At 58.3% G+C, this 81,239-nt stretch carries 76 protein-coding genes and 3 pseudogenes; 46 read left to right on the forward strand and 33 right to left on the reverse strand.

Going from position 1 to position 81,239, the window contains the following annotated elements:
• Positions 1-152: 152 nt before the first annotated feature.
• From gyrB to dnaA, 4 genes are read right to left on the reverse strand one after another with little or no spacing between them, the layout of a single operon-like run.
• Positions 153-2,570: a DNA topoisomerase (ATP-hydrolyzing) subunit B gene (gene gyrB / locus ACIPY9_RS15010; protein ID WP_400702552.1), complete on the reverse strand. Its 2,418-nt coding sequence runs from the start codon at positions 2,568-2,570 to the stop codon at positions 153-155.
• 4 nt (positions 2,571-2,574) lie between these two features.
• Positions 2,575-3,678 (reverse strand): DNA replication/repair protein RecF, encoded by a 1,104-nt coding sequence (gene recF, locus ACIPY9_RS15015; RefSeq protein WP_400702555.1) that lies wholly within the window; start codon positions 3,676-3,678, stop codon positions 2,575-2,577.
• A gap of 22 nt (positions 3,679-3,700) precedes the next feature.
• A complete protein-coding gene (gene dnaN / locus ACIPY9_RS15020; RefSeq protein WP_400702558.1) occupies positions 3,701-4,804 on the reverse strand; it encodes a DNA polymerase III subunit beta in 1,104 nt (367 codons plus the stop codon).
• 41 nt (positions 4,805-4,845) lie between these two features.
• Positions 4,846-6,387, reverse strand: coding sequence for a chromosomal replication initiator protein DnaA (gene dnaA / locus ACIPY9_RS15025; protein WP_400702561.1), 1,542 nt, complete (start codon positions 6,385-6,387; stop codon positions 4,846-4,848).
• Positions 6,388-6,971: 584 nt separating this feature from the next.
• On the opposite strand from dnaA, the gene rpmH reads away from it, so the two are divergent.
• From rpmH to ACIPY9_RS15135, 22 genes are all read left to right on the forward strand, one after another.
• Entirely contained in the window at positions 6,972-7,106 is a 135-nt protein-coding gene (gene rpmH / locus ACIPY9_RS15030; RefSeq protein WP_003246698.1) for a 50S ribosomal protein L34, read from the forward strand.
• 16 nt (positions 7,107-7,122) lie between these two features.
• Positions 7,123-7,524, forward strand: a complete 402-nt coding sequence (rnpA, locus tag ACIPY9_RS15035; RefSeq protein ID WP_400702566.1) for a ribonuclease P protein component — start codon at positions 7,123-7,125, stop codon at positions 7,522-7,524.
• Positions 7,517-7,762, forward strand: a complete 246-nt coding sequence (gene yidD, locus ACIPY9_RS15040; protein ID WP_038399718.1) for a membrane protein insertion efficiency factor YidD — start codon at positions 7,517-7,519, stop codon at positions 7,760-7,762. Before rnpA ends, yidD begins: the two co-directional genes overlap by 8 nt.
• Positions 7,763-7,764: 2 nt before the next feature.
• Positions 7,765-9,447, forward strand: a complete 1,683-nt coding sequence (yidC, locus tag ACIPY9_RS15045; RefSeq protein WP_400702569.1) for a membrane protein insertase YidC — start codon at positions 7,765-7,767, stop codon at positions 9,445-9,447.
• Between the two features lie 78 nt (positions 9,448-9,525).
• The gene (gene mnmE / locus ACIPY9_RS15050) at positions 9,526-10,896 is read left to right on the forward strand and encodes a tRNA uridine-5-carboxymethylaminomethyl(34) synthesis GTPase MnmE (RefSeq protein ID WP_400702572.1); all 1,371 of its coding nucleotides are present in this window, start codon (positions 9,526-9,528) and stop codon (positions 10,894-10,896) included.
• Between the two features lie 572 nt (positions 10,897-11,468).
• Positions 11,469-13,361: a tRNA uridine-5-carboxymethylaminomethyl(34) synthesis enzyme MnmG gene (gene mnmG, locus ACIPY9_RS15055; protein WP_400702575.1), complete on the forward strand. Its 1,893-nt coding sequence runs from the start codon at positions 11,469-11,471 to the stop codon at positions 13,359-13,361.
• Positions 13,358-14,002 (forward strand): 16S rRNA (guanine(527)-N(7))-methyltransferase RsmG, encoded by a 645-nt coding sequence (rsmG, locus tag ACIPY9_RS15060; protein WP_400702578.1) that lies wholly within the window; start codon positions 13,358-13,360, stop codon positions 14,000-14,002. The genes mnmG and rsmG overlap by 4 nt, the downstream gene beginning before the upstream one ends.
• 18 nt (positions 14,003-14,020) lie before the next feature.
• Positions 14,021-14,812 (forward strand): ParA family protein, encoded by a 792-nt coding sequence (locus tag ACIPY9_RS15065; RefSeq protein WP_400702581.1) that lies wholly within the window; start codon positions 14,021-14,023, stop codon positions 14,810-14,812.
• Positions 14,813-14,821: 9 nt separating this feature from the next.
• The gene (locus ACIPY9_RS15070) at positions 14,822-15,694 is read left to right on the forward strand and encodes a ParB/RepB/Spo0J family partition protein (protein ID WP_400702584.1); all 873 of its coding nucleotides are present in this window, start codon (positions 14,822-14,824) and stop codon (positions 15,692-15,694) included.
• A gap of 146 nt (positions 15,695-15,840) precedes the next feature.
• The gene (locus tag ACIPY9_RS15075) at positions 15,841-16,248 is read left to right on the forward strand and encodes a F0F1 ATP synthase subunit I (protein WP_400702587.1); all 408 of its coding nucleotides are present in this window, start codon (positions 15,841-15,843) and stop codon (positions 16,246-16,248) included.
• Positions 16,249-16,264: 16 nt separating this feature from the next.
• Positions 16,265-17,134, forward strand: a complete 870-nt coding sequence (gene atpB, locus ACIPY9_RS15080; protein WP_400702590.1) for a F0F1 ATP synthase subunit A — start codon at positions 16,265-16,267, stop codon at positions 17,132-17,134.
• Between the two features lie 137 nt (positions 17,135-17,271).
• A complete protein-coding gene (gene atpE / locus ACIPY9_RS15085) occupies positions 17,272-17,529 on the forward strand; it encodes a F0F1 ATP synthase subunit C (RefSeq protein ID WP_400702593.1) in 258 nt (85 codons plus the stop codon).
• Between the two features lie 57 nt (positions 17,530-17,586).
• Complete coding sequence (locus tag ACIPY9_RS15090) at positions 17,587-18,057, forward strand: F0F1 ATP synthase subunit B (RefSeq protein WP_025262618.1); 471 nt, start codon at positions 17,587-17,589, stop codon at positions 18,055-18,057.
• A 12-nt stretch (positions 18,058-18,069) separates the two neighbouring features.
• Positions 18,070-18,606: a F0F1 ATP synthase subunit delta gene (locus tag ACIPY9_RS15095; protein WP_400702596.1), complete on the forward strand. Its 537-nt coding sequence runs from the start codon at positions 18,070-18,072 to the stop codon at positions 18,604-18,606.
• A gap of 21 nt (positions 18,607-18,627) precedes the next feature.
• Positions 18,628-20,172, forward strand: a complete 1,545-nt coding sequence (gene atpA, locus ACIPY9_RS15100) for a F0F1 ATP synthase subunit alpha (protein ID WP_400702599.1) — start codon at positions 18,628-18,630, stop codon at positions 20,170-20,172.
• Between the two features lie 50 nt (positions 20,173-20,222).
• Positions 20,223-21,083 (forward strand): F0F1 ATP synthase subunit gamma, encoded by an 861-nt coding sequence (gene atpG, locus ACIPY9_RS15105; protein WP_400702602.1) that lies wholly within the window; start codon positions 20,223-20,225, stop codon positions 21,081-21,083.
• Positions 21,084-21,110: 27 nt separating this feature from the next.
• Positions 21,111-22,487, forward strand: coding sequence for a F0F1 ATP synthase subunit beta (gene atpD, locus ACIPY9_RS15110; RefSeq protein WP_400702605.1), 1,377 nt, complete (start codon positions 21,111-21,113; stop codon positions 22,485-22,487).
• A 44-nt stretch (positions 22,488-22,531) separates the two neighbouring features.
• A complete protein-coding gene (locus ACIPY9_RS15115) occupies positions 22,532-22,957 on the forward strand; it encodes a F0F1 ATP synthase subunit epsilon (RefSeq protein ID WP_025262613.1) in 426 nt (141 codons plus the stop codon).
• Positions 22,958-23,066: 109 nt separating this feature from the next.
• Complete coding sequence (glmU, locus tag ACIPY9_RS15120; protein WP_400702608.1) at positions 23,067-24,431, forward strand: bifunctional UDP-N-acetylglucosamine diphosphorylase/glucosamine-1-phosphate N-acetyltransferase GlmU; 1,365 nt, start codon at positions 23,067-23,069, stop codon at positions 24,429-24,431.
• Between the two features lie 131 nt (positions 24,432-24,562).
• Positions 24,563-25,330 (forward strand): DeoR family transcriptional regulator, encoded by a 768-nt coding sequence (locus tag ACIPY9_RS15125; protein ID WP_400702611.1) that lies wholly within the window; start codon positions 24,563-24,565, stop codon positions 25,328-25,330.
• 9 nt (positions 25,331-25,339) lie between these two features.
• Positions 25,340-27,175, forward strand: coding sequence for a glutamine--fructose-6-phosphate transaminase (isomerizing) (gene glmS / locus ACIPY9_RS15130; RefSeq protein ID WP_400702614.1), 1,836 nt, complete (start codon positions 25,340-25,342; stop codon positions 27,173-27,175).
• Between the two features lie 462 nt (positions 27,176-27,637).
• Complete coding sequence (locus ACIPY9_RS15135; protein WP_400702617.1) at positions 27,638-28,909, forward strand: DUF1173 family protein; 1,272 nt, start codon at positions 27,638-27,640, stop codon at positions 28,907-28,909.
• A 358-nt stretch (positions 28,910-29,267) separates the two neighbouring features.
• On the opposite strand, the gene ACIPY9_RS15140 is transcribed toward ACIPY9_RS15135, so the two are convergent.
• Positions 29,268-29,762, reverse strand: a complete 495-nt coding sequence (locus ACIPY9_RS15140; protein WP_400702620.1) for a hypothetical protein — start codon at positions 29,760-29,762, stop codon at positions 29,268-29,270.
• A 196-nt stretch (positions 29,763-29,958) separates the two neighbouring features.
• On the opposite strand from ACIPY9_RS15140, the pseudogene ACIPY9_RS15145 reads away from it, so the two are divergent.
• From ACIPY9_RS15145 to ACIPY9_RS15155, 3 genes and pseudogenes are all read left to right on the forward strand, one after another.
• Positions 29,959-30,300, forward strand: a pseudogene (locus ACIPY9_RS15145) (transposase); the annotation flags it as partial.
• A gap of 46 nt (positions 30,301-30,346) precedes the next feature.
• Positions 30,347-31,024: a hypothetical protein gene (locus ACIPY9_RS15150; RefSeq protein WP_400702623.1), complete on the forward strand. Its 678-nt coding sequence runs from the start codon at positions 30,347-30,349 to the stop codon at positions 31,022-31,024.
• A gap of 90 nt (positions 31,025-31,114) precedes the next feature.
• A complete protein-coding gene (locus tag ACIPY9_RS15155; RefSeq protein WP_400702626.1) occupies positions 31,115-31,621 on the forward strand; it encodes a cupin domain-containing protein in 507 nt (168 codons plus the stop codon).
• A gap of 16 nt (positions 31,622-31,637) precedes the next feature.
• On the opposite strand, the gene ACIPY9_RS15160 is transcribed toward ACIPY9_RS15155, so the two are convergent.
• Positions 31,638-32,531 carry a LysR family transcriptional regulator gene (locus tag ACIPY9_RS15160; RefSeq protein WP_400702629.1) on the reverse strand — a complete coding sequence of 298 codons (894 nt, stop codon included), beginning with the start codon at positions 32,529-32,531 and terminating at the stop codon, positions 31,638-31,640.
• A gap of 256 nt (positions 32,532-32,787) precedes the next feature.
• On the opposite strand from ACIPY9_RS15160, the gene ACIPY9_RS15165 reads away from it, so the two are divergent.
• A complete protein-coding gene (locus tag ACIPY9_RS15165; RefSeq protein WP_400702632.1) occupies positions 32,788-34,464 on the forward strand; it encodes a diguanylate cyclase in 1,677 nt (558 codons plus the stop codon).
• Positions 34,465-34,480: 16 nt separating this feature from the next.
• Here the strand turns inward: ACIPY9_RS15165 and ACIPY9_RS15170 are convergent, their stop codons facing one another.
• Together ACIPY9_RS15170 and ACIPY9_RS15175 are read right to left on the reverse strand one after the other, a co-directional pair.
• Positions 34,481-35,446, reverse strand: coding sequence for an OmpA family protein (locus ACIPY9_RS15170; protein ID WP_400702635.1), 966 nt, complete (start codon positions 35,444-35,446; stop codon positions 34,481-34,483).
• The gene (locus tag ACIPY9_RS15175; RefSeq protein ID WP_400702638.1) at positions 35,443-36,267 is read right to left on the reverse strand and encodes a motility protein A; all 825 of its coding nucleotides are present in this window, start codon (positions 36,265-36,267) and stop codon (positions 35,443-35,445) included. Before ACIPY9_RS15175 ends, ACIPY9_RS15170 begins: the two co-directional genes overlap by 4 nt.
• 318 nt (positions 36,268-36,585) lie before the next feature.
• Between ACIPY9_RS15175 and ACIPY9_RS15180 the strand changes: the two genes are divergently transcribed.
• Positions 36,586-37,638, forward strand: coding sequence for a flagellin (locus tag ACIPY9_RS15180; protein ID WP_400702641.1), 1,053 nt, complete (start codon positions 36,586-36,588; stop codon positions 37,636-37,638).
• Positions 37,639-37,810: 172 nt separating this feature from the next.
• Positions 37,811-41,251, forward strand: a complete 3,441-nt coding sequence (locus tag ACIPY9_RS15185) for a tetratricopeptide repeat protein (RefSeq protein WP_400702644.1) — start codon at positions 37,811-37,813, stop codon at positions 41,249-41,251.
• Between the two features lie 60 nt (positions 41,252-41,311).
• On the opposite strand, the gene ACIPY9_RS15190 is transcribed toward ACIPY9_RS15185, so the two are convergent.
• The 14 genes from ACIPY9_RS15190 to fliE form a co-directional block, all read right to left on the reverse strand.
• On the reverse strand, positions 41,312-42,634 hold the full coding sequence (locus tag ACIPY9_RS15190) for a UDP-glucose dehydrogenase family protein (protein WP_400702647.1): 1,323 nt from the start codon (positions 42,632-42,634) through the stop codon (positions 41,312-41,314).
• Positions 42,635-42,664: 30 nt separating this feature from the next.
• Complete coding sequence (locus ACIPY9_RS15195; RefSeq protein WP_400702650.1) at positions 42,665-43,357, reverse strand: RNA polymerase sigma factor FliA; 693 nt, start codon at positions 43,355-43,357, stop codon at positions 42,665-42,667.
• A 114-nt stretch (positions 43,358-43,471) separates the two neighbouring features.
• The gene (locus tag ACIPY9_RS15200; protein ID WP_400702653.1) at positions 43,472-43,954 is read right to left on the reverse strand and encodes a hypothetical protein; all 483 of its coding nucleotides are present in this window, start codon (positions 43,952-43,954) and stop codon (positions 43,472-43,474) included.
• On the reverse strand, positions 43,951-46,239 hold the full coding sequence (flhF, locus tag ACIPY9_RS15205; protein WP_400702656.1) for a flagellar biosynthesis protein FlhF: 2,289 nt from the start codon (positions 46,237-46,239) through the stop codon (positions 43,951-43,953). The genes ACIPY9_RS15200 and flhF overlap by 4 nt, the downstream gene beginning before the upstream one ends.
• Positions 46,236-48,329 (reverse strand): flagellar biosynthesis protein FlhA, encoded by a 2,094-nt coding sequence (gene flhA, locus ACIPY9_RS15210; RefSeq protein ID WP_400702659.1) that lies wholly within the window; start codon positions 48,327-48,329, stop codon positions 46,236-46,238. Before flhA ends, flhF begins: the two co-directional genes overlap by 4 nt.
• Positions 48,326-49,495, reverse strand: a complete 1,170-nt coding sequence (gene flhB / locus ACIPY9_RS15215) for a flagellar biosynthesis protein FlhB (protein WP_400702662.1) — start codon at positions 49,493-49,495, stop codon at positions 48,326-48,328. The genes flhA and flhB overlap by 4 nt, the downstream gene beginning before the upstream one ends.
• 102 nt (positions 49,496-49,597) lie before the next feature.
• A complete protein-coding gene (gene motB / locus ACIPY9_RS15220) occupies positions 49,598-50,500 on the reverse strand; it encodes a flagellar motor protein MotB (RefSeq protein WP_400702665.1) in 903 nt (300 codons plus the stop codon).
• A 5-nt stretch (positions 50,501-50,505) separates the two neighbouring features.
• Positions 50,506-51,414 carry a flagellar motor stator protein MotA gene (gene motA / locus ACIPY9_RS15225; protein WP_400702668.1) on the reverse strand — a complete coding sequence of 303 codons (909 nt, stop codon included), beginning with the start codon at positions 51,412-51,414 and terminating at the stop codon, positions 50,506-50,508.
• A 144-nt stretch (positions 51,415-51,558) separates the two neighbouring features.
• Positions 51,559-52,125, reverse strand: a complete 567-nt coding sequence (gene flhC / locus ACIPY9_RS15230; RefSeq protein ID WP_400702671.1) for a flagellar transcriptional regulator FlhC — start codon at positions 52,123-52,125, stop codon at positions 51,559-51,561.
• Positions 52,126-52,128: 3 nt separating this feature from the next.
• Positions 52,129-52,464 carry a flagellar transcriptional regulator FlhD gene (flhD, locus tag ACIPY9_RS15235; protein WP_400702674.1) on the reverse strand — a complete coding sequence of 112 codons (336 nt, stop codon included), beginning with the start codon at positions 52,462-52,464 and terminating at the stop codon, positions 52,129-52,131.
• A gap of 330 nt (positions 52,465-52,794) precedes the next feature.
• Positions 52,795-53,166 (reverse strand): flagellar protein FliT, encoded by a 372-nt coding sequence (locus ACIPY9_RS15240; protein WP_400702677.1) that lies wholly within the window; start codon positions 53,164-53,166, stop codon positions 52,795-52,797.
• Positions 53,167-53,168: 2 nt separating this feature from the next.
• Positions 53,169-53,570 (reverse strand): flagellar export chaperone FliS, encoded by a 402-nt coding sequence (gene fliS, locus ACIPY9_RS15245; RefSeq protein WP_400702680.1) that lies wholly within the window; start codon positions 53,568-53,570, stop codon positions 53,169-53,171.
• Between the two features lie 25 nt (positions 53,571-53,595).
• The gene (gene fliD, locus ACIPY9_RS15250; RefSeq protein WP_400702683.1) at positions 53,596-55,005 is read right to left on the reverse strand and encodes a flagellar filament capping protein FliD; all 1,410 of its coding nucleotides are present in this window, start codon (positions 55,003-55,005) and stop codon (positions 53,596-53,598) included.
• A gap of 168 nt (positions 55,006-55,173) precedes the next feature.
• The gene (fliE, locus tag ACIPY9_RS15255) at positions 55,174-55,494 is read right to left on the reverse strand and encodes a flagellar hook-basal body complex protein FliE (RefSeq protein ID WP_400702686.1); all 321 of its coding nucleotides are present in this window, start codon (positions 55,492-55,494) and stop codon (positions 55,174-55,176) included.
• Positions 55,495-55,756: 262 nt separating this feature from the next.
• On the opposite strand from fliE, the gene fliF reads away from it, so the two are divergent.
• From fliF to fliR, 13 genes are all read left to right on the forward strand, one after another.
• Entirely contained in the window at positions 55,757-57,490 is a 1,734-nt protein-coding gene (fliF, locus tag ACIPY9_RS15260) for a flagellar basal-body MS-ring/collar protein FliF (protein WP_400702689.1), read from the forward strand.
• Positions 57,483-58,484 (forward strand): flagellar motor switch protein FliG, encoded by a 1,002-nt coding sequence (fliG, locus tag ACIPY9_RS15265; protein ID WP_400702692.1) that lies wholly within the window; start codon positions 57,483-57,485, stop codon positions 58,482-58,484. Before fliF ends, fliG begins: the two co-directional genes overlap by 8 nt.
• On the forward strand, positions 58,477-59,199 hold the full coding sequence (locus ACIPY9_RS15270) for a flagellar assembly protein FliH (RefSeq protein WP_400702695.1): 723 nt from the start codon (positions 58,477-58,479) through the stop codon (positions 59,197-59,199). Before fliG ends, ACIPY9_RS15270 begins: the two co-directional genes overlap by 8 nt.
• Entirely contained in the window at positions 59,196-60,587 is a 1,392-nt protein-coding gene (fliI, locus tag ACIPY9_RS15275; RefSeq protein ID WP_400702698.1) for a flagellar protein export ATPase FliI, read from the forward strand. Before ACIPY9_RS15270 ends, fliI begins: the two co-directional genes overlap by 4 nt.
• 17 nt (positions 60,588-60,604) lie before the next feature.
• On the forward strand, positions 60,605-61,075 hold the full coding sequence (gene fliJ, locus ACIPY9_RS15280) for a flagellar export protein FliJ (RefSeq protein ID WP_400702701.1): 471 nt from the start codon (positions 60,605-60,607) through the stop codon (positions 61,073-61,075).
• A gap of 8 nt (positions 61,076-61,083) precedes the next feature.
• Positions 61,084-62,544 (forward strand): flagellar hook-length control protein FliK, encoded by a 1,461-nt coding sequence (locus ACIPY9_RS15285; protein ID WP_400702704.1) that lies wholly within the window; start codon positions 61,084-61,086, stop codon positions 62,542-62,544.
• Positions 62,545-62,664: 120 nt separating this feature from the next.
• A complete protein-coding gene (fliL, locus tag ACIPY9_RS15290) occupies positions 62,665-63,138 on the forward strand; it encodes a flagellar basal body-associated protein FliL (protein WP_400702707.1) in 474 nt (157 codons plus the stop codon).
• 3 nt (positions 63,139-63,141) lie between these two features.
• The gene (fliM, locus tag ACIPY9_RS15295; protein ID WP_400702710.1) at positions 63,142-64,200 is read left to right on the forward strand and encodes a flagellar motor switch protein FliM; all 1,059 of its coding nucleotides are present in this window, start codon (positions 63,142-63,144) and stop codon (positions 64,198-64,200) included.
• Positions 64,193-64,675, forward strand: coding sequence for a flagellar motor switch protein FliN (gene fliN, locus ACIPY9_RS15300; protein WP_400702713.1), 483 nt, complete (start codon positions 64,193-64,195; stop codon positions 64,673-64,675). The genes fliM and fliN overlap by 8 nt, the downstream gene beginning before the upstream one ends.
• Complete coding sequence (gene fliO, locus ACIPY9_RS15305; protein WP_400702716.1) at positions 64,672-65,094, forward strand: flagellar biosynthetic protein FliO; 423 nt, start codon at positions 64,672-64,674, stop codon at positions 65,092-65,094. Before fliN ends, fliO begins: the two co-directional genes overlap by 4 nt.
• Before the next feature lie 59 nt (positions 65,095-65,153).
• Positions 65,154-65,852 carry a flagellar type III secretion system pore protein FliP gene (gene fliP / locus ACIPY9_RS15310; protein WP_400703006.1) on the forward strand — a complete coding sequence of 233 codons (699 nt, stop codon included), beginning with the start codon at positions 65,154-65,156 and terminating at the stop codon, positions 65,850-65,852.
• A 25-nt stretch (positions 65,853-65,877) separates the two neighbouring features.
• The gene (fliQ, locus tag ACIPY9_RS15315) at positions 65,878-66,147 is read left to right on the forward strand and encodes a flagellar biosynthesis protein FliQ (RefSeq protein ID WP_400702719.1); all 270 of its coding nucleotides are present in this window, start codon (positions 65,878-65,880) and stop codon (positions 66,145-66,147) included.
• 5 nt (positions 66,148-66,152) lie between these two features.
• Positions 66,153-66,941, forward strand: coding sequence for a flagellar biosynthetic protein FliR (fliR, locus tag ACIPY9_RS15320; protein ID WP_400702722.1), 789 nt, complete (start codon positions 66,153-66,155; stop codon positions 66,939-66,941).
• A 70-nt stretch (positions 66,942-67,011) separates the two neighbouring features.
• Here fliR and flgL read toward each other — a convergent pair whose 3' ends face one another.
• The 11 genes from flgL to flgB all read right to left on the reverse strand — a co-directional run bounded on the left by flgL (position 67,012) and on the right by flgB (position 77,204).
• Complete coding sequence (gene flgL, locus ACIPY9_RS15325) at positions 67,012-68,208, reverse strand: flagellar hook-associated protein FlgL (RefSeq protein ID WP_400702725.1); 1,197 nt, start codon at positions 68,206-68,208, stop codon at positions 67,012-67,014.
• Positions 68,209-68,234: 26 nt separating this feature from the next.
• On the reverse strand, positions 68,235-69,845 hold the full coding sequence (gene flgK, locus ACIPY9_RS15330; protein WP_400702728.1) for a flagellar hook-associated protein FlgK: 1,611 nt from the start codon (positions 69,843-69,845) through the stop codon (positions 68,235-68,237).
• A 193-nt stretch (positions 69,846-70,038) separates the two neighbouring features.
• Positions 70,039-71,010 (reverse strand): flagellar assembly peptidoglycan hydrolase FlgJ, encoded by a 972-nt coding sequence (flgJ, locus tag ACIPY9_RS15335; RefSeq protein ID WP_400702731.1) that lies wholly within the window; start codon positions 71,008-71,010, stop codon positions 70,039-70,041.
• On the reverse strand, positions 71,010-72,122 hold the full coding sequence (locus ACIPY9_RS15340) for a flagellar basal body P-ring protein FlgI (RefSeq protein ID WP_400703009.1): 1,113 nt from the start codon (positions 72,120-72,122) through the stop codon (positions 71,010-71,012). Before ACIPY9_RS15340 ends, flgJ begins: the two co-directional genes overlap by 1 nt.
• 53 nt (positions 72,123-72,175) lie before the next feature.
• On the reverse strand, positions 72,176-72,856 hold the full coding sequence (locus tag ACIPY9_RS15345; protein ID WP_400702734.1) for a flagellar basal body L-ring protein FlgH: 681 nt from the start codon (positions 72,854-72,856) through the stop codon (positions 72,176-72,178).
• A 23-nt stretch (positions 72,857-72,879) separates the two neighbouring features.
• On the reverse strand, positions 72,880-73,662 hold the full coding sequence (gene flgG, locus ACIPY9_RS15350) for a flagellar basal-body rod protein FlgG (RefSeq protein ID WP_400702737.1): 783 nt from the start codon (positions 73,660-73,662) through the stop codon (positions 72,880-72,882).
• A 31-nt stretch (positions 73,663-73,693) separates the two neighbouring features.
• Entirely contained in the window at positions 73,694-74,449 is a 756-nt protein-coding gene (locus ACIPY9_RS15355; RefSeq protein WP_400702740.1) for a flagellar basal body rod protein FlgF, read from the reverse strand.
• A gap of 3 nt (positions 74,450-74,452) precedes the next feature.
• Complete coding sequence (gene flgE, locus ACIPY9_RS15360; RefSeq protein ID WP_400702743.1) at positions 74,453-75,601, reverse strand: flagellar hook protein FlgE; 1,149 nt, start codon at positions 75,599-75,601, stop codon at positions 74,453-74,455.
• Positions 75,602-75,683: 82 nt separating this feature from the next.
• The gene (flgD, locus tag ACIPY9_RS15365) at positions 75,684-76,361 is read right to left on the reverse strand and encodes a flagellar hook assembly protein FlgD (protein ID WP_400702746.1); all 678 of its coding nucleotides are present in this window, start codon (positions 76,359-76,361) and stop codon (positions 75,684-75,686) included.
• A 3-nt stretch (positions 76,362-76,364) separates the two neighbouring features.
• On the reverse strand, positions 76,365-76,772 hold the full coding sequence (gene flgC, locus ACIPY9_RS15370; RefSeq protein ID WP_400702749.1) for a flagellar basal body rod protein FlgC: 408 nt from the start codon (positions 76,770-76,772) through the stop codon (positions 76,365-76,367).
• A gap of 15 nt (positions 76,773-76,787) precedes the next feature.
• The gene (gene flgB, locus ACIPY9_RS15375; RefSeq protein WP_400702752.1) at positions 76,788-77,204 is read right to left on the reverse strand and encodes a flagellar basal body rod protein FlgB; all 417 of its coding nucleotides are present in this window, start codon (positions 77,202-77,204) and stop codon (positions 76,788-76,790) included.
• A gap of 252 nt (positions 77,205-77,456) precedes the next feature.
• On the opposite strand from flgB, the gene flgA reads away from it, so the two are divergent.
• The 5 genes and pseudogenes from flgA to ACIPY9_RS15400 form a co-directional block, all read left to right on the forward strand.
• Positions 77,457-78,077, forward strand: a complete 621-nt coding sequence (gene flgA, locus ACIPY9_RS15380) for a flagellar basal body P-ring formation chaperone FlgA (RefSeq protein WP_400702755.1) — start codon at positions 77,457-77,459, stop codon at positions 78,075-78,077.
• Positions 78,078-78,164: 87 nt separating this feature from the next.
• Positions 78,165-78,461 carry a flagellar biosynthesis anti-sigma factor FlgM gene (locus ACIPY9_RS15385; protein WP_400702758.1) on the forward strand — a complete coding sequence of 99 codons (297 nt, stop codon included), beginning with the start codon at positions 78,165-78,167 and terminating at the stop codon, positions 78,459-78,461.
• Between the two features lie 51 nt (positions 78,462-78,512).
• Complete coding sequence (locus tag ACIPY9_RS15390; RefSeq protein ID WP_400702761.1) at positions 78,513-78,941, forward strand: flagella synthesis protein FlgN; 429 nt, start codon at positions 78,513-78,515, stop codon at positions 78,939-78,941.
• A gap of 241 nt (positions 78,942-79,182) precedes the next feature.
• Positions 79,183-80,250, forward strand: a pseudogene (locus tag ACIPY9_RS15395) (methyl-accepting chemotaxis protein); the annotation flags it as partial.
• A gap of 261 nt (positions 80,251-80,511) precedes the next feature.
• Positions 80,512-81,105: pseudogene (locus ACIPY9_RS15400) on the forward strand (methyl-accepting chemotaxis protein); the annotation flags it as partial.
• Positions 81,106-81,239 lie beyond the last annotated feature (134 nt).

Below are 81,239 nucleotides of genomic sequence, written 5' to 3' on the forward strand. Positions count from 1 at the left end.
AGTGAGTAATCACGCTGTGTGCGCTTTACACCTTGCTCCATCTGACTCTCCGGAAATTCGGGATGGGAGGTGTAAACCTTATTCAGGACGGGACAGCACCAAATAAAAAGCCCGGCTTATGCCGGGCTTTTATTTGGTGCGCTACAACAACCTTAGAAATCCAGGTTGGAAACCGCCAGTGCATTGCTTTCGATGAAGTCGCGACGAGGCTCGACCGCATCACCCATGAGGGTGTTGAAGATCTGGTCGGCAGCGATAGCGTCTTCGATCGTGACTTTCAGCATGCGACGCACGCTTGGGTCCATGGTGGTTTCCCAGAGCTGATCAGGGTTCATTTCACCCAGACCTTTATAGCGCTGGATAGTGTGGCGCTTGGTGCTTTCAGCCATCAACCAGGCAAGGGCATCCTTGAACTCGCTGACCGGCTTCTTGCGCTCACCACGTTGTACGTAGGCACCGTCTTCCAGCAGCGAGCTGATTTGCGCGCCCAGGGCCGTAACGGTCTTGTAGTCGTTACTGCCGAAGAAGTCCCGGTTGAACGTGACGTAGTTGGACAAGCCATGGGAGATCAGCTCGATCTCTGGCAGCCACAGGTTACGCTCACGGTCTTCACGCAGGCTGGCCTTGTACACCAGGCCCGACTTCTCACCCGAACGCAGACGAGCGTCGAGCAGAGCCAGCCAGTTTTGCATGGCCGCATGGTCGGACAGCTGCTCAAGCGTAACCGGCGGCAGGTAGACGAAGTGCTCGGTCAGTTCCTGAGGGTACAGACGCGACAACCGCTTGAGGGTCTTCATGACCATGCGGAAGTCGTTGACCAGACGCTCCAGAGCCTCACCGGAAATGCCCGGGGCAGAGTCGTTCAAGTGCAGGCTGGCATCTTCCAGAGCCGACTGGGTCATGTACTCTTCCATGGCCTCGTCGTCTTTGATGTACTGCTCTTGCTTGCCTTTCTTGACCTTGTACAGAGGTGGCTGAGCGATATAGATGTAGCCACGCTCGACCAGCTCAGGCAATTGACGGAAGAAGAACGTCAACAGAAGGGTACGAATGTGCGAACCGTCGACGTCAGCATCGGTCATGATGATGATGTTGTGATAGCGCAGCTTGTCGATGTTGTACTCTTCACGGCCAATGCCACAGCCCAGAGCGGTGATCAAGGTGCCCACTTCCTGAGAAGAGATCATCTTGTCGAAACGAGCTTTCTCAACGTTGAGGATCTTGCCCTTGAGCGGCAGGATGGCCTGGGTCTTACGGTTACGTCCCTGCTTGGCGGAACCGCCAGCAGAGTCCCCTTCCACGAGGTACAGTTCGGAGAGGGCAGGGTCCTTCTCCTGACAGTCGGCCAGTTTGCCCGGCAGGCCCGCGATATCCAGCGCACCTTTACGGCGGGTCATCTCACGCGCCTTGCGCGCAGCTTCACGCGCGCGTGCAGCGTCGAGCATCTTGCCCACGACAGCCTTGGCTTCGTTCGGGTTTTCCAGCAGGAAGTCAGAGAAGTATTTACCCATCTCTTGTTCGACTGCGGTTTTGACTTCGGAAGAGACCAGCTTGTCCTTGGTCTGCGAACTGAACTTCGGATCCGGAACCTTGACCGAAATAATCGCCGTCAGGCCTTCACGCGCATCGTCACCTGTTGTGGCGACCTTGTGCTTCTTGGCCAGACCTTCCTGTTCAATGTAGTTGTTCAGGTTACGCGTTAGCGCAGACCGGAAGCCCACAAGGTGAGTACCACCGTCGCGCTGTGGAATGTTGTTGGTGAAGCACAACAGGTTCTCGTTGAAGCTGTCGTTCCACTGCAAGGCGATCTCGACGCCCACACCATCGTCACGCTGGACGTTGAAGTGGAAGACCTGGTTAACCGCTGTCTTGTTGGTGTTCAGGTATTCAACGAAAGCACGCAGACCGCCTTCATACTTGAACAGCTCTTCCTTACCACTGCGCTCATCCTTCAGGAAAATACCTACGCCGGAGTTCAGGAAGGACAACTCACGAATCCGCTTGGCCAGGATGTCCCAGCTGAAATGGATATTCTTGAAGGTTTCGGCAGAGGGCTTGAAGTGGATCTGAGTGCCCGTGGTGTCACTATCACCCACGATTTTCATCGGCTCCTGTGGAACACCATGAACGTAGGTTTGCTCCCAGATCTTGCCGCTGCGGCGTACCGTCAGTTGCAGGACTTCGGACAGGGCGTTAACAACAGAAACACCTACACCGTGCAGACCGCCGGATACCTTGTAGGAGTTGTCATCGAATTTACCACCAGCGTGAAGCACGGTCATGATGACCTCTGCTGCCGAAACGCCTTCTTCTTTATGCACGTCTACCGGAATACCGCGGCCGTTGTCGCGGACGGTAATGGATTCGTCTAGATGGATGGTGACGCTGATATCGTCGCAATAACCAGCCAAGGCTTCGTCGATGGAGTTATCAACCACCTCGAACACCATATGGTGCAGACCGCTGCCATCGTCTGTATCACCGATGTACATTCCGGGACGCTTGCGTACGGCATCAAGTCCTTTCAGCACCTTGATGCTGGACGAGTCGTACGTTTGATTTTCGCTCATGCAATCACTCCCGATGGTCGTGGGTCTGGGTGATACGGCCCTGTTCCACGTGGAACAAAGCAACTGGCGTTTCCGTCTGCCAGCCTTCCCTCAAAAATTCTTGATCTACACAGGTGATAAAAACCTGGCAGCGTAATTCTTCCAACAAGCGACACAGTGCGCGGCGATGGTTGTCATCCAGTTCGGAAGGCAAGTCATCCACCAGATAAATACATTGTCCGCGGCGAGCCTGGCTAACCAGATGTCCTTGGGCAATACGCAATGCACAAACCACCAACTTCTGTTGCCCACGGGACAATATATCCGCGGCATTGTGTGCACCCAATCTAAGGCGCAAGTCAGCTCGTTGTGGTCCGGCCTGGGTATGCCCCATCTGCTGATCGCGATGCAGGGATGAAGCGAGCACTGCGCTCAGCTCTTTTTCCTTATCCCAGCCCCGGTAATAGCTCAGGGTCAGACCTTCGAGCTCAACAAGTTCGCTCAAGGTTTTCTCAAAGACCGGTTTCAAGGCCTTGATGTAGGTTCGACGAAACTCATCGATTTCATCACTGGCCAGGCACAATTCCCGGTCCCATGCCGCTTGCGAAGCGGCGTCAAGTGTACCATGCCGCAGCCATGAGTTCCGCTGCCGTAGGGCCTTCTGCAGCCGCTGCCAGGTACTCATGAAACGAGGTTCCACGTGGAACACACCCCAATCCAGAAACTGCCGCCGTATTTTCGGAGCACCTTCCAGCAAGCGAAAGCTGTCCGGGTTTATCAGTTGCAGCGGAAGTATCTCGGCCAGTTGGGCAGCACTGCGTGCATTCTGCCCATCAATACGAATTTGAAATTCGCCTTGCCTGTCGCGAGAAATCCCAAGATTGCTTTGTCCGCTCTCAGCCAACTGGACCTGTCCGAAGACTGTGCAGGCCGGCTGTTCGTATTGAATAACGGGCAAAAGGCGACTGCTGCGAAAGGAGCGTGCGATACCCAGTAAGTGAATGGCTTCCAGCACGCTGGTTTTACCACTTCCGTTGGCACCGTAAAGAATGTTGATACGCGGGGAGGGGGAGAAGGTCACCGGGTGCAGATTGCGCACCCCAGTGACCGAGATGCGGCTAAGAGACATCTAGATAGCGCTGAACATGAGGTTACAGGCGCATCGGCATGACAACGTAGGCGGAGTCATCGTTGTCAGACTCCTGAACCAGAGCACTGCTGTTGGAGTCCGACAGAATCAGGCGAACCTGTTCAGTTGTCATCACGCCCAGTACATCAAGCAGATAGCTTACGTTGAAGCCGATTTCCAGGGAATCACCGCTGTACTCTACGCTGATCTCTTCTTCTGCTTCTTCCTGTTCAGGGTTATTCGCCTGAATCTTCAATTGACCGCTGGCCAGTTGCAGACGGATACCGCGATATTTTTCGTTCGAGAGAATCGCCGTACGGCTGAACGCTTCACGCAATGCCTGGCGATCACCCAATACCAACTTGTCACCGCCTTTTGGCAGGACACGCTCGTAGTCCGGGAATTTACCGTCCACGAGTTTGGAAGTGAACGTGAACTCACCAGTTGTGGCACGAATATGGTGTTGGCCCAGAACAATGCTGACGATGCCGTCCTGCTCGGTGAGCAGACGTGCCATTTCCAGAATACCTTTACGCGGCACGATCACTTGGTGACGGTCAGCGTGTTCGATCTGTGCAGACATCGAGCACATTGCCAGACGGTGGCCGTCAGTGGCGACTGCACGCAAGATACCTGCGCTGACTTCAAGCAACATGCCATTGAGGTAATAACGAACGTCCTGCTGGGCCATGGCAAAGCTGGTGCGTTCGATCAAACGACGCAGCTTGCTTTGCACCAGGTCGAAAGTCAGAGAACCCGGGCCTTCCTCGACAGTCGGGAAGTCATTGGCAGGCAGCGTGGACAAGGTGAACCGGCTACGACCCGCCTTGACCACCAGCTTGGAGTCATCGACCTTGATATCGATCAGCACGTCGTTCGGCAGGCTTTTGCAGATGTCCATCAGCTTGCGCGCAGGGACAGTGATTTCCCCCGACTCTGCTGGTTCTTCCAGTTGCACACGGCCCACCAGTTCCACTTCCAGGTCGGTACCTGTCAGGGAGAGTTGCTGGCCTTCGACGACCATGAGCACGTTGGATAGCACCGGCAGGGTCTGACGGCGTTCGACCACCCCGGCGACCAATTGCAGAGGTTTCAACAGGGCTTCGCGTTGAATGGTGAAATGCATGGTCTAGTCCCTTGCCTTAGTAAGCTGCACTGGCGTCATCATCATGTAGTCAGAGTCCGCAGCAGGTTCTTGTAGTCCTCGCGGATATCCGCGTCGGATTCCTTGAGTTCGTTGATCTTGCGGCACGCATGCAGAACGGTCGTGTGATCGCGACCACCGAATACATCACCGATTTCCGGAAGGCTGTGGTTGGTCAGTTCCTTGGAAAGGGCCATCGCCACCTGACGTGGACGCGCAACAGACCGGGAACGACGCTTGGACAGCAGATCGGATATCTTGATCTTGTAGTATTCGGCAACAGTCCGTTGAATGTTATCCACACTCACCAGCTTGTCCTGCAACGCCAACAAATCTTTCAGCGATTCACGAATCAATTCGATCGTGATATCACGTCCCATGAAGTGAGAATGCGCAATGACACGCTTGAGCGCACCTTCAAGTTCACGGACGTTGGAGCGAATGCGCTGTGCAATGAAGAACGCAGCGTCATGCGGTAATTCGACCTTGGCCTGATCGGCCTTCTTCATCAGAATCGCGACACGGGTTTCCAGCTCCGGCGGCTCCACGGCCACCGTGAGTCCCCAGCCAAACCGGGATTTCAGACGTTCTTCCAGCCCTTCGATTTCTTTCGGGTAACGGTCACTGGTAAGAATGACCTGCTGGCCACCTTCAAGCAATGCGTTGAAAGTGTGGAAAAACTCTTCCTGCGAGCGCTCCTTGCGAGCGAAGAATTGAATGTCATCGATCAGCAGCGCATCGACCGAACGGTAGAAACGCTTGAATTCGTTGATGGCGTTCAATTGCAGCGCCTTGACCATATCGGCCACGAAACGCTCCGAATGCAAGTAGACGACCTTCGCGTTCGGATTCTTCTTGAGCAGATGGTTACCCACAGCATGCATCAAGTGAGTCTTACCCAGACCGACGCCGCCATACAGGAACAGCGGGTTGTAACCATGCTTGGGGTTATCCGCGACCTGCCAGGCAGCTGCACGCGCCAACTGGTTGGATTTACCTTCCACGAAGTTCTCGAAGGTGAACGTGCGGTTCAGGTAACTGGTGTGCTTGAGCGCGCCTTCAACCTGAACGGTGCGCTGCTCTGCGCGGGCCGGTGCCTGCTGCGAGCTGGCGCCGGCCATCGGGTCGAAACTGTCACGCGAAGGTTCGTCGTGGGTCTCGACAGCACTCAGGACTGTGACAGGAGCCGGTGCCGGAGCAGCAGCCACGGGAGCCGGTGCCGGTACTGAGACATTGTTGGCCACTGCACCGGATGACAACGCCTGCGAAGCAGCAGCTGCCGCCAGTGGAGCATTCGGTGCAGCCCTGGGTGCCGAACTGCGCTTGCTGCCTATTAATAAGGAAAGGGCAGGTGCCATTCCGTTCCCGTGCTCACCCAACAACTCAAGCAGGCGGCTCAGGTACTTTTCGTTTACCCAATCGAGAACGAAACGGTTTGGCGCATAAACACGCAACTCGTCGCCTTCGGCTTCGACCTGTAGCGGACGGATCCAAGTGTTGAATTGCTGGGCAGGCAGCTCATCGCGCAAAAGCTCCACGCACTGCTGCCAAAGTTCCACTGACACGGATATCCCCTAAGTCGAAAGCCGGTAAGGCAAAAACATCCGCCATTGTAACGATCAGACGCCGACTTATCCACATGTAGGTTGCTTACAGAAGGAGAGAAAACCAGGTTTTCTTCATAAAAAACCAGACAAACGGTAAGCCGATAAGCTCTGTGGATAAACAGCCTTCAGCTCGTTGCATAAGTGGGCACGAAACTCTGTGGATAACGGCCCTGTGGATAACATGGCCATCCATACACAGCTTTTCCGAGGGTGCAGCACAGGCAAAGCACGGTTTCTCGACAACCTTATGATTGTCTGTACACATTGATTTTAAAGGGCCTTAATAGGTTATCCACAGATCAAGGCATTCCTAGTCTTTATAAGCTCTACAGAAAAGCTTTAAATATTCCCTCTTTCTATTTCTATAACTGATTTCCTTTCCAAAGGCCGATACGGATAAGAGGTCGAGCCATTGCCTATAAGGAAGTTGATAAAGGAAAAGCTGGTTGGAAATTGACCTGCACGCTTGCTTTCTCTAGAATCCCCGGTCTCTTAAAACGGGGGCCATTCCGGCCCGTAGTGGACGAACCAGGTAACACGCCATGAAACGTACTTTCCAACCCAGCACTATCAAGCGCGCCCGCACCCACGGTTTCCGTGCCCGTATGGCCACCAAGAACGGCCGTGCAGTCCTGTCGCGTCGTCGCGCCAAAGGCCGTAAGCGTCTGACAGTTTGATAAGTCGGCACAGGTGGTGAGTCGAGACTTCAGTCGGGAAAAGCGTTTGCTGACACCCCGGCATTTCAAGGCAGTCTTTGACTCCCCTACCGGCAAGGTTCCGGGGAAAAATCTTCTGCTCCTTGCACGCAACAACGACCTTGATCATCCCCGTCTGGGGCTGGTGATAGGTAAAAAGAGCGTAAAACTCTCCGTTGAGCGAAACCGTTTGAAACGCCTCATGCGCGAATCATTTCGCCAGCACCAGGACAATCTGGTTGGTTGGGATATCGTGATCGTCGCGCGTAAAGGTCTTGGTGACGTAGAAAACCCCGAATTGATTCAGCATTTCGGCAAGCTCTGGAAACGTCTGGCGCGTAGCCGACCCACTTCAGAAGCCAAACCCGAAACTGCAGGGGTAGACAGTCCAGATGCGTAAACTGGCCCTCGTTCCGATCCAGTTTTACCGTTATGCCATTAGCCCACTGATGGCCAGTCACTGTCGTTTCTACCCCAGTTGCTCCTGCTATGCGTATGAAGCCATAGACAATCATGGTCTTTTACGCGGCGGCTGGCTGACTCTTCGTCGTCTGGGCCGCTGTCATCCGTGGAATCCCGGTGGTTATGACCCGGTTCCACCTGTCCCCACCTCCCGTTCTTCTTCGATGGCCGAGTAATCATGGATATTAAACGCACGATCCTGATCGTCGCCCTGGCAATCGTGACCTACGTCGGGGTTCTGAAATGGAACCAAGACTACGGCCAGGCTGCCATGCCGACCCAGAATGTTGCAGCCAGCACAACCGCACCGGCTATACCGGATACGACTGCTGGTACGAATGGTTCTGCAAATGCCGATGTTCCAAGCCCGGCCACAAATGCCGCCGCACCTTTGGAAACACCGGTTGTAGCCAGCAAAGACCTTATCCAGGTCAAGACCGATGTGCTTGATCTGGCCATCGATCCGGTAGGTGGTGACGTTGTTCAACTTCGTTTGCCGCTGTATCCACGTCGTCAGGATCGTCCGGACGTTCCGTTCCAGCTGTTCGACAACGGCAGCGAACGTACCTTTCTGGCACAAAGCGGCCTGACAGGCACCAACGGTCCTGACGCTCGCGCGGCCGGTCGTCCGGTTTATTCGTCTGCACAGAAGACTTATCAACTGGCCGATGGCCAGAGCGATCTGGTCGTCGAGCTGAAGTTCGCGGATAACGGCGTCAATTACATCAAGCGCTTCACTTTCAAGCGTGGCCTGTACGATGTCGTTGTCACCTATGTTGTGGATAACCAGAGTGCCCAGCCTTGGGCGGGTAACCTGTTCGCACAACTGAAACGCGATGCCAGCTCCGATCCTTCTTCTACAACAGCAACCGGTACAGCCACCTATCTGGGTGCTGCCCTGTGGACAGCTGCCGAGCCCTACAAGAAAGTGTCGATGAAAGATATCGACAAGGGGCCGCTGAAAGAAACCGTACAAGGTGGCTGGGTTGCATGGTTGCAACACTACTTTGTAACCGCCTGGATCCCGAATCACGGCGACAGCAACGCTGTTCAGACACGTAAAGACAGCCAGGGCAACTACATCATCGGTTTCACTGGCCCGACACTGGCCGTTGCAGCCGGTGGAAAAGGCGAAACCAGCGCCACCTTGTATGCCGGCCCGAAAAGCCAGGCCGTACTCAAAGAGTTATCCCCAGGTCTGGAACTGACAGTCGACTACGGCATTCTGTGGTTCATTGCCCAGCCAATCTTCTGGCTGCTGCAACATATCCACGCCATTGTGGGTAACTGGGGCTGGTCGATCATCTTCCTGACCATGCTGATCAAAGGCCTGTTCTTCCCACTGTCCGCAGCCAGCTACAAATCCATGGCTCGCATGCGTGCCGTGGCTCCGAAACTGACGGCCCTGAAAGAACAGTTTGGCGACGATCGTCAAAAAATGTCTCAGGCCATGATGGAGCTGTACAAGAAAGAGAAGATCAACCCGCTGGGTGGATGCTTGCCTATTCTTGTCCAGATGCCGGTTTTCCTCTCACTGTACTGGGTACTCCTGGAAAGCGTGGAAATGCGTCAGGCACCATGGATTCTGTGGATAACTGACCTGTCGATCAAAGACCCGTTCTTTATCCTGCCGATCATCATGGGCGCAACCATGTTCATCCAGCAGCGTCTGAACCCGACACCTCCGGATCCGATGCAGGCCAAGGTCATGAAAATGATGCCTATCATCTTCACGTTCTTCTTCCTGTGGTTCCCTGCCGGTCTGGTTCTGTACTGGGTTGTGAACAACACCCTGTCGATTGCACAGCAGGCCTACATCACTCGCAAGATCGAAGCAGCTACCAACAAAGCAGCCGCTTGATCTAACCTGTGAACAAGTTTTACAAAGCGCCCCCTCGTGGGGCGTTTTGCTATCTGTCAGTTGTCCAGGAGTTGGACCATGAACGTCCCTCGTGAAACCATCGCAGCCATCGCCACAGCCCAGGGGCGTGGTGGTGTTGGCATCGTGCGCATATCCGGACCTTTGGCGAGCAAGGCTGCTCAGGCAATCATTGGTCGCACACCCAAACCACGCTTTGCCCACTACAGCCCCTTCGAGGATGAATCGGGCCAGGTGATCGATGAAGGCATTGCGCTTTATTTTCCAGGCCCTCATTCCTTCACAGGCGAAGATGTCCTGGAACTTCAAGGCCACGGCGGTCCTGTCGTTCTGGACATGTTGCTGCAGCGCTGCCTGCAACTCGGCAGCCGCCTTGCCCGTCCTGGTGAATTCAGCGAGCGTGCCTTTCTCAACGACAAGCTCGATCTTGCCCAGGCCGAGGCCATTGCAGACCTCATTGAAGCCAGTTCTGCACAGGCAGCCCGTAACGCCTTGCGCTCTTTGCAGGGGGCCTTTTCACAGCGTGTGGATAACCTCACCGAGAAACTGATCGGCTTGCGGATCTATGTCGAAGCCGCCATCGACTTCCCGGAGGAGGAAATCGACTTCCTCGCGGATGGCCATGTATTGAACATGCTCGATGAAGTCCGTGACGAGTTATCCACAGTGCTGCGCGAAGCCGGGCAGGGGGCCTTGCTGCGTGACGGCATGACTGTGGTGATTGCTGGCCGTCCCAATGCCGGCAAGTCCAGCCTTCTCAATGCCCTGGCAGGCCGTGAAGCTGCGATCGTCACCGAGATTGCCGGTACGACCCGGGATGTACTGCGCGAACATATCCACATTGATGGAATGCCGCTGCATGTCGTCGATACCGCCGGCCTGCGGGACACCGAAGACCAGGTGGAAATGATCGGTGTACAACGAGCGCTCAAAGCCATTGGGGAGGCCGATCGTATTCTTCTTGTGGTAGACGCCACAGCGCCTGAAGCGACAGATCCCTTCGCCTTGTGGCCAGAGTTTCTTGAACAACGCCCCGACACCTCGAAAGTAACACTGATCCGCAACAAGGCCGACCTCAGCGGAGACCTTGTCGGCCTGGAAACAAGCGCTGATGGCCACGTGACGATCAGCCTGAGCGCAAAAGCTGGCGGAGAAGGGCTGGAGCTGCTGCGCGAACACCTGAAAGCCTGCATGGGGTACGAGCAGACATCCGAAAGCAGCTTCAGCGCACGTCGACGCCATCTGGAAGCCTTGCGCCACGCCAGTGGCTTTCTGGAACATGGGCGAGCACAACTGACACTGGCCGGTGCCGGTGAATTACTGGCCGAAGACTTGCGTCAGGCTCAGCAGGCGCTGGGTGAAATTACCGGAGCCTTCAGTTCCGATGACCTGCTCGGCAGGATTTTCTCAAGCTTCTGCATCGGTAAATAACCCCGCTGCCTGACGCAAAACAGCCCGTCGCAATGGCGGGCTTGCTCATTTGATTTCCCTTCCATGTCCTTGATGAGCCTTTCTTGTCCACAGAAAGGCCGCTTGTCGTGCCCGCCTGATAACCACCTGTCGCATAAAACCCACTGTCCGATGGATTACCGGGAGCTTCAGAGCGTTATTTTCCCGAATTAAGCCCTGTGAATAACTGCTTCTGAGCTCAGTTGATAAGTGGGGTCAAAAGGTGAAGATAACCCCGTCTGTGGACAAGTGGCTCTTTAATCCACAGGCTCAAGACGGTTATCCAAAGCCCTCATTGGCACATGAACACAGACTTTTGAAACGCTGTACACATTGAATAATATGGCCTGTAGAGCTTTATCCACAGAAAGGTGGCTAACTAAGAATAAACATAAAAACAAGGTTTTATAAAATTTCTCTCCTTTTTAATTTCTTTATCTGCCAGTTTTCCACAGCTGGTTAAATTTTGTGCAACGGGTTTCTTTCAGGTGAGGGAATTCCCTATACTTGTCAGCTATCCCAATTTCCCATCGACAACAGGCACGAGGTGCGTGGTGGATTTCCCTTCCCGTTTTGAAGTGATCGTCATCGGTGGCGGTCATGCCGGTACCGAGGCCGCACTTGCGTCGGCGCGTATGGGTGTCAAAACCCTATTACTGACGCACAACGTGGAAACACTCGGTCAGATGAGCTGTAACCCGGCCATTGGTGGCATTGGTAAAAGCCATCTGGTCAAGGAAATCGACGCCCTTGGCGGTGCGATGGCAACGGCTACCGATAAAGGCGGCATCCAGTTCCGCGTATTGAACAGCCGCAAAGGGCCGGCAGTACGAGCGACTCGTGCACAGGCAGACCGTGTTCTATACAAGGCCGCCATTCGCGAAATCCTCGAAAACCAGCCGAACCTGTGGATATTTCAACAAGCCTGTGACGATTTGATCGTTGAGCAGGACCAGGTACGCGGTGTTGTGACACAGATGGGTCTGCGTTTCATGGCCGACTCCGTGGTATTGACCACAGGTACGTTCCTGGGTGGACTTATCCACATCGGCATGCAGAACTATTCGGGAGGACGCGCAGGCGATCCTCCTTCGATTGCACTTGCACACCGTTTGCGTGAATTGCCACTGCGCGTAGGTCGTCTGAAAACCGGAACGCCGCCACGTATCGACGGGCGCTCGGTCGATTTTTCGGTGATGACAGAACAGCCGGGCGATACACCTATCCCGGTCATGTCCTTCCTGGGCTCCAAAGAGCAGCATCCAGAGCAGGTCAGTTGCTGGATTACTCACACAAACGCCCGTACTCACGAAATCATTGCATCCAACCTTGATCGTTCACCGATGTATTCCGGTGTGATCGAAGGTATCGGGCCGCGTTACTGCCCTTCGATCGAAGACAAGATCCATCGCTTTGCCGACAAGGAAAGCCATCAGGTCTTCATCGAACCGGAAGGCCTGACCACACATGAGCTGTACCCGAACGGTATTTCCACTTCGCTGCCGTTCGATGTGCAGTTGCAGATCGTGCGTTCGATCCGCGGCATGGAAAACGCCCATATCGTTCGCCCCGGCTATGCCATCGAATACGATTACTTCGATCCACGGGATTTGAAGTACAGCCTGGAAACCAAAGTCATCGGTGGCCTGTTCTTCGCTGGCCAGATCAACGGTACAACCGGTTATGAAGAGGCCGGCGCCCAGGGTCTGCTGGCCGGAACCAACGCTGCACTTCGTGCTCAGGGCAAGGAAAGCTGGTGCCCGCGTCGTGATGAAGCGTACATCGGCGTGCTGGTCGATGATCTGATTACCCTCGGCACGCAAGAGCCTTACCGGATGTTCACATCCCGCGCCGAATACCGTCTGATTCTGCGCGAAGACAACGCTGATCTGCGTCTGACCGAAAAAGGCCGTGAACTGGGTCTGATCGATGATGCCCGTTGGGCTGCGTTCTGCACCAAGCGCGAAAGTATCGAGCTGGAAGAACAGCGTCTGAAAAGCACATGGGTTCGTCCAGGTACCGAAAAAGGCGATGCGATTGCCGCGCATTTCGGTACACCACTGACCCACGAATACAGTCTGCTCAATCTGCTGGCACGTCCGGAAATCGATTATGCGAGCCTGGTTTCCCTTACCGGTCAGGGCTGCACTGACCCGCAAGTGGCCGAGCAGGTCGAGATCAAGACCAAATACGCCGGTTACATCGAACGTCAACAGGACGAAATTGCCCGTCTGCGCGCCAGCGAAGACACACGGCTGCCAGAAGACATCGACTACACCACGATTTCCGGGCTGTCGAAGGAAATCCAAAGCAAGCTGGGGATAACTCGTCCCGAGACGCTTGGGCAGGCATCGCGTATTCCTGGCGTAACGCCTGCGGCGATTTCCCTGTTGATGATTCATTTGAAAAAACGCGGCGCGGGCCGTCAGTTGGAGCAAAGCGCTTGAGTTCTATGGTCACCCCGCAGCATGCTCAGGAATTATCCACAGGTGCCCGTGAACTGGGCGTGGACCTGAGCGAAAAACAGCATGCTCAGTTGCTGGCTTACCTTGAACTGTTGATAAAGTGGAACAAGGCCTACAACCTGACCGCTGTGCGTAACCCGGACGAGATGGTTTCCCGCCATTTGCTCGACAGCCTGAGTGTCGTACCCTTCATCGAAGGACCACACTGGCTGGATGTTGGTAGCGGTGGCGGGATGCCCGGCATTCCGTTGGCTATCATGTTCCCGGAGATGAGCGTTTCTCTGCTCGACAGCAATGGCAAGAAAACCCGGTTTCAGACCCAGGTCAAACTGGAGCTGAAACTCGACAACCTCGAAGTTATCCACAGCCGTGCAGAGGCTTATCAGCCCGCTGTGCCGTTCACGGGGATTGTTTCCCGGGCATTCAGCAGTCTGGAAGACTTCACCGGATGGACTCGCCACATGGGCGATACCGATACGCGTTGGCTGGCGATGAAAGGGCTGCACCCAGCCGATGAACTGTTAGCATTGCCGGCAGACTTTCATCTCGATAGCGCACAAGCCTTGACCGTTCCAGGTTGCCAAGGCCAACGCCATCTGCTGATACTGCGCCGCACGGCATGACTGGGAACACAAGCAAGAATGGCTAAGGTATTCGCGATAGCGAACCAGAAAGGGGGAGTGGGTAAAACCACCACCTGTATCAACCTCGCAGCATCGCTGGTCGCGACCAAGCGACGCGTGCTGCTGATCGACCTCGATCCCCAGGGCAACGCGACCATGGGCAGCGGTGTGGATAAACACACCCTGGAAAACTCGGTATACGACTTGCTGATCGGTGAATGCGATCTGACCGATGCGATACAGTTTTCCGAACACGGCGGTTATCAACTGCTTCCGGCCAACCGTGACCTGACGGCGGCTGAAGTGGTGTTGCTGGAAATGCAGATGAAGGAGAGTCGTCTGCGCAATGCGCTGGCGCCGATCCGCGAAAACTACGATTACATCCTCATCGATTGCCCTCCGTCGCTGTCGATGCTGACCCTCAACGCTCTGGTGGCGTCCGATGGCGTGATCATCCCCATGCAGTGTGAATACTATGCACTGGAAGGGCTCAGCGACCTTGTGGATAACATCAAGCGCATCGCCGAACTGCTCAACCCTCAACTGAAAATCGAAGGGTTGCTGCGCACGATGTACGATCCGCGCCTGAGCCTGATCAACGATGTGTCGGCGCAGCTCAAGGAACACTTTGGCGATCAGCTCTACGACACGGTGATCCCCCGGAACATCAGGCTTGCGGAAGCACCGAGCTTCGGCATGCCGGTCCTGGCCTATGACAAGGCTTCCCGCGGCGCACTGGCTTACCTCGCACTGGCAGGTGAACTGGTCCGTCGTCAACGTCGCAGCTCGAAAGCCGCTCAGCCAACCTAAGGAAATCCCATGGCCGTCAAGAAACGAGGTCTCGGACGTGGGTTGGACGCACTTCTGAGCAGTCCAACCGTCAGTTCGCTGGAAGAACAGGCCGTCAAGGCCGATCAGCGCGAGTTGCAGCATGTGCCACTGGACCTGATCCAGCGCGGCAAGTATCAGCCTCGCCGCGATATGGACCCCCAGGCGCTGGAAGAACTGGCGCTCTCGATCAAGTCACAGGGCGTCATGCAGCCGATCGTGATTCGTCCGATCGCTGACAATCGCTATGAAATCATTGCGGGTGAGCGCCGCTGGCGTGCCAGCCAACAGGCAGGTGTGGAAACGATTCCTGCCATGGTGCGCGAAGTTTCGGATGAAAACGCCATTGCCATGGCGTTGATCGAGAACATCCAGCGCGAAGATCTCAACCCCATCGAAGAAGCCCTGGCCTTGCAGCGCCTGCAGCAGGAATTTCAACTGACTCAACAGCAAGTGGCTGATGCGGTTGGAAAATCGCGGGTCAGCGTGGCCAACCTGCTGCGATTGATCGCACTGCCTGATGTCATCAAGACCATGCTGTCGCATGGCGATCTGGAAATGGGTCATGCACGTGCCTTGCTCGGTTTGCCCGAAGAAAGGCAGGTCGAAGGTGCGCGACATGTTGTCGCACGTGGTCTCACGGTGCGCCAGACCGAAGCACTGGTCAGGCAGTGGCTCAGTGGCAAGCCGGCACCTGCCGAAGCACCGAAAGCCGACCCCGACATCAGTCGTCTGGAACAGCGTCTTGCCGAGCGGCTGGGCTCTGCGGTGCAGATTCGCCATGGGCAGAAGGGAAAAGGCCAGTTGGTCATCCGTTACAACTCGCTGGATGAGTTGCAAGGGGTGCTCGCTCACATCCGTTGAAACAATTGCTCTGTAGCGTGTAGTCGGAAATCACTACCTTACGGTTGAATAGGGACTTAACCGCCCCTATACTCTGCGCGCATTTTGTCGGCACAAATTATGCCAAGTTATTGATTATGGCGACCGACATTCAAGGAGCAGTAGCGATGGAATCACGCATGCCAGACCGCTTGCCGTTCCATCGGTTAGCGGTTTTTCCGGTATTGCTGGCTCAATTGATCGTTCTGCTGCTGGCGGCTTTTGCGCTCTGGCAGTGGAATGGAGTCGTAGCGGGATACTCAGGGCTTTGCGGGGGCCTGGTAGCCTGGCTGCCCAATTTGTACTTTGCTCACAAGGCTTTCCGGTTTTCCGGGGCTAGAGCAGCGCAAGCCATCGTCCGGTCTTTCTATGCCGGCGAGGCGGGCAAACTGATTTTGACGGCAGTGCTTTTTGCACTGACGTTTGCAGGTGTGAAGCCATTGGCGCCGCTAGCTGTATTCGGCGTGTTCATGTTGATCCAGGTGGTCAACTGGTTCGCTCCCCTGCTAACGAGAACAAGACTTTCGAGACCTTAGGGCGTTTGAGGCAAAAATGGCAGAGCAAACAGCTTCGGGCTATATCCAGCACCACTTGCAGAACCTGACTTTCGGTCAGCTACCCAACGGCAGCTGGGGCTTTGCCCACACCGCAGCAGAAGCAAAGGAAATGGGCTTTTGGGCTTTCCACGTCGATACCCTCGGCTGGTCGGTCGCATTGGGCCTTATCTTCGTTCTTCTTTTCCGCATGGCGGCCAAGAAGGCAACTTCCGGTCAACCCGGCGCTCTGCAGAACTTCGTTGAAGTTCTGGTCGAGTTCGTCGATGGCAGCGTGAAGGACAGCTTCCACGGCCGTAGCGCCGTGATCGCCCCTCTGGCCCTGACCATTTTCGTCTGGGTATTCCTGATGAACGCCATCGACCTGGTACCGGTCGACTGGATTCCTCAGCTGGCGATCCTGTTCTCGGGTGACGCACACATTCCTTTCCGTGCCGTTTCGACCACTGACCCGAATGCCACTCTGGGCATGGCGCTGTCGGTCTTCGCACTGATCATTTTCTACAGCATCAAGGTCAAGGGCATCGGTGGTTTCATCGGCGAACTGACCCTTCACCCGTTCGGCAGCAAGAACCTCTTCGTTCAGGCGCTGTTGATTCCGGTGAACTTCCTGCTTGAATTCGTGACTCTGGTCGCCAAGCCTATTTCGCTGGCACTGCGTCTGTTCGGCAACATGTACGCTGGCGAGCTGGTATTCATCCTGATCGCGGTCATGTTCGGCAGCGGCCTGCTCTGGCTCAGTGGCCTGGGTGTGGTGCTGCAATGGGCGTGGGCTGTATTCCACATCCTGATCATCACCCTGCAAGCGTTCATCTTCATGATGCTGACCATCGTCTACCTGTCGATGGCTCACGAAGATAACCATTAAGATCCGCCTCGGCGTGTCTGATGACCCTCTCGCCCTGGGTGAGAGGGAGCCGCAAGCGGCTGATGTAACAAACGATTTTGCTTTACCGCTTTAATCTAAAAAACCTAACCAATACGACGTAAAAGTCGGGAGGAAAGATGGAAACTGTAGTTGGTCTAACCGCTATCGCTGTTGCACTGTTGATCGGCCTGGGCGCACTGGGTACTGCAATCGGTTTCGGCCTGTTGGGCGGCAAATTCCTGGAAGGCGCTGCGCGTCAACCAGAAATGGTCCCAATGCTGCAAGTTAAAATGTTCATCGTTGCGGGTCTGCTCGACGCCGTTACCATGATCGGTGTTGGTATCGCTCTGTTCTTCACCTTTGCGAACCCCTTCGTTGGTCAACTCGTTGGCTAATCGCTCGATTTTTCGAGTTGATTGGTGTGATGGACAACGAACGAGCGAGGTGTTGGCGTGAATATTAATGCAACCCTGATTGGCCAGTCCGTTGCGTTCTTCATTTTTGTGCTGTTCTGCATGAAGTTCGTGTGGCCTCCGGTCATCGCGGCTTTGCACGAACGTCAGAAGAAGATCGCGGATGGACTGGACGCTGCTACACGAGCAGCTCGCGACCTGGAGCTGGCCCAAGACAAAGTGGGTCAACAACTGCGCGAAGCTAAGGCTCAGGCAGCTGAAATCATTGAGCAAGCCAAGAAACGCGGTACTCAGATCGTCGACGAAGCCCGTGAACAGGCTCGCGTTGAAGCTGACCGTGTGAAGGCTCAGGCTCAGGCCGAGATCGAGCAGGAACTGAACAGTGTCAAAGACGCTCTGCGCGCCCAACTGGGTAGCCTGGCAGTCAATGGCGCCGAGAAGATCCTGGGTGCCACAATCGATCAAAACGCGCACGCGGAGCTGGTTAACAAACTGGCTGCTGAAATTTAAGCGAGGGCGATCATGGCAGAACTGACCACGTTGGCCCGACCTTACGCTAAGGCGGCCTTCGAGCACGCGCAGGCCCACCAGCAACTGGCCAATTGGTCAGCCATGCTCGGCCTGGCTGCTGCAGTGTCGCAAGACGACACCGTGCAGCGCCTGCTCAAGGCCCCGCGACTGACGAGCGCACAAAAGGCCACCACTTTTATTGAAGTGTGTGGCGAGAAGTTCGATGCTCAGGCACAGAATTTCATCCATGTCGTTGCTGAAAACGACCGTCTCCCGCTTCTGCCGGAGATCGCCGAACTGTTCGACCTGTACAAGGCCGAGCAGGAAAAATCGGTCGATGTGGATGTCACCAGTGCTTTTGCATTGAACCAAGAACAGCAAGACAAACTCGCCAAGGTTCTCAGTGCACGGCTCGGCCGGGAAGTGCGCCTGCACGCTGCGGAGGATGCCACCCTGATCGGTGGTGTCGTGATCCGCGCCGGCGACCTGGTTATCGATGGCTCAGTTCGCGGCAAGATCGCGCAACTAGCCGAAGCATTGAAATCTTGAGTTTGAAGGGGCAGCAGAGCAATGCAGCAACTCAATCCTTCCGAAATAAGTGAAATCATCAAGGGTCGCATCGAGAAGCTCGATGTAACCTCTCAAGCCCGTAACGAAGGCACTGTCGTCAGCGTGTCTGACGGTATCGTTCGGATTCACGGTCTGGCCGACGTCATGTACGGCGAAATGATCGAGTTCCCGGGCGGCGTCTACGGTATGGCGCTGAACCTTGAGCAAGACTCCGTAGGTGCCGTTGTACTGGGTGCCTACATGACTCTGGCTGAAGGCATGAGCGCCAAGTGCACTGGCCGCATCCTGGAAGTTCCGGTTGGTAAGGAACTGCTGGGTCGCGTTGTCGACGCACTGGGCAACCCTGTTGACGGTAAAGGTCCGCTGAACAACACCGAGACCGACGCGGTCGAGAAAGTTGCTCCAGGCGTGATCTGGCGTAAGTCGGTCGACCAGCCTGTACAGACAGGTTACAAAGCCGTCGACGCAATGATTCCAGTCGGCCGTGGCCAGCGTGAGCTGATCATCGGTGACCGCCAGATCGGTAAAACCGCCATGGCGATCGACGCGATCATCAACCAGAAAAACAGCGGCATCTTCTGCGTATACGTTGCAGTCGGTCAGAAACAATCGACCATCGCCAACGTTGTTCGCAAACTCGAAGAAAACGGTGCACTGGCTAACACCATCATCGTTGCTGCAAGTGCTTCCGAATCCGCTGCGCTGCAATTCCTTGCTCCGTACTCGGGTTGCACCATGGGCGAATACTTCCGCGACCGCGGTGAAGACGCGCTGATCGTTTATGACGATCTGTCCAAGCAAGCAGTGGCTTACCGCCAGATTTCCCTGCTGCTGCGCCGTCCACCAGGACGTGAGGCCTACCCAGGTGACGTGTTCTATCTCCACTCCCGTCTGCTGGAGCGCGCATCGCGTGTTTCCGAAGAGTACGTAGAGAAGTTCACCAACGGCGCAGTGACCGGCAAAACCGGTTCCCTGACTGCACTGCCGATCATCGAAACCCAGGCTGGCGACGTTTCCGCGTTCGTTCCGACCAACGTGATTTCCATCACCGACGGTCAGATCTTCCTGGAATCGGCCATGTTCAACTCCGGCATCCGTCCGGCTGTGAACGCCGGTGTTTCGGTTTCCCGTGTAGGTGGTGCCGCTCAGACCAAGATCATCAAGAAGCTTTCCGGTGGTATCCGTACCGCTCTGGCTCAGTACCGTGAACTGGCTGCATTCGCACAGTTCGCTTCTGACCTGGACGAAGCGACCCGCAAGCAGCTTGAGCATGGTCAGCGCGTTACCGAGCTGATGAAGCAGAAGCAATACGCGCCGATGTCCATCGCCGATATGTCGCTGTCCCTGTATGCCGCTGAACGTGGCTTCCTGGTGGACATCGAGATTCCAAAAATCGGCAGCTTCGAGCAGGCTCTGATTGCTTACTTCAACCGCGATCACGCCGACTTGATGGCGAAGATCAACGTGAAGGGTGACTTCAATGACGAAATCGACGCTGGCCTCAAAGCCGGTATCGAGAAGTTCAAGGCCACCCAAACCTGGTAAGCCGCAGCGGGAGCCGAGAGGTTCCCGCTTGCTAACCTGATAGGTGTTACATGGCAGGCGCAAAAGAGATTCGCAGCAAGATTGCGAGCATCAAAAGCACGCAAAAGATCACCAGCGCCATGGAAAAAGTGGCGGTCAGCAAAATGCGCAAGGCTCAGACTCGCATGGCTGCTAGCCGTCCTTACGCGGAGCGCATCCGCCAGGTGATTGGTCATCTTGCCAACGCGAACCCGGAGTATCGCCACCCGTTCATGATCGAGCGCGAAGTAAAGCGTGTCGGTTATGTCGTCGTGAGCAGTGACCGTGGTTTGTGCGGTGGCTTGAATACCAACCTGTTCAAGGCTTTGGTCAAGGACATGGCGGTAAACCGTGAAAACGGCGTAGAGATCGATCTGTGCGTGGTCGGCAGCAAAGGTGCGGCATTTTTCCGCAACTTCGGCGGTAACGTCGTCGCTGCGATCAGCCACCTGGGCGAAGAGCCGTCGATCAATGATCTGATCGGCAGCGTCAAGGTGATGCTGGATGCCTACCTGGATGGTCGAATTGATCGCCTGTCCGTGGTATCCAACAAGTTCATCAACACCATGACCCAGCAGCCAACGGTGGAGCAATTGATTCCGCTGGTGGCAACCCCGGATCAGAAACTCAAGCACCACTGGGACTATCTCTACGAACCCGATGCCAAAGAGCTGCTTGACGGCTTGATGGTTCGCTACGTTGAGTCGCAGGTGTACCAGGCGGTGGTCGAGAACAACGCGGCTGAACAAGCTGCGCGGATGATCGCGATGAAGAACGCCACAGACAACGCCGGTGATTTGATCAGCGATTTGCAGCTGATCTACAACAAGGCGCGTCAGGCAGCGATCACCCAGGAGATCTCGGAAATCGTCGGCGGCGCTGCCGCGGTTTAACGGTTCAAATATTAGAGGAACCAGCTAATGAGTAGCGGACGTATCGTTCAAATCATCGGCGCCGTTATCGACGTGGAATTCCCACGCGACAGCGTACCGAGCATCTATAACGCGCTGAGTGTACAAGGCGCGGAAACCACTCTCGAAGTTCAGCAGCAGCTGGGCGACGGCGTGGTTCGTACCATTGCAATGGGTTCGACCGAAGGCTTGAAGCGCGGTCTGAACGTCAACGACAGCGGCGCAGCCATCTCCGTACCGGTCGGTAAAGCGACTCTGGGCCGGATCATGGACGTCCTGGGCAACCCGATCGACGAAGCCGGTCCTATCGGTGAAGAAGAGCGTTGGGGCATTCACCGTCCTGCGCCGTCCTTCGCTGAACAGGCAGGTGGTAACGATCTGCTGGAAACCGGCATCAAGGTTATCGACCTGGTTTGCCCGTTCGCCAAGGGTGGTAAAGTCGGTCTGTTCGGTGGTGCCGGTGTCGGCAAGACCGTAAACATGATGGAACTGATCCGTAACATCGCCATCGAGCACAGCGGTTATTCCGTGTTCGCCGGTGTGGGTGAGCGTACTCGTGAGGGTAACGACTTCTACCACGAGATGAAGGACTCCAACGTTCTGGACAAGGTAGCACTGGTCTACGGTCAGATGAACGAGCCACCAGGAAACCGTCTGCGTGTAGCGCTGACCGGCCTGACCATGGCTGAGAAGTTCCGTGACGAAGGTAACGACGTTCTGCTGTTCGTCGACAACATCTATCGTAACACCCTGGCCGGTACCGAAGTATCCGCACTGCTGGGCCGTATGCCTTCCGCAGTAGGTTACCAACCGACCCTGGCTGAAGAGATGGGCGCCCTGCAAGAGCGTATCACTTCGACCAAGAACGGTTCGATCACCTCGATCCAGGCCGTATACGTACCTGCGGACGACCTGACTGACCCGTCGCCAGCGACCACGTTCGCCCACCTGGACGCAACCGTCGTACTGTCCCGTGACATCGCTTCCCTGGGTATCTACCCAGCGGTAGACCCACTGGACTCGACTTCGCGCCAGCTGGATCCGAACATCATCGGCCAGGAACACTACGACACCGCTCGCGGCGTTCAGTACGTGTTGCAGCGTTACAAAGAGCTGAAGGACATCATCGCGATCCTGGGTATGGACGAGCTGTCGGAAGCCGACAAGCAGTTGGTAAACCGTGCTCGTAAGATCCAGCGCTTCCTGTCGCAGCCGTTCTTCGTGGCTGAAGTCTTCACTGGTGCATCGGGTAAATACGTTTCCCTGAAAGACACCATTGCTGGCTTCAAAGGCATCCTCAACGGTGACTACGACCACCTGCCAGAACAAGCGTTCTACATGGTCGGCGGCATCGAAGAAGCGATCGAGAAAGCCAAGAAACTGTAATCCCGGCGCCCGGCAACGGGCGCTAATTAGGTTGAGGCAAGCAAATGGCTATGACAGTCCATTGCGACATCGTCAGCGCGGAAGGAGAAATCTTCTCCGGTCTGGTCGAGATGGTGATTGCGCACGGCAACCTGGGTGATCTCGGTATCGCTCCAGGCCACGCGCCTCTGATCACTAATCTGGTCCCTGGCCCGATCCGCTTGATCAAGCAGGGTGGGGAAGCCGAGGTGTTCTACATCTCCGGTGGTTTCCTCGAGGTTCAGCCGAACATGGTCAAGGTGCTTGCCGATACTGTGCAACGTGCTGCCGACCTGGACGAAGCTTCTGCTCAGGCCGCCGTCAAGGCTGCCGAGAAGGCCCTGAACGAAAAAGGCGCAGATTTCGATTACGGATCTGCGACAGCTCGTCTGGCCGAGGCTGCAGCTCAGCTGCGCACCGTTCAGCAAATTCGCAAGAAGTTCGGCGGCTAACCCCGCTGGTTTCAATGCGCGATTGAGTAAAAGGGTAGCCTCGGCTACCCTTTTTCTTTTTCAGAATCAGTCCCTTCACGGCCGTGTAGGCCGCCCAGTTGGTGTCCCCATGTCTCTCGATATTGTCATTCTTGCCGCTGGCCAAGGTACCCGGATGCGTTCGGCCTTGCCCAAAGTCCTGCACCCTGTTGCGGGTAACTCCATGCTGGGTCATGTTATCCACAGCGCACGACAGTTATCCCCAAACCGCATTCATGTCGTGATCGGTCATGGGGCCGATGCCGTACGTGAGCGTCTGGCGGCGGATGACCTGAACTTCGTCATGCAGGACAAGCAACTCGGTACCGGGCATGCCGTGGCCCAGGCACTGCCTGAACTGAACGCCGATACCGTCCTGATTCTTTACGGCGATGTGCCGTTGATCGAAGTCCAGACCCTGCAGCGCCTGCTTGAGCAGGTCACGCCGGAACAATTGGGCCTGTTGACCGTGACACTGGATGACCCGACCGGCTACGGACGCATCGTGCGTGACGAACAGAACCGGGTCTGTGCGATTATTGAGCACAAGGATGCCAGCGAAGCCCAGAAAGCTATTACCGAAGGCAATACCGGCATCCTGGCTGTGCCCGGCAAACGGCTGGCCGATTGGCTCGGACGTCTGTCCAACAACAATGCTCAGGGCGAGTACTACCTGACGGACGTGATTGCCATGGCTGTCAGCGATGGTCTGGTGGTCGCCACCGAACAACCGCTCGACGCGATGGAAGTGCAGGGCGCCAATGACCGCAAGCAATTGGCTGAACTGGAACGTCATTATCAGTTGCGCGAAGCCCGTCGTGTAATGGCGGCTGGTGTGACGCTGCGTGATCCGGCACGTTTCGACGTACGCGGTGAAGTGACGGTTGGCCGTGATGTGCTGATCGACATTAACGTGATCCTGGAAGGTCGCGTGATCATTGAAGACGACGTGGTCATCGGCCCTAATTGCGTCATCAAGGACAGCACCTTGCGCAAAGGTGTGGTGGTCAAGGCCAACAGCCACATCGAAGGCGCGATTCTGGGTGAAGGCAGCGACGCAGGCCCGTTCGCTCGTCTGCGTCCAGGCAGCGTTCTGGGAGCCAAGGCCCATGTGGGTAACTTTGTCGAACTCAAGAATGCTCACCTCGGGGACGGCGCAAAAGCCGGACACCTGACGTACCTGGGCGATGCCGAAATCGGTGCAAGAACCAACATTGGCGCTGGCACCATCACCTGTAACTACGATGGGGCCAACAAGCACAAGACCGTGCTGGGTGAGGATGTGTTCATCGGTTCCAACAACTCGCTGGTCGCACCTGTGGATATCTCTTCAGGCGCCAGCACTGCGGCGGGTTCTACCATCACCCAGAACATTCCTGCCGAACAACTGGGCGTTGCCCGCGCACGGCAGCGCAACATCGAAGGCTGGAAGCGGCCCGTGAAGATCAAGAAGTAAGAATCTGTAGGAGCGAATTCATTCGCGAAGAACGATTTTTCGCGGATAAATCCGCTCCTACGGGTTGACCGTCTATTGAGAATAGGGTTTTATTGCTTTCGTTATCTTTTGAAACGAAACTTTAAGCCGAAATGTCGAAACGTAATACACCTCAACGTCGCCACAGCATCCTTGCCTTGCTCAATGAGCAGGGCGAAGTGAGTGTCGATGATCTGGCCAGACGCTTTGAAACTTCGGAGGTTACGATTCGTAAGGATCTGGGCGCTCTCGAAAGCAATGGCCTGCTCCTGCGTCGTTACGGCGGTGCAATCCCCTTGCCCCATGAGTTGATTGCCGAAGGCAGCCAGCCCGTTTCCCGATACAAACAGGCCATTGCCCGTGCGGCCGCCGCCCGTATCCGCGAACATGCGCGCATCATTGTGGACAGTGGCAGTACCACGGCTGCACTGATTCCAGAACTGGGCGTACAACCGGGCCTTGTCGTCATGACCAACTCCCTGCATGTCGCACGTGCCCTGACCGAACTGGAACATGAGCCAGTGCTGTTGATGACCGGTGGCACTTGGGACCCGCACTCCGAATCTTTCCAGGGGCAGGTAGCCGAGCAAGTGCTGCGTTCCTACGACTTCGATCAACTGTTCATCGGTGCCGATGGCATCGATTTGATCCGTGGTACCACGACTTTCAATGAGTTGCTGGGCCTGAGCCGTGTCATGGCTGAAGTTGCCCGGGAAGTCATCGTCATGGTCGAAGCCGATAAGGTCGGCCGCAAGATTCCCAATCTGGAACTGCCCTGGAGCAGTATCCATACCCTTATCACCGATGAGCGCCTGTCCATCGAGGCGCGTGAACAGATAAAAGCCCGCGGCATTACCCTGATTTGTGCCGCTGTCAGCTAGGAGAGAACCATGTGTGGAATTGTCGGCGCCGTTGCTGAACGTAATATCACCGCCATTTTGCTGGAAGGCCTCAAACGCCTTGAATACCGTGGCTACGACAGCGCAGGCGTAGCGGTTTTCAGCAATGAAGGCACTCTCGAGCGTCGTCGCCGCTCGGGCAAGGTCAGTGAGCTGGAGCAGGCGCTTGCCGGCGAGCCACTGGTTGGCCGTCTGGGGATCGCCCACACGCGCTGGGCAACCCACGGTGCGCCCTGTGAGCGTAATGCCCACCCGCATTTCTCGGCCGACGAACTGGCAGTTGTCCACAACGGCATCATTGAAAACCACGAAGCCCTGCGCGAACGCCTCAAAGGCCTGGGCTATGCGTTTGTGTCCGATACCGATACCGAAGTCATCGTTCACCTGCTGCACCACAAGCTCAAGGACATGCCTGACCTAGCCGATGCCCTGAAGGCCGCAGTCAAGGAACTGCACGGTGCCTATGGTCTGGCCGTCATCAGCGCCAAACAGCCGGACCGCCTGCTGGCCGCTCGCAGTGGCAGCCCGCTGGTGATTGGTCTGGGCCTTGGCGAGAACTTCCTGGCGTCGGACCAGTTGGCCCTGCGTCAGGTCACCGACCGCTTCATGTACCTGGAGGAGGGCGATATCGCCGAGATTCGTCGCGACACCGTCCAGATCTGGACGGTGGACGGTCTGCCGGTCGTTCGTGAAACCGTGCAATACCACGAAGGTGCTGAAGCCGCCGACAAGGGCGAGTATCGCCACTTCATGCTCAAGGAAATCCACGAGCAGCCCAAGGTTGTGCAACGCACTCTGGAAGGTCGCCTGGGGCAGCAGCAGGTTCTGGTTCATGCCTTTGGCCCACAAGCGGCTGAACTGTTCGCCAAAGTGCGTAACGTACAGATCGTGGCCTGCGGCACCAGCTATCACGCCGGCATGGTGGCGCGTTACTGGCTTGAAGGTCTGGCCGGCATTCCTTGCCAGGTCGAAGTGGCCAGCGAGTTCCGCTATCGCAAGGTAGTCGTCCAGCCTGACACCCTGTTCGTCTCGATCTCCCAGTCCGGCGAAACCGCCGATACCCTGGCCGCGCTGCGCAACGCCAAGGAACTGGGCTTCCTGGCCAGCCTGGCGATCTGCAACGTGGGCATCAGCTCGTTGGTGCGTGAGTCGGACCTGACCCTGTTGACCCAGGCCGGTCCTGAAATCGGCGTAGCCTCCACCAAGGCCTTCACCACCCAACTGGTGGCCCTGCTGCTGCTGACCCTGTCCCTCGGACAGGTCAAAGGTACGCTGGAAAACGGCGTTGAAGCCGAACTGGTCGAAGAACTGCGTCGCCTGCCGACCCGTCTGGGCGAAGCACTGGCCATGGACAGCACCGTCGAGAAAGTCGCCGAGCTATTCGCCGAGAAGCACCACACCCTGTTCCTGGGCCGTGGCGCTCAATTCCCGGTGGCGATGGAAGGAGCCCTCAAGCTCAAGGAAATCTCCTACATCCACGCCGAAGCCTACCCGGCTGGCGAACTCAAACACGGCCCGCTGGCGCTTGTGGATAACGACATGCCAGTCGTCACCGTTGCTCCAAACAACGAACTGCTGGAAAAACTCAAATCCAACCTCCAGGAAGTCCGCGCCCGTGGCGGTGAACTGGTGGTATTCGCCGACGAACAGGCTGAGATGAAAAACGGCGAAGGCACCCACGTGATCGCCATACCCCACATCATCGACACCCTGGCCCCGATCCTCTACACCATCCCGCTGCAACTGCTCTCGTACTATGTGGCCGTGTTGAAGGGTACGGATGTTGACCAGCCGCGGAATCTGGCGAAGTCTGTGACGGTGGAGTGAGTTATCCACAGGTGTTGATGTGGTGTGGTTTTAGAGAATTAAAGCTGTCGCAGGAGCCGGTGAGGGTCACCCACTTCGGCTCCTGCTACGCCTCTTGGCTTCCAATTTTCTTACGACCTGCCTGTCTCGTCGAGTCGTCTATTCATTCAGTTTAAGACGATTCAAGTAGCACAGCAGCACGAATGCTACGGCGATAGATCCGGTTTACCCTGAGTCTATGCGCCGCATGCAGGAGTAGCCTACTCTGCCGCCGATGCTGATGCGATTTCGGCCCAGACTGCTGATTTATTCTGCCACCTGCGGCATCTGTAGAGAGGGTATTCTTGTACTCTTGTTTGGGTTAATGAACACCGACAGCCTGGGGCAAAACCGTATCAGTGGTGACACAGTCTTCATTGAACGATCCGCCACGATATCAATTCGATCACTAGCTCGCGCTGTAGATCGAGTAAGGAGGGAATAATGGCCGACCGGCATTCGATTCGGGTTGAAAAATCCACCGGCGCCCGAGACTACAGCGTCGAGTTTCAGACCGAAGATAAATATGCGGACAAATGGAAAAACGTACTTCGCTCGGCGCACCTAAACAAACTCCCGGTTTCGTGTCAGTGCGCGGGCCTAGGCCCGCGGCGGTTTGCTGTTAGGTATATGTCAGGCAGCGATAGCTATCACTTGGCCAGATTTCCCGATTCAGGGGAAGAACACGCACTCAATTGCGTGTACCAGTCGATGAAATCTAACAAAACAGGTCTCCAAGGGTATAGTAAGGGCGTGGTCGAGGAGACCGGCGATGGTGACCTTCGAATAAAACTCACGTTGTCACTGCGCAAGCAAGAGGCTGCTGACTCAGGTGAACCTCGTGCTGAGCGCAGCTACTCGCCAAGCGTATATGCAAAGAAGCCAGCCATGACGTTGCTTGGATTGCTGCACCTGTTATGGACAGAGGCAAATTTGAATTCGTGGTGGCCAAGCTTGGCTGGAAGACGTGATATGTTCGTTGTTCATCTCAGGCTTATCCAGGCCGCAAGCAGAATAACCACGAACCGCCTTCGGCTTGATGATGCGCTCGTGGTTGCTGCCCCCACATCAGGCGGGGCTCAACAGAGGGCAAACGAGGTCAAGGTTGCCAGCGCGATACGCAACAGCCGCCGTCTTCTAGTAATCGCACCGCTGGCTGCTCACACTAAGGAACGTGCCGCAGGAACCTCCGGCTTCCTTGCTATCAAAGGGTTCCATGGCGTCCCCAAGCTGTCCCTTGATCAAGAAACATGGGCCGCTGTCTGTAAGCGTTTCCCCCGCGAGCTCATAGCTTGGGCTCACGGCAAGCGGATTGTGGCCATCGTTCAGACAGACAAACCGGAAAGTGCATCTGCAGCACAAGCGCTCAATATCGCCCTCATGCACGTGAGCGAAGAATGGGTGCCGGTCGATTCGTTATACGAAAGCACAATTGAGGCGAAGCTACGAGCGGAGAACAGGCATTTCAACAAACCTCTGAGGTTTGACGCCGAGGAAGACTCTGTTTTCCCCGATTTTTGGCTGCTTGATCTACCCAGTAACCGAGAGCTACCTATGGAAGTCTATGGCCTCAGCGACAAGAAGTATCTGGAGCGGAAAGCCGAAAAAACTCTGCACTACGCCAAGGAATACGGTACTCAAGGCTGGTGGCAATGGGACGCGGCAAAAGATCCGGAAGGCTTGGCAATCGATCCTTTTCCAGTGCCTAAACCATAAGCAGTGCCAAAGCTGATTGTTTTGTACGGCAAAACCCTCTGGAAACGCTTTGAATGTAGCGTTTATGGAGCGCTTACAAATAAAGTGACTCTAATCAATGCTTCTACGTATTCAGCTCGATGAAGCAATATGCTCCTTTATCGAACGAAGCGGCATTGGCTCGAGCTGAGTAAGGCCGCTATCAAGCACGAGAAACACCTTTAGCGCGTATAGGCGTTCTAGTTGGACTCGAAACTCTGTATTCTCGATATCCTTGGCGTGCTGAGTCGGAATGAAGTTTACGGCTATGAAGTAGAGCTCAGGTATTTGTTAATGAAAGTGATCAATTCCTACCGTGCAGAAGGATGTCTGTGTGGAGTCAAACGCTACGACTTTTAGGAATGATCAAGACTTCCTGCCCGAGGATCATCTCCTGCCCTTTAGGGTAGTTCGTGTTAGTTGCCTTGCAATGAATATGAAATTTCGCTCGGCCGGCATAACCGTCATTCACAATCTCAATGCGCAGCGTCTCTTTTTCACCGGCCTTGATCGTCGCATGCGCGGCGGTTGTATTAATTTTTAGCGGGTGTTCAAGGTCATGAAGCACTAGTAATCCGTCATAGTGAATTGCTACATCAACGGGGACCTCACCTGCGTTTCTAATTTCGAGCTCTGTTAGGTGCCCACCATAATTCCACGCCCCCAGCCGGCAATCATACTTCAGAGAAATTGTATATTTCGTATCATGACTTTTTATCGTTTGGGCAAGAGCTTTAGTCGAGTTCGACGCAGACTTCTTTGTCCATCGGTAAGCCATAAAAGCGATTAAAGCGATTACAACGGGTACGTAAGGAAGATAACTGTTTAGACTCATATTGCGGTCTCGATGAGCATATGTATGGAAATTTTACCCTCATCAGAAGGGCGATTAAGGATACCAGCCGGCTTTTGTGGCGTGTACAGAATTGTTCTATATCAAGATTCATCTCGCTGTAGCCGCTGAAGCAAGATTGCCTCGCTTGCTGCGTTTCACTGACCCAGGATTTTTTACGTGAATTATTACCGACGCTCGCGATGGCAGCTTCGCACCCATCCTGATCCCGAAGCATAAACGCCGTTTCACTGGCTTTGATGACAAGATCATTGCCATGTACGCCCGCGGTATGACCGTACGTGAGATCCGCGCGTTCCTGTCCGAGCAGTATGGAAGCGATGTGTCGCATGATTTCATCAGTTCAGTAACCGATGCGGTTTTGGAGGAGATTGGCACATGGCAGCAACGCCCCCTGGAGCCTATGTACCCGGTCATTTTCTTCGATGCACTACGGGTTAAAATTCGCGACGAGGGTTTGGTGTGCAACAAAGCGATCTATCTGGCACTGGGCGTATTACTGGATGGCACGCGCGACATAAAAAGCGAACTATATTCCTCGCTCCACTCCTCTCGAAGATCTCAAAATGACATCATCCAGTGCAGCACAATCTTCTGTTCAGGCTTTGATTCCATTTACAGGCTTTTACACGCTGGACCCTGAAATCGGTTCATTCGTTATGGTGGGTACGGATCAGGTCACTTCAGGTGCTTCCACCACCTATACGGCGAAGATCACCGTGTCCAAGGATGGCCAGACATCGGAACAGTTTTCCCTGGGCGATAACTGCACGTTCAGTGATAACACGCTGGTCATTTCGGCCACTGTTCCCGGTGGCACCAGTGCGAAGCTTGTCTTCGATAACTCGAAAGGCATCAGTTCTGTAACCGGTACGATCAGTAATGAAGGGTCTGTATCGATGAGTGTTTCAGGCACGTCGCCTTTCGCGCCGATTGATCTCGCGCTGTGGAGCGGCACTTACTATACCCAGGGGCCGGTAGAGAATAAGGTCTACCCTTACACCGCAATGCTGAAGATCAATTCAGATGGCACGGTCTATTTTGCTGCCGATGGCAAGAACCTGACTCCGGTCCAGAACTATTCGTATGACTACGCCATGTTTGTCATCGCCTTGGTTCTTGACTCCGGGTTGCGCCTTTTTGAAATGGGAACCGCTTCTGGGTGGGGACGTGTAGCCGGTAGCGCGGAAAATGGTCAGATGCTGGTCAGCATCAGGCTTCAAGAGCCAGCACCGAACCTATAAGGTTACGCATCAAGGTCGCCTTTCTGACTCGTGCGAGATCAGTCGGGAGGGCGTCTTCCATCCTGCGCAAATCAAGGAGATGAAGTACGGATGAGTAACCGAATCCTTGGCACGCTCGTGTGTGCGATGGCCCTGCAGATCACCACGGTCAATGCCTCTGAGCCTCCCGCCAATGAGACCCCGGCTGTTCAGCACATTACCCGGGCTGGCGAGCAGGCTTCGATAGCGGGTTCCGAACAGGTTTTCACCGGCAAGGCGCGGATTGATCCGATCTGGTCGGCCGACAAGAACATCAATGCCTCCGCAGCCATGGTCACGTTCGAGCCAGGGGCCCGTTCAGCCTGGCATACGCATCCTGCGGGGCAGCGGCTCATCGTCACTTCGGGCGTCGGGCTGACTCAAGAGTGGGGTGGCCCTGTACAGGTGATCCGGCCCGGTGATGTGATCTGGTGCCCTCCGGGCGTCAAACACTGGCACGGCGCAACACCTGAAACAGCCATGACGCACATGGCCATCACCGGCATGCTCGATGGCAAGAATGTGAGCTGGATGGAGAAGGTGAGCGATGAGCAGTACCGTGACCCGCGCAAGCCATAAGGCAGGGGTTGCAGTTCTACCCTTGATACCGCAACGCGTCGACCACCAGTGAAAAGGCCTGCGAAGAGTATTGGCGGTTCGGGTAGTAGAGGTGATAACCGGTACATGCCGGGCACCAGTCTTCCAGTACGTTGACGAGCTTTCCTGCGTCAATCAATGGCCTGACCTGATCTTCCGGCAGGTAGGCCAGCCCGAGCCCGTCCAGGACGGCGTTCAACCGCAGGGCAATGCTGTTGAAGGTCAACTGCCCTTCGACACGGACCTTGACCTCATTCCCGTCTTTCAAGAAATCCCACACAAAAATCTCTCCATGGGTGGGAAAGCGGATATTGATGCAGTTATGCACAGCCAGATCCTGCGGGATGTGGGGCTGTGGATATCTTGCGAAATAAGCGGGAGAGCCTACGACCAGCCAGCGCAAGTCGGGGCTGATTCTGACGGCAATCATGTCCTTGGCGACCTTGTCGCCGAGGCGGACACCAATGTCATAACGATCGGCAACGATATCGACCAGTCCTGAGTCGATGCTCACCTCGACGTTGATCAGAGGGTATTGAGGCAGAAGTCTTGTCAGGGCGGGGGCGATGAACGCAAGCGATGCGTGTTCGCTGGCCGTGATGCGGACAGTGCCCACCGGCTTTTCACGGTCTTCGGTCAGGATGGCCAGTTCGGCCTCGATTTCCTCGAAGCGAGGCTTGACCATTTGCAGCAGCCGCTCGCCAGCTTGTGTCGGTGCAACGCTGCGGGTCGTGCGGGTCAACAGACGCAGGCCAAGCCGCGATTCAAGGTTGCGGATGGTATGGCTGAGCGCTGATTGGGACACCCCCAGTCTTGCGGCCGCCTTGGTGAAGCTGCGCTCGGTTGCCACAACGGTAAAGGCAGAAAGGTCGTTGAAGCTTTCCGGTGGCATTCAGTATTCCTTCCAGTCGGGAACGCAAAGAGGGGATGAGTCGCCGTGGATCGCCTCAGGTGGTGCGAAGGTAAACCAGTGGGTTCGACAGCACTATGTCATCTGAATGCATACAGATATGAATTAAGCTCATTAAAGCGGTATAGGCCTGTAAATCCAGAAGTCTTGTCGAGACTGGACAGGCCAATTTCCTCCTTCACTTGACTCGGTTATATTCGACACAAATGCCATCATCTCTCACACAAGATATGACCTCATGATCAAAGCCAGTCTTCGTAGCCACCTGACCTTATGGTGTGCAGGCTTGTCGCTGTTCACACTCATGAGTGTGGGCTTTTATGTGGGGCATATCGCCACCGAACAGATGAAGCAGGCGAGTGCCAACACGTTGTTGAGTACGGCCAAGTCGGCTGCGACCTTGTTGGGTGCCCAGCTTTATGAGCGGCAGCTTGAAATGCACCTGCTCAGCCAGGAATCCCACTTGATGAGCGGCAATCTGGACGACCCGGCCATCCTGCGGTCGATGGAGCTGCGCAGCCAGTCCCATTCCGAGTACGCCTGGATGGGGGTGGCCGACACGGAGGGGCGCGTGCGGCAGGCGGTGAAAGGCTTGCTGGTCCATCAATCGGTCAAGGAGCGCCCCTGGTTCAAGGCGGGGCTGGAAGGTTCCTACACCGGCGATCCACATGAGGCCGTCCTGCTGGCCAAGCTGCTGCCCAACCCCAGTGGCGAGCCTGTGCGTTTCATCGATTTCGCTTCACCCATCCGCAATGCCGACGGCAAGGTGGTGGGTGTACTGAGCGCCCATGCGCACTGGAGCTGGATGGCCAGGATTGTCGAAGCGGCAGTCTTGCGCGAAGGCATGCTGACGGACACACAGGTTCTGATTGTCGATCATGCGGGTGATGTTCTTTATCCACAGCAGCGTCTCGGGGAAAAACACCCCGAACTGCTTAAGTCTTCCGAGCCGGGCTGGTTCGTGGGCGACGACTTCCTGACCAGTGTGGTAAGGGTGCCGACCCCGACGATTTCAGGGCTGGCCTGGTATGTTGCGGTTCGCCAGCCACTGGATCAGGCGCTTCAACCGGCCCATAGCCTGTTTTACCGATTGCTGGGGCTGGGCTTCATTGCCGCACTGGCATTTGGACTGGCGGCCTATTACCTGGCGCTGTACCTCAGCCGTCCGATCGAAGAGTTGGCAAAGTCGGCCAGACAGGTCCAGGAGCAGAAGCCGGACGTGAGTTTCCCCCTCAGCCATTCCGTGCTGGAAATTGCCCAGTTGGGTCAGTCGATCCAGAACATGACGCAATCCCTTTTGGGCAAGGAGCGCGAGTTGCAGGATGCCAACAGCTCGCTGGAAGTCACGGTGGCGCAGCGTACGGCGGCGCTGACGGAGGCCAATGCCGAGCTGCTGAAACTGGCGACTCACGATGCCTTGACGGGTGTGTATAACCGCCGCCTGTTCGATGAAAAACTGATCGAATGCAGCCAGCGCTTTGAGCTGACAGGCCATCCGTTTGCCTTACTGTTCATCGACGCCGACCATTTCAAACGGATAAATGACACCTATGGCCATGCCATTGGTGATGAAGTGCTCTACCAACTGGCCCAAATCATTCAGAAGAACACCCGTTCCACGGACTTCGTTGCCCGTTACGGCGGTGAAGAGTTTGCGGTGCTGTTACCGGAGTTCGACAACCTGCAAAACCCGGAAATCGTTGCAGAGAAGATCCGGGCGGCCATCGCCGATGCAACCTTTGCCCTGGTCGGGCAGGTCACCGTCAGTATTGGCATCGGCCTGTCCGAATCGACGGATGCCAATACCACAGCGCTTATCAAGCGCGCCGATCAGCAGCTCTATCACGCGAAGTCGTCCGGGAGAAACCGGGTGGCCTGCAATGTGAGTACAGACAGCGCAGAGTTATCCACATGAACCCGCACTCCGGACGCTAGCGCTCTAGCACCAGTTCCACACGTCTGTTGCTCGCACGGCCTTGAGTTGTGCTGTTATCGCCCAGGGGCTGTGTGTCGGCATAGCCCACGGCAGCGAGTCGTTTAGCCTCGATACCATTGCTCTGCAGGTAACGCACCACACTGCCGGCGCGGGCGCTGGAGAGTTCCCAGTTGGAAGGGAAGCGTGAGCTGCGGATATCCTGGGTATCGGTGTGCCCTGCAACGATGACCTTGTGCGGCACCCCTTCAAGCACAGGGATCAAGTGCTGCAAAACCTTCAGCCCACCGAGATTGAGGTCGGACTGGCCGGAGGGAAACAGGATCTCACTGTTGATACGGAAGCTGACGGTCCTTTCATTGGTGACCACCTCAATGTCGTCCCCCAGTTTTTCCAGAGGCAGTTCCTTGAGCAGGTCGTCGACACTGGGTTGAGTCGGCTCAGGTACGGGAGGAGGGGCGGCTGCAACTGTCGTCGGGGTATCGGGCGTCTGTGGCAATGGTGTAAGGGGTTGCACCGGGGTCAACGACGCAATGTCCGTGGTGGCGACAGGGGCCGAAACAGGTTCCAGGTCGACAATGGCCTGGGCCGACGGTACGAGCAACAGTGCTCCCGGTGGTGTGTGCGGCGCCACGTGCGCCAGGTCTTTTACGTTTGCCAGAGGTTTCAGGCTCGCTTCGGATTTCTGGTGGTGGCCATGACCCTTGCCTGCCATGGCCAGCATTGCCATGGTCACCACCAGCAACAGCGTCATCATGTCCAGGTACGTCATCATCCATGAGTCGCTTTCCTCTTCGCTCACGGAAGGAGCGCTGGCAGCGGCTGCGGCTGCACTTTTACGCTTGAGGCCACGCTGGGTCTGGCGTGCCTGCATCAGCTCGACCTCCAGGGCGCGCTGGCGGGCCAGCAAATGCTGATGGCTGGATGAGTCCTTGGCCGAGGCGTTGCTGTTGGGCTCCCTCATACTTTCGGTATGCCCCGCAGGGAGATCACCTTACGGCGTGGGCGCACGGGTTCGTCGCGCAGTTCGTTCCGGTGCTGGGCGACGAAGGATTTCAGGGTCTCGCGCATCAAGCCCGGGCTGCGCTTGTTGGACATCATGGAAATGCCTTGCAGGACCATGTTCATGAGCACGACGCGTTGCTCGGTTCGCCGTTCCAGTTTGACTGCGACAGGCTTGAACACCAGGTTGGCCAGCAGCACGCCATAAAGCGTCGTCATCAGGCCCACAGCCATCTGCCTGCCAATGGTGACCATGTCGCCATCACCCAGCACGAACATCAGGTTCACCAGCCCCACCAGCGTTCCCAACATGCCGAACGCCGGAGCGTAGCTGGCCATGACCCGGAATAACTGTGCTTCGGCCTGTTCCTTGGCGCGCAACCGGGAAATGCGCCATTGCAGCAACTCGACAATGTCGTCCTCGGGAGTCTTGTCGATCACCAGTTGTACGCCGGAACGCAGGAAGGGGTTCTTGACCCGGCTCAGTTCCTCTTCGACGGCCCGCAAATCCCCATCGACCCACAGGCGCGACAGGCTGACCAGCTCGTCGATGTCTTCCTGTGTGTACTCGCGTTCGTTGCGGATGACCGTCTTGATCAGGCTGAACACCCGCAGCACTTCGCTCAGTGGATAACTGATGAAGGTCGCGGCAAAGGTGCCGACGACGACAATGCCCAGGCTCGGAATATTGACGAACAGGTTGGGATCCTGTGCAGAGAACACCAATAGAACGGCCAGCAGGATAAGGCTGGCGAGCATACCTATGAGGGTTGAAGGGTTCATGCGGCACTCCTTGAAACAGCTCTCGACATCCACGTCCGTGACGGGGAGCGGTAGAGGCAAAAAAGGCTTTATAGCGTGGAGGGCCCTGTTTCAAATCCGCTAATACAGCCACTTTCCATGGCGAAATCTGCGTTACGGGATGACGGCGGGGAGGCGGAACAGGAGAAAAAACGGATTCAAAATTTTTTTTCCCTCTCGCTAAAGGTGGGTTATCGGAGCGCCGATGTTCGAAATGTCTGTACGGCAACGGCGCTGTAAGCAAGGGGCGCCGCATCTTCAATCTGTAATAGCGCCTCACCCACGAGAAGGAACTGCACAATGTCAGTAATTAATACCAACATCACCTCGATGATTGCTCAACAAAACCTGAGCTCTTCGGAAAGCAGCCTCAGCACCTCCATCGAGCGTCTGTCCTCTGGTCTGAAAATCAACAGCGCATCCGACGACGCTGCCGGCCAGGCCATTGCCAACCGCATGAGCTCCCAGATCACTGGTCTGGAACAGGCGAGCAGCAACGCCAGCGATGGTATCTCTCTGGCCCAGACCACTGAAGGTGCACTGGACCAGGTGAACGACAACCTGCAGCGTATTCGTGAACTGGCAGTACAGGCGGCCAACGGCACCAACTCCCAGTCCGACCTGCAATCGATCCAGGACGAGATCACCCAGCGTCTGGACGAGATCAACCGTATCGCTGAACAAACTTCGTTCAACGGCGTGGACGTACTGGCTTCCGACCAGACCATCACCATTCAGGTTGGCGCTAACGATGGCGAAACCATCTCCATCGAACTGAGCGAAATCAACGCTGAAACCCTGGGCCTGAGCGACTTTAACGTCAACGGTTACGACACCACGCTGACCGCGACCACGCTGTCTGACTCCGCAGGTACTGCGATCACCAGCACCAACACCAGCTATGTGGACAAGTCCGGTACCACCATCTCTGGCGGTACTCTGTCTGTTGACGCCGATGGCGACTACTTCCTGACCGTAGACGGTAAAACCTATGCAGCAGAGGTCACTCTGACTACAGACGGCACGACGACTACCGCCAGCATCAGCATCGATACTGACAACGCCGTCACCAAGAAGTCGACCAACACCCTGACGACTCTCGACAGCGCACTGAACACTGTCGACTCCATGCGTTCGGACCTCGGTGCGGTGCAGAACCGTTTTGACTCGGCGATCACCAACATCTCCACAACGACCACTAACCTGACCTCGGCACGTTCGGGTATCCAGGACGTGGACTACGCCACTGAAGTATCGGCGATGACCAGCGCCCAGATCCTTCAGCAAGCAGGTACTTCGGTATTGGCACAAGCCAACTCCATGCCTGAGCAAATGCTGTCCCTGCTGCAGTAATCACGACAGCAGGCAGTACAGGAAGGGGGCCAGCGCACGCTGTGCCTCCTTTTTTATTTCCGTTCAATACCCCGTAAACCCGTGGCTCCCGCCAGCTTATTCGGGCTTTGTCACGACCGGTGCCGAGATAGCATTCGACGCTGGATTCTTTCTTCTCAAGGCCGCCTTCTCCATGTCCAAGCCCGCCAGATCGCACAAGAAAAACGCCACGCCACCGTCAGGCCGCACCGCCGATACACGCGGGCTGGCTCAGGCTCGACAGGTTTGCCAGCAGCGTCCTCGCGACCCGCAGGCGTGGCGCGATCTGGGCAATCTGGAACTCAAGGATGAACCCGAAAAGGCCCTGGCCAGCTATGAACGAGCCTTGAGCCTGACGCCCGACGATGCCCTGACCATGGAGCTGGTGGCGCGAGCCGCACAAAAGCTCGGTCAGGCCGAGCGGGCGGAAGAACTGGCCATCAAGGCCTTGGGAATAGACCCCGGTTTTTCACCGGCTCATCATCGACTGGCCACGCTCTATTTCGAGAAAGGGCAGTTTCCCAAGGCGTTGAAACATATCGAGCAGGCGCTGGAGGTCACTCCCGAGGACTTTCGCCTGCTGTCCCGAAAGGGCCTGATCCTCAACCGACTGGATCGCCATGGCGAAGCCATTGCCGTGTTCGAGCAGTTGATCAAGCGTGAGCCGGGCGACTACAGCCACTGGAACAACCTGGCCAACCTGTACAAGGACATCGGCCAGTTGAAGAAGGCCGACGAGCATTATCAGAAGGCCGTATCGCTGGCCAGGCGCAAGGATGTGCTGCCGTACTCCAACCGGCTGACATCGCTGCACTACGACCCGGAGCGCAGTCGCGAATACATCTTCGAGGTCTGCAAGGAATGGCAGTCGCGCTTCGGCCCCAAAGTCGTTCCCCCACGGCCCGACTTGCAGGATCGAGCGCCTGATCGCTGCCTGCGTATCGGGCTGGTTTCCGACGGTCTGCGCCAGCACCCTGTGGGTAACATGATTGTCGGTGTGCTGGAAAAGCTGCCGCGTCATCAGTTCGAGCTGTTCGCCTACAGCACCAGCCAGGTGTCCGATCACCTGACCCGCCGCATTCGTGCAACGGCTCATCAATGGCTGGCGATCAAGCACATGGACGAACAGACACTCGCCCAGCGTATTCGCGATGACCGGATCGATATCCTGATCGACCTCTGCGGCCACAACGCTGGCAACCGCATGGGCACCATGGCCTTGCAGCCTGCGCCGCTGTTGGTCAAATGGGTCGGTGGCCTGATCAACACCATGGGCCTGGACGCGATCGACTACCTGCTCAGCGACAGCATCGAATCGCCCGACGGCGAGGATGCGTTCTACACCGAAAAACTCATTCGGCTGCCCGACGATTACATCTGTTACGACCCGCCGCCCTATACGCCGGACATCAAGCCACTGCCCGCGTTGGAAAACGGCTTCATCACGTACGGATGCTTCAACAACCCGACCAAGATCAACGATTTCCTGCTCGGCCAGTGGGCTGAGCTGTTGCTGGCGACACCCGATTCGCGCCTGTTGCTCAAGGGCGGCTCATTCAGCAATGGCGAATTACGCGAGCACGTGCTCGACGTCATGGAGAGCCGGGGCGTCGCCCGTGATCGGGTGATCGTGGAAGGGCCGATCGGTCATAAATACCTGCTCGAAACCTACAACCGCATCGATATCGCCCTCGATCCATGGCCGTATTCCGGCGGCCTGACCACCTGTGAAGCCTTGCTGATGGGCGTTCCGGTCATCACCTTGCCCGGCCCGACCTTCGCCGGTCGCCATTCGGCCACCCACTTGGTCAATGCCGGTCTGCCTGAACTGGTGGTCAACAGTTGGGACGAGTACCGCGAGCGTGCCATTGGCCTGGGCAAGGATCTGAAAAGCCTGGCCAGCATCCGTAGCCATCTGCGCGATGTGCTCATGCGCTCGCCGGTGTGTGACAGCGGTCGTTTTGCCGAGCACTTCAGCACGGCCATGCGCGCCATCTGGCAGCGCTATTGCGAAGCGAAGCCTGCTGCCGCCCTGACTCTCAACAAGGAAGGGCAGGCCTGGTTCCTGGGCGACGATCAGCCTGTGGATATCTTGCATCCCGCCGCGCCAGCCAAGGAGGAAAGCTTCAGCTTCCAGTTTCAGGGCAAGGTCATCACCCTGGACCATGGGGCCACGCTGGTGGGCTCGGCGCAATTCGTCGAGCTGCAAAAACTGGGGGCCTTCTCGACGATTGCATTCGATCCGGCCAGCCGTGTGGATAACGCCAAACAACTGGGGCAACTGGGCGAGCTGCATCACTATCCCCATGCGGCACTGGGCAATGGTCAGCCCGCAACGCTGTATGCCTGCCTCGACCCGGCACTGACTGCCACGCTGGAGCCTTTGGCCGGGCAGGACCCGACCGCTTCGAGTGTGCTGGCCAGACTGCCCGTGCCGACCCTGAAACTGGACAACATCAATGGCCTGCCGTCCGTTGACTGGCTGGTGCTGGACAACCTGAACGACAGCCTGGCGGTACTGGAACACGGTCAGAGAACCCTGAGCGATACGTTGCTGGTTCAGGCCCGTATCAACTTCGCTCCGACCCATGGCCAGCAGCCGGATCTTGGGCTGATCACCCAGAGCCTCACCCGTCTGGGCTTCAGTTTTTACCGGTTGAACAAGCTGCAACACATTAGCCATCTGCCACAGGGAGACAGCCTCGTTCAGTTGCGGGCCTCGCATCTGGTGAGTGCCGATGCCCTGTTTCTGCCCAACGCCTCCCGGTTGGCGGCGCTGTCGGACAATCAGCGCCTGAAACTGGCGTTCCTGCTGCACACGGTTTACGGCGCACACGATGTCGCTACGCAACTCATCACGACGCTGAACGGTGACCTGGGTGCCCGTTACCTCAAGCATTGCCAGGCAGAGACGCCTGCCCAGATGGCATCGGCCTCAAGCCTGCTCCAGGCCCCGGCGGCCCGCAACGATGAACATCAGCCCGTGATCGCCCCGGCTCCCATGCAGGAACCCCAGGTGACGTTCCCTGAAGAGGTCGCGGTTTATCTCAGGCAGGTGTATTCGGACGCCTCCGTGATTCTGGAGTACGGCAGCGGTGGTTCGACCATGATCGCTGCCAGAATGCCGAACAAGAAGGTCATTTCGGTCGAGAACGACGCACAATGGGCCAGCGACATGCAGGCCTGGATTGCGGGGCATTCGTTTGCGTCGCGGCCTGTGATCTACCCGATCAATGTCGGTGAAACGGGGAAATGGGCACGTCCGAAGAATGCCCGGGCCTGGAAACGTTTCCACACCTATCCGTTGAAAGTGTGGGACGAGCCTTTCTTTGAGCAGCCGGATGTCATCCTGATTGACGGACGTTTCCGGATTGCCTGCTTCGTGACGGCTTATCTGCGGGCCACCAAACCGATGATCGTGCTGTTCGACGACTACCTGGATCGTCCGCACTATCACGTGGTCGAGCGGTTGGTGACGCCAACAGAGTTCATCGGGCGCATGGCACGCTTTGATCTACAGCCTCTTTCCGAAGTACCCCGGTCAGAACTGACCTGGCTGGTGGGGAGTTACAACGAAGTGGCTTATTCGGAATAAGCTTTCGCGAATGAATTCGCTCCTACTGTAGGAGCGAGTTCATTCGCGAATAACAACGTTTCAGGCCCTGCCAATCCCCGCATAGGTCAGCCCGGCATCGGCCAGTGCCTTGGGTTCATACAGGTTGCGGCCATCGATCACGACCGCGTATTTGAGTTGCTGTCTGAGCCAGGCGAAATCGACGCTGCGAAAGGCCTTCCATTCGGTGCAGATCACCAGGGCATCGGCCCCTTTGACGGCCTGAATACGGTCGCCAGCCAGTAACAGGTCGTCGCGCTCGCCGTAGATTCGACGGCATTCCTGCATGGCTTCCGGGTCGTAGGCCTGTACCCGGGCACCGGCTTCCCACAGCGACTCCATCAGGTTTCTGCTGGGCGCGGCACGCATGTCGTCAGTGTTGGGCTTGAACGCCAACCCCCAGACGGCAATGGTCTTGTCTGCCAACTGACCGTCCAGTGCCCGTTCAAGCTTCTTGAAGAGCGTGGTTTTCTGCCGCTGGTTGACGTCTTCCACGGCCTTGAGCAATTGAGGGGTGTAGCCGACCTCATGGGCCGTGCGGCTCAGGGCCTGAATATCCTTGGGAAAGCACGAGCCGCCATAGCCACACCCTGGATAGATGAAGTCATAGCCGATACGCGGGTCGCTGCCGATGCCATGGCGAACCTGCTCAATGTCCACATCGAGCCGCTCAGCCAGGTTGGCCATCTCGTTCATGAAGCTGATCTTGGTCGCCAGCATGGCATTGGCGGCGTACTTGGTCAGTTCGGCTGCCCGCAGGCTCATGAACATCAGCTTGTCATGATTGCGGTTGTAGGGCGCGTAGCATTCGCGCATGAGGGTTCTGACCTGCTCGGACTCCGTGCCGACGATGATGCGGGCACCCCGGGTGAAGTCTTCGATGGCGGCCCCTTCTTTCAGGAATTCGGGGTTGGAGCACACATCGAACGGCAGTTGCAGGTCGCGCCTGTCCAGCGCTGCGCGGATGGTGGCCTGCACTTTCTCGCCGGTGCCCACTGGCACGGTGGATTTGTCGACCACCACCTTGTAGCCCTGCATGTGCTGGCCAATGCCCTCGGCAACGGCCAGCACGTATTGCAGATCGGCGCTGCCGTCTTCGTCAGAAGGGGTGCCCACGGCAATGAACAACAGGTTGGCGAAGGTCACGGCTTCGGCGACATCGGTCGAGAAGATCAGGCGTTCGGCCTGAACGTTGGCACGAATCAACGTGCTCAGGCCGGGCTCATGGATCGGGGTTTCGCCTGATCGCAACAGCTCGATACGCTGCGGGTCGATGTCCATGCACATGACTTCATGGCCGACATCGGCCAGGCAGGCGCTTGCCACAAGACCGACATAACCTGAACCGAACACGCTGATTTTCATGAAGTTTACCGAAGTGATGTGCGCAGGTTGCTACTCGGCCATGCTGGTCCGCAGCCGGGCAATGGCCTGGCTGTGCAACTGGCAGGCCCGCGACTCGCTGACGCCCAGCACCATGCCGATTTCCCGCAGGTTGAGTTTTTCCTGGTAGCAGAGCGCGAGCAGCAAGCGTTCCCGTTCCGGAACGGCATCGATGGCCCGGATGAGGTGAAGGCGATTGCGGTCGTTGACCAGCTCTGCGAAGGGGGTGATGTGCTTGGAACTGATCGCGTCGATATGGTCTTCGCCCAGATCGTCGATCGGCAGCATCTGGCTGCCATTGGTGTCGTTGAGCACCTGATGGTATTCGTCGAGCGTCAGCCCCATGGCGGCCGCGATCTCGCGTTCCTTGGCCGGACGCCCGAGGCTTTGTTCCACACGGTGAATGGCATCTTCCAGCGCCCGCGCGTTACGTCGCACGCTGCGGGGCACCCAGTCGCGGGTGCGCAGCTCGTCGATCATTGCGCCGCGGATACGCTGTGACGCGAAGGTTCCGAAGGTGGCACCGACATCCACGTCATAGCGGGTCATGGCATCGAGCAGACCGATACTGCCGGCCTGAATCAAGTCATCCAGCTCAATATTGGCAGGCAATCGCGTTTTCAGACCTAATGCTTGCCGCCGGACCAAGGGCAGGTACTGCTTGAGCAATTCCTGCTGGTTCATCTTGCCCTGTGCCGTATACATCGTGCCCGCTCGGAGTGGTGAGGTCAGGATTATTACCGCTCCTCCGGGGCGATTAAGCGTGGAACAGCCATGTGCGACACGACATATTCCCCGTTTAACCCATCGGGAGCGAAGTCAGCGCGTCCATTCATCGACGACCAGCAACCGGATGCCCAGATAGTGCCGGGCAGCCTCGCGCAGGTTGTTGAGCAGGCCATCCTGTGACGCAAAGCCTTCATGCAGGGCCAGCAGGCAGTTCGGTCCTTTGTGTTCGCTGAACTGCCGCAGGGTTCTGAACGTCTGCCGAAAGGCGTCGGGATCGTTTTTTATCCACAGCCCCCAGCGCAGGTGTTGAAGGTTTTTGTCGCTCAACTTATCCACAGGCTGCACGTGCCAGCGGTCGGGATGGCCGATCCACTTGTGGCCCTGACGATGCCAGCGCTCCAGGGTTTGTCGGGCCTGTCCTGCCAGATGCGCGGAGCCGTACAGCATCAATGTGCGATCCGGCCGAGGTGTGGGCGTGGGTGTTTCGACCGGGTGATGAGTGCGGTTCTGTTCGGCCCAGCGCCGCAATCCTGCGGCCTGGTCCAGTTCGGGCCAACTGTCCGGGGTGTTCATGCGCAGACACTGTCTTGTGGGCTGTCCATGCGCATGAAGGTGTCACTGACCGTCAACAGATGCAGCAGGCCTTCGAGTATTCCCGAGGCATTGGCGGCCTGTTTCCTGGGCAGCAGCCCCAGCAATTGAGCCCTGGCCTGGAAGGCCCAGTCATCGTTGTCGTTGGTCAGTCGCATGGCCGTGGCCGCCAGTCCGGCGGCCAGGTACTGGCGCAGTTCGGCATGCTGGTGTGGCTGGATTTCAGCCAGCCATTTCCCGGCGCGGCTGGTCAGTGTGGCCAGTTCATCGTGGGTCAATTGCAGGGTGAGCGCGTGCGCCTGGCTATCCAGAGCCGATGCTCCTCCCGCCAGCCACCAGCGTTGCCCCAGAAGCTGACCGCCATGGCTGTCATGCAAGGTGCCGAACCAGGCTCGCAAGGGTTCCTGCTTCGCCCCGATGCGATTGACCGCCAGGTGACGAAGGCTCAGGCGCACGTTGCGAGCACGGTATCTCAGCTCACGGAAACCGAAGCCTTCGCTGTGTGCCACAAGCGAGTCGAGGCGCTGGCGCTCGCCCTGATGCATCACGCGCTGGCTGCCTTTGACGGCGCTGCACCATGACTGATCGGCCAGGCCCAGAGCATCGAGGGTCGTGGTGTCCGGGCAAGTTGTCCACAGGTGCCGATGCGCTGGCCAGCGCTTCTGGCACCAGTCCAGGCGTGGTTGGGCTCCGATCGGTAATCGATGGGCCAGCCAGGGGCGTACCTGCAACTGACCGAGGTTATCCACAGCCAGCAACGGCATGTTCCAGGTTGCGCCGGGCAAGGGGCGAGGTGCGCCCCACAGCAGCTGGCCGTCTGGCCTGGCGGGTGCGTCGAGCTCCTGAGCGTTCAGAAAGGCCGCCCAGTGCTGTTCTTGCAGGGCCTGTGGCATGCCCATCAATGGCCAGGCTTCGAGCAACGGGTCGAAGCCGACGATCTGCCGGGTCAGGTTGTCGCGCAGGCTGGCAATGACCCGGCTCTGGCCCAGCAAGCCGCGCACCAGGGCATCCAGCCGTTGGGCGGTAGAGGTTACCGGTCTGGCCGCAAACCGGGATGGAACAGAGGTATCCAGGGTCTGCTTCAGAAAGGACGAAGAGGCCGGCAGTTGCAGGTCTTCCGGCACCTGTTGCCCGGTGGACAGGTAATTCAGACGCAAGCCGTTCCGGATCACGGTATCCAGCGCGGGTCCCATGCGTGCGGCTTCGTCGCATTTGCTGATGATGCAGTCATCGAGGCTGCAACCGGCCTTGTGGGCGGCATCCCGATAGGTTCGCACCACTTCCTCAAGGGTATCGCCATGGCTGGCCGCATTGAGCACCAGCATCAGGCGCAAGGCCCGGCCGCTCGAGCCCAGCTGATTGATTTGCGTCACCAGACGTTGGTCGCGCTGGCTCATGCCCACGGTGTCGATGATGATCAGACGCTTGTGGATAAGTCCGGCCAGCAACTGATCGAGCGGGGCCGCAGGCGTCAGGGCGTGCAGTTCGACACCCAGCAGTTGTGCATAAATGCGCAATTGTTCGTGAGCACCGATACGAAAGCTGTCGGTCGTGACCAGCGCCACCTGGCTGGCCCCGTGGCGCATGACATAACGGGCAGCCAGCTTTGCAGTGGTGGTGGTTTTACCCACACCGGTGGGGCCGACCAGTGCAATGATGCGCGTGCTGTCGAACAGATCGGCTTCGTTGGCCAACTGGTTCAAATGGCTGTTCAATTTCTGCGACAACCAGGCCTGAAGCCGTGCCGGTGTGGCATCCAGCCCTTCAAGTTGCACAGGCAAAGTCCCCAGTATTTCTTCGCTCAGGTCTGGGCTGAAACCGGCATCGAGCAGCCATTTGAGCAAGGATGGGCGCTGGCCCTGGCCGCCGGTCGGACGTTCAGCCTGCCGGTCGATGAGCTGGCGCATGTCCTGAATTTCGTTGAGCAGGCGTTCGCTGAGCGCAGCGAAATCCATGGCCGGTGCGGGAACGGTGCCCGCTGACGGCGCATCGGCTATCGGGGTGATCGAATGGCTCGCTGTCTGGCTGGCGTACGCAGCGGCAGCATGGTGCGGGCTGACCGGTAACGGGCTGTCGTCTGCCTGGGCGAAGGTGTCCAGAGGAGAGGCGGTGGGTTCCGGAGAGGGCGGCTCATCGGCCAGGGCCATGATCTCGACGCCTTCGTCGGTCATGCGGCTCGACAGGATCAGGGCGTCCTCACCCAGGACCATGCGCACCTGGTTCATGGCTTCGCGGCTGTTGGCACCGACAAATCGTTGAGCACTCATTTGGGTGTTCCTCCGATAACGTTAATCATGCGCAGCGTGCGGTCATCCGGCACTTCGCTCAGGGAGATCACCGTCAGGTGGCGCAGACGGCGACGAAGGAAGCGCGACAGCACCGGTCGCAGCTTGTTGGGCACGACCAGAACGGGCGGTTCGGTGTTCATTTCCTGACGTTTGAGGGCCAGTGTGGTCTGCTGCATCAGGTTGTCGGCCAGGCTGGGTTCCAGCGATCCGCCGTTGCCCACTGCCTGCATCAACACCTGCTCAAGGTTGAAGTCCAGCCCGATGACTTTCAGTTCCGGCTTGTTGGCGAACAGCTGGTTGACGATCGAGCGACCCAGGGCGACCCGAACGACCGCCGTCAGCTCCTGAATATCGGGCGGTTGCTGGGCTCCGCCATGCTCGGCCAGGGCATCGAGAATGGTGCGCATGTCGCGGATCGAAACGTTCTCTTCCAGCAGGTTTTGCAGCACCCGTTGCAGGATCGTCATGGGCACCATCTTGGGCACCACTTCGTCGATCAACCCTTTGCTGTCCGGCCCGAGTTTGTCCAGCAGCTTCTGGACTTCGCCACGCCCGAGCATGTCCTTGGCGTGCTGGTGCAGCAAATGGTTGAGGTGAGTGGCCGCTACGGTACTGGCATCGACAACGGTGTAGCCATAGATCTGCCCGTGCTCGCGCAGGCTCGACTCGATCCAGATGGCTGGCAGGCCGAAGGCCGGGTCAACCGCAGCTTCGCCTTCCAGCTTGCCCGTGACCTTTCCGGGATTGATGGCCAGCCATTTGCCGGGGAAGATTTCCCCGCGCCCGATCTCCACACCCTTGAGGCTGATGATGTAGGTGTTGGGCGACAGCTCCAGCTTGTCGCGCACATGGACCACGGGCGGCAGAAAGCCCACATCCTGGGCGAACTTCTTGCGCAGGCTTTTGATTCGGGTCACCAGCTCGCCTTGCTGGCGCGCATCGACCAGTTGGATCAGCCGATGGCCTACGCGCATGCTCAGGGTATCTACCAGTTGCACGTCATCCCAGGTGGCTTCGGTGCTTTGCGAGGCTGATTTCACCGGGGCGCTCTGGATCGAGTTTTCCACAGGCGTCGCTTCCTGCTGGGAGAACCACCAGCCCAGCCCGCCCAGCAAGGCGGTCAGCATCAGGAACACCACGTTAGGCATGCCGGGCACCATCCCGAGCAAGCCCATCACGCCGGCGGTCAGCATCAGGACTTTGGGGCGGCTGAAGAGCTGGCCCATCATCTGCTGGCCCACGTCTTCTTCGGTGTTGACCCGCGACACCGTGACACCGGCGGCAATGGAAATGACCAGGCCTGGAATCTGCGCGACCAGGCCGTCGCCAATGGTCAGCAGGGTGTAGGTGTGGGCGGCTTCGGCGAAGGCCATATCGTGTTGCAGCATGCCGATGGCCAGGCCGCCGATGATGCAGACGCCCATGATGACCAGGCCTGCAATGGCGTCGCCGCGCACGAATTTGCTCGCACCGTCCATGGAACCGAAGAAGTCGGCTTCCTGTGCCACTTCCTTGCGGCGTTTGCGGGCTTCCGGCTCCCCGATCAGGCCTGCGTTCAGGTCGGCGTCGATGGCCATCTGCTTGCCGGGCATGGAGTCCAGCGTAAAGCGTGCGCCGACCTCTGCAATACGCCCCGCACCCTTGGTGATCACCATGAAGTTGATGGTGACCAGAATCAGGAACAGGGCCAGGCCCACGGCAAAGTTACCGCCCACCAGAAACTCGCCAAAGGCTTCGATGACCTTGCCCGCAGCGTCCGGACCGCTGTGGCCATCCATCAGGATCACCCGTGTCGACGCCACGTTGAGCGACAGGCGCAACAGGGTCGTGAACAGCAGAACGGACGGAAAGGCCGAGAAATCCAGGGGTTTCTCGGTGAGCATGCTCACCAGCAGCACCATGATCGCCAGCGCGATGTTGAAGGTGAACAGCAGGTCCAGGACAAAGGTCGGCAGCGGCAGGATCATCATCGACAGGATGAGGATGATCAGCACGGGCCCCGTCATGATCTTCAGGTCGGTTCTGGCCAGCCAGGAGTCAGGGCCGAGGAAATCGGTCATTCCTTTCATGGGTTCTGTTCATCCTCAGGTTTTGCATGACGCGGACCACGCTGATCCATGCCGGATGGCACGGACAGGTTCACCGGCGTCGGGGGAATATCGCCGCCATACTCGTTGACGCGCTTGAGGCGGATGGCCCAGGCCAGCACTTCAGCGACAACGGTGTACAGTTCGGCAGGAATTTCACGATCAAGATCGACGTGGAAGTACAGGGCGCGGGCCAGCGGTGGCGCTTCGAGCATGGGCAGGTTGTGCTCCATGCCGATTTCGCGAATGCGCAGTGCCACATCGTCGGCCCCTTTGGCCACCACCCTCGGCGCGCCGGTCTGCTCCCGCTGATAAGACAGGGCTACGGCGAAGTGGCTGGGGTTGGTGATGATGACGTCGGCCTTGGGCACCTTGCTCATCATCCGGCGTCGGGCGCGGGATTGTTGCAGTTGACGGATCCGGGCCTTGATATGCGGGTCGCCGTCGGAGTTCTTGTGTTCCTGGCGCAGTTCTTCCTTGGACATGCGCAGGTTCTTGGCGTAAGTCCATAACTGATAGGGCACGTCCATGCCGACCACGATGATCAGCGCAGCCACGCACATGACGCAGGCCTTGGCCGTCAACGCCATGACAGACGCCAGAGCCTGGGTCGCGGGCATGTACGGCAGGGACAGAAGCTCATCGATATGTGATTTGAGGAAGAGATAGGCCACCAGACCGATCAAGGAGGCCTTGGCGATAGCCTTGGCCAGCTCCACCAGCACTTGCACGGAAAACAGGCGCGCCAGCCCGCTGACCGGGTTGATCCTTGAGAATTTGGGGCGCACGGCGGCGAGTGTGATCACCAGCCCGCCCAGCAGTGCCGGAGCACCCAGCGCAGCCAGGGCCATCAGGGCGAAGAACGGTACCAGTGCGAAAAGGGCGGACTGGCTCAATGACCAGAGTGCGCTGAGCATGCGGGCCGTATCGAACAGTTGTGTGCGATCGAGCAGCAACGCCTGCTCCATGACTCGTCCGAGGCTGTCATAGAGTTTGCCGCCCATGAGCCACAACCCGCCGATGCCGGCCAGCAGCATGATGAATGTGTTCATTTCGCGAGAACGAACGACCTGGCCCTCTTCACGGGCCTTCTCTATTCGTCGCGGCGTCGCCGCTTCGGTCTTGTCCTCTCTGCTGGTCTCGGCCATGGCTCTCCAGGCGCCTGCGGCGACCCGCGCGACATGTCAAAGGCGGTATTGTGCGCAGCAGCAGAGAGCACTGATCGTGGAAACACGACTAACAATCGAGCGTTAATGTCGCGTTTGCTCCGTCGGCCTGCCTGAAGCGGCCTTTGCGGGCGGCATTGCGCTGTCCTCGGCGGTTCCATATTCGTCCTGAGAGAGGATTCTTTCCGCGACGCGGCTGTCCAGAACGATGATCTCGATACGCCGGTTGGCGGCATCGTAAGGACCTGCACCGTGGTAGCGGATGCGGTCGGACATGCCTGAGACACGCAGCAGCTTTTCCGATTCCAGACCACCGGCCACCAGTTCCTGGCGAGAGGCCTTGGCGCGGTCGGCGGACAGGTCCCAGTTGCTGTAGCCCGCTTCGCCACCGGGATAAGGGTGGCTGTCGGTGTGTCCGCTGATCTGGACGCGGTTGGGCAGTTCGTTGAGCACAGGCCCGAAGGTTCTCAGCAGTTTTCGCAGATGCGGCGCGACATTGGCGCTGCCCAGCTCGAACATCGGACGCTTGTCGGTATCGAGCAACTGCACGCGCAGGCCCTCCGGGCTCAGTTCTATGGCGATCTGCTGCTTGAGTTCCCGCAGTTGAGGGTCCCGATCGACGGCGCTTTCCAGGCGACGCTTGAGCGATTCCAGATGGCGACGTTCTTCGCTGGACAGGCGTTTGGGGCGCTGGTCCATGCGGGCGCGTTCACCTTCCGTAAAGCGCTGGTCCGGGCCGCCGCCGGGAATGGCGCTGGTGCTGGCGGAGTTACGATCACCTTTGCTCATGGCCACCAGCAAGGGGGTGCTGAAGTATTCGGCAATTGCGTCCTTGTCCTGCTTGCTGGCGTTGGACAGCACCCACAACACCAGAAACAGCGCCATGAGCGCGGTCATGAAGTCGGCGAAGGCGATTTTCCAGGCGCCGCCATGGTGTCCGTGTTTCGCCTTTTTCTTGCGCCGGATGATGATCTGTTGATCGCTCATGCTGATCAGGCCCCGGACTGGGCGGTGTTGGTTGCGTTGCCAGTGGCCGCATTATTGGTCGTGCCACCGCCCCGTACATAGCTTTCCAGCTCCAGCGCGCTGGGCCTTTCGCTGGCATGCAGGGCCTTGCGGCCGAATTCCACGGCCAGTTGTGGCGGCATCCCTTGCAGGCTGGCCAGCAGCGTGACCCGGATGCATTGCAGCATCTTGGTACATTCGGCGGCCTGACGGTCGATACGGCTGGCCAGTGGCGCGACCACGCCATAGGCCAGGTAAATGCCCAGGAAGGTACCGACCAGGGCGTGAGCGATCATCTGACCCATTTCTTCAGGGCCGACGCCTGACGCACTCAAGGCTTTGACCACACCCATGACGGCCGCTACGATACCGAACGCTGGCAAGCCATCGCTGACCTTGTACAACGCATCGGAAGGCAGGCTTGCTTCGTGCTCGAACTCTTCGATTTCATGAAGCATCAGTTCGTCGAGTTCATGGGGTTGCATCGAACTGCTGATCAGCAGGCGCAGGTAATCCGTGATGAAGTTGATGATCAGCGGATCGCTGGCGAGACGAGGGTACTGGCTGAACACCGGGCTTTGTGTCGGGTCGTCCACATCGCGCTCAAGGGCCATCATGCCTTCGCGACGGCCTTTGCTCAGCAGGTTGTACATCATGGCCATCAGCTCCATGTACAACGTCTTGTCGTACTGGGTGCTGCGCTTGAAGTGTGAGATGGCATTGAGCGTGGCCTTGATGGCCTTGCCATTGTTGGCGGCGATGAACGCGCCGATGGCGGCACCGCCAATCATCAGCAATTCGGTCGGTTGATACAGTGGGCCCAGACTGCCGCCTGACAGAACGAAGCCACCGAACACCGACAAGAGTACAACGATAAGTCCTAATGCGATGAGCACGGGTCGTTCCTTAAATTCAAGAAATAGGTGACCTGCTGGATATCGGCAGGGACCCGGAAAACTTGAATTTTTTGTTTGGAAAAACCGTGTTCGCGAATGAATTCGCTCCTACAGCGGGGTAGGGAGCGAATTCATTCGCGAAGATCAGGCTTTGCGTACAGGAGGCAGGGCCTGGAGGATCTGAGTATCGATCTCTCTGCGCTTCAGGGTCTTGCCGGCGCGCGAGGGCGGCTGGCAGATGCCGCAGACGTAGTTTTGTGCCGGAGCATGGGAGTGGGCGACGAATTCGCCTGAGCAGCACGAGCAGCGGATCAGCTCGAGCATGTCGCTTTCAAAGAAGCGCACGAGCGTCCAGGCACGGGTGAGCCCCAGCACCAGTTCGCCTTCCTGAGGGCCTACCTGTTCCAGGTAAAGGCGATAGGCTTTGACGAAGGCGTCGATCCGGTGCCCGCTGATGTCGATCATGCTGCGGTAGATACCGTAGAACAGGGACGAATGGATATTCGGCAGCCACGTCACGAACCAGTCGGTGGAGAAGGGAAGCATGCCCTTGGGTGGGGAAACGCCCCTGACTTCCTTGTACAGCCGGATCAGTCGGCCTCGGCTGAGCGAGGTTTCGGTTTCCAGCACCTGCAGCCGTGCACCCAGCTCGATCAATTCGATGGCCAGTTGCACTTGCTGCATTTCGGTGACCAGGCTTTTCTCTTGCATGGTTCAGCCTTCCCTGGTGCGAATATCGCCCGAGCGATCTGCGGAGGCCATCAGCAGCGCAGAATGAATTTCCACCATTCCCAGTTCGCGTGAGTTGCCCAGAATTCGGGTCAGGCGTTCCGTTTCCTCGAAGACGGGGCGGCAAATCAGCTGATTGACTCGTGCCAGCTGGGTCATTTGCTTGCTGCTTAACTTGATCAGCAAGTCCGCCATCTTTTCGCTTAATTTCAGGCGAAAAATGGCAACTTCCCGATCTTTACGCAGCAGGTTCTGAGCCAGGAGCAAGTACGAGAGATTCAGATCCTGAATATCTTCAAGCCCGGTGTTGGCATGTGGCAACTTTCTATCCTCCCATGGACACTACAGTTCGGACACGCCAAAAAAAGGGTGGCCGCCAGCAGACAGGTGCCGAACATCGACAAAAACTAAAGTTGTGTGCTTTTTCCCCGTAGGAAAAAGTCATGTCGTGTCTTTAATAGGGTTATTCACACGCTCGGCCTTCCACTTGCAGGCCATGAATACCCGTTTTATTTTTTTCTAAAGTATTAATATAAACGCACGATAACAGATTGAGCCGGACTATTAGTTGTCGGTTTTCAAGGAATTTTCGTACTTGATTGATCTTTTCAGACGAATGTTTCCAGGCTTGATGCAGTCTGTAGGCACATCTTATTTTTTCTGATACAAGTGATGTCTCATTGATACCACGTTGTCTGAGGGTATTCGGTACGCTTGATTCAAATCACTTTTACGGCGATTAACTTGCATGAGTTGCCCCAGGTCATCTTGTCGGGCCCGCAAGAACTGATTGACCTGACTGTCCAGCTCTATTATCTGACTCATTAGTTCAAATTTCTGTTGTTGAGCGGCATCGTCAAGTTTCGTTTCGTTCTCGACGCGACGTAAATAAGCCGCGTCGATAAGGCCCTGCGACTTAAGGTCGAAGATGCCGTCCCAGTCGGCCCTTTCAGCACATTCGAGTATGCGCCGGGATTGTTCGAGTAGTTGTTTATAGGCGGCGATCACTTGTGCTTGCATCATGTCTATCGCTCTTGCTCGATGTGCGAACCAATGGCTGACCAGGCCGCGGCGACATTGCTGAGCAGGTCGGCGGCTGTTATGAGGGCTGTTTCGTCATTATTGAGATTGGCTCGAAGTAGCAAACGAACGACGTAGTCGTAGAGCTCGTCGAGCTGAACGGCAATTTCACCTCCTTGTTCATGATTCAGCGAAGCGCGCAGCCCCTTGCTGACGATGTTGATCGCTTTGGTGATCGCCTTGCCCTTTTCCGCAATATTGCCGGCCTGCATCTGGAGCCGTGCGACGCGAATCGACGCCTGGTAGCTGTCGAACAGCATCACAATCCTTTGGTGGGGAGAAGCGGACAAAATCCCGCTCTCCACGCCAACCATGGCGTAAGCATTCGCGCCGCGAATGGAACTCATCTAGTGTTGCTCCGCATTAAGGCCGTCAATCGTCACTGTTCAGTGCATCGAACTGGGTCGTCAGATAGTCGGCAGTCGAGGTCAGCTCCGATATCAGGGTATCGAGCTGGGTGAATTCTTCGGTCCAGCGTTCCATTTCAGAGTCGATGAGGGCCTGCTTTTCCTCATAGCGCTCTTCAAGCTCTTCGAGCTTGGTTTCCAGACTGTCGGTCCGGGCGGCGATCAGGCCGTCGTCCTCGTCCAGGTAGTTATCCAGGTCAGCCGTGATCTGTTCGATGAAACCTGTGGTGTCATCGGTGCCGACAAAGAATTGAGCGACGGCATCGACATCGCCTTCAAGTGCTTCCGTCAGCGCGTCTTCGTCAATCGTCAGGGTGCCATCGACTTCCAGGGAAATACCCAGCTGGGACAGGTAGCTGTAAGTCCCGCCTTCAACGGCACTGTAAAGGTCCGAGCTCAGTTCGCTGCTGATGCGGCGAGTGGTCGAATCCCCCAGCAGTTCGCCTGCCGTGTCGGTATCGGCGTCATAGGACGTCAATTCGTCTACGACCGAGACGTAGGAGTTGTAGGCATCGACGAAGGCGGTGATGGCTTCAAGAATCGAGTCGGTGTCCTGAGCGATGGTCAGGGTCTGTGAAGTGCTGGTTTCGGTCAGGCTCAGGGTGACGCCTTGCAGTGCTTCTTCGACGGTATTGCTCTGGCTGGTGATGGAAATACCGTTGATTGTGAGTTCGGCGTTCTGGGCGGCTACCGTCTCGGTCATGTTGCCGGACGTACCGTCATAGCCGAACAGGCTTGAGGCGGTGTCGGTGCTGTCCGTGCCGGTGTAGGTCACGGTCATTTCGGATTCGGTCCCGGTATTGTCCGAGGTCAGTACCAGGCGATAGGGGGTGTCACTGCCGTCATTGACGATCGAGGCGGTAACACCGGAATCCGAGGCGTTGATGGCATCGCGGATGCCTTCGAGCGTGTTGTTGCTGCTGTCCAGGGTGATCGAGACGGCGTCTTCCGTGCCGACCTGAATGGTCAGAGTGCCGGTGCCCAGTGCCGTGGTCTTGCTCTCGACGCCATCGGTGGTCAGGCTTTGTGACTGGGCCAGTTGTGTCACTGCCAGCGTATAGGTTCCCGCTTCGGCCTCACTGGTCGTGGCTGCCGTTACGCCGCTGCCGGACAGGGTCGTGGTCAGGGACTCATAAAGGCTTTCATCGGCCAGCGCTTCGGCGGCGGTCTGCAGGCTGGTCAATGCACTGGTCAGCGATTCATAGGCCGTGATTTCAGCTTCTACCGATTCTTCCTGGGCGGTGATCGGGTCCAGCAGGCTGACGGTTTTCGACTCTTCGAGGCTTTCCAGAATGCTGTCCAGATCCAGGCCGGAGCCCACGCCAAGGGAAGTGATAGTCGCCGTCGAGGTAGAAGTGGATGTAGTGGTTGCCATGTGCGTATCCGTCCTGGTTTGTGGGCTGGCCTCGCCTGGGGGCAAGGTGCCGTTTCACACTGAAAGGGGTGCGTTTGAACGCAACATCGGCAACCGTGAATACCGTCTTTAGGGACGGGGTGGAGTTTTTGGCAGGCCGCGTCTTTACACGGCTGGCCATTGAGTCCATCAGACCTGCATGGCCATGACGTCCTTATAGGCAGTGAGCAAGCGGTTGCGCACCTGCACCCCCATCTGAAAGGCAACGCTGGCCTTTTGGGAGTCGGCCATCACATCGCTGAGCGACACCGCTTCGCTGCCAGCCTGGAAGGCATTGGACTGGCTGGTGGCGGTCTGCTGCAGTTGATTGATGCGATACAGCGACGCTTGCAGCTCTCCGGCAAAACCGCTGGCCGAGCCGGTAACAAGGCCATGAGGGCTCGCGCCTTCGGCTTGCTGGGCAAGGAGGGTCAGTTGCTGCAAGGCATTGTTGAGGGCGGACGAATTCATGGCACAAGACTCGTATGTAGCGATGTGGCCAGCAGATTACCAAGCCCGGCGTCCTGCACATTCGGTCAATTGACCACAAAACAGCTGGCTTTTCCGGCCTTTAGCTTCAGGCATTTTCGCGAGAATGAAGTCCTGCCAGTTGTCCTTGATCGTTTCTGTGCCTGTGGGTTTTGCAACGATTCGGGATACCTGATCGACTACTACCGCTACCGGACTCTGCAATGTCTTTCGTACAGGCCCTATCCTCGCTATCGAGGTGTTCGTGAGTACCGCAGCCCCGGCCAAAGGCGCTCAAAAACTCATTCCGACCAGTGCTTCGGCCCGGCCGTTGGAAGCGTTGCTGACCTTGTTCCGCAGCCAGCCCTTGCTCCCCATGCTGTTGGCCGGTGCCGCGGCCATCGCGATTCTGGTCGCGTTGTTGCTGTGGGCGCGCCAGCCCGAATACCGAGTGCTCTTTTCCGGTCTCAGTGAAGCGGACGGCGGGCAAATCATCGGTGAACTGGATAAACGCAATATTCCTTACCGCCTGAGTGAAGGCGGCAACACCATCATGGTGCCCGGCGACAAGATGAACGCTCTGCGCCTGCAACTGGCCGAGCAAGGCCTGCCCAAGGGCGGCAGCATCGGTTTCGAGTTGCTGGACAAGCAGGCATTCGGCGTCAGCCAGTTTGCCGAGCACCTGAATTATCAGCGCGGGCTGGAAGGTGAGCTGTCGCGCACCATCGAATCCCTGGGGCCGGTGTCCAAGGCCCGCGTGCATCTGGTCATGGCCAAACAGTCGGTTTTCGTACGCGACCGCGAAGCCGCGCGAGCGTCCGTCGTGCTGACGCTTCAGGCCGGCCGTGAGCTGGGCCAGAGCCAGGCCAATGCGATTGTGCATCTGGTGTCTTCCAGCGTGCCGGAATTGAGCGTCGATGCGGTCACCATCGTCGATCAGAATGGTCGCCTTCTGACCCAGAACAATGGCAGCAACAACGGGCTGGATGGCTCGCAACTGACCTATGTGCGGGAAGTCGAGCGTTCCTATCAGCAGCGTATTGAAGACATCCTCACCCCGTTGCTGGGCAGCCAGAACGTTCATGCACAAGTGGTGGCCCAGATCGATTTTTCGGCCCGCGAAAGCACGGCCGAACGTTATGCGCCCAACCAGGACACGAATGTTGCCGCCGTGCGCAGCAAGCAGGTGTCCGAGCAGGCTCAGGAAGGTGAAGAGGCGGGCGGTGTGCCGGGTGCCCTGACCAACAGCCCGCCCAATACCCCTGCGCCGACCCGTGCGAATGCACCGACTCCGGCAGCCAACGCCGCAGCCAATGCCACGGCAGCAGCACCGGCTGCACCCGCCAAGCCCAAGACGCTGCAAAGCGAGCGGATGATCAACTACGAAGTCGATCGCAACGTTGAACACATCAAACAGAGCCAGGGCAGCATTCAGCGCCTGACCTCGGCGGTGGTGGTCAACTACCGCACGGTGCTCAAGGACGGTGTGCCGACCCCCGAGCCGTTGAGCAAGGAAGAACTGGAAAACATCAATAATCTGGTCCGTCAGGCCATGGGCTTCACCGAAAGCCGTGGCGATGCGCTGCAAGTCATCAACAGCCCGTTTGTCGAGACAGACGTGGCCGCTACCGAGCAACCCTGGTGGAAAACCCCTGAAGCCTACAACCTGCTGACGAGCGCCATGCGCTATCTGCTGGTGGCGTTTGCGGCCCTGAGCCTGTGGCTGCTGGTTCTCAGGCCGATGCAGCGTCGCAATGCGGCGATGAACCGGATGGCCATTCAGGACGAGAACGGCGAGCCGGGGACTTCGCTGGTCGCAACGGCCATGGGTTCCGCCGGTACGGCGGTCATGGTTTCCAATCAGGATGGCGTGCCCCATGCGTTGCCTCGCAAGTCGGCGCTGTATGAACAGAACCTGCTGAGCCTGCAACAGATTGCGGTCGAAGACCCGAGGCTGGTTGCAATGATCGTGCGCGGGTGGATGAAGAAAAATGACTAGCACCAAGATGAACGGCTCGCGCCGCAGCGCCATTCTGCTGTTGTCGCTGGATGCCGACAGTGCGGCGGAAGTCCTCAAGTACCTGCCCAGTAACGATGTCGAAACCATCAGTATGGAAATGGCACGCCTGAGCCAGGTGTCCCACGAAGAAATGCGTCAGGTCCTTGAAGAGTTCATGGACGAGACGGATCAATACGCGGCCATCAACATCCAGACCAGCGACCATATTCGTGCGGTACTGACCAAGGCCCTGGGCAGCGAGCGTGCTGCCAGCCTGATCGACGACATTCTGGAAAGCACCAACACCGGTTCGGGCATCGACAAGCTGAACCTGATGGAAGCGTCGATGGTGGCCGAAATGATCCGCGACGAGCATCCGCAGATCATCGCGACCATTCTGGTGCACCTGGAGCGCCATCAGGCCTCCGATATTCTCCAGCTGCTGCCTGACCGCCTGCGCAACGACATCGTTCTGCGGATCGCGACCTTCAGTGGCGTACAGCCGGTGGCGTTGCAGGAACTGACGGAAGTCCTGAGTTCGATGCTCGACGGCCAGAGCCTCAAGCGCAGCAAGATGGGCGGCGTAAGAACGGCGGCGGAAATCCTCAACCTGATGAATTCCGCCCACGAAGAACTGGCCATCGATACCGTACGCCAGCACAGCGAAGACCTGGCGCAGAAGATCCTCGACGAGATGTTCCTGTTCGAGAACCTCATCGAAGTGGACGACCGCGGCATCCAGATGATTCTTCAGCAGGTCGAGGACAACTCGCTGGCCATTGCGCTCAAGGGCGCGCCGCCAGCCTTGCTCGAACGGTTCCTCAACAACATGTCACAACGTGCTTCGCAGCTGTTCCGCGAGGACATGGAAGCACGCGGGCCTATTCGCATGTCGCAGGTCGAAGCCGAACAGAAGGCCATCTTGCAGATTGTCCGGCGCTTGTCCGACAGCGGCGAGATCGTGACCGCACGCGGTAATGACGCTTATGTCTGATAACACAACGGCGCCGGAGGGCAATCGCTGGCAGACCTGGCAGATGGATCCGCTGGGCAGCAACGAAGCACCTGTGCTCGATCCCGACATGAGCCGTCGTGAACAACTGCGCAAGCAGGCCTTTCAGCACAAGCTGGAAATGCAGGTGCTGCGGGAAAAAACGGTCAGTGAAGCGCAGCAGGTCGGCCATGCCCAGGGTGTGGAGCAAGGTTATGCACAGGGCCTGAGCGAAGGGCGTCAGGCGGCAGCCGTGGAGCTGCAACAGCAGATCGTGCAGACCTTGCAGCCTCTGCTGGAGCTGTGCCAGAACTTCGATCAGGCGCTCAGGCAGATGGATGCCCACATCGCCCGACAGTTAACGCGCATTGCGCTCGACACCGCCCGGCAACTGGCAGGCGAAGCCTTGACTGCGCAGCCGGAGCAGGTGATTTCAATTGTTCAGAAAATGCTCAACGGCAACCCGGAACTGACCGGCAAGCCGCGCCTGTGGCTGAACCCGGACGATCTGCAACTGGTTCAAAGCAGTCTGGCCGGGCAGATCGAGGCCGCAGGCTGGGTCTTGCAGGGCGACAGCACGATCCTGCCTGGCGGTTGCCGGGTGGTGAGCGCCAGCGGTGAGATGGACGCCACGCGCCAGTCACGCTGGGAAATGCTGAGCCGCAACACCGACCGCACACTGGACGACGCGGTGTCGATCCTCGGCGATAAACCATGATTTCCGGCAACCGGCATGTGGATCGCTGGAGCAGCGTGCTGGATGCCTTTCAGGGCGAACGGCTGCGGATTGCGGATTACATGCGCAGCGGGCGGATTATCCGTGCGACGGGCATGGTGCTGGAGGCGGTCGGCTTGCGCCTGCCTCTGGGCGGAGCCTGCCGTATTGAATTGACGGTGCAAGGCCAGACCGGTTCTACACCTGACTATGCCGAGGCCGAAGTGGTCGGCTTTGCGGGTGACATCCTCTATCTGATGCCGCTGGAAGAGATTCACGGCCTGCAACCCGGTGCCAGGGTCTTTGCCTCGGATGACTTTCTCGATGGCGCGACGGGTGCCCGTTACTTTCCTCTGGGCATGTCGCTGCTGGGCCGCGTTCTGGATAGCAGCGGCCAGCCGCTGGATGGCAAGGGGCCTTTACCCGGCGCCCATCACGCCAGTCTGCACACCCAGCCACTCAATCCTCTGAAACGTGCGCCAATCGATCGGCAGATCGATGTCGGCATCAGGGCCATCAACGCCTTGCTGTGTGTCGGTCGTGGTCAGCGTCTGGGTCTGTTCGCCGGTTCCGGCGTCGGCAAGTCGGTATTGCTGGGCATGATGGCCCGTTACACGAAAGCCGATGTGATCGTGGTGGGGCTGATCGGTGAGCGGGGCCGCGAGGTGCAGGACTTCATCGATAACATTCTGGGCGACGAAGGCTTGAGTCGTTCCGTGGTGGTGGCGGCTCCGGCCGATACGTCGCCACTGAAACGCCTGCAAGGCGCGGTCTATGCGACCCGGCTGGCCGAGGACTTCCGCGATCAGGGCAAGGACGTCCTGCTGATCATGGATTCGCTGACCCGTTACGCCATGGCCCAGCGTGAAATCGCCCTGGCCGTGGGAGAACCGCCCGCGACCAAAGGCTATCCGCCGTCGGTATTCGCCAAGCTACCGAAGCTCGTCGAGCGTACAGGCAACGGGCCTCCCGGTGGAGGCTCGATCACGGCGTTCTACACGGTGCTCAGCGAAGGCGATGACCAACAGGACCCGATTGCCGATTCGGCGCGGGCGATTCTGGATGGCCATATCGTGCTGTCGCGTCACCTGGCCGAAAGCGGGCATTACCCGGCCATCGATATCGAAGCGTCGATCAGCCGGGCAATGACCGCCATTGTCAGCGAGTCGCAGCAACGCAAGGCGCAGCAGCTCAAGCAGGCGTTGTCCCGTTATCAACGCAATCGCGACCTGATCAGCGTGGGGGCCTATGCGCCTGGCCATGATCCGCAACTGGACCGTGCCGTGGCGTTGTACCCGCACCTCGAACGCTTTCTGCAACAGCGCATCAACGATCGGGCCAGCGTGGAAGAAACCGTTCACGGACTCAATCTGTTGTTCCCCGGCAAATGACTGGCGAGTAATCAGTGATGGCTAACGAATCGCTTGAGCTTCTGATCGACCTGGCCAGCAAGGCCCGGGATGCTGCCGCACGCGCATTGGCCGAGAGCCGTCGCACTGAACAGCAGATCGTCAATCAGTTGCAAACCCTCGATCAATACCACCAGGAATACCGGCAGAACCTGCAACAGGAACTGCACAAGGACGGCATGAGCCCTTCGACCCTCACCAATTACCGCGGCTTTCTCAACTCGCTGGAGGCCGCCGTCGATCGTGCGCAGAAGAGTCTGGAGCGCCAGCGTAAACAGGTGGCCCAGCACCAGCAGAACTGGATGGAGGAGTGGCGAAAGGTCAACGCCATCGAAGCCTTGCTGAGCCGTCGTGCCTCGCAGGAAAAACTGCACGCCGGACGCGTCGAGCAACGGCAAACGGATGAGATGGCCAGTCAGTTACGCCGAAGGTCCGCCCAATTCTCGTCCTCCATCGATCGCCGCTTTTAAGGGACACCATGGATATCATCGCTTCGCCTATTTCCTCGTCCGCTGCATCGACTCAGGCCAGCGCTTCAAGTGCGTCCCGGAGTTCGGCTGCCGAACCGTTCTCACTGGCGTTCAGCCAGGCCAGCGAGGCGTCGAGCGACAGCGCTTCGGCCAGCTCAGCCACACCAGCCTCGGCTGCCAGCACCACTCAGGCACAAGCCGACAAGACGAGCTCAACTGACGCGAACATCGTGCAAATTGCGCCGAAAAGTACAACGGCTTCCACTGCCTCCAGCAAAACGGCCAGCAAGACTGCAACGGCTTCGGAGGCTGCCGAGGAAACCGATCTGGCGCAGGCCGTGCCGGTGGAGGCGGAGCCAGCCCTGCAAGCCGAACCGGTCGAACTGCCTGTACCCGCCGCTCCCGCACCGGTTGTTGAGCCACCGAGCCAGCCAGTGGTTTTCAACGAGATTGAAGAGGGGACGCCGATCACGGAAGAAGCTTTCGATCTGGACCTTAATGCCTCGGCAGAGGCCATCGTCGCCAATACCGATGCCGATACCACAGACGGTACCGACAGCAGTGACAGCACGCTGGACGACATTCGTCAGCGCATGGACCTGATTCAGAGAGCCGGCCAGCTCGATGCGTCCTCGATGATCGTTGTGCAGGCCATCCCGGTACAGGTCGCGGCCCCCGTCGCGACCGGCCTGGACGGTGCCGGTGATACCGGGTCGTTGCCGGAGGACGCCGCTGCCTTGAGCAACGTCAGTGCAAACCTTCAGTCGTCGATCATGGCTTCGGCCGACACCCCGCTGGAGGTCGATCCGGACATGTCCGGCCAGCTCCAGGATCAGGACACTGTCCAGACGCTGACAGGCCTGGATGCCTCTGTGGTGCAAGACGTGAACGCTTCGGCTGACAGTGCCCTTGTGGATAACCTGGCCGACAGCACGACCGGCAGCGAGACCCCCAGCAGTTTCAGCCTCGCGTCGCTGACCCTGAACAGCGCGGGTGTGGCGGGCACCGACAAGGTTGCCGGTAACGGCCTGACGCTTTCGGCGGCCATTGGCTCCTCAGACTGGCAGAGCGATCTGGGTCAGCAAGTGATCGACATGATCAAGCGCGGCGAAAAACAGATGGACCTGAGGCTGCACCCTGCCGACCTCGGCCCGCTGTCCATCAGCCTCAACCTCAACGATGGCAACACCCAGGCACAGTTCCAGTCGGCCCACGCTTCGGTCCGTGCCGCGGTGGAACAGGCATTGCCGCAGTTGCGCGATGCGCTGGCCTCTCAGGGCATCACTCTGGGCCAGGCTTCGGTCAGCGACGAGTCTTCGCGTCAGGCAGCCGGCCAGCAAGCCCGGCGCGATGCGCCAACCGGGGAAGCCAGTACCTCCGCAGGCCTTGCGGACTCTGCCCTGGAGGTCGAAGAGGCTCCGGTCCAGAACCTGGTCGTGGGCACGCGAGGCGTCGATCTGTACGTCTGAATACCAAATCAAAACAGGAAGATACCGCCGTTACTCTGGTCTTATCGACCCATGGCGAGACCGGGGCGGTGGTCATACTTCAACCCTGCCCAACCGTTCTTCCTTTCATGGTTCTCGCAAATGCCCACCACCCGCAAAACTTCCTGGCTCCTGATCATTTTGTTGGTGCTGTCAGCCGCGGCAGCCAGTGCCGGCGGCATGTACTTCTTCATGAACAAGAACCAGGCCCATGCTGACGAGCCGAGCAAGGCAGAAGCCGCTGCCAAGCCTGTTCAGGCCCCGCTGCTGGTCACGATTGCCCCGATGACCGTCAACATTCAGAACGAACGCAATGAGCAAAGCCTGCTGTATGTGGGGTTTGCGCTGGAAGTCGGAAACGAAACGACCCAGAAGTTCCTGCAGCAATACATGCCGCAGTTGCGCAGTCGGCTGCTGACGCTCATGGGCGGGCAGGACACCACGCAACTGGTGAGTGCCAAGGGCAAAGAGGCTCTGGCCGCAAGCATCCTGGAAACATTCAAACAGTCCCTGGCGGCGCAGCAGCCTGAACTCTCGGTGCTCAATGTCTTGTACACCGACTTTATCGTGCAGTAACCCATGGCCACAGACGACTTACTCTCGCAAGACGAAATCGACATGCTGCTCCGAGGGGGCAGCGATGCCCCGGCTGGCCGCGGCAGTGCCGACAAGATCGATGATGCGCGCGTCCGCCCGTACGACCCCGCGACCCAGCATCGGGTGATCCAGGAGCGTCTGCACGCTCTGGATATCATCAACGAACGCTTTGCGCGCTATTTCCGCATGAGCCTGTTCAACCTGATACGCCGCAGCATCGACATCACGGTCGAAAGCGTGCGCTATCAGAGTTACAGCGACTTCTCCCGTCACATGCCGATGCCGACCAACATCAACCTGCTGGCGATGAAGCCGTTGCGCGGCACGGCGCTGGTGGTGTTTCCGCCCAGCGTGGTGTTCATGGTGGTGGACAACCTGTTCGGTGGTGATGGCCGTTTCCTGACCAAGTCAGAAGGGCGGGAGTTCACCAACACCGAACAGCGCATCATCAAGCGCCTGCTGGGCCTGTCGGTGGATGCCTATCAGGATGCGTGGAAGTCGGTCTACCCGCTGGAAATCGAATACCTGCGTTCGGAGATGCAGGCCAAGTTCGCCAACATCACCAGTTCGCCCAATGAAATCGTGGTGAACGCGACCTTCCACCTGGAAGTCGGCACCCTGGCCAGCGATTTCAACATCGTCATTCCCTATCTGATGATCGAGCCGATGCGTCAGTTGCTCAATGGCCCGCTGACCGATGTGAACCCTGAAGAGGAAAAGCACTGGAACAAGCGCATGGCCGGCGAGATTACCCATTCACAGGTTGATCTGGTGGCCGACTTTGTCGAGATGGATGCCCGTGTGGGGCAGGTCATGGCGCTGAAAGTCGGTGATGTCTTGCCCATCGAACTTCCTGAGCTGATCAGCGCGCGGGTCGATGGTGTGCCTGTCATGACCTGTGAGTACGGCAGCCAGAACGGCATGCGTGCGTTGCTCGTGAAGGAATTGGTCGATCACTCGCTAAGCCCTGCCTCCTCTTCTTCTACCAGCCGTTTCGTCAAGGGGCATGTGCCCACTGCCAAGGAATCCGAGCATGACTGAGTCAAACAATATCGAGCCGCAAGAGGCGGACGATTGGGCCAAAGCCATGGCCGAGCAGGGCGTCGAGCCTGAAGCCGACGACCCGTGGGCCATGGCCCTGGCCGAACAGAGCGAGGCCGAAGCCGAGGCTGCTGCGGTCGACAATGACGTGATGCCGAGCGTTGGCACTGAAATCTTCAAGCCGCTGGTCACTCCTCAGCCCACCGCTGCGCCGCGTGAGCTGGAAATGATCATGGATATTCCGGTCAAGCTGAGCGTCGAGCTGGGCCGTACGCGGATTACCATCAAGCAGTTGCTGGAACTGGCCCAGGGATCGGTACTGGCCCTCGACGGTCTGGCGGGTGAGCCCATGGACATTCTGATCAACAGCTACCTGATCGCTCAGGGTGAAGTGGTGGTCGTGGATGACAAGTACGGTATCCGGATCACGGAAATCATTACGCCGTCCGAACGTGTGCAAAAACTCAATCGATGAGTGACGTCAGCCAAACACCGCCGGTGGCTCTCGGGGCCGCGTCGGACAGCCTGATGAGCCTGGCCTTGCTGGGCAAGACAGCCCTGGCATTGGGACTGGTGGTGGCCTGCGTCTTTGTCTGCGGCTGGTTGCTGAGACGGATCGGAACGCGCCCGCTGGTGCCGGGGCAGATCATGCGGGTGGTCAGCAGCACCAGTGTCGGTCAGCGCGAGAAAGTGGTGATCGTCGAAGTCCAGGGCAAGTGGTTGGTGCTGGGCGTCACGGCCCAGCAGGTCAGCGCGTTATCACAGATGGATGCGCCGCCAGCGCCTGCCGAGGGCAGCGCCCCTCTGGCTGGCAATACCTTTGCCGAACGGCTGGCCAGCGCCTTGAAGCGCAATATCCAGCGCACCCCTGACAAGCCGGAGAACCCATCATGAGTCGCCCGGCGTTCTTTCGTTCCGGCCTGGCGCTGGCGGCCTTTCTGCTGCTTGGGTTCATGACCGATGTTCAGGCAGAACCGCTGGGGCAGGGGCTTTCCGCCTTTACCGGGCAGGCGGGAGGCCAGCAGTGGTCGTTGAGCCTGCAAACCCTTCTGCTGCTCAGCGCCATGGCCTTTCTGCCGGCAGCCTTGCTGATGATGACCGGCTTTACCCGGATCATCATTGTTCTAGGGTTGTTGCGCACCGCCATCGGCACAACCTCGGCACCGCCGAATCAGGTGTTGCTGGGGCTTTCACTGTTCCTGACCTTTTTCGTCATGTCCCCGACCCTCGATCAGGCCTATCAGAAGGCCTGGGTGCCGTTCTCGAAGGACGAAATCTCGGTCGAGCAGTTTCTCGACCAGGCCAGCCAGCCGTTCCGCAAGTTCATGCTGACCCAGACACGTCAGGGCGACCTGGCCCTGTTCGCGCGTCTGGCCCAGATCGAGGATTTGCAGGGGCCTGAAGATGTGCCCATGCGCGTGCTGCTTCCGGCGTTTGTCACCAGCGAGCTGAAGACGGCGTTTCAGGCCGGTTTCACGATTTTCATTCCTTTTCTGATCATCGACCTGGCCGTGGCGAGTGTGCTGATGGCACTGGGCATGATGATGGTGCCGCCTTCCACGATTTCCCTGCCGTTCAAGCTGATGCTGTTTGTGCTGGTCGATGGCTGGCAATTGCTGCTGGGTTCGCTGGCGCAGAGTTTCTACACCTGATGATGTTTCTTCGAGGATGCACCCGATGACTCCGGAAATGGTCATGGATCTGGCTTACAAGGGTATGCGCATGAGCCTGGTGGTAGCCGGGCCGGTATTGCTTGCGACACTGTTCATCGGCTTGCTGGTGAGCCTGTTCCAGGCTGCGACGCAGATCAACGAATCCACGCTGTCGTTCATCCCCAAAATCGTCGGCGTGTGTGTGGTGCTGGTTCTGGCCGGCCCGTTGATCATGGAAATGCTGGTCGACTACACCCGAGCGTTGTTCAGCAGCCTGCCGACCCTGATCGGCTGACGCCAGTGATCGAAGTCAGCTCGGCCCAGTTGCAACTGTGGGTGGCCAGCTTTTTCTGGCCGTTTTGCCGGGTGCTGGCCTTTCTGATGAGCGACCCGATCCTGGGTCACAAGAACGTCTCAAGCCAGGTGAAAGTCGGCCTGGCCATGCTCCTGAGCTTTCTGTTGGCGCCCAATCTGGCTCCGGCCCCGGATATTCCACTGTTCTCGTGGGTCGGGCTGGGCGTGATTGTGGAACAGGTGTTGATCGGCATGTCGCTGGGCATGGTCATGCGGATCACGCTGGCGGTCGTGGAAATGGCTGGCGATATCTGTGGCATGCAGATGGGGCTGGCCTTTGCCACGTTTTTCTCCGCCGATACCAATACCAACAGCATGGTGCTGTCGCGCTTCCTGAGCATGATCACGATCCTGATGTTCCTGGCGCTGGACGGGCACTTGATGGTGCTCGAACTGCTGGCCCTGACGTTCAAGACGTTACCGATCGGCCATGTACAGTTCGATCCCAATGCCTGGAACCTGATTGCGCGCTACGGCAGCACCATTTTCCTGACCGGCCTGCTGCTGGCGTTGCCCATGGTGGGGACGCTGCTGATCATCAACCTGGCCATGGGCATTCTGAACCGCGTTTCGCCGCAATTGACCGTCTTTTCGGTCGGTTTCCCGGCAACCCTGCTCGTCGGGCTGGTGCTGTTGATGGTGGTGATGGGAGATATGGGGCAATTCCTCGCCCGGTTGATGACCGGCACCCTGCAATTCATGCAGTACCTGATCGATAACATGGCCCGTCCCTGAGCTGTTTTTTCGCGAATGAATTCGCTCCTACCGGTCTGTGTAGGAGCGAATTCATTCGCGAAAGGGGTCGTCAGATGTACTCGAACAACGACATCTTCTGAATGCTGACGAAGGTCTGCTGGGCAGCCTGCAAGGCCACCTGCAACGAGGTGTATTCGGTCACTGCTTCGGTGTAGTCGGCATCCACCAGACCGGACAGGCGTTCGGTGTAGCTCAGTGCCAGGTCATCGCCGATGGCGTCGAGCACTTCGATCTGATTGAGGCGTGAACCCACCGAGGTCTGTACCGTCAGCACGTTGTCCTGGGCATTGCTCAGCTCGCGGCTGGCGGTGGACAGGGTATTGCTCAGGGCCGCCTGATCGGCCTCGGTTTCCACCGGTGTTTGCAGGGCCGTGATCAGGTTCTTCAGGGTCGCGAACAGGTCCGGGTCGGCATCCGCAGCAGCGCTGACCGTGATGGTGTCGCCATCGGCAGGTGTACCGTCCAGAGTCAAGGTCAGGCCATTGATTTCAAGTGTTTCACCTTCGGTGTAGGCCACCGGGTCGGCGCCATCGATGCTGTATTGCGCCGTACCATCGTCGGCCGTGCTGAAGGTGATCGTAAAGCCGGTGCCGTAATTGGCGTCTTCAGGGTCCGAGATGTCGGGGCCGTCGAAGGTCACGCTGCCGGTGTTATCGCCCGCTTCGGCGATGAAGCCTGCCGAGCTGCTGACCGACAGAAAGATCGTTGCGCCGTTGTCGCCGCTGGCCATGGTCTGCGTGGAGCTGACCTGCTGCGTGACGACATTGTCGTCGCCCTGATAGACCATGTTGCCGTCGGCATCCTCGACAAAGGCCGGGCTCTGGCTCTGGTAGCCGGAGAACAGGTAGTTGCCGTTGCTGTCGGTCGCGTTGGCCAGGGTCACGAGGGTGTCATAGACGCCTTGCAACGACGTGGCGATCGACTCGCGGTCGGCATCGCTCAAGGTGCCGTTGTTGGCCTGGACGACCAGGGCCATGGCGCTGCTGATGGCATCGTTGATGCTGTCCAGGGTGCTTTCTTCCTGGGACAGCGAAGTGGTGATGGCGCTGCGCGAGTCGGCATATTGCTCGTTGGCGGCAATGGCCTGGCGCACGTTGACGGCCTGGGCGGCGGCCAGCGAGTCGTCCGAAGGCGTAACCACTCTCGTGCCGCTGGACACTTCCTGAGCGGCTTCCTGATAAGCGCTCTCCTGAGCGAGCATGGAACTCAAGCTTTGGCTGTAAATCGTCGCACTGCTGAGGCGCATGGCGTGACTCTCCTTTCAGGCGGTTATCAGTCGATGTCGAGAATGGTGTCGAGGATGGTGGTGCCCACTTCGACGACCTTCGCGCAGGCCTGGTAATACTGTTGATAAACGATGAGGTTGGCGGCTTCTTCGTCCAGATTGACCCCGGATTCCGACTGCTGAAGGGTAGTCAGCTGTTCGGTCAGGCTGGTCTGGGTTTCCAGCTGGCCGGCAATCTTGGTGGCGGTGCTGCCCACGTCGCTGACCAGGGCCGAGTAAGTCTGGCTCAGGGTCGAGGTGCCGCCCACGATGGTGTCGGTCTGCAGGTCGAGCATCGCCAGGGCGTTGGTGTTATCGCTGCTGCCGGTCGACGTACCGGCGGCAATCAGGCTGCCATCGGTGATCAGGGTGCTGAAGCTGCTGGCCGCATTGCGGGTCGGCAGGACCAGAAAGCTGTCGCCGTCGGCGGCGGTGCCGCTGATGGTCGCGGTCATGCCGGCAAAGGTCAGGGTGCCGGTATCGCTGTCGTAGGTGGACTCCACGCTGGCACCGGTATCGTTGCGCGTCACGGTGTAACCATCGGTGTCGGAGTAGCTGACGGTGTAGTCGCTGGCACTCAGTTCGCTGACATCGTCGTTGAACGTCACGCTCAGGGTCGCGTCGCCGGTGTTTCCGGTGTTGCCGTAGGCGCTGGGGTCATCGACCGAGAAAAACGCCGTGCCCGTATCGCCATTGAGGTCGATACCCGACTCCTGAAGCGTATTGAAGGCTTGTGTCAGCGAAACCGCCAGCAGACCGAGCTGGTTCTGCGTATCGGTCAGCGTGGTATTGCGGAACTCCAGCAGCCCGCCCAGGGAGCCGCCGCTGATGGTCGAGTCTTCCAGCGTAGTGCTGTTGCCAGCGGCATCGACGTAACTGATGACAGTCTGGGTCGGGTCACTGGCCGAGACACTGGTTTCCAGGTCGAAACTCTCGTTGCCGGACACCAGCGCCAGGCCATTGCTCAGGGAGACGGTGTAGCTGCCGTTGTCCTGGGTGGTGACATCGACATCCACCAGTTCACTGAGCTGGCTGACCAGCAGGTCCCGCTGGTCGAGCAGGTCATTGGACGTGCTGCCCAGAGCGCTGGACAGGCTGATCTTCTTGTTGAGATCGGCAATCTGCTCGGTGATGTCATTGATCTGGGTGACCTGATCGTCGATCTGGTTGTTCACATCGTCCGACATTTCATCCAGATAGCTGCCCAACTGGGTGAACTGAGAGGCCAGGGTTTCGGCAGCACCGACCACTTCTTCCCGTGCCGAGGTGTCGCTGGCGTCGGAGGTCAGGGTCTGGATCGCGGAAAAGAAGCTCTGCATCAGGGTATCGAGGCTGGCATCGCCATCGGCCAGCAGGCTGTCGATCTGGTCGATTTCAGTCTGATAGGTCGACAGGGCGCTTTCGGCGCTGATCGAACTGTTGAGCTGGGTGGTGACGAACTGGTTGTATTGACGATCGACGCTGGAGACTTCCACACCGCTGCCCGAGCTGGACTCGGAAAAGGTCGCGACTTGCAGGGTGTAGCCATCGGTGTAAGCGTTGGTCGTGTTGTTGCTGCTGGTACTGAGGGCAATCTGTGCGGCAGTCAGACCGCTGACACCAATGGAAATAATGCTCATTGAAAAGCTCCTAAGCTACATATGACCCACTATCGGCTCCGCGAAAGTGCAACTTTGATGGTTGAAGCAAAAAATGTGGGTTGTTCGCGAATGAATTCGCTCCTACGGGTGATATGTAGGACCGGATTTATCCGGGAAGAGGCCCGTGCATTCACTGCATCTTCACGTCTTCCCGGATAAATCCGGTCCACAGTCAGTCAGCGTTCAGTTGCGCCATGGGCGGTACGGACCTGAGCGGGCCGATGGTGGCCATGACCGAAATCAGTTTCCGCGCATAGTGAGGATCGGTGGCATAACCGCCCTGTTGCAGCGCGATGGCGGCCTGGGGGGCGTCGGCGGCATTGCGGGCGGCGGCATAGCTCGGGCGGGTGCGGATCAGGCGGGCGTAATCGCTGAACGCTGCGTCATAGTTCGCGTAGACGCGGAAGCTTTCCACCTGCTTTTGTGCCTCGCCCGCCTCGAATTCCGTGGTCATGACCTGAGTCGTCGCGCCTTGCCATTGGCCACCGGCCTTGATGCCGAACAGGTTGTGGCTGTCGGCTCCGTTGGCGGTGGTGATCTGGCGGCGGCCCCAGTCGGTTTCCAGCGCAGCCTGGGCGAGGATCAGCTCGGCAGGCACGCCGCTGCTGCGGGCAGCTTTCTGCGCCGGTTCGCTCAAGCGGGCGATGAAGGCCTGAACATGCTCGGGGCGTTCATTGCTGCCGTCGCTGACTTCCCGCCGTTTCCAGGACTCGAAAGCCTGGGTCTGGTAAGCGGAAACCGCGAAAGGCGACTCCGGGTTGTCCGTGCTGGAGGGCGGCAGGTCCAGGAACCGGGCGGCGGCCTCATCAATGCCGTCCTGGAAGGCTGGCGCGTGGTGCCCGACCGTTGATCCACCCAGTTGCCGGGTCAGTTGTTCGGCCAGGCCGATCCCTTTGCCCGCCAGACTCTGGGCGATCTGCTGGTCGAACATCTCGGTGTAGAACTCGGTCTGCGAGTTGCTGGACATCTCGGACTTCGGAATCGCGGCCCGCATGCTCTTGAGCATCATCTGCAGGAACAGGGCTTCGAACTGCTTGCTGGCTTCCTTCAGACCGGCCCCGGCGTCTTCGTGGGAGCGCCGTTTGAGCTGGTCCAGCCCCTGTACATCCAGGGCAAAGCCGGCCGTGCTGTCCGCCATGTTCATCAGATGATCTCCAGCTCGGCCCGCAGCGATCCGGCGGCCTTGAGGGCTTGCAGGATGGCCATCAGGTCCTGGGGTGTCGCACCCAGCGCATTCAGGCCCTTGACCACATCCATCAAGTCCGCCGTGCCTTCAAGCACATGCAACGAGCCGCCTTGAGCTTCGATGGAAATGTTGCTCTTGGGCACTACCGCCGTCTGACCGCCACTGAATGCGCCCGGCTGGCTGACGGTGTTGGTGGTGTCGATGATCACCGAGAGATTGCCGTGAGCCACGGCGGCGCGGTGCAGTTTCACCGAGCTGTTGAGGACGATGGAGCCGGTACGCGAATCGAGGATCACCTTGGGGCGCATCGGGATCGGCAGGACTTCGACGCTCTCGACCCGGGCCATGAAGTTGACTCGCTCATTGAGCGACAGCGGCCCCTGGATCTGGATTCTGCCGCCATCCACGGCCGAGGCCACGGTGCTGCGGAATTCGGAGTTGATGGCATAGACCACGCGCTGGGCGGTGGCGAAGTCCGGGTCGTGCATATAAAGGTTGAGCAGGCCGCTGTCGTTGCTCAGGTTCAGTGGCACCGAGCGCTCGACGATGGCACCGCCGCTGATGCGTCCGCCGGCCAACTGGTTGACCTGCACACTGCTGCCGTTGGCCGCCGCCCCGGCTCCGCCGACCATCAGGTTACCCTGGGCCAGGGCGTAGACCTCGCCATCGGCGCCTTTCATGGGGGTCATCAGCAGGGTTCCGCCGCGCAGGCTCTTGGCGTTACCGATGGAGGACACCACGACGTCGATCTGCTGACCCGGATGAGCGAACGCAGGCAGGTTGGTGGTGACGATCACTGCCGCGATGTTGCGCATCTGCATGTTGGCGTCGGCGGGCAGGGTGACGCCCAGCTGCGACAGCATGTTGGTCAGGCTTTGTTCGGTGAACGGGCTTTGGGTGGTCTGGTCGCCACTGCCATCGAGGCCGACGACCAGGCCGTAACCCACCAGGCTGTTGGGGCGTACCCCGGCAAAGTCTGCGATGTCTCGAATCTGCTCGGCTTGTGCCAGACCGCCCAGCAGGAGGGTGCCGGCGCACAGGAGTGCCCGCAGCACTCGTGATCCGGACATGGCTGCGCGTGACAGCGAGGGGGTGAATACAGCGTCAGCCATGGTTCTCGTACTCAAAAAGGAGAAATGTTGAGGAGAATGCGATGGAGCCAGCCCATGCGCTGTGCTTCGTTGATGTAGCCATCACCGACGTACTCGATCCGGGCCTGTGAAACCTGGGTCGATGACACGGTGTTTTCCCCGGTAATGGTCCGAGGGTTGACCACACCGGAGAAACGTATGAATTCCGTGCCCTGATTGATTGCGATCTGCTTGTCGCCGCGCACGCGCAAGTGCCCGTTGGGCATGACCTGCATGACGGTCACGGAGATGGTGCCGGTGAAGGAGTTGTTGGCCTGGGAGCCTCCGCCGCCGCTGAAATCATTGGTGGTCGAAGCGTCCAGCCCGAAGTCCCCGACCTGTGACGCCCGGCTGGAGGTGGTCGCCAGGCTCAGGCCGATGGAGCCGGTGCGGTTGGCATTGGACGACGAGGTCTTGCTGGCGCTGACCTGTTCTTCCAGCTCGATGGTCAGCGTATCGCCCACCATCCGCGGGCGGCGATCCTCGAACAGCGGTTGCGAGCCACGGTTGCCCTGATAGATCGAGCCATTGGCCAGACGGTTGGGCAGTGTCTGCATCTGCATTTCTTCATCGGGCACGACAGGCTTGTGTGGCAACTGATCACAGCCTGTCGTTGCCAGCATGCCTGTCAGGACTGCCCATAGAGGCCATGCCAGTCGGCGTTCATGTGCCATTGTGTGTGTCTCGGACATGGCGGTTAGAGCTGAGTCAGACGCTGTAGCATCTCGTCCGAGCTCTCGACGGCCTTACTGTTGATTTCATAAGCGCGCTGGGTCTGGATCATGCCGACCATTTCCTCCACCACGTTGACGTTGGAGGTTTCGACATACCCCTGGGACAGCGAACCGCCACCGTTGAGGCCGGGTGTGGTTTCGGTCGGCGCACCCGAGGCGTCGGTCTCCTGATAGAGGTTCTGCCCGATGCTTTGCAGGCCGGCCGGGTTGATGAACAACGCCAGGTTCAACTGGCCGACCTGAGTCGACGTGGACGAACCCGATTGAGTGACCGAAACGATGCCGTCGGTGCTGATCGTGATGGCCGTGGCATTGGTCGGAATGGTGATGCCTGCCGACAGCGTGTAGCCGTTGGAGGTGACCATCTCGCCATTGGCGTTGAGCTGGAAACTGCCGTCACGGGTGTAGCCCGTGGTGCCGTCGGGCATGTCCACCTGAAAAAAGCCCAGGCCGTTGATGGCCAGGTCCTTGGAGTTGCTGGTTTCTTCCAGGTTGCCCTGGGTGTGCAGGCGCTCGGTGGCGACTTCGCGCACGCCCGTACCCACCAGCAGGCCGGAGGGCAGTCGAGTGTCGGTGCTGCTTTGGGCACCCGGCTGGCGTTCGTTCTGGTACAGCAGATCCTCGAATACGGCGCGTGAGCGCTTGAAGCCGTTGGTGCTGACGTTGGCCAGGTTGTTGGCAATGACGTCCATCTGCGCCTGCTGGGCTTCCAGGCCAGTCTTGGCCGTCCACAGTGATCTGATCATCGATCGGTTCCTTATTCATCCAACCGTGAGGTCAGCCCTGCAGGGAAAGCAGGTTGTTGGCGCTCTTGGCGTTTTCGTCGGCACTGCTGATGGCTTTCATCTGCATTTCATAGCGACGTGAGTTATCGATCATGGCCACCATGGCGCTGGTCGGGCTGACGTTGCTGCCCTCCAGCGAACCGGGGGCCACGCGCATGGTTTCGTCGGCGGGCAGCGGCTGGCTGACGCCGTTGGCACCCGGCGCGGTGCGAAACAGCCCGTCGGTGCCGGCCTGAAGCGTGCCGGGCAAGGCCGACACCAGCTTCAGGCGCCCGACCGGGCTCAGGCCTCTGGGCTCCATGCCGACTTCACGCACGCTGATCGTGCCGTCGCTGCCGAGGGTGACTTCACTGCCCAGCGGCACGACGACAGGACCCCCGTCTCCGATGACCGGACGACCTCCGACCGTCATGGCACCGGTGCCATCGACCTGCAGGTCGCCGCGCCGTGTATAGGCTTCGCCGCCATCGGCGGTCTGCACGGCCAGCATGCCGTTCTCGCCAAGTGCGACATCCAGGGCGCGGTCGGTGTGGACGATCGGGCCCTGGGTCCAGTCAACACCGAACCCCTGGGCCGCGACCGAAACCCGCGTCGGCAAGCCTTCACCCGCCACGGGCGAGGATTGCATTTCGACCAGTTGCGCCCGAAAGCCGGGCGTCACGATGTTGGCCAGGTTGTTGGCGACGACGGCCTGCTGTTCGAGGGCCTGATTGGCCCCGCTCATGGCCGTGAAGAGCATGCGATCCATGTATTACGACCCGATATTCACGGCTTGCTGGAGCACTTCGCTTTGTGCGGTGACCGACTTGGCGTTGGCCTGGAAGTTGCGCTGGGCAATGATCAGGTTCACCAGTTCGGTGGTCAGGTCGACGTTGGAGTCTTCGGTGGTGCCGCTCAGGATCGAACCCAGCGAGCCGCTGCCGGCCACGCCCAGCAAGGCCTGTCCGGAGGCGGTAGTGGCCAGCCAGGTGTTGTCGCCGTTGGCTTGCAGGCCGTTTTCATTGCTGAAGGTCGCCAGCTGGATCTGATCGATGTTCTGCGTCTGATCGTTGGAGTAAGTGGCAATGACGGTTCCGGTTTCGTCGATGCTGAAGCTCACCAGGCTGCCGGAGGTGTAGCCATCCTGAGAAATGTCGGTGACTGAGGAGTCGTTACCGAATTGAGTGGTACCGGTCAGGTCCAGCTCAATGGTCATTTCCGCGGCGCCATTATCCGGGTCATAGGTGTAAGTGCCGGTTTCACCGCTGGTGATCAGGCCGCTGGAGCTGAACTCCACGGTCTGGGTTTCGCTCAGCAGGGTGCCATCGACGGCGGTGTGGACTTCCCAGGTGTTCTCGGCGGTCTTGGTGAAATACAGCGTGCTGGTGTGGCTGTTGCCCAGCGAGTCGTAGATGGTTGCCGTGGTGGAGTAGGAGTAAGTCGACGAATCGGTCTGGTCGAAGGTGTCGGTGATGATGTCTTCGCTGGAGTCCAGGTTCAGTTCGGCGTCCAGCTCGGTGGTGGCGCTGGCGGGCATGCCTGTGGTCGGGATCTGGATGACGCCGTTGACGCCCAGCAGTTGGTCGCCTGCCGCGTTTTCCAGATAGCCGTCGGCGGTCAGAGTCAGCTGACCGTTACGCGAGTAGACCGTCTGTGTTCCGTCGGTGAAGGTGAAGAAGCCATCGCCGTTGATTGCCAGGTCCAGTTCGTTGTCGGTGGTGGTCAGGCTGCCGTCACTGAAGTTCTGCACCACGCCCGAAACGGTGGTACCCAGACCGACATCGGCACCCGAATACACGTCGGCGAACTGGGTCGTGGAGCTTTTGAAGCCCACGGTCTGGGAGTTGGAAATGTTGTTACTGACGACGTTGAGGTCGGTCGAAGCAGCCGCCAGACCACTAAGCGCTTGGGAAAAAGCCATGGTGTTTCTCCTAGAATGCGAACGATGACTGAGCAGTCCTGGCAACTGCGAAGGGTTGTGTGAGTGGTGAAATGCCCGGCAATCAAAGCACCAGGCTGATATCGCTCAAGGCGACGTTTTCGTTGACGCCGCCCAGGTCGAGCGCAACGGCGTTGCTGCTGTCGGTCGTCACACCGGTCACCAAGGCGTAATTCAGTGCGGTGGTGGTCACGGCGGTGTCGTCGGCCGTGGCGGTGACGGTGAAGGTGTAGGCGCCATCGGCGGCGGTGGTGCCATCGTCCTGCAAGCCATCCCAGTACAGGGCCTGGGTGCCGGCGCTCATGTCGCCCTCATCAATGGTGCGCACCACGTTGCCGTCGCTGTCGCTGATCGTGATGGTGACCTCATCGGCATCGCTGGCCAGAGTGACGCCGAAGGTGGTGGCTTCGCCGCTGGAGACCTTGATGGTGTTGCCGTCAATCAGAACGCCGTTGCCCACCAGCGCCGAGGCTTGCAGGGTTTCGCTGGCACTGATCTGGCTGGAAATGCTTTCGACGGTGGTGCTCAGGTTCTCGATGCTGCTGATGGTGCTGATCTGCGCCAGTTGCGTGACCATCTCGCTGTTGTCCATCGGATCGGTCGGGTCCTGGTTCTGCAACTGGGTGGTCAGCAGGGTCAGGAACTGGTCCTGCAGCTCTTCCGAAGCAGTGGCGCTGCTCTCGGAGGTGCTGCTGCTACTGTTCATGGTCGAGAGGACCGAGCTGGAAATCGTGGTAGCCATTGTTTATGCCTCGCCTAAAGTCAGAGTTTTCAGCATCAATTCCTTGCTGGTGGACATGACTTCGACGTTGGCCTGGTAAGAGCGCGAAGCAGAGATCATGTTGACCATTTCGCTCACCGGCTCGACGTTGGGCATGGTCACGTAGCCATCCTCGTCGGCCAGCGGATCGCCAGGCCGAAACTCCTGGCGCATGGGCGAGCCGTCCTCGATCACCTGGCTGACCCGCACCCCGCCAATCTTGCTGCCGGTCTGGTATTTCGACTCGAAGACCACCTGGCGGGCGCGATAGGCATCGCCATCCGGGCCGTTGGTGGTGTCGGCGTTGGCCAGGTTGCTGGCCGTTACGTTCATGCGCTGGGACTGCGCACTGAGCGCCGAGCCTGCGATATCGAAAATGCTGAACATCGACATGGTGTTTTCCCTGCGTTATTCGGACTGCATGGCGGTCTTGAGCGACTGCAACTTGCTGCTCAAAAACGTAAGGCTGGCCTGGTACTTGACGGAGTTGTCGCTGAACTGCGCGCGCTCGCGGTCCATGTCCACGGTGTTGCCATCCAGGCTGGGCTGGTCCGGGACGCGGTACATCAGCGAGCGCGTCGAGAAGCTGCTGGAGGACTCTGAATGCAGATGGCGATCCGAGGTGGTCGAGAGCGACATGCCACGGTCATGAGCGCGCCCGTTATGCAGCGCGCTGCTCAGTTCGGCGGAGAAGTCGAAATCGCGCGCCCGGTAGTTGGGCGTGTCGGCGTTGGCGATGTTATTGGCCAATACCTGCTGGCGCTCAGCCCGCAAACTCATTGCGTCCTGCTGAAAACGCAGCTCGTTGTCGAGCTTGTCGATCATGTCTGCGGACCTGTGCATCAAATAATTGAACGGCTCGCAGATTAGTCCCAAGGCCGTCGATGCAAAGGCCGAAACAGGCCGCTATTTGACGACCAATTCAAGACTTGCCTCGTCGCAGAGGAGCCTAGAATTCTTCGCTTGCTACCTCGGAGGATTGGCTCGATGAGAGCGTTATCTGGGTCTTGTACATCTCGCGCGCGCATGGCCAGCCATGCCTTTTTCTTGTTTTGCCTGCTTCAGGCCGGTCCGGTCATGGCCCAGCCTGACGTGTTGCAGGACAGGGTGCGCAGTGTGATTGCGCAGCGCTTGCCGCCACGCACTCAGGTGCAGTCGATCGACATCGGCCAACCCACCACACGGATTCAGACGTGCGAAAGCCCTCTGCCGTCGCTGGTTCACCCTGAGCAGAACACCTATGGCCGGGTAGCGGTCGAGGTGCGTTGCGAAGGCGAGGACGGCGTGGCGGGGTATCTGCAGGTCAATGTGTCCGCTACGGGAGAGTATGTGGTTGCCAGCCAGCGGATTGCCTCGGGCGATGTGGTCCAGGCCAACATGCTGGCCATCAAGCGTGGCCCGCTGGAGGGGCTGGCCAAGGGGGCCGTGCTCAAGCCCGAGCAGGTCATCGGGCGGCAGGCCACCCGGACGTTCGGGCGTGGCAGCCCTCTGGCGCAGAACAACTTCCGGGAGCGTTGGCTGGTGGAGCGCAATCAGCGGGTGGTCCTCAAGGCACAAGGTGCCGGTTTCAGGATCAGCCGTGAAGGCAAGGCGCTGGACAATGGCAGTCTGGGCAGCAGCGTCAGGGTCTTGAGCAGTGATGGCAAGACGCTGAATGCGCAGGTGATTGGCCAGAACGAGTTGTTGCTGCGTTTTTAAATTTTTTCGACGAAACCCGATCACCGGTCAAAGTTTGCCCTTTCGATTGCCGATAGTGACCTTACAACAGCCAATGAAGCCTCTAACGTGAAAATCATAAGCGCTAACCCGATCAATTCTCTTGCGCCGACCGACAGTAAATTGGCCGGTACCAGTTCTCAGCGAGCCGAACTCCAGACGCTGGAGACGTCTGATGCGGACATGGATGCATTGAACATCAGCTCTCTGGCGGATGTTTCAAGCGAGTCTGACGTGAACATGGAAAAGGTGGCGCAACTGCGCCAGGCCATCGACAGTGGCACGATGCAGATCAGTTCGGAGTCGATCTACGACGGTCTGGTGTCGAGTGTTCGGGAAATGCTCGGCAGTAGCGATCCGGCCTGAGCGACACGCGTTACCGAGATCGATACTGAAACCTATGAGCTTTGGATACCTATGAGCCTGGCGAGACACCTGGAGTTGCAAACGCAGACGGTTACTCATCTCGTCGAGCTGTTGGAGCTGGAGCGACGTGCACTGGCTCAGGCCCGGATCGAAGGTGAAAAGCTGAGCGAACTGACGGCGTGCAAACAGGCCGCGCTGCTCAAGCTGGAGCAACTGGAGGCGATTCGCGCCGGTGCGCAGTTGAAGCTTGGGTACGGCTCGGGTCGCAAGGGAGCGCTCAAGGCTGCTCAGGACGCCGATTGTGTCGCGGCCTGGAAACAGTTGCAGGCATTGGCCCAGCGGGCCAGAAGCCTCAATACCACCAATGGTGGCACCCTCAGCCTGCGCATGAGTTATAACCAGCGCATCGTGAGCTTTCTCAACTCGGTCATCGGCAGCAAGCTGTATGGCCCGGACGGCCGGGCGCAACGCGACAGTTGAGCCGCCTCCGCAGCGGCTGACACATTCAAGGGCGGGGTGTCATACCCCGGAAACTGCGCCGCCAGATCTGGCAGCGTATCTTGCCGTGCCTGCGTTACAACGATTTTTTTACCCGGCTTCCTGACTTTTTGATCAAGTTTCAAGGAGGACGGGCCGATACCCAGTTCGCGCAAATCTGCTGTTTAAAAAAACAAGATCCTCAGCTTATGCATGGCGCACTCAGGAACATAACGGAGTTTTTATGAACAGCAGTTTTGCGAATATCAGCGTCAACATGAAGCTGGCCCTGGGGTTTGGCATCGTTTTGGTTTTTACCGCGTTACTGGCCCTTGTCGGCTGGAACGGTCTCGACAAGTTGATCTCCCGCACCGACAGAATCGGTGACATCACTGAATTGAGTAACAAGTTGACCGTGCTGCGTGTTGCCCGGCTGCAATACATGCTCACCGACGGCGACGATAACGCCGCGCAGAACGTCCAGAATCACCTGGAAACCTTCAAGAAAACGCAGCAGGCCGTACTTTCCAACTTTACCAATCCGGCCAACGTGCAACTTCTGAAACGCCTTGGCGACCACCTCAACACCTACGAAAAGTTGTTGAACCAGATGCGCGAGGCGTATCGGAACAGCGTCAAGGTGCGGGCTGAAATGGGTGTGAATGCGGCCCGTGCGACCGAGTCGATCAACACGATCAATGACTCGGTCATCAAAATGGACCCTTACGATCCTGCCCGTTCGGATCAACTTCAGCTCATCGCCAATGCCCGCATGGACGTCCAGTTAGTGCGTTATGAAGTGCGCGGTTATACCGGTAACCCTACCGACAAGAGCGAGCAGGCTGCATTTAAACAACTGGAAACGGCCATCAAGGGTGTCGACCGGCTCAGGTCTGCATTCGGTGCGGTGCAGGGCGACAAGGTGGCTCAACTGGAAACGGCCTTGCGCAACTATCAGGTGTCGGTAGAGGCCTTCCGGACGGCCGACAGCGCCATCAATGCCACCCGCAAGGAGATGACGGTACTGGGTGAAGAGATCTTCAAGATCGGTACCGAGCTTTACAGCATTCAGCAACGCCTGGCCACTGAAGATACGGCCCAGGCGCGTCAGTTGCAGATTATCGGCACCCTGTTGGTGCTGCTGTTCGGTGTTGTAGCGGCCATCGTCATTACCCGCCAGATCACACGTCCGTTGCAGGAAACCCTGGAGGTCGTGAACCGCATTGCTTCGGGTGACTTGAGCCACACGATGGTGGTGACCCGTCGGGACGAACTGGGCGTGGTGCAACAAGGCATCCAGCGCATGGGCACGACCTTGCGTGAGCTGATTACCGGCATTCGCGATGGCGTGACGCAGATTGCCAGCGCCGCTGAAGAACTGTCGGCCGTGACCGAACAGACCAGCGCCGGGGTCAACAGCCAGAAAGTCGAGACCGATCAGGTCGCGACGGCCATGCATGAAATGTCAGCCACTGTGCATGAAGTGGCGCGCAATGCCGAACAGGCTTCGGTTGCAGCTTCCGCCGCCGACCAGGAGGCACGCGACGGCGACAAGGTGGTGGGTGAAGCCATTCACCAGATCGAACGACTGGCCACTGAAGTCATGCGTTCCAGCGATGCCATGACGGTACTTGAGGAAGAAAGCAGCAAGATCGGCAAGGTCATGGACGTGATCAAGGCCGTGGCCGAGCAGACCAACCTGCTGGCCCTCAATGCGGCGATCGAAGCGGCCCGTGCCGGCGAGGCCGGGCGCGGATTTGCGGTGGTTGCCGATGAAGTGCGCGGTCTGGCACAGCGTACCCAGCAATCGACCGAAGAAATCGAAGGCCTTGTGGCGGGGCTGCAAAGCGGCACCCGTCAGGTCTCCGACATGATGCTCAGCAGCCGTAGCCTGACCGACAGCAGTGTCACCCTGACACGCAAGGCCGGTTCTTCTCTGGAGAGCATCACGCGGACCGTTTCCAACATCCAGGCCATGAACCAGCAGATCGCCGCTGCCGCCGAGCAGCAAAGCTCGGTTGCCGACGAGATCAGCCGCAGCATCCTGAACGTGCGTGATGTTTCCGAACAAACGGCTGCGGCCAGTGAGGAAACCGCGGCCTCCAGCGTTGAGCTGGCGCGTCTGGGCAACCAGTTGCAGATGATGGTGAGCCACTTCCGGGTGTAGATCCTTTTCGCGGATGAATCCGCTCCTACACAGAATCATGTAGGAGCGAATTCATTCGCGAAGGCTCAACAAACGCATTGCCTGACACACCGTCTTCCCGGATGAATCCGGTCCCACACATTTCAGGGCATATG

It is taken from the genome of Pseudomonas sp. NPDC089734 (assembly GCF_044748865.1).
GTDB lineage: Bacteria > Pseudomonadota > Gammaproteobacteria > Pseudomonadales > Pseudomonadaceae > Aquipseudomonas.

Excerpts from the sequence above, each read along its gene's own strand:
- gyrB (WP_400702552.1), bottom strand. The coding sequence starts at position 2,570 with ATGAGCGAAAATCAAACGTACGACTCGTCCAGCATCAAGGTGCTGAAA.
- recF (WP_400702555.1), bottom strand. The coding sequence starts at position 3,678 with ATGTCTCTTAGCCGCATCTCGGTCACTGGGGTGCGCAATCTGCACCCG.
- dnaN (WP_400702558.1), bottom strand. The coding sequence starts at position 4,804 with ATGCATTTCACCATTCAACGCGAAGCCCTGTTGAAACCTCTGCAATTG.
- rpmH (WP_003246698.1), top strand. The coding sequence starts at position 6,972 with ATGAAACGTACTTTCCAACCCAGCACTATCAAGCGCGCCCGCACCCAC.
- yidD (WP_038399718.1), top strand. The coding sequence starts at position 7,517 with ATGCGTAAACTGGCCCTCGTTCCGATCCAGTTTTACCGTTATGCCATT.
- yidC (WP_400702569.1), top strand. The coding sequence starts at position 7,765 with ATGGATATTAAACGCACGATCCTGATCGTCGCCCTGGCAATCGTGACC.
- mnmE (WP_400702572.1), top strand. The coding sequence starts at position 9,526 with ATGAACGTCCCTCGTGAAACCATCGCAGCCATCGCCACAGCCCAGGGG.
- ACIPY9_RS15065 (WP_400702581.1), top strand. The coding sequence starts at position 14,021 with ATGGCTAAGGTATTCGCGATAGCGAACCAGAAAGGGGGAGTGGGTAAA.
- ACIPY9_RS15070 (WP_400702584.1), top strand. The coding sequence starts at position 14,822 with ATGGCCGTCAAGAAACGAGGTCTCGGACGTGGGTTGGACGCACTTCTG.
- ACIPY9_RS15075 (WP_400702587.1), top strand. The coding sequence starts at position 15,841 with ATGGAATCACGCATGCCAGACCGCTTGCCGTTCCATCGGTTAGCGGTT.
- atpB (WP_400702590.1), top strand. The coding sequence starts at position 16,265 with ATGGCAGAGCAAACAGCTTCGGGCTATATCCAGCACCACTTGCAGAAC.
- atpE (WP_400702593.1), top strand. The coding sequence starts at position 17,272 with ATGGAAACTGTAGTTGGTCTAACCGCTATCGCTGTTGCACTGTTGATC.
- ACIPY9_RS15095 (WP_400702596.1), top strand. The coding sequence starts at position 18,070 with ATGGCAGAACTGACCACGTTGGCCCGACCTTACGCTAAGGCGGCCTTC.
- atpA (WP_400702599.1), top strand. The coding sequence starts at position 18,628 with ATGCAGCAACTCAATCCTTCCGAAATAAGTGAAATCATCAAGGGTCGC.
- atpG (WP_400702602.1), top strand. The coding sequence starts at position 20,223 with ATGGCAGGCGCAAAAGAGATTCGCAGCAAGATTGCGAGCATCAAAAGC.
- atpD (WP_400702605.1), top strand. The coding sequence starts at position 21,111 with ATGAGTAGCGGACGTATCGTTCAAATCATCGGCGCCGTTATCGACGTG.
- ACIPY9_RS15115 (WP_025262613.1), top strand. The coding sequence starts at position 22,532 with ATGGCTATGACAGTCCATTGCGACATCGTCAGCGCGGAAGGAGAAATC.
- glmU (WP_400702608.1), top strand. The coding sequence starts at position 23,067 with ATGTCTCTCGATATTGTCATTCTTGCCGCTGGCCAAGGTACCCGGATG.
- ACIPY9_RS15125 (WP_400702611.1), top strand. The coding sequence starts at position 24,563 with ATGTCGAAACGTAATACACCTCAACGTCGCCACAGCATCCTTGCCTTG.
- glmS (WP_400702614.1), top strand. The coding sequence starts at position 25,340 with ATGTGTGGAATTGTCGGCGCCGTTGCTGAACGTAATATCACCGCCATT.
- ACIPY9_RS15135 (WP_400702617.1), top strand. The coding sequence starts at position 27,638 with ATGGCCGACCGGCATTCGATTCGGGTTGAAAAATCCACCGGCGCCCGA.
- ACIPY9_RS15140 (WP_400702620.1), bottom strand. The coding sequence starts at position 29,762 with ATGAGTCTAAACAGTTATCTTCCTTACGTACCCGTTGTAATCGCTTTA.
- ACIPY9_RS15150 (WP_400702623.1), top strand. The coding sequence starts at position 30,347 with ATGACATCATCCAGTGCAGCACAATCTTCTGTTCAGGCTTTGATTCCA.
- ACIPY9_RS15155 (WP_400702626.1), top strand. The coding sequence starts at position 31,115 with ATGAGTAACCGAATCCTTGGCACGCTCGTGTGTGCGATGGCCCTGCAG.
- ACIPY9_RS15160 (WP_400702629.1), bottom strand. The coding sequence starts at position 32,531 with ATGCCACCGGAAAGCTTCAACGACCTTTCTGCCTTTACCGTTGTGGCA.
- ACIPY9_RS15165 (WP_400702632.1), top strand. The coding sequence starts at position 32,788 with ATGATCAAAGCCAGTCTTCGTAGCCACCTGACCTTATGGTGTGCAGGC.
- ACIPY9_RS15170 (WP_400702635.1), bottom strand. The coding sequence starts at position 35,446 with ATGAGGGAGCCCAACAGCAACGCCTCGGCCAAGGACTCATCCAGCCAT.
- ACIPY9_RS15175 (WP_400702638.1), bottom strand. The coding sequence starts at position 36,267 with ATGAACCCTTCAACCCTCATAGGTATGCTCGCCAGCCTTATCCTGCTG.
- ACIPY9_RS15180 (WP_400702641.1), top strand. The coding sequence starts at position 36,586 with ATGTCAGTAATTAATACCAACATCACCTCGATGATTGCTCAACAAAAC.
- ACIPY9_RS15185 (WP_400702644.1), top strand. The coding sequence starts at position 37,811 with ATGTCCAAGCCCGCCAGATCGCACAAGAAAAACGCCACGCCACCGTCA.
- ACIPY9_RS15190 (WP_400702647.1), bottom strand. The coding sequence starts at position 42,634 with ATGAAAATCAGCGTGTTCGGTTCAGGTTATGTCGGTCTTGTGGCAAGC.
- ACIPY9_RS15195 (WP_400702650.1), bottom strand. The coding sequence starts at position 43,357 with ATGTATACGGCACAGGGCAAGATGAACCAGCAGGAATTGCTCAAGCAG.
- ACIPY9_RS15200 (WP_400702653.1), bottom strand. The coding sequence starts at position 43,954 with ATGAACACCCCGGACAGTTGGCCCGAACTGGACCAGGCCGCAGGATTG.
- flhF (WP_400702656.1), bottom strand. The coding sequence starts at position 46,239 with ATGAGTGCTCAACGATTTGTCGGTGCCAACAGCCGCGAAGCCATGAAC.
- flhA (WP_400702659.1), bottom strand. The coding sequence starts at position 48,329 with ATGAAAGGAATGACCGATTTCCTCGGCCCTGACTCCTGGCTGGCCAGA.
- flhB (WP_400702662.1), bottom strand. The coding sequence starts at position 49,495 with ATGGCCGAGACCAGCAGAGAGGACAAGACCGAAGCGGCGACGCCGCGA.
- motB (WP_400702665.1), bottom strand. The coding sequence starts at position 50,500 with ATGAGCGATCAACAGATCATCATCCGGCGCAAGAAAAAGGCGAAACAC.
- flhC (WP_400702671.1), bottom strand. The coding sequence starts at position 52,125 with ATGCAAGAGAAAAGCCTGGTCACCGAAATGCAGCAAGTGCAACTGGCC.
- ACIPY9_RS15240 (WP_400702677.1), bottom strand. The coding sequence starts at position 53,166 with ATGATGCAAGCACAAGTGATCGCCGCCTATAAACAACTACTCGAACAA.
- fliS (WP_400702680.1), bottom strand. The coding sequence starts at position 53,570 with ATGAGTTCCATTCGCGGCGCGAATGCTTACGCCATGGTTGGCGTGGAG.
- fliD (WP_400702683.1), bottom strand. The coding sequence starts at position 55,005 with ATGGCAACCACTACATCCACTTCTACCTCGACGGCGACTATCACTTCC.
- fliE (WP_400702686.1), bottom strand. The coding sequence starts at position 55,494 with ATGAATTCGTCCGCCCTCAACAATGCCTTGCAGCAACTGACCCTCCTT.
- fliG (WP_400702692.1), top strand. The coding sequence starts at position 57,483 with ATGACTAGCACCAAGATGAACGGCTCGCGCCGCAGCGCCATTCTGCTG.
- ACIPY9_RS15270 (WP_400702695.1), top strand. The coding sequence starts at position 58,477 with ATGTCTGATAACACAACGGCGCCGGAGGGCAATCGCTGGCAGACCTGG.
- fliI (WP_400702698.1), top strand. The coding sequence starts at position 59,196 with ATGATTTCCGGCAACCGGCATGTGGATCGCTGGAGCAGCGTGCTGGAT.
- fliJ (WP_400702701.1), top strand. The coding sequence starts at position 60,605 with ATGGCTAACGAATCGCTTGAGCTTCTGATCGACCTGGCCAGCAAGGCC.
- ACIPY9_RS15285 (WP_400702704.1), top strand. The coding sequence starts at position 61,084 with ATGGATATCATCGCTTCGCCTATTTCCTCGTCCGCTGCATCGACTCAG.
- fliL (WP_400702707.1), top strand. The coding sequence starts at position 62,665 with ATGCCCACCACCCGCAAAACTTCCTGGCTCCTGATCATTTTGTTGGTG.
- fliM (WP_400702710.1), top strand. The coding sequence starts at position 63,142 with ATGGCCACAGACGACTTACTCTCGCAAGACGAAATCGACATGCTGCTC.
- fliN (WP_400702713.1), top strand. The coding sequence starts at position 64,193 with ATGACTGAGTCAAACAATATCGAGCCGCAAGAGGCGGACGATTGGGCC.
- fliO (WP_400702716.1), top strand. The coding sequence starts at position 64,672 with ATGAGTGACGTCAGCCAAACACCGCCGGTGGCTCTCGGGGCCGCGTCG.
- fliP (WP_400703006.1), top strand. The coding sequence starts at position 65,154 with ATGACCGATGTTCAGGCAGAACCGCTGGGGCAGGGGCTTTCCGCCTTT.
- fliQ (WP_400702719.1), top strand. The coding sequence starts at position 65,878 with ATGACTCCGGAAATGGTCATGGATCTGGCTTACAAGGGTATGCGCATG.
- flgL (WP_400702725.1), bottom strand. The coding sequence starts at position 68,208 with ATGCGCCTCAGCAGTGCGACGATTTACAGCCAAAGCTTGAGTTCCATG.
- flgK (WP_400702728.1), bottom strand. The coding sequence starts at position 69,845 with ATGAGCATTATTTCCATTGGTGTCAGCGGTCTGACTGCCGCACAGATT.
- flgJ (WP_400702731.1), bottom strand. The coding sequence starts at position 71,010 with ATGAACATGGCGGACAGCACGGCCGGCTTTGCCCTGGATGTACAGGGG.
- ACIPY9_RS15340 (WP_400703009.1), bottom strand. The coding sequence starts at position 72,122 with ATGTCCGGATCACGAGTGCTGCGGGCACTCCTGTGCGCCGGCACCCTC.
- ACIPY9_RS15345 (WP_400702734.1), bottom strand. The coding sequence starts at position 72,856 with ATGGCACATGAACGCCGACTGGCATGGCCTCTATGGGCAGTCCTGACA.
- flgG (WP_400702737.1), bottom strand. The coding sequence starts at position 73,662 with ATGATCAGATCACTGTGGACGGCCAAGACTGGCCTGGAAGCCCAGCAG.
- ACIPY9_RS15355 (WP_400702740.1), bottom strand. The coding sequence starts at position 74,449 with ATGGATCGCATGCTCTTCACGGCCATGAGCGGGGCCAATCAGGCCCTC.
- flgE (WP_400702743.1), bottom strand. The coding sequence starts at position 75,601 with ATGGCTTTTTCCCAAGCGCTTAGTGGTCTGGCGGCTGCTTCGACCGAC.
- flgD (WP_400702746.1), bottom strand. The coding sequence starts at position 76,361 with ATGGCTACCACGATTTCCAGCTCGGTCCTCTCGACCATGAACAGTAGC.
- flgC (WP_400702749.1), bottom strand. The coding sequence starts at position 76,772 with ATGTCGATGTTCAGCATTTTCGATATCGCAGGCTCGGCGCTCAGTGCG.
- flgB (WP_400702752.1), bottom strand. The coding sequence starts at position 77,204 with ATGATCGACAAGCTCGACAACGAGCTGCGTTTTCAGCAGGACGCAATG.
- flgA (WP_400702755.1), top strand. The coding sequence starts at position 77,457 with ATGGCCCAGCCTGACGTGTTGCAGGACAGGGTGCGCAGTGTGATTGCG.
- ACIPY9_RS15390 (WP_400702761.1), top strand. The coding sequence starts at position 78,513 with ATGAGCCTGGCGAGACACCTGGAGTTGCAAACGCAGACGGTTACTCAT.